General features: G+C 40.7%; 88 protein-coding genes, 1 tRNA gene and 1 riboswitch (1 of these 90 running past the window's edge). Of the genes, 29 read left to right on the top strand and 60 right to left on the bottom strand.

Translation table 11 applies throughout. The annotated features are described in order from the left end of the window. A protein-coding gene (gene brnQ / locus R2Q66_RS20730) for a branched-chain amino acid transport system II carrier protein (protein ID WP_316752768.1) crosses the window boundary here: on the top strand, positions 1 to 331 show its end. Its footprint begins 968 nt before the window's first position; only the last 331 of its 1,299 coding nucleotides appear in the window; its start codon lies beyond the left edge, outside the window; it ends in the stop codon at positions 329 to 331. Between the two features lie 28 nt (positions 332 to 359). Here brnQ and R2Q66_RS20725 read toward each other — a convergent pair whose 3' ends face one another. Further along, complete coding sequence (locus tag R2Q66_RS20725) at positions 360 to 581, bottom strand: hypothetical protein (RefSeq protein ID WP_316752767.1); 222 nt, start codon at positions 579 to 581, stop codon at positions 360 to 362. A gap of 158 nt (positions 582 to 739) precedes the next feature. On the opposite strand from R2Q66_RS20725, the gene R2Q66_RS20720 reads away from it, so the two are divergent. Continuing rightward, positions 740 to 3,118 (top strand): TonB-dependent siderophore receptor, encoded by a 2,379-nt coding sequence (locus tag R2Q66_RS20720; RefSeq protein WP_316752765.1) that lies wholly within the window; start codon positions 740 to 742, stop codon positions 3,116 to 3,118. 8 nt (positions 3,119 to 3,126) lie between these two features. Beyond that, positions 3,127 to 4,263: a PepSY-associated TM helix domain-containing protein gene (locus tag R2Q66_RS20715; RefSeq protein WP_316752763.1), complete on the top strand. Its 1,137-nt coding sequence runs from the start codon at positions 3,127 to 3,129 to the stop codon at positions 4,261 to 4,263. Between the two features lie 104 nt (positions 4,264 to 4,367). On the opposite strand, the gene R2Q66_RS20710 is transcribed toward R2Q66_RS20715, so the two are convergent. From R2Q66_RS20710 to R2Q66_RS20580, 27 genes are all read right to left on the bottom strand, one after another. Then, positions 4,368 to 5,879 carry a RagB/SusD family nutrient uptake outer membrane protein gene (locus R2Q66_RS20710; RefSeq protein ID WP_316752760.1) on the bottom strand — a complete coding sequence of 504 codons (1,512 nt, stop codon included), beginning with the start codon at positions 5,877 to 5,879 and terminating at the stop codon, positions 4,368 to 4,370. A gap of 11 nt (positions 5,880 to 5,890) precedes the next feature. Next, a complete protein-coding gene (locus R2Q66_RS20705) occupies positions 5,891 to 8,959 on the bottom strand; it encodes a TonB-dependent receptor (protein WP_316752755.1) in 3,069 nt (1,022 codons plus the stop codon). 264 nt (positions 8,960 to 9,223) lie between these two features. After that, positions 9,224 to 9,409 (bottom strand): hypothetical protein, encoded by a 186-nt coding sequence (locus R2Q66_RS20700; RefSeq protein ID WP_316752753.1) that lies wholly within the window; start codon positions 9,407 to 9,409, stop codon positions 9,224 to 9,226. Positions 9,410 to 9,672: 263 nt separating this feature from the next. Then, entirely contained in the window at positions 9,673 to 10,653 is a 981-nt protein-coding gene (locus R2Q66_RS20695) for a glycoside hydrolase family 43 protein (protein ID WP_316752751.1), read from the bottom strand. Between the two features lie 487 nt (positions 10,654 to 11,140). Beyond that, positions 11,141 to 11,617 (bottom strand): DUF4625 domain-containing protein, encoded by a 477-nt coding sequence (locus R2Q66_RS20690; RefSeq protein WP_316752749.1) that lies wholly within the window; start codon positions 11,615 to 11,617, stop codon positions 11,141 to 11,143. A gap of 1 nt (position 11,618) precedes the next feature. After that, on the bottom strand, positions 11,619 to 12,563 hold the full coding sequence (locus R2Q66_RS20685; protein ID WP_316752747.1) for a DUF4625 domain-containing protein: 945 nt from the start codon (positions 12,561 to 12,563) through the stop codon (positions 11,619 to 11,621). A 112-nt stretch (positions 12,564 to 12,675) separates the two neighbouring features. Next, on the bottom strand, positions 12,676 to 14,961 hold the full coding sequence (locus tag R2Q66_RS20680) for a TonB-dependent receptor (RefSeq protein ID WP_316752745.1): 2,286 nt from the start codon (positions 14,959 to 14,961) through the stop codon (positions 12,676 to 12,678). A gap of 130 nt (positions 14,962 to 15,091) precedes the next feature. Next, positions 15,092 to 15,499, bottom strand: a complete 408-nt coding sequence (locus R2Q66_RS20675; protein ID WP_316752741.1) for a hypothetical protein — start codon at positions 15,497 to 15,499, stop codon at positions 15,092 to 15,094. Between the two features lie 237 nt (positions 15,500 to 15,736). Next, the gene (locus R2Q66_RS20670) at positions 15,737 to 16,363 is read right to left on the bottom strand and encodes an alpha/beta hydrolase (RefSeq protein ID WP_316752739.1); all 627 of its coding nucleotides are present in this window, start codon (positions 16,361 to 16,363) and stop codon (positions 15,737 to 15,739) included. A gap of 178 nt (positions 16,364 to 16,541) precedes the next feature. Next, on the bottom strand, positions 16,542 to 17,030 hold the full coding sequence (locus tag R2Q66_RS20665; RefSeq protein WP_316752738.1) for a hypothetical protein: 489 nt from the start codon (positions 17,028 to 17,030) through the stop codon (positions 16,542 to 16,544). A gap of 1 nt (position 17,031) precedes the next feature. Beyond that, positions 17,032 to 18,300, bottom strand: coding sequence for a condensation domain-containing protein (locus tag R2Q66_RS20660; protein ID WP_316752737.1), 1,269 nt, complete (start codon positions 18,298 to 18,300; stop codon positions 17,032 to 17,034). After that, positions 18,297 to 19,565, bottom strand: a complete 1,269-nt coding sequence (locus tag R2Q66_RS20655) for a condensation domain-containing protein (RefSeq protein ID WP_316752736.1) — start codon at positions 19,563 to 19,565, stop codon at positions 18,297 to 18,299. The genes R2Q66_RS20660 and R2Q66_RS20655 overlap by 4 nt, the downstream gene beginning before the upstream one ends. Before the next feature lie 9 nt (positions 19,566 to 19,574). Then, a complete protein-coding gene (locus tag R2Q66_RS20650) occupies positions 19,575 to 20,780 on the bottom strand; it encodes a glycosyltransferase (protein WP_316752735.1) in 1,206 nt (401 codons plus the stop codon). Between the two features lie 10 nt (positions 20,781 to 20,790). Next, complete coding sequence (locus R2Q66_RS20645) at positions 20,791 to 22,023, bottom strand: glycosyltransferase (protein ID WP_316752733.1); 1,233 nt, start codon at positions 22,021 to 22,023, stop codon at positions 20,791 to 20,793. A gap of 12 nt (positions 22,024 to 22,035) precedes the next feature. Further along, the gene (locus R2Q66_RS20640) at positions 22,036 to 22,797 is read right to left on the bottom strand and encodes an alpha/beta hydrolase (protein ID WP_316752732.1); all 762 of its coding nucleotides are present in this window, start codon (positions 22,795 to 22,797) and stop codon (positions 22,036 to 22,038) included. After that, complete coding sequence (locus R2Q66_RS20635) at positions 22,788 to 23,087, bottom strand: acyl carrier protein (RefSeq protein ID WP_316752728.1); 300 nt, start codon at positions 23,085 to 23,087, stop codon at positions 22,788 to 22,790. Before R2Q66_RS20635 ends, R2Q66_RS20640 begins: the two co-directional genes overlap by 10 nt. Further along, complete coding sequence (locus R2Q66_RS20630) at positions 23,075 to 27,400, bottom strand: beta-ketoacyl synthase N-terminal-like domain-containing protein (RefSeq protein ID WP_316752726.1); 4,326 nt, start codon at positions 27,398 to 27,400, stop codon at positions 23,075 to 23,077. Before R2Q66_RS20630 ends, R2Q66_RS20635 begins: the two co-directional genes overlap by 13 nt. Then, complete coding sequence (locus tag R2Q66_RS20625; protein WP_316752724.1) at positions 27,400 to 34,545, bottom strand: SDR family NAD(P)-dependent oxidoreductase; 7,146 nt, start codon at positions 34,543 to 34,545, stop codon at positions 27,400 to 27,402. Before R2Q66_RS20625 ends, R2Q66_RS20630 begins: the two co-directional genes overlap by 1 nt. Before the next feature lie 401 nt (positions 34,546 to 34,946). Further along, positions 34,947 to 35,372, bottom strand: coding sequence for a hypothetical protein (locus R2Q66_RS20620; RefSeq protein ID WP_316752721.1), 426 nt, complete (start codon positions 35,370 to 35,372; stop codon positions 34,947 to 34,949). Continuing rightward, positions 35,365 to 36,573 carry an ATP-binding protein gene (locus R2Q66_RS20615; RefSeq protein ID WP_316752719.1) on the bottom strand — a complete coding sequence of 403 codons (1,209 nt, stop codon included), beginning with the start codon at positions 36,571 to 36,573 and terminating at the stop codon, positions 35,365 to 35,367. Before R2Q66_RS20615 ends, R2Q66_RS20620 begins: the two co-directional genes overlap by 8 nt. Before the next feature lie 130 nt (positions 36,574 to 36,703). Further along, positions 36,704 to 37,588, bottom strand: a complete 885-nt coding sequence (locus R2Q66_RS20610; RefSeq protein ID WP_316752716.1) for a DUF2268 domain-containing putative Zn-dependent protease — start codon at positions 37,586 to 37,588, stop codon at positions 36,704 to 36,706. A gap of 158 nt (positions 37,589 to 37,746) precedes the next feature. Further along, a complete protein-coding gene (locus R2Q66_RS20605; protein WP_316752714.1) occupies positions 37,747 to 38,787 on the bottom strand; it encodes a sterol desaturase family protein in 1,041 nt (346 codons plus the stop codon). A gap of 228 nt (positions 38,788 to 39,015) precedes the next feature. Then, positions 39,016 to 39,150, bottom strand: a complete 135-nt coding sequence (locus R2Q66_RS20600) for a hypothetical protein (RefSeq protein ID WP_316752712.1) — start codon at positions 39,148 to 39,150, stop codon at positions 39,016 to 39,018. 142 nt (positions 39,151 to 39,292) lie between these two features. Next, positions 39,293 to 40,918 carry a S41 family peptidase gene (locus R2Q66_RS20595; RefSeq protein ID WP_316752709.1) on the bottom strand — a complete coding sequence of 542 codons (1,626 nt, stop codon included), beginning with the start codon at positions 40,916 to 40,918 and terminating at the stop codon, positions 39,293 to 39,295. A gap of 152 nt (positions 40,919 to 41,070) precedes the next feature. Next, on the bottom strand, positions 41,071 to 42,369 hold the full coding sequence (locus R2Q66_RS20590) for a DUF4998 domain-containing protein (RefSeq protein WP_316752707.1): 1,299 nt from the start codon (positions 42,367 to 42,369) through the stop codon (positions 41,071 to 41,073). Positions 42,370 to 42,532: 163 nt separating this feature from the next. Next, positions 42,533 to 42,988 (bottom strand): JAB domain-containing protein, encoded by a 456-nt coding sequence (locus R2Q66_RS20585; protein ID WP_316752705.1) that lies wholly within the window; start codon positions 42,986 to 42,988, stop codon positions 42,533 to 42,535. A gap of 14 nt (positions 42,989 to 43,002) precedes the next feature. Then, a complete protein-coding gene (locus R2Q66_RS20580) occupies positions 43,003 to 43,251 on the bottom strand; it encodes a hypothetical protein (RefSeq protein ID WP_316752702.1) in 249 nt (82 codons plus the stop codon). A gap of 798 nt (positions 43,252 to 44,049) precedes the next feature. Between R2Q66_RS20580 and R2Q66_RS20575 the strand changes: the two genes are divergently transcribed. Then, positions 44,050 to 44,910, top strand: coding sequence for a DUF6266 family protein (locus R2Q66_RS20575; protein ID WP_316752699.1), 861 nt, complete (start codon positions 44,050 to 44,052; stop codon positions 44,908 to 44,910). A 538-nt stretch (positions 44,911 to 45,448) separates the two neighbouring features. On the opposite strand, the gene R2Q66_RS20570 is transcribed toward R2Q66_RS20575, so the two are convergent. Then, a complete protein-coding gene (locus tag R2Q66_RS20570; protein WP_316752697.1) occupies positions 45,449 to 47,962 on the bottom strand; it encodes a heavy metal translocating P-type ATPase in 2,514 nt (837 codons plus the stop codon). Between the two features lie 136 nt (positions 47,963 to 48,098). Continuing rightward, on the bottom strand, positions 48,099 to 49,406 hold the full coding sequence (locus R2Q66_RS20565) for a DUF5074 domain-containing protein (protein WP_316752694.1): 1,308 nt from the start codon (positions 49,404 to 49,406) through the stop codon (positions 48,099 to 48,101). A 91-nt stretch (positions 49,407 to 49,497) separates the two neighbouring features. Then, a riboswitch (cobalamin riboswitch) is annotated at positions 49,498 to 49,689 on the bottom strand. 83 nt (positions 49,690 to 49,772) lie between these two features. Between R2Q66_RS20565 and R2Q66_RS20560 the strand changes: the two genes are divergently transcribed. Continuing rightward, a complete protein-coding gene (locus R2Q66_RS20560) occupies positions 49,773 to 51,548 on the top strand; it encodes a restriction endonuclease (protein WP_316752692.1) in 1,776 nt (591 codons plus the stop codon). 57 nt (positions 51,549 to 51,605) lie between these two features. Here R2Q66_RS20560 and R2Q66_RS20555 read toward each other — a convergent pair whose 3' ends face one another. The 4 genes from R2Q66_RS20555 to R2Q66_RS20540 form a co-directional block, all read right to left on the bottom strand. Further along, positions 51,606 to 52,691 (bottom strand): DUF5700 domain-containing putative Zn-dependent protease, encoded by a 1,086-nt coding sequence (locus R2Q66_RS20555; RefSeq protein WP_316752689.1) that lies wholly within the window; start codon positions 52,689 to 52,691, stop codon positions 51,606 to 51,608. A gap of 86 nt (positions 52,692 to 52,777) precedes the next feature. Continuing rightward, positions 52,778 to 53,557, bottom strand: coding sequence for a Fic family protein (locus R2Q66_RS20550; protein WP_316752686.1), 780 nt, complete (start codon positions 53,555 to 53,557; stop codon positions 52,778 to 52,780). A 20-nt stretch (positions 53,558 to 53,577) separates the two neighbouring features. Then, positions 53,578 to 53,793: a hypothetical protein gene (locus R2Q66_RS20545; RefSeq protein WP_316752683.1), complete on the bottom strand. Its 216-nt coding sequence runs from the start codon at positions 53,791 to 53,793 to the stop codon at positions 53,578 to 53,580. 221 nt (positions 53,794 to 54,014) lie between these two features. Further along, positions 54,015 to 56,435: a family 20 glycosylhydrolase gene (locus R2Q66_RS20540; RefSeq protein ID WP_316752681.1), complete on the bottom strand. Its 2,421-nt coding sequence runs from the start codon at positions 56,433 to 56,435 to the stop codon at positions 54,015 to 54,017. 239 nt (positions 56,436 to 56,674) lie between these two features. Here R2Q66_RS20540 and R2Q66_RS20535 point away from each other — a divergent pair, with 239 nt between their 5' ends. Then, the gene (locus tag R2Q66_RS20535; protein WP_316752679.1) at positions 56,675 to 57,004 is read left to right on the top strand and encodes a hypothetical protein; all 330 of its coding nucleotides are present in this window, start codon (positions 56,675 to 56,677) and stop codon (positions 57,002 to 57,004) included. After that, complete coding sequence (locus R2Q66_RS20530; protein WP_316752677.1) at positions 56,976 to 57,359, top strand: iron chaperone; 384 nt, start codon at positions 56,976 to 56,978, stop codon at positions 57,357 to 57,359. Before R2Q66_RS20535 ends, R2Q66_RS20530 begins: the two co-directional genes overlap by 29 nt. Position 57,360: 1 nt before the next feature. Here the strand turns inward: R2Q66_RS20530 and R2Q66_RS20525 are convergent, their stop codons facing one another. Both R2Q66_RS20525 and R2Q66_RS20520 read right to left on the bottom strand, forming a co-directional pair. Next, complete coding sequence (locus R2Q66_RS20525) at positions 57,361 to 58,890, bottom strand: MFS transporter (protein ID WP_316752674.1); 1,530 nt, start codon at positions 58,888 to 58,890, stop codon at positions 57,361 to 57,363. 117 nt (positions 58,891 to 59,007) lie between these two features. After that, positions 59,008 to 61,335: a glycosyl hydrolase family 95 catalytic domain-containing protein gene (locus R2Q66_RS20520; RefSeq protein WP_316752671.1), complete on the bottom strand. Its 2,328-nt coding sequence runs from the start codon at positions 61,333 to 61,335 to the stop codon at positions 59,008 to 59,010. Positions 61,336 to 61,503: 168 nt separating this feature from the next. Between R2Q66_RS20520 and R2Q66_RS20515 the strand changes: the two genes are divergently transcribed. Beyond that, entirely contained in the window at positions 61,504 to 62,583 is a 1,080-nt protein-coding gene (locus tag R2Q66_RS20515; RefSeq protein WP_316752669.1) for an aminotransferase class V-fold PLP-dependent enzyme, read from the top strand. A gap of 87 nt (positions 62,584 to 62,670) precedes the next feature. Here the strand turns inward: R2Q66_RS20515 and R2Q66_RS20510 are convergent, their stop codons facing one another. Beyond that, positions 62,671 to 62,943, bottom strand: a complete 273-nt coding sequence (locus R2Q66_RS20510) for a hypothetical protein (RefSeq protein WP_316752667.1) — start codon at positions 62,941 to 62,943, stop codon at positions 62,671 to 62,673. A 4-nt stretch (positions 62,944 to 62,947) separates the two neighbouring features. Beyond that, the gene (locus tag R2Q66_RS20505) at positions 62,948 to 63,469 is read right to left on the bottom strand and encodes an STM3941 family protein (protein ID WP_316752665.1); all 522 of its coding nucleotides are present in this window, start codon (positions 63,467 to 63,469) and stop codon (positions 62,948 to 62,950) included. Positions 63,470 to 63,884: 415 nt separating this feature from the next. Here R2Q66_RS20505 and R2Q66_RS20500 point away from each other — a divergent pair, with 415 nt between their 5' ends. The 7 genes from R2Q66_RS20500 to R2Q66_RS20470 all read left to right on the top strand — a co-directional run bounded on the left by R2Q66_RS20500 (position 63,885) and on the right by R2Q66_RS20470 (position 75,915). After that, entirely contained in the window at positions 63,885 to 65,861 is a 1,977-nt protein-coding gene (locus R2Q66_RS20500) for a PAS domain S-box protein (RefSeq protein WP_316752662.1), read from the top strand. Beyond that, positions 65,858 to 66,259 carry a response regulator gene (locus tag R2Q66_RS20495; RefSeq protein WP_316752659.1) on the top strand — a complete coding sequence of 134 codons (402 nt, stop codon included), beginning with the start codon at positions 65,858 to 65,860 and terminating at the stop codon, positions 66,257 to 66,259. The genes R2Q66_RS20500 and R2Q66_RS20495 overlap by 4 nt, the downstream gene beginning before the upstream one ends. A 51-nt stretch (positions 66,260 to 66,310) precedes the next feature. Next, positions 66,311 to 67,480, top strand: a complete 1,170-nt coding sequence (locus R2Q66_RS20490) for a pyridoxal phosphate-dependent aminotransferase (RefSeq protein WP_316752656.1) — start codon at positions 66,311 to 66,313, stop codon at positions 67,478 to 67,480. After that, on the top strand, positions 67,477 to 69,414 hold the full coding sequence (locus tag R2Q66_RS20485; protein ID WP_316752654.1) for a DsbA family protein: 1,938 nt from the start codon (positions 67,477 to 67,479) through the stop codon (positions 69,412 to 69,414). The genes R2Q66_RS20490 and R2Q66_RS20485 overlap by 4 nt, the downstream gene beginning before the upstream one ends. Before the next feature lie 195 nt (positions 69,415 to 69,609). Then, positions 69,610 to 69,972: a hypothetical protein gene (locus tag R2Q66_RS20480; RefSeq protein WP_316752653.1), complete on the top strand. Its 363-nt coding sequence runs from the start codon at positions 69,610 to 69,612 to the stop codon at positions 69,970 to 69,972. 244 nt (positions 69,973 to 70,216) lie between these two features. Beyond that, a complete protein-coding gene (locus tag R2Q66_RS20475) occupies positions 70,217 to 71,344 on the top strand; it encodes an efflux RND transporter periplasmic adaptor subunit (RefSeq protein ID WP_316752650.1) in 1,128 nt (375 codons plus the stop codon). Between the two features lie 23 nt (positions 71,345 to 71,367). Next, a complete protein-coding gene (locus R2Q66_RS20470; RefSeq protein ID WP_316752647.1) occupies positions 71,368 to 75,915 on the top strand; it encodes an efflux RND transporter permease subunit in 4,548 nt (1,515 codons plus the stop codon). 66 nt (positions 75,916 to 75,981) lie between these two features. On the opposite strand, the gene R2Q66_RS20465 is transcribed toward R2Q66_RS20470, so the two are convergent. From R2Q66_RS20465 to R2Q66_RS20450, 4 genes are all read right to left on the bottom strand, one after another. Further along, the gene (locus tag R2Q66_RS20465; protein ID WP_316752645.1) at positions 75,982 to 78,693 is read right to left on the bottom strand and encodes a GH116 family glycosyl-hydrolase; all 2,712 of its coding nucleotides are present in this window, start codon (positions 78,691 to 78,693) and stop codon (positions 75,982 to 75,984) included. 149 nt (positions 78,694 to 78,842) lie between these two features. Continuing rightward, a complete protein-coding gene (locus R2Q66_RS20460; RefSeq protein ID WP_316752643.1) occupies positions 78,843 to 80,222 on the bottom strand; it encodes a serine hydrolase in 1,380 nt (459 codons plus the stop codon). A gap of 89 nt (positions 80,223 to 80,311) precedes the next feature. After that, positions 80,312 to 81,343 (bottom strand): hypothetical protein, encoded by a 1,032-nt coding sequence (locus R2Q66_RS20455; protein ID WP_316752641.1) that lies wholly within the window; start codon positions 81,341 to 81,343, stop codon positions 80,312 to 80,314. A gap of 185 nt (positions 81,344 to 81,528) precedes the next feature. Further along, positions 81,529 to 82,074 (bottom strand): hypothetical protein, encoded by a 546-nt coding sequence (locus R2Q66_RS20450; protein ID WP_316752639.1) that lies wholly within the window; start codon positions 82,072 to 82,074, stop codon positions 81,529 to 81,531. Between the two features lie 274 nt (positions 82,075 to 82,348). On the opposite strand from R2Q66_RS20450, the gene bla reads away from it, so the two are divergent. Beyond that, positions 82,349 to 83,248, top strand: coding sequence for a class A beta-lactamase, subclass A2 (bla, locus tag R2Q66_RS20445; protein ID WP_316752637.1), 900 nt, complete (start codon positions 82,349 to 82,351; stop codon positions 83,246 to 83,248). Positions 83,249 to 83,339: 91 nt separating this feature from the next. Here bla and R2Q66_RS20440 read toward each other — a convergent pair whose 3' ends face one another. Both R2Q66_RS20440 and R2Q66_RS20435 read right to left on the bottom strand, forming a co-directional pair. Further along, complete coding sequence (locus tag R2Q66_RS20440; protein ID WP_316752634.1) at positions 83,340 to 84,482, bottom strand: acyltransferase; 1,143 nt, start codon at positions 84,480 to 84,482, stop codon at positions 83,340 to 83,342. A 285-nt stretch (positions 84,483 to 84,767) separates the two neighbouring features. Then, positions 84,768 to 86,198, bottom strand: coding sequence for a Gfo/Idh/MocA family oxidoreductase (locus tag R2Q66_RS20435; protein WP_316752633.1), 1,431 nt, complete (start codon positions 86,196 to 86,198; stop codon positions 84,768 to 84,770). Positions 86,199 to 86,447: 249 nt separating this feature from the next. Here R2Q66_RS20435 and R2Q66_RS20430 point away from each other — a divergent pair, with 249 nt between their 5' ends. Continuing rightward, complete coding sequence (locus R2Q66_RS20430; protein ID WP_316752630.1) at positions 86,448 to 86,834, top strand: cupin domain-containing protein; 387 nt, start codon at positions 86,448 to 86,450, stop codon at positions 86,832 to 86,834. A 52-nt stretch (positions 86,835 to 86,886) separates the two neighbouring features. Here the strand turns inward: R2Q66_RS20430 and R2Q66_RS20425 are convergent, their stop codons facing one another. Continuing rightward, positions 86,887 to 87,120, bottom strand: a complete 234-nt coding sequence (locus tag R2Q66_RS20425; protein ID WP_316752628.1) for a hypothetical protein — start codon at positions 87,118 to 87,120, stop codon at positions 86,887 to 86,889. 224 nt (positions 87,121 to 87,344) lie between these two features. Here R2Q66_RS20425 and R2Q66_RS20420 point away from each other — a divergent pair, with 224 nt between their 5' ends. The 3 genes from R2Q66_RS20420 to R2Q66_RS20410 all read left to right on the top strand — a co-directional run bounded on the left by R2Q66_RS20420 (position 87,345) and on the right by R2Q66_RS20410 (position 91,681). Beyond that, a complete protein-coding gene (locus R2Q66_RS20420) occupies positions 87,345 to 88,316 on the top strand; it encodes a cyclase family protein (protein WP_316752625.1) in 972 nt (323 codons plus the stop codon). A gap of 173 nt (positions 88,317 to 88,489) precedes the next feature. Next, positions 88,490 to 90,652 carry a TonB-dependent siderophore receptor gene (locus tag R2Q66_RS20415; RefSeq protein ID WP_316752624.1) on the top strand — a complete coding sequence of 721 codons (2,163 nt, stop codon included), beginning with the start codon at positions 88,490 to 88,492 and terminating at the stop codon, positions 90,650 to 90,652. A 12-nt stretch (positions 90,653 to 90,664) separates the two neighbouring features. Continuing rightward, complete coding sequence (locus R2Q66_RS20410; protein ID WP_316752622.1) at positions 90,665 to 91,681, top strand: ABC transporter substrate-binding protein; 1,017 nt, start codon at positions 90,665 to 90,667, stop codon at positions 91,679 to 91,681. 18 nt (positions 91,682 to 91,699) lie between these two features. Here the strand turns inward: R2Q66_RS20410 and R2Q66_RS20405 are convergent, their stop codons facing one another. The 7 genes from R2Q66_RS20405 to map form a co-directional block, all read right to left on the bottom strand. Next, positions 91,700 to 92,800, bottom strand: coding sequence for a PepSY-associated TM helix domain-containing protein (locus R2Q66_RS20405; RefSeq protein ID WP_316752620.1), 1,101 nt, complete (start codon positions 92,798 to 92,800; stop codon positions 91,700 to 91,702). 10 nt (positions 92,801 to 92,810) lie between these two features. Beyond that, positions 92,811 to 94,013 (bottom strand): DUF4374 domain-containing protein, encoded by a 1,203-nt coding sequence (locus tag R2Q66_RS20400; protein WP_316752618.1) that lies wholly within the window; start codon positions 94,011 to 94,013, stop codon positions 92,811 to 92,813. Positions 94,014 to 94,058: 45 nt separating this feature from the next. Beyond that, a complete protein-coding gene (locus R2Q66_RS20395; RefSeq protein WP_316752615.1) occupies positions 94,059 to 96,440 on the bottom strand; it encodes a TonB-dependent receptor in 2,382 nt (793 codons plus the stop codon). Positions 96,441 to 96,521: 81 nt separating this feature from the next. Next, on the bottom strand, positions 96,522 to 97,742 hold the full coding sequence (locus R2Q66_RS20390; protein WP_316752612.1) for a hypothetical protein: 1,221 nt from the start codon (positions 97,740 to 97,742) through the stop codon (positions 96,522 to 96,524). Continuing rightward, the gene (locus R2Q66_RS20385) at positions 97,726 to 98,433 is read right to left on the bottom strand and encodes a hypothetical protein (RefSeq protein ID WP_316752611.1); all 708 of its coding nucleotides are present in this window, start codon (positions 98,431 to 98,433) and stop codon (positions 97,726 to 97,728) included. The genes R2Q66_RS20390 and R2Q66_RS20385 overlap by 17 nt, the downstream gene beginning before the upstream one ends. 92 nt (positions 98,434 to 98,525) lie before the next feature. After that, positions 98,526 to 99,071 (bottom strand): sigma-70 family RNA polymerase sigma factor, encoded by a 546-nt coding sequence (locus R2Q66_RS20380; protein ID WP_316752609.1) that lies wholly within the window; start codon positions 99,069 to 99,071, stop codon positions 98,526 to 98,528. 189 nt (positions 99,072 to 99,260) lie between these two features. Further along, positions 99,261 to 100,067, bottom strand: a complete 807-nt coding sequence (gene map, locus R2Q66_RS20375; RefSeq protein ID WP_316752607.1) for a type I methionyl aminopeptidase — start codon at positions 100,065 to 100,067, stop codon at positions 99,261 to 99,263. Between the two features lie 358 nt (positions 100,068 to 100,425). Here map and R2Q66_RS20370 point away from each other — a divergent pair. Further along, positions 100,426 to 100,498, top strand: a tRNA-Lys gene (locus R2Q66_RS20370). A 248-nt stretch (positions 100,499 to 100,746) separates the two neighbouring features. After that, positions 100,747 to 101,958: a site-specific integrase gene (locus tag R2Q66_RS20365; RefSeq protein ID WP_316752604.1), complete on the top strand. Its 1,212-nt coding sequence runs from the start codon at positions 100,747 to 100,749 to the stop codon at positions 101,956 to 101,958. 87 nt (positions 101,959 to 102,045) lie between these two features. On the opposite strand, the gene R2Q66_RS20360 is transcribed toward R2Q66_RS20365, so the two are convergent. Further along, positions 102,046 to 102,513: a DUF4265 domain-containing protein gene (locus R2Q66_RS20360; RefSeq protein ID WP_316752601.1), complete on the bottom strand. Its 468-nt coding sequence runs from the start codon at positions 102,511 to 102,513 to the stop codon at positions 102,046 to 102,048. 17 nt (positions 102,514 to 102,530) lie between these two features. After that, on the bottom strand, positions 102,531 to 102,743 hold the full coding sequence (locus R2Q66_RS20355) for a helix-turn-helix transcriptional regulator (protein WP_316752599.1): 213 nt from the start codon (positions 102,741 to 102,743) through the stop codon (positions 102,531 to 102,533). A 436-nt stretch (positions 102,744 to 103,179) separates the two neighbouring features. Between R2Q66_RS20355 and R2Q66_RS20350 the strand changes: the two genes are divergently transcribed. From R2Q66_RS20350 to R2Q66_RS20340, 3 genes are all read left to right on the top strand, one after another. Beyond that, on the top strand, positions 103,180 to 104,493 hold the full coding sequence (locus R2Q66_RS20350) for a hypothetical protein (RefSeq protein ID WP_316752597.1): 1,314 nt from the start codon (positions 103,180 to 103,182) through the stop codon (positions 104,491 to 104,493). A 20-nt stretch (positions 104,494 to 104,513) separates the two neighbouring features. Then, positions 104,514 to 104,792 carry a hypothetical protein gene (locus R2Q66_RS20345; protein ID WP_316752594.1) on the top strand — a complete coding sequence of 93 codons (279 nt, stop codon included), beginning with the start codon at positions 104,514 to 104,516 and terminating at the stop codon, positions 104,790 to 104,792. Between the two features lie 77 nt (positions 104,793 to 104,869). After that, complete coding sequence (locus tag R2Q66_RS20340; protein ID WP_062548219.1) at positions 104,870 to 105,142, top strand: hypothetical protein; 273 nt, start codon at positions 104,870 to 104,872, stop codon at positions 105,140 to 105,142. 164 nt (positions 105,143 to 105,306) lie between these two features. Here the strand turns inward: R2Q66_RS20340 and R2Q66_RS20335 are convergent, their stop codons facing one another. From R2Q66_RS20335 to R2Q66_RS20320, 4 genes are read right to left on the bottom strand one after another with little or no spacing between them, the layout of a single operon-like run. Next, positions 105,307 to 106,299 (bottom strand): DUF5712 family protein, encoded by a 993-nt coding sequence (locus tag R2Q66_RS20335; protein ID WP_316752591.1) that lies wholly within the window; start codon positions 106,297 to 106,299, stop codon positions 105,307 to 105,309. A gap of 3 nt (positions 106,300 to 106,302) precedes the next feature. Continuing rightward, positions 106,303 to 106,851: a BfmA/BtgA family mobilization protein gene (locus R2Q66_RS20330; RefSeq protein WP_316752589.1), complete on the bottom strand. Its 549-nt coding sequence runs from the start codon at positions 106,849 to 106,851 to the stop codon at positions 106,303 to 106,305. Between the two features lie 4 nt (positions 106,852 to 106,855). Continuing rightward, the gene (locus R2Q66_RS20325; RefSeq protein ID WP_316752587.1) at positions 106,856 to 107,185 is read right to left on the bottom strand and encodes a hypothetical protein; all 330 of its coding nucleotides are present in this window, start codon (positions 107,183 to 107,185) and stop codon (positions 106,856 to 106,858) included. A 3-nt stretch (positions 107,186 to 107,188) separates the two neighbouring features. Then, positions 107,189 to 107,443 carry a helix-turn-helix domain-containing protein gene (locus tag R2Q66_RS20320; protein WP_316752585.1) on the bottom strand — a complete coding sequence of 85 codons (255 nt, stop codon included), beginning with the start codon at positions 107,441 to 107,443 and terminating at the stop codon, positions 107,189 to 107,191. A gap of 618 nt (positions 107,444 to 108,061) precedes the next feature. Between R2Q66_RS20320 and R2Q66_RS20315 the strand changes: the two genes are divergently transcribed. Continuing rightward, positions 108,062 to 108,754: a DUF2971 domain-containing protein gene (locus R2Q66_RS20315; protein WP_316752583.1), complete on the top strand. Its 693-nt coding sequence runs from the start codon at positions 108,062 to 108,064 to the stop codon at positions 108,752 to 108,754. Between the two features lie 197 nt (positions 108,755 to 108,951). Here R2Q66_RS20315 and R2Q66_RS20310 read toward each other — a convergent pair whose 3' ends face one another. Next, positions 108,952 to 110,214 carry a putative phage abortive infection protein gene (locus tag R2Q66_RS20310; protein WP_316752579.1) on the bottom strand — a complete coding sequence of 421 codons (1,263 nt, stop codon included), beginning with the start codon at positions 110,212 to 110,214 and terminating at the stop codon, positions 108,952 to 108,954. 314 nt (positions 110,215 to 110,528) lie between these two features. On the opposite strand from R2Q66_RS20310, the gene R2Q66_RS20305 reads away from it, so the two are divergent. The 3 genes from R2Q66_RS20305 to R2Q66_RS20295 all read left to right on the top strand — a co-directional run bounded on the left by R2Q66_RS20305 (position 110,529) and on the right by R2Q66_RS20295 (position 114,895). Further along, positions 110,529 to 111,377 (top strand): hypothetical protein, encoded by an 849-nt coding sequence (locus R2Q66_RS20305; protein WP_316752576.1) that lies wholly within the window; start codon positions 110,529 to 110,531, stop codon positions 111,375 to 111,377. Between the two features lie 289 nt (positions 111,378 to 111,666). Then, positions 111,667 to 114,369: a restriction endonuclease gene (locus R2Q66_RS20300; protein WP_316752574.1), complete on the top strand. Its 2,703-nt coding sequence runs from the start codon at positions 111,667 to 111,669 to the stop codon at positions 114,367 to 114,369. 10 nt (positions 114,370 to 114,379) lie between these two features. Next, positions 114,380 to 114,895, top strand: a complete 516-nt coding sequence (locus R2Q66_RS20295) for a hypothetical protein (RefSeq protein WP_316752572.1) — start codon at positions 114,380 to 114,382, stop codon at positions 114,893 to 114,895. Between the two features lie 117 nt (positions 114,896 to 115,012). Here the strand turns inward: R2Q66_RS20295 and R2Q66_RS20290 are convergent. Then, positions 115,013 to 115,343: hypothetical protein (locus R2Q66_RS20290; RefSeq protein ID WP_316752568.1), on the bottom strand; the 331-nt coding region annotated here is incomplete at its 5' end.

The following is a 115,343-nucleotide window of genomic DNA, read 5'->3' as shown; positions in this document are numbered from 1 at the left end:
GCTTTCGATTACCGGAGTAGATAACATCATCACCTTCGCCTATCCGATTCTAAGTTTCGTTTATCCGATTGCGATCACCCTGGTTCTATATTCCGTTTTCTTTGGCCGCATCGTCAAAAACCGAAAACCATATCTTTATGCCTTACTGGCTTCAACGGTCATAGCGGTGTTTTATTTACTTAAACACTTCTCGCTACTTAGCGAAAGCAACCTGGAGGTATTAAATTATATCCCCCTCTTTCAGTTTGAATTAGGATGGGTTATCCCTTCCGCGATTTGTTTCTTTACAACCTGGGCAATCAATGGTTCAGCGAATCAGGTAAAAATTTAATCGGGAAAGAAGTCCATAGCTGTTACAGCTATGGACTTCCCAAAAAACAAACTATGGTTTTTGAAAAACCCGAACATCTTACACCCACCCAGCCATCAATACCATTGCCAATCTCATAGGTCCAGTCGACAGTCTTTAGTGACAGCTTCATTCCCGGATAACTTTCCGATGTCACATAGCCTTCATTGCCATTGTCCACATTGTGATGACCATCTTTCACATAGACGAACAATCGATAAGCGCAACTCATGAAAATCTCGCCAAGGGACGTAGAGATCAGCCGCTACCGACTCAGGAATTAAAGAAAAACCCTCAACTCAGTTAATTAGAATAATTCTAAATAAATTTTGATTATAACGAAATAGATGCAATATTTGTCGTCGAATAGAATTAATCTAAATAAGAATTATGAGTGCACTTCGACTTTTAAAACTAATAACCCTGTTTTCCCTGGGCTCCATTACCGCTATTGCCCAGCAAAACAATACTATCAAAGGAAAAGTAATCACAGCCGATGGACAGGCCGCAGCTTATGTGAGTGTTGGTCTAAAAGGCAAAGGAATCGCAGTCACTACTGATGACAAAGGAGCATATAGCTTTTTAAAAATAAAAGATGGTCACTATACCATTCGGGTTTCCGCCATTGGTTTAAAGAGCGCAGAAAAATCAGCAACTGTCTCGGGTAATCAAACAGTCTACATAAATTTCAGTTTATCAGAAAGTGCCGATCAATTAAAAGAAGTTGTTGTTTCCAGCAACAAAAGAAAATACAAGGTTGATGCTCCTTCCTCCTCTTTAAGATTGGATGAACCATTATTGGAAATTCCGCAAAACATTCAAATCATTACTGCTGCAACACTTGCCGACCAGCAAATTACCAGTATGAGTGATGGTGTAATCAGAAATGTAAGTGGCGTAACCCGATTAGAACATTGGGGAGATTTGTATACCCGTGTAAATACCCGCGGTGCAAGGGCAGCAGCTTTTAGAAACGGGATAAATTTAACTTCCGACTGGGGACCACTTACTGAAGACATGAGCTTTGTGGATCATATTGAATTTGTGAAAGGTCCATCTGGCTTTATGATGTCTAATGGCGAACCGAGTGGTATTTACAATGTAGTCACTAAAAAACCTACGGGAAAAGATTTTAATGGTGAAGCCACTTTTACCTTAGGTAGTTATGATATGTACCGCAGCACGCTTGATCTGGATGGGAAATTGAACAAATCCGGAAAGTTGTTATACCGGTTAAACTTAATGGGACAAAGTAAAAACTCCCACCGTGCAAATGAGTATAACGACCGCTATAGCATTGCTCCTGTCATCAGCTATCAAATTGATGATCAAACCCTGATCACTGCTGAATACAATTACCAACATGTTAAATTATCTGATCTTGGTTCAGCTTACGTTTTTGCTCCGGATGGCTATGCAACACTTCCTCGAAACTTTAGCATGTCTGAACCTGGCTTAGAACCAAGTATTGCAAAAGAACATAGTTTGTTTTTAAACATGCAACACCATTTCAATCCGAACTGGAAGCTGACTACACAATTAGCTTATGTAGATTTCAATCAGAAATCAAGCGACATATGGCCTGCCTCAGTAGCGGCCAATGGCGATATCATCCGTGATCTTTACCTATTTGACGCAGCATTGAAATACAAATTTGGTCAGGTATTTTTAAATGGTCAGGCTACAACCGGAAGGATCACACACCGTATTCTGGCTGGCTTAGATGTAGGTGACAAAGAGCGTTATTATGACTTCGGACAATCCTTTCCTCTTGACAATGCCACGAAACCGTTTAACATTTACAATCCCGTATATGGCGCTCCTGCGAATGGAATCCCTCAGTTTGACCGTAGCAAAAGCTTATACCAAAGAGGCGCAAATAGTCGCGTAAACCAATCCTACACCGGCTTGTACCTACAAGACGAGCTTGGTTTTCTGGAAAACAGAATTCGCTTAACACTGGCAGGAAGATACACCTTCGTCAAACAAGCTGAATACGGCGTAGCAACGGAGGACAAAAAATTCACGCCAAGGGTTGGTTTAAGTGTATCTGTTGATCAGCAGACTTCTATTTATGGTCTATTTGACCAGACCTTCATTCCACAAACAGGCGCTATCAAAAGTGGCGCACAACCTAAGCCTATTACCGGAAACAACATCGAATTCGGAATTAAAAAAGATTGGTTTGATGGCCGTTGGAACACCACTATTGCGGCCTACCGCATCCTTAAAAACAATGAATTATCACCAGATCCAACCAGTACGCCTGCCTCCCCATTCTCCTTACAATTGGGACAAAGCAGAACAAAAGGTATCGAATTCGACTTACGTGGAGAGATTCTGCCGGGATTAAACCTGATCGCAAACTATGCCCTTACAGATTCGAGAGTCAGTAAAGCAACAGAAGTTTATGGGGTAGTTATTCCTGTTGGCACTAAAATAGCAGGTTATGCTAAACATAATGCCAATGCCTGGTTAAGCTATAAAATTCAACAAGGCGCATTAAAAGGTGCCGGAGTATCCGGTGGTTTCAGTTACCTGGCCAAACGCAGCTCCTGGTCATGGGGAGGTTCTGGAACTCAGGAAATGCCCAACTATTTTAAACTAGATGGTGGTGTGTTCTGGGAAAAGGAAAAAATCCGCTTAACGGCTAATGTCTTTAACATGCTGGACAAATATCTATATAGTGGCGCTTCTTATGGCAGTTATTATTACTGGCAATCGGAAGCCCCAAGAAATTTCAGACTAAGCATTGCTTACAAATTTTAATCTAATCAATGTTGAATAACAAAAAAAACAAGTTCAAATATTGGACAGGACAGTTACACTTATGGCTCGGATTAATTTCCGGGCTATTTGTGTGTTTTTTAGGGATTACCGGTTGTATATTGGCCTTTGAACGTGAAATAGAAAACATTACCCAACCTTATCGCTTTGCAAAAGTAGAACAACGTGCTAAGATAGCCCCCTCTTTGCTTAAAAAAATTGCTGATAAAGCCCTGCCTGGCAAACATGCCCATAGCGTGGGCTACCAGACCGGAAAATCCTCCCAGGTGGTTTATTTTGCGGAAAATCCAGCTTACTATTGGATCGTGTTTCTGAACCCTTATACCGGTGAGGTTCTGAAGGTTAAAAATATGGATGACGACTTTTTCAGAATTATTATCATGGGCCATTATTACCTTTGGCTTCCTCCTGATATCGGTCAACCCATCCTCGCTACCTCCACCTTAATGTTTCTTTTTTTGCTGATTTCAGGGCTGGTCTTATGGTGGCCAAAAAACAAAGCTGCCAGCAAAAAAAGATTCAGCATTAAGTGGAATGCAAAATGGAAGCGGGTCAATTATGACTTACATAATGTATTGGGCTTTTACATGACCTGGATTCTAATTTTCATAGCCGTAACCGGTCTGATCATGGGATTTCAATGGTTCGCAAAATCAGTTTACTGGATTTCCTCGGGAGGAGAACCGATGAAACAGTTTGTGGAAAGCTATTCAGACACGACGCTCGTAAATTCCGCAAAAGGCAAAAAACCAGCAATGGACGTCTTATGGGCAAAAACCATGAATAGCTTGCCCGGCTATAGCGGAGGTATTGAAGTACATGTACCCGAAAATGCCAAATCGGCTATAGAAGTAGCCATCAATCCGGATACTGACACCTTCTGGAAGGCCGATTACCTTTACTATGATCAACACTCCTTAAAAGAAATGGAAGTAACCCATAGTTATGGAAAGCTAAAAAACGCCAGTGTAGCAGATAAAATAACGCGGATGAACTACGACATCCATATTGGTGCTATTGCAGGAATACCGGGTAAGATCATTGCCTTTCTGGCTAGTTTAATTGCCGCAAGTTTACCCATCACAGGGTTTATGATTTGGCTTGGCCGTAAAAGAAAAAAGCAATAACACAAAAAAAGCCCCCGGAATTCAAACGATTTCCGGGGGCTTTCCATTGATCCGTATGGCTTTTTCATTCCCCATACAGCTAATCATATGAATCAACGTTCAAATTAGAAACCAGGGTTATTTGGCATCAAAGCCGGATTAACACTGATTTCCTGCTGAGGTACGGGGAATAACAATTGTTTTTCACTAAAAGTAGCACCAAAAACAGTTTTATGTCCTACAAAGTTATCCCAGTTTCCGGTAACATCATTATGCACCTTTCTTGTGCGGATCATATCAAACCACATTTTGTTTTCAAAACATAGTTCATAATACCTTTGCGCCCATACCTCCTCTTCAAATGCAGTTTGAGATAATGCAGCGATAGGACCAAGTTTTGCACGCAATCTGATGTCATTTACATACTGAATCGCATTAGGATTTGGCGCGCCTTCTGCTCTGTTAGCTGCTTCTGCATACATCAACTGCACATCCGCCAGACGATATAAGGTATAATTAAGATCCGATTTCACCGTACTCACTACCGCTGTAGAATCGAAAAACTTATAAATATACGCCTGTCTGAAATTAACGGTTACCCCTGTTTTTAAATTAGGATAGCTTCTAAAGAAAAATTGTCTTTCTTCCGCTCTTTTGTCACCTACCGCATACGATTTAACAAACTGAGGAGTTGGATAAACAGAACCATATTCATCAGAATATTTAGAAATACCGGAGAAATTAGGAAGGGTCAATGGCGTAAGTGGATTTGATGAAGGAACAGCGGCAGCGTATTGTACCTGAAAAATAAACTCGCCATTGTTTTTATTAGCAGGCTTAATCATATCCTTATATTCAGGGAATAATTTATAGCCACCTTTCTCTATCACCTCTAAAGAGCGTTTTGCAGATTCCCCGTAAAATTGATTTCCACCATTGATTGCTGCACCAGCATACGTTAAATACACATCTGCCAATATTGATTTTACAGCACCCATGGATACCTGTCCGGTAGCATCTTTCCAGGCAAGCGTTGATTTTTCCGCTTCTAACAGGTCAGGAATGATGATACTATCATAAATTTCCTTTGCGGAGGTACGTGGAACTTTCAGACTGCTAATGTCTTTTGGCGTTTCCGTTACTTTTGGAACAGCACCATACATCCGTACCAGGTAGAAGTAATACAATGCTCTTAAAGTATGTACTTCAGCCATCATATTCGTCTTTTCAGCAGCTGTTAAGCCCGGAGCATTAATTGCTGGTATTTTTTGAATTGCAAGGTTACAGGCACCGATACCCAGGTAAAGTTGTCTCCACCAGGTATCAAAATAAAAGGAGGTGGAATTGTAAGAAAGGTTAGAGAAATTCACAAATCCGGTTTGTCCAAGATCACTATTTGCCTTGCCAGTCATAAATTCCATCAGATTATAGGTGTTACCGCCATAAGAGGAAGGCTGACCCGCTAATAATCCCTGCAAATTTTGATACCCTGAATTCGCAAATGCCCTCGCCACAAGTTCACTGGACAGGTCGGAATCAGGAGTTAAAAAATAAGTAGGCTTTTCTTCCAGGAATTTTTTGCAGGAGCAGGTAAGCAATATGCATGCTACCAATATTATATTTTTTATCGTTTTCATATGAATAAGTTTTAGAATGATACCTGTAAACCAAGATTCCATACACGTGGACGAGGATTTGAGAAGAAATCCAGATTCTGAGAAAATGCTGTATTAGAACCATATCCTGAATTAAACGTATCAACTTCAGGATCATACCCTGTGTATTTCGTAATGATAAACAGGTTCTGAACACTTGCATAAACCCGTAGGCGACTCAGGTGTAATTTACTAATGGCAGTTGCAGGCAAACTATAACCCAGAATAAAGTTCTGTCCACGGATAAATGAACCATCTTCAACCCACCAGGTATCAAAATGAGAATCCTGAGCAAATCTAAAATTACGAATCTGAGAAACACTGGTATTTTGATTGGTCGGCGTCCAGGCGTTTAATACTGTTGCAAGACTATTAGAAAGACCTTGTCTGTCTTCCACGGAGTGCTTAAAGTTAGCCGCAGTATTTACCCCTTGCACAAAACGGATATCGAATGCAAAATCCCAGTTTTTGTATTTAAAATTACTACTGAAATTTCCAGTCCATTTTGGATAAGCCTGACCAATGATGCTGTAATTATTACTACCATCAGCATTGTAAAGGTATTTTCTATCGCCAGGTTTTAGATTGTGTTTGGCAGCCTCAGCACCTTCCGATTCGCTGTAAGTTCCAAGACGGGTCATTCCATAAAAAGAGCCAATAGGCTGACCAACTCTGATCACGTAATTCTCGCCAAGGAAGTTTGGGCCAGGAAAGATATCGGCGTTGCCATCATTCAGCTTCAACACTTCATTTTTATTGGTGGAGAACAGGAAAGTTGTAGACCACTCAAAGTCATCATTTTTAACATTGACTGTATTCAAGGTTAACTCCACTCCTGAGTTTCTTACCGAGCCTACATTTTTGTAAACATTGGCATTTACCATACCAGCCGACCATGGAATCGGGGCTTGAAGTAACAGGTCTTTCGTTACCCTGTTGTAATAATCGAAAGTCATGTTAATGCGGTTGTCAAATAAACCCAATTCCAATCCTGCGTCTGCTTGAATCGACCTTTCCCATTTTAAATCCGGATTACCAATATAGCTAGGCAATAAAGTAGACTGGGCAGCACCATTTAATACCGTTGTATTAGGTTGAATCTGCGCCAGAGAACGACCCTGTCCTATTTCCTGATTACCCGAGGTTCCATAACTACCTCTTATTTTCAAATTGGTAATTGACTTATTGTTCTTCAGGAAGTCTTCCTCCGAAATCCGCCATGCAGCGCCTACAGAAGGGAAGAATGCGTATTTATTGTTCTTTCCAAAACGGGAAGATCCATCATAACGACCTGTTGCTGTAAATAAATATTTGTCGTCTATATTATAGGTAAGTCTTCCATAAAAGGAAGCAAGAGAAGAAAGATCGTCCTGAGATTCATTTGCCGTTCTAACCGCCCCAGCCTGCTGATAATGCCATTGAAAGATATCATCAATAAACGATTGTGTTTCGGAACGCACTCTTTCATAGCCACTTCTCTGGAAGGAAATCCCGGCTAAAGCTGTTAATTTTTGCCTGTCATTGATTTTCTTATTCCAGGTCAGATAATTTTCAGTTTGCCAGTAGTAATTCATGTAAGCATTGATATTGGCAACACCACCCTGATCCTGAGATAAATGCGGTAAATTTAAAGAGGAATAAGCATTATTCTTTTGTGAGCTCAGGTTATAACCGAAATCCGTTTTAAAATCAAGTTCAGGACTCAGGTGTACCAAGGCATACACGTTTCCAAGTGCTTGCAGGTTATTGTTAATGGTGTACTTTTCGTTGGCAATATGCACAGGATTCGGAGCGCCTTCCAAGCCTTCAATATCAAAGTTTCCTCCCCATGTTCCATCAGCATATTTTACCGGAACGATTGGTACCTCTTCTGTTACGGCACGGGGAACATTTAAACTACCATTTCCGTCAGTTACCAAACGTTGAGCGCTTCTCATCAGGTTGATACTTCCACCTACTTTTAACCAGTCTTTCAGGTTATTATCCATGGTCATTTTCATCGAGTAACGGTTGAAATATGACGTAGGCGCCAGGCCGTTCTGATCCAGATAACCTAAAGATAAACTGTACACTGATTTCTCATTACCTCCTGATATGTTTAACTGGTGACTTTGCGAAAAAGCCGGTTTGTAAGTTTCCTTTTCCCAGTTGGTATCATAAATAGGCTTATCATTTGCATCAAAAAGCTTTGGGAAATTGATATGATTTAATGCTACAGGAGGAGCCCAAACGGCACCTGCCGGATCAAATTTCTGCCCATTGGCATAAGCTTCATTGTATACTTTTACAAATTCAGCTGAATTAAGTGTCCGAAGGTGTCTATACAACTCACTTACATTCACGTTATTTTCATAAGTTATCGTTGCAGCACCTATTTTTCCGCGTTTGGTACTGATGATAATTACACCATTTGCACCTCTGGATCCATAAATAGCCGTTGATGACGCATCTTTTAGTACTTCTAAGGAAGCCACATCGAGCGGGTTAACAGAGTTTGGATCTACTCCAACCACCCCGTCAATTACATACAAAGGGTCTATATTAGAGTTGATGGAACCAATCCCCCTGATTCTCACTTTTGCAGCAGCACCCGGAGCAGTACTGTTAATACTAACATCCACACCGGCAACCTTCCCCTGCAAAGCCTGGGAGATATTGGCAACAGGTTTATCATTTAACTGATCACCTTTTACTGTAGCCACAGCACCAGTCAGGTCTGATTTCTTGACCGTACCGTAACCGATCACCACAACTTCATCTAAGCCGCTGGAAGATTCTACCAACTGGACATTGATGGTTTTTCTACTGCCAACTTTAATCTCCTGCGTGGTATAACCTGTATAAGAGAAGACCAAAACATCACTTTCAGACTTTACATCAATGGTATAATTGCCGGCAGCATTAACAGAAGTCGCAACTTTAGTCCCTTTGATCTGAACACTCACACCTGGTAAAGGGGCGTTATCTTTTGCGTCACTAACTTTGCCCATAATCTTGAGCTGGGCCATCGCATGAAAGGACAGCAAGACGAATATGACTGTATAAGTTAATTTTTTCATCATAATTTTAGTTTTAAATTGGTTTAGTTTTTAGAAAGGAATTTCTGGTATCAGGCAGACATTAAACGGTTTAGTCATGGAGGCAAATAGCCGAAGTCCACAAAAACCATTTTCAGTTGCAGACGGTTAGGAAAAATATAACGCATACGCATAGTATTGAGATTGAATTAGACAAAATCATTTATTTGGCCTGGCATTCCAGACCTGATTTACTCGAAAAAAACGCTGCACTTATCAGATAATTGATTTCTTATCTAAAGCCTCCCACTATTCCCTCGCTTGTTTGGAATAAATATTTCTCCCACCAATATTTCTATCTGTTAGTTTTTGATCAGAAAAATTGATAGTACTTGTAGTCGAATCAGTAGTCCTTGCACTGGAAGCAATATTATCCCTACACACATTGGCGTTTATACATCCCAACAATAAGGCAAGTACGGATCTATACTTCATTGGTTTTGGTTTAATTTGGTTTAGCTCGTCGGAGTTTTTTAAACTCCAAATGTTTGTATACACATATTTACAATTTTTTATTCAAAATAAACTCCATTATTGAAAATAAAAAACTAAAAATCAGCATTAAACCACTGAGTGCTAAACAGAAATCAAATGAACATGTTGATACATTGAATACAGGACCCAGGACTTTCCTCGCTTTACAAAATGGCTTTCCGGGCACCTAATACCGCTTTACCGGGGATAAATCGTAGGGATGGTTAGGGTCTATCCCATTTTTTCAGCAATGTATTTGCTTCCTGAGAAGTGATCGGGAGAACCGTTCCATGACGGGGATGGAAGTTCATTTTTATTTCCTGATCAACTATGGTAAAGTTTTTCAAGTCTTTTGTCCGGGTAAATTGGTACCTGCCTTTCGTATAAACATCATACATCAGAATATATCCTTTTCCGTTATTGAGTTTGAATACACCGGCGCCTTCCACAGGATCCTTTGTCTGTTGCACATCCCCTTCCCTCAGGACATACCCTTCTTTTAGCTGATCCGAAACGGCCACACGAATACCCAATCCTTCCCCTTCCGTTTTAAAGAATAAATGGTATTTCCCCTGATCGAGAATGATATCTCCGTCAATGCAGGCCCCATTAGCCGGACTAAAGAAAAGTTGTTTAGGTTCAGTTTCCAGATTTGTAAAATCTTTATTGGCATAAGCCCAGTAGATCTTATCCGGTTCTGCACCGTGTTTCATCGACCAATAGATCATATATTTACCCGCTTTCTGATCATATATCGTTTGAGGCGCCCATACCCTCAATAAATTTTCCTGACCCTCAAAACGTTCTTGAATATCAACGACAGCCGAAGTCCAGTGGATCAGATCATTTGATTTCAGCAAGACCATCGCCCGGTTCGAGTCCCAACCTTTAGCAGACACCATATCAGTAACCACCATAAAGAAGGTTTTACCATCTGCGCCTCGTAAAATATGGGGATCGCGTACCCCTCCTGTGGAACTAATGGCAGCAGAGCTGATCACTGGCTGATCATTATTTAGGGCCCTGTAGGTATAACCGTCATAGCTAATTGCAAAACGGATAGACTCTTCTAAGCCACTATTACCAGTAAAATATGTAAATAGATAAGCGGTATTTTTTGTTTTTTGAGCGAGTGCAGGCCAGCCTGCCAGCAAAAAAACGATGCAGCTCAGTAATAATTTATGGTGATTCGGGTTAAATTTCAAATTGCTATTTATAACTATAAAAAGGATTTAACGACCTACTCTATCTTGTTGATCTTTTTCAATTCATCTTTGTAATCCGTGTGACGTTGATAATAGATAGAATAGAAGTACACGTCCGGATTAATATTGAACTTGAAAATACTGTTATTAATTGCGCTAAACGGTGCTACGAAAGTTACATTTATTTTTAAGATTACTAAAGACCTATCCTGTTAAATCAAAGACTTGCAAAATCCCGGACCAAATAGCGGAAGCCCCCTTGAATTCCTTAGTTTGTCCGTACTTATTTTAATCAGTTCTGCTTAGCTTACCAGGACTCTGTATCATCGTTTGCAGGCAATTTAGCCCAACAAGGCCCTAGAAGATCCCAGCAAAAACTGCAACAAAACTCACAATTGTATCATTTCTTCTTAGCGTGCACACTCCCTCCCAGCTAATTAAATTAAAAGCAAAAAGTCCTTCAGGATATCTGAAGGACTTTTTGCTTTTAATTTATTTTAATACTCAAACCTTTTATCGTTTGCCAACCTTCCTTGTCGGTTAGCCGGATCATAAAATGATAGTCCCCAGGGTCTACATCTGTGGGAACCTCAATCTCCGCAGTTACCTGATAAGTTTTCAATCCGGCAGGAATAGCCACATTCTGAATCAGCAAAAACGGTTTTACTGCCTGTTTAACGGGTAACATCTCGCAGGCTACCAACTCCGTACTGTGCGTATGATGGTCAAAATTATGATGAATATCGACGTTTAACGAGCCCAATTGTTTGTTGTCACTAACTAAGGCTTTAAACAGGAAATTCTCACCTCTTTTGATCACCGCACATTGTCCGGGAAAGGCATCCGGAAAGTCCAGGCTGATCTCCGGATAAACCGTATCCACAGGTTCCGCCTTCTCTTTACTACAATTGCTAAGAAAAACCATTAGCAATAAACAGCTGAATAATAAACTAATGCGCTTCATTTTATTTATAATCTAAAGTGATCGGAATAACCTTGAACACACTTCTGTTATAGCTGGTATTCTTATAAATAATAACCAGGTTGTACTGACCAGATTCCCAGGCTTTCCCGGCATTGATTGCATTAGGAATAGGCTCATTGCCATCTTTTTCCGCTCCAATCACAATCTTTTCTCCGCCATACACCCCATTCACCTGTTTCAAAGTAGTGATTTTTGAAGCCGCTGGAAGATCCTTATGCTCCACCCTGGAGATCACCACTGCCTTCGTAAAATCAAGCTTATCAATAGATTCAGGGTAATAATTAGCGCTTTTCTTAATCAGTAAAGTATACAGAATCCCGTCTCCTTTAATCCCGGAAATCCGTGCATGAGCAGTCAGTTCGTCGCCCTTCTTAAAAATCAGCTCCTTTTCTTTCCAGGTATCCATCGAATAAATGATAGTTTCATTGCGGGAAATCATATCGCGGCCAATTTCAGGATCTACCGGCATATTTGCAGGATCGGTAATGGTAATTTCTTCCTTAATTTCTAGCTTAGTTCCATTTTCATCTAACACGATAAATAGGAAATCATATTTACCCTCCGGCGCATCTGCGGGCATAGTAAAATGCTTATGCACATTGGTGTTATTTGTTCCAATGTATTCCTTCCAGTCGAACTCTAATTTCCAGTTCGCGGTATAGGTTTGGCCGGCTTTCTGCAAAATTCTCAGCTGAACGGCCTTAATTTTACTGGCCGCAGTTACATCCGCATTAAAATGGAAATCTCTTCCTTTAAGCGCTTGTTTGTTATTTGCCGTCCCAATTTCGATGTTTTTGGCAGTCGGAACAGCAAGTTCTACGACGGGTTGATCCTTTTTACATGCCGAAAAAGCAGCAATAAAAAACAATAGGAAGTACGCCATTTTTGGCATTTTCAGTTGTAATCGTGTGTTTGTGTTTAACATTTTGTTTGTGTTTATTTATTTATATAATTGATTATTTAAAGAGATAATATCGATACCCGGAAGAGACGTTAAAGTCTACCTGATAAGATTTCAAAAACGATCTGATTAGACTTTAAAGATGATTCGATGGGATTTTAAAAGGGATTTTTAAAGAGATAATAAGGTTACGACCCGCCTCAGGGAGGCCAATTAAACGGTAAAAACTGGTATGATTCAAGTATCTGGTATTCATCAGATTTTGCGCCTGTAAGCTGATCAACACCGACTGCTTATTCAGGAAAACTTCCGTACCAAATTGAAGATTGATCAAACCATAGCCCGGGGTTTTCTTTTCTGGGGGCACAATGTTATCCTGCTTCGCAGTAAGTCTATAGTCAATTGAAAACCATGACTTTTGAAAGCGCTCGCTAAATACCGGAGACCAGGTCAGATTAAACAAGGCAGAAGCCGGAGGGGAAAACGGAAGCGTATAGCCCTTCTTATCACCTGAAAGCTGTTTTGCATATAAATACTCCCCTAAAAACGCGGTACTCAGGCTTTTGGATAAAGCTAGTTTCAATTCCAGCTCTCCCCCATAACGAACTACCTTGCTCTGGGCATATTGAAAAATCTGATTCCCTGCACCATGGAAATAATCGTGTCCGGCGGTCGGGTTTAAATAAATGTAGTTCGGGAAATAGTTGTAAAATGGACTAACCAGAACAGACCATTTATCGGCCGTCCAGCCCAGGCTTAGATCTGCCTGGTACGATTGCTCCGGATTAAGCGTCGGATCTCCTTTTTCATAACTGAAATAGTGATAATTAACCCCATTTGCACCAAGCTCCTTCGCTATTGGCATGCGGAAACTCTTACCAACATTAACTTTCAGCGAAAACTCCTCCAGGTTATAATTCAGTCCGGCCGACCAAACCAGGCTATTAAATGCCCTGTTCAGATCTTCCGACCGAACCAGTTTTTCAGCAAACTTAGCTTCTCCAACAACGCGCTCAGAATCGAACCAATCGGTGTATTTAAACATCCGGATATGGCTAAAATCATACCTTAAAGCGCCATGCAACAGCAGGTTTTCTTTTAATCTGTATTTATCATAGACAAAAGCCCCGGCCATCAGCTGCTTAAAAGAGGGCACTAAAAAAGTCCAGCCGTTAATGGCGTTCTGCTGAAATTCGGAATTGATCCCTGCGCTGATCTGGTGTTTCCCAACAAAGAATTCGTCTCTTAGGTTGAGGCTATACACCTGTTTATCAAATTCCCGCTCCAGATTCGGAGAAATGAATAAGTGATCCGGATATACCGCCGGCATATAGCCATGGTTCACATATTGGCTAAACTCTTGTCTGAAATTACGTTGATATCCCAGGTCCAGCGCTATTTTATGGCTGTTAACCAGCAACTCAGTTCGGTTAATCAGCTTAAAATGGTTTACCTCCTGACTGGGCATCTGAATATCCCTGCTCGAAGCATCATGCATTTCGGTATCTACATTTCTAGGCTCCAAACCATGTGCATTGGCAAAAAAGCCGCTTTTGCTATAGACATTGCTCCATGCAAACACCGATTTAAACCCTTTTCCTACATAACCTGTCGTAAAATGCAGCGCGGTTTCCCTTCCGGCAGTATTTCGTAATTGTCCGTTATGCAGTTTTACGGCATAATCATACACAAAAACAGTGTCGGCAGGTACGCGGTAATCTCCGTAATTCTGATAAGTTAAGCGGCTATCAAAAAACCAATGTTCCTTCCGACCATACAAATTTACAGAGCTGCCATACAAATTATTGTTGCTTTTGGCGATCAGATTTACCGATCCACCTATAGAATTAGCCCTTGGTATTGGCTGAGGTTTAACATTGATCACTCCGGCAATCGCGTCAGAACCATACATAAAGGAAGCTGCACCCTTCAAAAGCTCAACTTCGCCGGCAGCGAACTGATCGATTTCCAGCCCATGATCGGCACCCCATTGCTGCCCCTCATGTTTCAAACCCTGATCAACTACTACCACCCGGTTAAACCCTAATCCACGGATAAGCGGTTTCGACTGTCCGGAACCTATTCCAATGGTTTTAATCCCCGGCAAACGCTCCAGGGATTGCATTAAACTTCCCCCCAGGTTACGCTGTATAAAATCCGCGCTTACAATTTCCAGGTTTAAAGACTCATCTTGTTTACGCAATTGCGATCTCCGGTCTTTAATCATTACTTCTTTAAGCTGAAGCCCTTTAGGCTGCAGCTCATTAGACCTCAAATCCTTAAACTTCAGACTCTTAAACTGCTTTACCGAATCTTTTCCTAAAGACAACTTAGTACTATCGGGAACCGGATGTTTGTGCTGTCCAAAAACAAGACAGCTACTTAATAAAAGGCAAAAAAACAGCGTATAGAATTTCATCATTTGATTATAAATGCTGGAAAAAATAAGGATACACAGAGCCTTGCGGGCCAATTAAAAGGCCGCAGAAATTCATCATCCTGGTTAAGAAATATTTAGATAAAATGGAAGCCGCTCAAAAGCGGGAGATTAATTAAAGGCTACAGGGTGGCCCTTTATTGGTAAAACCTTGAATGGTGATTTTAGAAAATCCAGTCAGTAAATGGCTGGTTCTTATAACCACCTGAGAAAAAACCGGGGCTAGAACAAACAGATCATTTGAAAATATCTGTTTACTTTGGATATGGAGGTAGTAATCGCAAACTGCACATTTATCTACAAGCTGTAACTGCTCATCTTGCCCATGTTGCTCCTGTTCTCCATCCTGCTGCTGATCCTTTTGTTGCTTTTGCTTTTGCTGATGCTCCCCTTGTTGCTTTTGCCGTTGATCCCCTTGTTGCGCCTGATGGCTCTCAAAAGTATGCGTATGTAAAACCTGTGCGGCAGAAATAAATACAAACAGCAAGACCAGCAGAAAGGAAGTCCCCTGCTTAAATTTCATGCTGATATGTTTTCTGTTTACCTTCACAACTGCAGCAAAGTTGCATTAATAACACATAACAAACAAGACAAATGCAACAAAGTTGCCAACAAAGCACTAAAAGAATTTACTAAAGCGCAGAGATTGGCTTTCTACCCTAACGTCACAAAACATAAAACCCTGCAAATCAAATGAATTGCAGGGTTACATATCAAACTCTTTATCTGATTATAGAAAAGCCGAAAGAGAAACCGGAATTTAACCTTTACTGAATTCCATTGCAGCTTCATCAATAAATCCAGCCACTTCTACTGGCATAGAAGCCAATGAGGCATGACTTGCCGCTAGTGTAATTATCTTTTTTGCACCTATTCTTGAAGACATCCATTCTTGATTCTCCGGTGCAATCATTCTGTCTTCGCTTGAAATCTGGTAATAGGATGGCTTGTGTTTCCAGGCAGGCTCCGTAATTGTATCGCCAAAAGTACTTGCAAGCGGTGCCTTTTGTATAATTCCCAACACCAGTCCTTCTGTTGGTGTCAAATCCTGACAAAAACTTTCATGATATAACGCTGGCTTAACCCACAAATAGCCATCAGAATCAGGTGCAAGATTTGCGACCGCAACCGGTGGGTGTTGTTGCGTAATACTGCCCGGACTTTCGCCAGCATCTGGTGCAAATGCAGCGATATAGACTAAACCAATCACATTTGGCTGGTTACCAGCCTCGGTAATTACAGCACCACCATAAGAATGACCAACCAATAACACCGGTCCATCCTGCTGTGCAATCATCTTCCGTGTACGCTCCACATCGTCTGCAAGCGACGTGAGTGGCATTTCAACAGCATGAATCACTTCATACCCTTTATTTAAAAGCTCCACAATAACTTTACTCCAATGTGCAGCCCCACCTCAAAAACCATGTACAAGGATGATACTTAATTTTGTTTTCATACTAGCTGTGTTTTCATACTAGCTGTTTTAACCATAAGACACTGACAATCAAGAAAACAAACATCAAAACACTGTAAATTGTTCTGGCAAGATCCAGACTTAGCCATTAACAACTCAATGCCTTCACCTTTTTTATTGGACACAAAGTCGATAAAACAGTCAGCACTCCTGCTACAAGGCCGATCACCAGCGATGACATCGTCGCGTTAAAACCATAACCCTCCGGTACATTCAGTTGAACCAAGCCCATCACCAGGATATTTACCGAGAAAGAAATCGCCCCGTTAATCCCTGCCATGGTAAACATAAACTTGTTTTTTGCCAGATCATCCGGCAGCACAAAACCTGCTTTCCCTTCTTCCGACAATACAATTGTCTTTTTTAGAATATCGTAGGTAATGATAAAAGGCAGGAAAAGCGCCATCGGCAATAAGAACCGCGCCATACAATACTCTCCCTGAAATAAATACACAGGGCCTAAATTCCTCAAAGTAAGGTAAGGAATCAGGGTATTAAAAAATAAATTAGGGACAACATAAATCAGTAGTCTCTTTTGAACAAACTTCCTGAATACCATATTCTCTTGTGTTTTCATTTTAAGCATAAGCAACCATTACTTCACCCGACAACAATTCTAAGGCATGATCCCGAATCTCTTCCGCTTCTTTTTTACTCAAAAAAGCATCATTAGAGAAAAAGGTAAAATCCATTCTTCCTTTAAAAGTACTCACCACTAAGGTGTTTGCATTGCGCCAGGGAAAGCCTACCGTCGGACTATAAAGCGTTTCCACCTCAAAAGAATTGTAGTTTTCCGCAATCCCTAGTCGCCCCATATTGGACAGCGTCAGGTCATGTGCCCCATCCGTCGAACGCAGGTATTTCACCATCTTTTGCACGGAACCATGGAAATATTCGCTCATCACCAATAACTCATGAACTTTCATGGCCTCGATTTTAGTCGTCAATTCTTCCTTTAGATTTTTCGCTTTAGTCCAGAAATCTTTCTCTTTTGACAATGACAGTTCCGCAATGGGTGCAAAAGCAAACATCGCGTCCTCTCTGATCTCTGTAACGAACTTCCGCACATCCACCGGACAGATCACCTTTCCATGTGCTTTAGCCCCTCTTACCGCCTTAAAAGCTTCCATATAGGCCACACATAAAGCGGCATGCATGGTCACACCACCTGCTTTACACCCGGACACCAACGCTTTGGTTTCCTCAGGCTCCAGCTTCCAATGCAGCATATATCCCGAGCCTTCCGGATGTTTCCTACTCGTAGATTTGAAAAGAAAAAATACTTTTGCTAACACAGAGAACAGCTTCGCTTTAACCACCTTTGTCCTGGTGCTTACAAACGTATCTGCCAGCAACTCCTCAATAGAATTAAATGGCGGATAAGGAATCAGCGACTTTTCCGGATGGTCCAAAAGCATCAGCATTTCCGACATCAGTGCCACAAAGGTTGTCCCGTCACAAATGCAATGCGGACAAACCAGCAGCAGTTCCGAAACCTCCGCTCCTTTTAACCAGACCACTCTTGCCATCGGCATATTTACCTGATCAAAAAGTTTTCGCCATTCTACTTCCGACTCCTCCTTCCACTGCTCCTCGTCTGTTCTTTCCAAAACGCGGACAGGGATCGCCTTCATATCTGTAATCAGCTCAAAATAAGGCACACCTACCTGATCTTCCTTTAAATTACTACGCAACAAAGGATGTTTCTGCTGGATTTTACTCAAAGCAACAGACAGGTTTTCCGAAGAAAAGCCTCCCCTTATTTTCACTGCAAAAACACAGTTTAATGGCGTAGATCCATCTACATACATGATTCTCTCGCCAATGATCAGTTTTCTTTTCATCATTTTTTAAGTTCAGGTTTAATCTGTTTGCTGATGATTTCCATGAGTTTCGCTTGAATCGCAAGCCCTTCTTCATAAGGAATAAAACCCTCACTCGCAATGAAAGTAAAGTCCATTTGTCCGCGGTAAGTAGAAGTAACCAACGTAGTCGTATTGCCTAAAGGGCCGATTACTGAAGGACTAAAGATCGTTTCCAGCTCAAAATTTTGATACTCATGCGGGATGTTTACCTTCCCCAGATTAGAGAACATGCAGTCATTGCTGGACTTTCCATACTTTAAAAAGTTAGTGAAATTATCCATCGATGCATGTGATTCTTCCATCATCATAATGTTTTCATAAGCATCCAGCTTTGCCGTTTTCTTATTGATATCTTCCTGCATCTTCCTCGCGTTGCTGAAAAAGTCCAGCTCCAGGTCCGCAGAAACCACGAACATTAAGCCAAAGGCGAAAATATTGTCGGTTTTTATCCTTGGTGCAAACCTCCGGATATCTACCGGACAGGAAATCTTATTGTGGAAATTCTCTTTTCTTACCGCTTTAAAGGCCGCTAATACCGCTGCACAAAGCACCGTATTCACCGTTACCCCTTCTGCTTTACACTTGATCATCAAATGATCACTCAGCTCCTTTTGCAGTTTCCAGTGGATCATGTAATCCTTTTTACGTTCTACCAGCTTTTTCTTCACCGGAATCAACCAGAGCGCAAAAGTGGCCACACGACCAATCAGCTTCGCTTTCACGCGCTTTTTCCGGTCTTTCAGCACCTCCGCAGGTATGATATCGTTGACATCAAGGATCGGATCTTCCTTTCCGATATCTACAGCACCATCGTCTAGTAACCTTAGAAATTCCGACAAGATCGCCATCGCAGAACCACCGTCGCAAAGGCAATGGTGGATCACCAGAATCAGCTCCGAAGCTTCCGCCCCTTTGATCCAGACTAATCTCATCAAAGGCCCCTTGCGGGTATCAAAAACAGTGGCCCATTCCTGAGTAGTTTCTAAACGCCAATCGTCATCGCCTAAGCGTTCTGTAGTCCGGACAGGGATCGTTAATCCTTCTTTAACCACAAACCAGGGCATGCCGTCGGCATCATCTTCCACAGCTGCGTTTAATAAAGGATGCTTTTCCTGGAGCTTTTTTAAAGCATGGTGGATGCTTTCCTCCGCAAATACGCCTTTAATTTTTACCGGAATGACCGCATTAAAAGGTGCTTCACCGTTTCCGTGAAGCATCCTTTCTGCAAATAAAAGTTTTCTTTTCATCGCCATAGCTTAGTTTAAAGCAACAATACTATGTTCTGTAGCCGCAAATTCTTCCAGCAGCTCCACCGCTTTGTCATTTCCACCGGCAGCAAGAAAAGTCTCTTTAATCCTTAAAGCAGCGTTTCTATACTGCGGATTTTCCAACAGTTCAAATATGGCTTTCTTTAGATCTTCAATTCTTAGTCTTTTATAGCGGATTTTAAGGCCACAACCAGCATTTTCAATCAGCTTTGCGGTGTGAAAATGGTCGTAAGCGATCGGTGTAATCAACATCGGCAAGCCGTTAATGAAAGTATCATTCACCGTATTAAAACCTCCGTGACAAATCACCACATCCATTTTAGGCATCAATTCTGCCTGAGGAACAAAGCCGCTCACGATAAAGTTATCCGGCCATTTCTCAAAAATATCAGGGTTTGTTGCCGCTACAATCGTTAAAGGTGCATCCGCAAAAGCATCGATCAGCTTCTGGAAAAACGCAGCTCTGATATCCACCAGCAAAGTGCCCAGCGATACAAAGACCTTAGGTGTAGTTGCTTTTTCTAAGCGCTCCCAGTCGAAAGCCACATTATTTGGCCTGCCTTTTACCGGTCCAACAAATTTCATGTGTGGCATCGGGTCTGTTAAACCAGCAAATTCCAGGGAAGTAAACACCAGGTTCATTTTACGGGAATGGATCACAATATCGTCTCCATAAACCCCAAATTCCTGCTGTAATCCTTTCACTAAATTCTCCTGCCATTCAAATATTTTAGGTGCAGAATTGGCGGTATCCCCCATAACATCCGGCGGAACCGGCGTAGTCGTTACACAAGGAATCCCTTTTATATGGGCACATAGCGCACCTGCAAAAGTGATACAATCGTTCACAATCACATCTGGCTGCCAGGCATCTACAAAATTCCCTAAACCCTTCATCATGATGCGGGCAATCGGTACATACGTTTCTTCCAGGGCCAGTTTCATCACTTCAGGACCAGAACAGGAAGGTCCATCATCCTGACGTTTCAATATCTTTTGCAACTCTTCCTGATATTCGACAAGATCTGCTTCAGGGTAAATATATTCACCTCCTTCTGGCACATGAGTAGCGGCAAGTGGGATGATACCCAGCCATTTCACCTCATGACCTTTGGCAATTAAGCTGGCGCCAATACTTAGCGTCGGACTGATATGACCAAAAAACGGGGGTACGACAAATAAAAACTTTGACATAATTTCTTCTTTAATTATTGGAGACTAATTGTTTGACAGTCAATTCTTTGAAATTCGACTCCTTAACACTCAACGCGATCAACAGGTCTGCGGCGGTTTCTGTACCACCGGCCTCGCGGAATGAGTCGCCAATCAGCATTGCTGCCTCCTTATAGCTCGTATGGTTTAAAATTTCTTTTACTGATTCTTTCAGGTGTTTTGCTTTGAAACGGTTAAAATTCAACCGCAATCCAGCCCCAACACGCACTACTCTACCTGCCACATGCGACTGATCATAAGCGATTGGCACCACTACCATGGGTAATCCTGCGGTTAAAGTCTCGCAGACCGTATTGTGGCCACCATGACAAACCACAGCATCCAGATGTGGCAGTAATTCCAACTGCGGAACATTGCGCTGCACGATGAAGTTATCCGGCCATTCCTCGAATAAATCGGGGTCTGAAACCACTACAACCGTCATTTCCGCTTCGCCAAAGGCTTCAATCACCTTGCTGAAAAAGCTTTTCTTATGCTCATGATCAAAGGTAGTACCGATACTCACCAACAACTTCGGTTTTCCATTTCCTTGTTCCAGTTTCTCCCAATCAAAAGCAGTTTTTTCTGCTCTTTGGTGGATTACCGGTCCTACAAAACGGTATTGTTCAGGTAAGGTCATCTCTCCAAAAAACGCTTTAGAGGTTAAAACCATGGTTAGCAGCTCAGAACAGGCAATCGAATCTGCGCTGTTAATCCCAAATTCCTTTTGCAGGGCGATGATCTGATTCACCTCCCATTCGTGGATTTTCGGCAGCTCGTCCATCACTTTAATAGCCGCAGGAGCAGTTACAGAAGTGGTATATGGAATCCCTTTGTTTGTAGCGGCAATAGAACCGGCAAACATCTGGTGGTCCGTAATGATCAAATCCGGATTAAACTGATCCAACAGCACCATAATCCCTTCATAACTATGTCTGTTCAATGGAATCAAGACCTCTTCATACAGGAATTTGATACTATCAATTCCGTATACAATCTTTTTCTTAATGATATCCAGGTACTTTTCACTATCCTGCTTTTGCGTATCATTTTCTGCATATTCAATCAGCAACAGCTGGCCTCCTTTTGGAAGTCTGGCTTCCAGAGAGCGATCTAAACTAATCCAGGCTACCTCATGTCCGCGTTGCAACAAAACAGCGCCGATGCTTAGTGTCGGATTAATATGTCCCGTCAATGGCGGAACTATAAATACAAATCTTGCCATAGGGCGATTTCTTTAATTCTTAAAAAATGTTTCCATTAGATTTCCAATGCTGACCGGTTGCTGGATGGGCACATTATGATCTCCATCTACCACCAACATTTCTACCTTTTTAATCTTAGCTTTCAGTCGTTTACCAGCCTCCAGACAATTAGATTCTTTACCATATAAAAGCAATGCTTCCTGTGGAATCGCAGTGATTTCATCTTTAGTAAAGAACTCTCTTTCCTTGATCATATCGCTCTTGATCGTCGTTTCATGAAAAAGATATTCGTACATCCGGTGGTTGCGTTCCATCTGGCGCTTACCCATTTTTACCTTCGTGGTATCGGTGAAATTGGTAACGTAATGTTCCAGAAATTCCCGGCTATACTCATCAATGATGTCTCTTGTTTTATCGTCGCTTGGATCAGGTGCTTCAATGATAGCCAGCTTTTTCACCCTATCTGGAAAACGTGCTGCCATCTTTAAAGCGATCAATCCGCCGAAGCTGTAACCTGCCAGATGAACCGATTTCAGGTTCAGCTGATCCAGTAAATCCGAAAGGTCATCCGTCATACAATCTAAATCATAACCATCTGTTGACCTATCACTTAAACCATGGCTCTTCAAATCATACATCACCACATGAAAGTGTTTTGCAAGGATCGGCGCAATGTTAAAGTAGTACACAGAAAGGTTGCTAAACATGCCATGAACCAGCACCAGCGTCTCTGCTGCTGCTGGATTCAATTCCTGAATATGTACGCCCCGGTTTTTTACGGTGATTACTGGCATTCCTCGATATAGTTAACGATTGTTCCCAGATTCAGGTTGATCAATTGATCAAGATCCATGTTAGAAAGCCATCCTGTGAAATCAATCTGCGCTCCGAAATGTATCTTTATTTTCTCTGAAAAAGACACGATTTCTATGCTATCCATTTCCAGATCTTTGGTGAAAGAGCTTTCCATAGTAATGTCCATTTCTTCCACAAACTCTTCCCCAATCACTTCTGTGATAAATTGAGTCATCAGGTCAAAGATTTCGTTGCTGTTTAGTTTCGTAGTTGAGATTATAGTGTCCATCCGATTATATAGTTGTTGTGTTTAATAGTTTTTATGATGATTTCGTTGATTCTTAATTCTTCGCCATTGATTTCTTCAATCACATAGGCTTTTGGATTCCCTTGCAGGCCTTTCCCAAGGTATTTGCCATAAGCTTCTTTGGCTACCCAAAAGCGGGTCGACCATTCGGCCTGGTCTTTACCAGCTAATAATTCCAGTTCCTGGTCCGTGAAAACCAGACTGCAAAAGCCTTCCGACCGCTCCTCAATACGCTCGATATCGATGCCTACAGCCCGGTCATAGCGCGCAATACCTACTGCATCTGTCCCTTTATGCGCTATCGAAATGTGGATTCCGGCTGTCATATCGCCTTCCAGGAAGGGTTTACGGACTTCGTCCGATTTAATTTCAAATGCAATGGGATAGCAAGCCTCGTTTTTAGTCTGGTTTAACAGATTTCTAACCGCGTCTTTTACCGCCACCCGGCTGATCATCCATTCTTTCCTTTTATTCGGTAACAAAGAGTTGTGGTGTTTCTTTTCATCCTGATTGAAGTAACGTTTCAGGATAAAATCCCAGGAAACGACACGGCTATAAGCGTTGTGGAACAGGAAAATGCCCGGCGCCACCTCTTCCGATAAACGGTTGTGGAGTGGCGACATCGATACCCGCCATAGCGCTTCATCGATCTCCAGGCGCCTGTTTTGCCAGCCTGTAATGATAGCCCAGATCTTATTGTCTCTTTTCATGACAATATCTCCGGTGGCAAATTCATCGTTCATGTCGGTCAGTACACAAGTACATTCAAAAGTTCCCTGCTGATCACTCATTTCCCCGAAAAACTCGATATCCTGTATTTTCACAGGGAAAGCAATCCGGTCTTTGGTTAGAAAAAGTTGTAACCAAAGGCCAAAGAGTTGTCCGGCATTGTCCAGTAATGAACCTTTACCAGTGCTGCCTTCAATGAGGCCAATAATACCCTTTTCCCCTACTTTGATCAGTTTTCTGATCCCTTGATACCCTGGCCCATGGAACATATGTTCTTCATAAATCCGGGCTTCTGTACGGTCAATATTTAAAGATTTACCGACATCGAAAGTCCGCTCCGGTGCTGCTTTCAACTCCCGGGTAAGCAATACTTCTGCATTTGCAAAACGTTCTAAGTTGAGGTATACCAGATGTTCTGACTTCCATTCGCCGGTTACCGTTTCTCTGAAAGGTTTAGAAACATTCATCCACTGGAACACTTTGATGTTCATTAAGCGGTGTACATGAGTGCCCGGCAATTGTTCTGCAGCAATTTCACCAAACATTTCGAAAATCATGGTCATCGGAATTACCGGGTCCATATCTTCTACACAATGCCAGCCTTTTGGTTGTCTCAATAAAGAGTGATCAATCAGGTAAGGGCTGTTTTCCAGGGTAATATCCAGTTTTTTAGAGAAAGGAAGCTTTCCTTTGTTCATCGCAGCGGATGCCTCGTCAATTGCTTTGATTCCAGGGTAAAAGTCCGTACTTAAAGTCGCTGTGACCACAGGCTTAGTAACCACAGATTGCCCCCTGTTCTGGAAAAAATGTAGCATTTCCGACTGGATTCCAATCATTTCTTCTACATTTTCCTGAAAAGCCCGCATCAGCGGATGTGCCTGATCTTCTAAAACAGCGACTTTAGCAAAACTGCTTTTTTGAGTGATGGCCAGATTTTTCAACCCCTCCAATCCAGCAATCAGCGGTAAGCCCAGTTGCAGTTTAATTCCTTTCCGAACCGGCATTTCCGTTTTTCCATAGCCCATAAAAACCATTCCGGCTTCTTTACCTTCGACAAATAAAGCGGCCAATACCCGCTGTAATTGCGCAATACCAGACCTCAAAGGCACATTTGCAGAAATCGTGCTACACCCTTTACCCTTCAAAGTATCGTCGATGAAACCGATTAGTCCACCAGAACCTACCTGAATAAACATTCTGGCACCTTCTTCATATAACCGTTCTGTTAACTCGCGGAAACGAACCGGTTTAATCAGATGTTCTACGCTCAGTTCTCTAATGGCCTCAAAACCTTCCGGATATAACTCCAAAGTAGTGGCAGACCTTAACGGAAATTTGGTTTTACGGAATTCCATCTGACTCATTCCTTCGAGCATGATATCCAGTTTATCCGCCACAAATGGCGAGTGAAAACCAGACTGGAAAGGCAATACCTGATGGAAAATCTGTTTCGCCTTTAAAATGGGCACTAGAATTTCCAGTGCCGGGTTGCTGCCACACAGAATGACCTGCTGTGGACAATTATCATTAGAAAGGTATAAGTTTTCAATGTCCTCAATAATCGGCTGAAGCTGCTCTATTCCACAACCAACCGCGATAAACCTCGAATCTTTAAGTTCAAAAGTCTCCGGATTGAGGAAATTAAGCAAGTGTAACACCGAAGATTCTGCGGCAAGTTCCGAAGACCTTGCAGCCAGCCACTCGCCCAAACTATGTCCGGCATTCATTTCCGGCAATATGCCCAATTGCTTCAATGCTGTATCCAGCACGCTACTTTTATTTAATATTTTAAGCGCCTCATTTAACAGGCCTTCTCCTTTAGTATTGTTGTCCTGAGGGATGTTAAAGTACTCCGCAACCGTGTTTACTTCGCCACCAGCGAGGCCGTCTAATCCCGGAAATACAAAAGCGATCTTGCCGCCATTGCTTAATAAAGGCGCATTGCTATACCAAATATCCTGTTTATTGCGCCAGGGCATATTTTTAGCAGCAATCTTCAAGGCCTTTTTTAATCTTTCCGGAGTCGGGTTAAACACCGCAATGCGGAATGGCCCCTCACCAGGTTCAGCCTGTTTGTTTTCTAAAGCGATCAATAATTCTTCATGCGTATTGCGGGCAAGTAATAATACCTCATCAGGCAAATTCTCTACCTTCAAAACAGAACTTTTCTCTGTGGCTTCCGGTGCTTCAAAAGCTTCCAGCACCACATGTGCATTGATTCCGCCAAAACCAAAGGCATTTACCCCTGCAATCTTCGGCAAGCCCGAATCTGCCCAGTTTTGTGCTTCCTGAACAGCAGAGAAACGACTGTCTTTCAGTTGCTCCAAAGGCTGATTACAATGCAAAGTTGGCGGGATAACCCCATGATACAAAGCCAGTGAGGCTTTGATCAAACCTGCAATTCCTGCTGCCGGCATCGCATGACCGATATTCGATTTCACCGTCCCGATTCCTGCTTTAGGCAGTGTGGCGTCATTTCCAAAAAACTGCGTCAGGGTCTCTATTTCTGTTTTATCACCTAAAACTGTTCCAGTACCATGCGCTTCAATATATCCGATATTTTGAGGTTCCAGACCTGAATTTCCCCAGGCTTGCTGGATGGCTTTTAGCTGTCCTTTTACCGAAGGGCTCATCACACTTGTACCACTTCCGTCACTGCTTACACCTACTCCTTTTAATACCGAATAAATCTTATTTTGATCTCTGATTGCATCTTCAAGGCGCTTTAGCACCACAAATCCACAACCTTCACCGATAATCAATCCATCGGCCTGCGCATCAAAAGGACTAATTTGTCCCTTTTTAGACAAGGCACCCAGCTGACTAAAAATACTCCAGAAGGCCGCATTTTGTCCAACGTGAACACCACCGGCAATGACCATATCGCAGCGACCGCTATTCAGTTCCTGTATCGCATGATCTACCGCAATCAAAGAACTGGCACAAGCGGCATCCAACGTATAGGCAATACCGCCAAGATTCAACCTGTTGGCCACTAAAGAAGCGACCAGATTCGGGATTAATCCCATTGCCGTATCCGGACCAAAACGGCCTTTACGCGATTGGTATTCTTTCTTCACCTGATCGATTTCAGAAGCCGATAAATTTGGCATCAAATCTTTCAACAGGCTCACAATTTGCTCCCCTGTTCTCACGATTTCAATGGCACGGGTGGCACCAGGGCCAGCATAATTCCCTTTACCGATGATAATTCCTGTTTTCTCCAGGGAGTAATTCTGCTCAAATACACCCGCATCGCCCAGTGCTTTATGCACCAGGCTCAGGGTTAATAAGTGATCAGGTTCTGTACCTTCTACTGCCAGGGGGAGAATCCCGAAATCCGAGGGGTTAAACTCGAAATCAGGTATAAAACCACCACGGTTGCAGTAAAAACGATCTACACCGGATGCTGCTGCATTAAAATGTATCGGATCAATGCGATCCGCAGGAACTTCCTGCGTCGCATCTACCTTGTTAATGATATTGTGCCAGAACGCCTCTACATCTACCGCACCAGGAAAGATGCAGGACATGCCTACAATGGCTACCTCAGTTTTTTTCATCATTACCAGTTATTTCCAGCCATGATGAGTACCTGAGACTCATTTCCGTACTTCAACTCATTCAGGAACGACTCCATTCCTTCCTGCAATGGAATCATAGAAATCCCTCTGCGCTCGTATTCTTTCTCTAAAGAAGCGGATACCATACCGGCACCTTTCCATGGCCCCCAGTTGATGGCGGTCACTTTTCCTTTGATTTTTGCTTTTAAAGCCCAGGCATACCTGTCCATCACACTGTTGGCAGCGGCATAATCCGTTTGCCCACGGTTTCCGTAGACAGAAGCAATACTGGAGAAAAAGATCACAAACTGCGTGTCTGCTTTCAATTGCTCTGCAAGCACCCTTAAAGGCGTCACTTTAGTTTCAAATACTCTCTTGAAAGATTCCAGACTCTTATCATGGAATAGTTTATCTTCTAATAAACCAGCACCATGAACTACCCCATCGATTCTACCGTATTGCTCATACACCTCAGCGATCAGCTGACTCAGTTTAGCTTCGTCGCGCAGGTCTAAGGCATAATAAGTAACGATTGAACCGCTCATTTCTAAAGCAGTCATGGTTTGTAAGGCCTGGTTGTTTTTATAAATCCTCGAAGTTTCCTGTTCGATCTCTGTTGGTTTTTTGAACTCGCCAAGTTTGATCAGGTAGGCCCTGATTTCTTCTTTTGTTTTCATAAAAGAGAACTGCTCTAATCCATTGGAACGTGGATCAGGAGAACGACCTACCAGAATATAACGACAAGGGTAATCTTTAGCAAAACGCATCGTCAGCTCGGCTGTAATGCCCTGTGCACCGCCAAGAACCATGACCACCGCTTCTTTATCCAGCTGGATTTGTGCCTCAGCAGCGCCGATCACCAATTGCTCCGGAATCAGCTCCAGGGTTTGTCGGCCATGCTCATTATAAATCACCTCCGAAGGTAAATCAGGGTTCAACACTTCATTTAAACTCAGCGCTGCCACCTCTTCAGCAGTTAACTTAGTAGTTAAGCTCAACACTCTGAACTTAGTAGTATCGTACTCTTTATCCAGACTTTTAAACAGTCCGGAATATCCCTGAAAGCGTCTTAATTCAGTCGCATCAACAGTTTCATTTAAATGACCTTTCGTATCCGAAATCACATAAACCCATTTTACTTCTGTCAGATCCAGTTGCTTGATCTGGCTAATGCAATCCAGCATCTCCGTCTGATTTGGAGAACTGAACATATTCAGCATCAAATATCCCTGATACCCTTTCAGGGGATCTGTTGCCGAAACAATATCTACAATTGCACCTTGTTTTTCAAAGGCCGCTTTGATGGCAGCAGCTTGCGGTCCCTGATCGTCAGTAACTGCAAAACGCATTCCTTTAAGATCTACTTTTGTTTTATCAGATAATTCAGATGGGGCCAGTTCAAAGCGAAGTCTAGATAAAATTTCTTTACTTTTTGAGCTGATTGCACTTTCTTCAATGATCTTTTTTGCTTCAGAAACCGGTTCAAAACTTTCAGATTCTATATCAGCAATCCAGTTTACCAATCCGTTCAGGGTTTTGATAGCAGCCAGTTTTTCCATCAGGTCATCTGCCGCATCTTCTCCCTCACTGAATCCTATTTTTGTTTTCAACTCCCCGATAATCTCCATTCTTTTAATAGAATCGATACTTAAATCAGCTTCCAGATCCAGGTCCATACCCAACATATCTTCCGGATAACCGGTTTTCTCGCTTACCACCTGTAGAATCGCTGATTTGATTAAGGCTGGAGTTAATTTAGCAACCGCATTTTGCGCCGTACCGTTTTGTGAGCCGTTTGTACCGTTTTGCAAGGTGCCGTTTTGCAGGATAATGTTGCCGTTTTCTGCACCTGTAGCTACATTTACAGCAGTTTCATTAATCGTCGGATTGTTTTCTTTAATCCAGTTCACCAGGCCGTTCAGGGTTTTAATTCCTGCCAGCTCTTCCATAAAGGTATCTTCGTTTTTATCACCACCGCTAAAACCACCTAATTCTGTGCGTAGCGCCCCGATAATTTCCATGCGTTTGATCGAATCGATACTCAAATCAGCTTCCAGATCCATTTCCATGCCCAGCATTTCCTGCGGATAACCGGTTTTATCGCTCACAATCTGCATTAACACCATTTTCACATCAATCTGTATATGAATGGCTTTGGTTACCCCTTGCCCTTGTACCGAAGAAGTCGAAAGCATTTGAGCTGGTGCAGCAATCCCCTGAGCCGGTGCAGCAATCCCTTGTGCCGAAGCAGAAAACGATTGTACCGATGGATTTTGAAACACCTGCTGAACCATTGGTTCCGGTCTTGACTGCTGATAATTCACAGGATTTTGCCCTAAAAAGGTCAACATTACATCACGTTGCGCCTGAATCATCATTTTCATGCTATTCAGGTATTCCTGCATCATTTGTTCCGCTGCATTTGAAGGAGCGTTATAGTTTGCAGTTAATTGTTCTTTATTTTTCAATTTCAGTGGTTCTATAATTGGTAAGGCGCCATAAGCTGGCAGCTTTCCGACCGTTGGCACAGCATGTTGTCCATTCACAGACCAAACGGTAGGGCTTTTTTTGTATTTCAGGACTTCATCAAGGTTTAACAACTTCGCTTCGCGACCATCAAAAAGCTTCTCCATTTTCACATCGCGACCGGTTGCCACATAAGCAGCAATGGTGCAAAGCAAATGCGTGATCTTGTTGTGGCCGTTATGCTCTGCGTATAATAGCAGCTCATCTTTAGCAATACAAGCCTTTACTAATGAACTAAGTACCTTTCCGGGGCCTACTTCAATGAAAATACGCGCACCATCAGCATACATTTGTTGTACCTGCTCTACAAAGCGAACTGGTTTTACCAGGTGATCTGTTAATCTTTCTTTTACTGCGATTGCAGTTTGAGGGTAAACTTCGGCAGTCGTATTAGACCATACCGGTAAATTCAGGTCCTTAAAATCAACCGCATCCAACACTTCCTTGTAAATCCCTTTAGATTTAGCAACCATCGGACTGTGGAAAGCACAGGCAACTTCTAAAGGTCTGAAAGAGATTTTTTCTGCTTTCAGGCTTTCCGAAAGCTTTGTAATTGCCGGAGTTGTACCTGCAATCACCAGTTGAGTCGGTGAGTTAAAATTAACTGGGTAAACATCTTCTAAACCTTCGATTAGCTTTAAAAGCAGCTCCTGATTACCATTCACAGCGATCATTGCTCCGGTATCTTCACCTTCTACCGCGTCGAGAATTGCTTTGGCGCGTTGCTCACTCAGGTAAACCAGCTGATCTTCCTCAAAAGCACCTGCAAAACAAAGTGCCGGCAATTCGCCATAGCTATGTCCGGCAACCATATCCGGCTCAACCCCTAAATCTTTCAGGAAATTGGCCAGCGCCAGGTCTACAATACCCAATAGCGGTTGTGCCATGCGGGTATCTTTGATCCGTTCTTTTTGCGCTTTCAAAGCAGTTTCATCAAAAACAGCATTTGGAAAAAGTACTTGTTCCAGTGCTGGTTTTCCTTTTAAAAGCTTGCGCATCGCAGGGAAAAGCACAAAAAGGTCTCTGGCCATATTGATTCGCTGACTTCCTTGTCCGGGGAACATAAAGGCAACTTTACCAGCTTTCTTCTTGGTAATGTACAGATCCATGCTCTCCACTCCTGATAAAGCCAGGTCAATTTTCATGATCAGGTCTTCAGGATTGTCGGCCACCATACTAAACTGTACTGGCTTTTCATTTTCTACTGCCAAACTGTAGGCGATATCTTTTATAGCGATGCTGTCGTTCACGTCCAGCAAAGTTTTCACGGTAATCAGCCTTGCTTTCGCTTCCTCATAGGTAGTTCCTCTGAAAACAAAAAGCTCGGAAGGCCATGATTTCATTGCCGAAGCATGGTTAGCCACAGGGTTGCTGCTGGAGATCACCGCATGGAAATTTGTACCGCCAAAACCGAAGGCACTTACCCCGGCATAGCGTTTCTCTTCCATCCAAAGACCTGCTTCCGTATGAAAAGCAAAAGGACTTGTTTTACCGTTATAATAACTGTTAGGTGTTTTTAAATTGATGGTTGGCGGTTTAATACCGTAATAAGTCGACAAAGTCGCTTTGATTAAACCGGCTAAACCTGCGGCACATTTCGTATGTCCGATTTGTGTTTTTACTGACCCCAGGTGTGTCTGACTGGCAGTTGCACCGGATTGATTGAGCATGTCGGTTAGCGCGCTCAATTCCGTTCTGTCGCCAACAACCGTTCCTGTTCCATGTGCTTCTACCAATCCAAGTACGGATGGCGAAACTCCCGCCTGGTTGTAAGCACGTTCCAGAGCTTTCACTTGTCCGGATTTACGGGGTGCTGTTAAGCCAAGACTTTTACCGTCGCTCGATCCGCCAATCCCTTCAATCACCGCATAAACCGTATCTCCATCTCTGATGGCATCTTCTTCTCTTTTCAAAACCAACATTGCCACGCCTTCACCAAGCGCAATACCATCGGCTTCGGCATCAAAAGTGGCACATCTTCCTTTGCGGGAAAGTGCATGGGTACTCGAAAACATCAGGTAATCATTGATCCCATTGTGTAAATCTGAACCACCTGCAAGCACCATATCCGATTTCTCGAGGAACAATTCCTGACAAGCCAGATCCAAAGCTGCTAAGGAAGAAGCACATGCCGCATCAACGGTAAAGTTCCTTCCGCCAAGATTTAAGCGGTTGGTAATCCTGCCGGAGATCACGTTTGCGAGGATTCCAGGGAAGGAATCTTCTGTCATTTTAGGCAAGGCTGCATCCAGTTCTTCCGGCATTTCGCCGAATACCTGTTTGTAAAAACACCTGAAACTGTAGCTGTTGGCCAGGTCGTTTCCTCCTTCTGCACCGATAATTACCGATACATTTTCTGCGTTGAAACTGCCTTCTTTGTAACCGGCATGCTCCATAGCCTGCCTCGCCACCATTAAACTCAATAGCTGTGTTGGCTCAATTGCCGCCAGCGACTGAGGTGGGATTCCGTACTCCAATGGATCAAAATCGATCTTTGGAATAAAACCACCCCATTTAGAATGCGACATTTCACCTGCGGTAGAGGTCGGGTCGTAGTATAATTCTTTGTTCCAACGCTCGTCCGGAACTTCTGTTACTGCATCTTTTCCAAGCACAATATTGCGCCAGTATTCCTCCAGGTTTTTTGCCCCGGGGAAAATACAGGCCATGCCTACGATGGCAACGTTAAGTGATTTTTCTGTAGCTTCCGGAGGTGTTCCAAGTTGTGCTTGTTCCACAAAATGGTAATTCCCATCTACTACGTCCTTATGCAAATCAAGTATGGAGACGATTTTATGGCACATAGACGCAATCTGGCCGATCATGTACATACCCAGATCGAGCTGTTCCTGTTCATTGATCGTCACTAATTGATCACCCCTGCGCTCAATTCCTTTCGCTGCAATGCGCAAACGCCCTACATTGAGGGTTTCCAGTTTAGCCCAGATCTCTTTTTTATCGACACCTTCTTTCTGAAGTTTTTCTTTTTCTGTGTTGAAGAACTCCGCAAATGGCGAGTTTAAACATCTGGTTTCATGACCAGGAGCCGTTTCCAGCAATACCGTATCATTTGATATACGTGCTTGTTCCTGGAATTTATCCTGAATGGCACCAGTACTTACAGCTTCTTTAGTATATAAATAGGAAGTCCCCATTAACACCCCTATTTTGACCCCTTTAGCGGCTAAAGGTGCAGCCATTACCGCGATAAAAGCAGTTGATAAGGCATCATGAATCCCTCCGGCAAAAAACACACTGATTTGCTCCGGATGATCTTCTTTTAACAGGCGTTCGATCTGTTTTTCCCAAAGCACCATGCTAGATAGCGGACCAACGTGCCCACCGCATTCTCTGCCTTCAAAAACAAATCTTTTAGCGCCTTCTTTCAGGAACATGTCCAATAAAGACGCTGAAGGCACATGTAAGAAGGTTTTAATCCCTAATTTCTCTAATGGTTTAGCTTGCGAAGGTCTGCCACCGGCGATTAAAACTACCGGAGGAAGGTGTGTTTTGATGTATTCCATCTGCTCATCCCTCAATTCCTGAGGGGCAAAACCAAGTACACCAACTCCCCAGGTTTTAGTCCCGGCAAGCTTTTTAGTGTCAATGATCAGGTTCTCCGCAACTTTTCCTTTTAACAGGGAAAGCGCGATAAAAGGAAGTGCCCCTGCGGAAGCCACAGCATCAGCAAAAGGAGCTACATCGCTAACTCTGGTCATCGGTCCCTGTGCAATCGGATAAGTGATATTGAGGTCTTTAGCCAGTGGGTTATCTACACTAATTACATTCAGCGATTTGGCCTGATTTAGGTGACCAAAAATCGCCTCCTTCATGCCAAACACAAGTTTATCTAGTTTTTTATAGCGTTCAGAAAGGTCTGTTGCAAGCGCGATATCTTGTCCCAGGGGTAGAAAACTCTGCGCCAGATCGAAATCAATAAAGTACTGCTCCAGATCTTTTTCGGTTGCCTGATCGGCCAGTACCGGAGAATTTGGACGTACCAATACACGAAAATTACCGATCAATCTGGTTTCATTTCCGCTTAATTTTTCACACACCAGTTTAATTGCCTTCGGAGCAGTACATTCCGGAAACAATGCCAGCTGACTATCCAGGACTACCCCTGTTGCGCCAGCAGCAACCAATGCAGCAGCAGTGTGTATACCTACACCACCTTGAACATAGATAGCTATGCCTTTTATTTCTTTTATAATGCGCTGAAAAAGGACATATGACGATTCATAGCCAACTTTTCCGGCACCTTCATTGCCTTTAATAATGATACCGGCAGCACCTTCAGCTTTCGCTTTACGGGCTTCATCAATATCATGAACCTGATAAAATAGCTTCTGCTGCTTCGTCAGGGTGAATTTTTTGCCATACGGCAAGATAATCATAGTCACCTGTGCAGGTAAAATGATGTCATTAAGATCCTCAGAAACCAGGCATACGCCAAATTCTTTCGAAGACCTTTGTGCCAATTGTTCAAGTGCATCAGCAGCCTTAGCCCTATCTCTACCGAGATGGAGTACAGGAAAAGCTTTAGCATCTGAGAGTGAGAGAGCGAGATTCACATCGGGCCTTTCAAACGGAGTTAGTCCAATAATTAAGGGTGTTTTCATATTTTGAGGGATGATTGTGGATTCAATTTTCGAGCAATTCTACAACTTTTAAGAGTGGAAGTTCGTAGAAACAGGATTTTTGAAGAGAAAACGCCTTGATTTTTACTCAAAGTAGCTCTATGTCAAATATTTTTATACGTTTTCAACCAAATAAATAAGCGATATTCTGAAAACGTAATAAAAAGTCATAATCCTATGCTTTTGTACGAGCAAAACTACTACTATATTCAGGTAGCGCTTCAAAAACAAGGAAAATGAACAAAAAGAATAAGCGTAAAAATGCGAAACAAGGAAATACAGCGGGATAACTTAATGAAAAATTAAAACAATAGGACTGTTTAAAATTGGTGTAATTTGTTTATGCTTTAAATACACAAACAAGGAATAAATTGGCTGAATTTCTATTGCCCCATGGGCCAAAATTTATGATCTTTATCTAAAAAGATAATGTGGAACACATCATCTTCAACATATCCGGCAACCACCTCTTTACTTTTGCCGGTAATATGCATCACTGCCCAGATTTCAGCTGTGATATGTTTAGGTTGTGTAAATCCAGACCTCGGTGGATAACCAACTTTAGTATAACGCTTTATATAGGAATTTCGCAAGGCTTCCTGACAGGAAAATTGCCCCACAAATTGCAAACGTGTCATTAATGTTGATAAATGCCCTAGCTTTTCCCATTGTTCCCAAGTCTGGCCTTCGGAAACAGTAATTAGCTCTAGTGCGAACGTTATTTTCCTATCATGCTTAACATTTGCCTCCCTTTTACCCTGTTCTCTTAGATAAGCCGGATCAGACCGATCTGACCTTTTGCTAGGCATATAGCAAATCGGTTAATTTTTCAGTAATCTTGAAACTATCAGCTGCACCAAAAGTATTATCCAAATATTTCTTTCCAAAGTCCGACGAATTACGAACCACATTTGCGCTAAAGTCCGATAGCGAATAAAGTACCGATACCCCAAATTGATCTTTCTCCGTAAACCAAATCTGATCTCTTCTCAATAAAGACTTATCCATCAAACAAATATCCTGAGCTGTAAAAATGAGCTGTGCATTTCTTCTATTATACTCCTGGAAAAGCGCCAGCACCTTAATACTAAGATTAGCATGTAATTTACAGTCAAATTCATCAATCAATAACACCCCGCCATTTCTTAATGTATCGTATATCGGGCCAAGAATGTGTATTAGTTTTTTAGTTCCGTCAGATTCCAAGTTAATATTAAAAGGAATGGAGTCAATCAGCAGGTTATTTTCATCGTATTTTTTATGATAAGTTACGATTTCCCCTTCTTCCTCACCGGCCTCTATATTTGCTATTTCCAGGTATTTTAAAACATAGGCTGCCCAGGCTTTAAACTCTGGATTTTTCTTCAGTAAATCCGCAGTAAAGTCCCTGTAATAATCGTCATCAAGTCCGTTAATTACAGCGGCATTCATAAACCAGGATAAAACATGCTTTGATACTGGTTGATTGTACTGCGCCAGGTGGCTCAGAAACAACACATTTTCATTTACTTCTGATTTATATTTCTCCCCTTCAGCAAATGACTCTTTGTTAATCTCAAAAGACTGTTTATCTCTTATGAATAATGGGATTTCCCGATCAAGCTTCCTGTATAACCATTCTTTTTGAATATTATGTCCAAATATTTCAACCCCGTATCGATAAATGTATTCATCCTTTACAAAAGTCACTTCAAGACTGGTGTTCTCCTTCTCAGACAATGAATTAAGTTTAAACTGAAAATCTCTGGAACGTTTCTCCCTATCCTTCCTAAGAGAATCACTGAATGAATTGAAGACAAGGCTACTCAGCATTCCAAAAGCCCTGATAAAATTACTTTTACCACTACCATTAGCACCATAGATAGCCGCAGTTTTCAATAAGCTAAATCCTCTGTCTGTTTTAATAACATTGTTATTTTCCAGTTCTTTGAATGATTTTACCTGCGTCATTAAAAACTTCGTTTCCTCCTTGAAGGAAAATATGTTCTTGATTTTTAATTCTATGATCATAACGAGTATTTTGGAATAACAAATATACCAATTTATCACACCAAATTACCATTATATGGTAATTATAAAAATTAACTCGGAATTTCCAACAGAATAACAAGATAAATAAAGCAATAAAATGGTTTAATTATTAGAATTTTGAACCATATCCACTGTCATTTAAGAACTTTTCAAAGTCTTTGATGTGCAGGATATCTGATATCGCCTTCTTTTTATCGCTTGCCTTTGCATAATACGCTTCCGTTATTTTATATCCAATCCAATAGCCCAGATCTGGCGGATATCCATTTTTAGGCTTATAATTGTACATCCAATCATGGCTATCTTCCCGATCATCCATGATTGCTTTAAACTCATCCCACAATTTCGCTTCATTGGCATTACCATAATGATGGGTTCCTCTGTTTGGACCGCCTCCAGAAATAAGTTCTCCTATAAAATCAGCACTGCCCTCATTAATACAAGCAGCAAGTAGATTCATGTTTTTCTTTGGAATACTATCTTGTTGATAGTGTATCAGCTCATGAGCAACCATATACGGTACATCTGCCGATTGAATCATTTCTGCTCCGATGATTAATCCTTTAGGATTGGAATGCCCTCCTGAATTAAACCGTCCAATTACAAAGTACACATTGGGAAAGACTGCTTTAGGGTATAAATACTTCAGCGCCAGGAACGCTGCCCTGGACTGCTTCTCGTGCTCAGCCATTTTCAGGCTATTTTCTCTGGCTTTTACATATTCAAGCTTTCGTTCCCGAACTGTATTTAGCAATGAGGCTGGATTTTCTATTCTGCCCTTTATAAAAGCCTGAAGGCCTGGAGAACCTGGTTTAACATAAAGCTCATCAAAAGGATTAATTTGAGATTCAGGGTCTGATTTATCGAAGGCAGTCCAAAAATTAGTAATATCCGTTGTAATGAAGAGGGCCTTCAAGGGGTCAGAAACAGATTGTGCAAAGGAACAATTGCACAGGATAATGAGGAAAAATGAAGTTAGTAAAGCTTTATTCATAAGATTCGACAACCCTAAGATAAGGGAAAAGAACCGAATAAACCGATCAACTTTATACAGCTGTATAACTGCATTTGTTAGTTTTAAAGTTGATCGGAAAATCAGATCGGAAAAGCGCAGCATTTCCGGGAATCAGAAATAAGTATGAACCCCAATTTTTACATCACGGGTTCCTTTTTCAGCGCATTAAATTCCTGTTGCTGAAACTGTTGTTGTTGTTGCTCCATAAACTCATTCCTGGCAATGCTTGCGGTTTTATGATCACCGGTATGACTCCATCCTGGTGGCATAAAAATATACAGGAACTTATTCTTAAGCCCCGGTGCGTTGTAAACATCTTTCAACAAACAAGCGAACTCCCCAAAATAACTATCCAGAAAGCTGTTAGGTTTCATTTCTCTGGTAATCCCATATTCGATAGGCATATCGCCTACTTCTGGCTGATAAGTACCAAAAACACGATCCCAGATGTTCAGCAGATTGCAAAAGTTAGTATCCATATACAACGGATTTTTAGCGTGGTGTACCCTGTGGTGCGAAGGTGTCAGGATGTATTTATACATAAAACCTAATTTACCTTTTTTCATCAGGTGTTCCCCGATATGAATAAACCCGCCATAAAAACCATCAATAAACATGATCACAAACAGCATTGGTGGATTAACACCCAATAAAATGCAAACCGTAGTTCTGATCACATCGGCATAAGGTCCTTCGAGGAAAAAGTGAGCATAGGACACCGAAAGATTCATGGCCTGCGGAGCGTGATGGGTAGAATGCAGGCACCAGAACAAACGTACTTTATGCCCCAGATAATGATAGATAAAGTGGCCAAATTCCCAGACAATATATCCGTAGATAAACCAGTACCAGGTAAAAGTGGTCTTAAATATCGCATAGGGTTCAAAGAGTCCGATACAAAATACAATTGCTGCGATGGAGATAAACCGACCCACAAAAGAGTTCAGCACATACGAGAAGAAGGAAACCTTATAATCGATTGCGTTAAACTTCCTCATCACTAAGGCCGTTAAAATCTCAATCACCAGTACAATCGGGAAAAGCGGACCAATGATAGACGTAAAACCCTTGTAGGTTAAAAAGCTACTGTAATCGCCGGAGTTAATGATTTTAATGAAATTACCGATACCGAAGAAGCCGATAATCCAATCATAAATTGCCTGAAAAAAATCCATCATAATATATTTGGTTAGTATGTATTATTCATGAAAGAGGGATCTTTCATTGTTTGTATATACATAGATACTAATGTTTTTCCGAAAAGCCTAGTTGCTAACAATAAAAAACACACAGAAAAACATAATCTATCAGAAAATGAGGTAAAATAGCGTTTTACTTAAAGTATTGCATTACAACTATTTCAGGTATATTCAGGAGGAACAAAACTCCGTTAAAAGGAAGTTTGGTTAAGAACCGGAATGGGTAGCCGAATTGATTTCCGGTGTAAACTCCGCAAAGATATCAGCCTTATATTTCGCGGACACCGGGATGAGTATTAACCTATGGGTTTCTATTTCAATTTGTGGTTGTGTGTACTTCATTTGATCATTTTTAACAAATAACTCCAAAGCTAGTGCTTACCAATTCAGGAGCAAACCCTACCCTATCTCCAAATAAAAACTTAATTCTAATCATACATTAAACAGAAAAACCGGGATATCCCGGTTTTTCTGTTTAATCTTATTACCTGGTCAATTCTTTTATGGCGACTGCCAGTTCTGTATCCACCCCTTTTCTAAAGTCTGCAATCGTTGGTATAACCAGTTTATCTGGCTGCACCCCTTTCCCTACAAAATCCTCCCCATTACCAAGCATATCTCTTTTCGTACAAATACGCGCAGATAAATTCCCTGGCAAACTGATTATTAAAGGCTGTCCGGAACTACCTCCACTTGCTTCCCCGATAATCAAACCACGGTTAAGAGATTTGAATGCGCCAGCAAAGTCCTCTGCGGCAGAAAAACTCCTTGCACTGGTTAATACAACTACCGGCTTATCATAAAAAAACTTTTCATTAGGCTTTAAAAAGCTATTACGACCAAAAAAGCCCTGGGTAATCCCCCACGCTCTATAACTCGGTTTATACGCCCTGGTGTACCAGGAATGGATAGGTTCTGTATTTTTGGTGAGATAGCCTAAAATTTCCCAACCTACAGAAGAGTCTCCGCCCCCATTGTTTCTCACATCAAAAATGATAGCATTTGCTTTAGAGATTTCAGGATATCTGGTTGCAAAAGCCCTGGCAGCGGAATCCGTACCAAAGCTATTCAAGGATATCAGCGCGATATTCCCCTTTAACATTTTAAATTCAAAAGGGGCAGTTGCCATATACTTCCAGCGCTCCGCTGTATTTACGCGCGAAACACTGTGTTTCTTTGTTACGCCCTTTTCATCACGCAGTTCCAGTTCGACCGGTTTATTTACAGCTCCATCAAACAGGGAAAAATCGTATGCTAAGGAGTTTTGATTCTGAAGCGTGGATGCACTCTGGTACGGAATCACATACCGGCGGGCATATTCCTTAACAGGCAAACCATCCACAGTAATTACTTCCTGACCCACTTTTATACCCTTTTTGCCCAATGTCGGATCATAAACAGCGATCACTATCACCCTATCCTCAATTAATCTGGTACGCAACAATGGTCTTCCGTAGAACTCATTTATCAATTCTTTTGGTACCATGACGTTCGTATGTCCATCTTTTAGATGGGCACAAAACTCCGTCATCAGTTTATAATACTCCGCAGTTGACTTTGTGCTTTTTACTTTTGGCAGGTAAGCTAAATAAAGAGAGTCAAAATTTAAATCGGGCACTAAATCAAAGTTTACAAAATTGTATTTCGCTTCTGACCAGAACTTTGATAAGCCTGCTACCTTTTCATCGGCTGAGATATTCTCCTGATAAGGCGTTTTTAATGCTTTGGAATCCCAAAAACCTGCCTGATTAATAAATGTTTTATCCAACTTCTCCTTTTTCAGTGCATTATTTTTAACATCCTGGAGAATCACCTTCCATTCCGGGTCATTGTGTAAAGAAAGGAGGTCAGTATCTTTTTCAATACCCGTTATATTCGAGAAATCATCGTTAGATATCGCCTTTTTAAGACAGGAAAAAGCAAAAGCATGATCTCCTGACAGCGCGAAATAGCATGCCATATTGTAGTTAGAAGTCTCTGCTTGTCCTTTTTGAATTTTGTCTCGTAATGCCTGCGCCAATAAGGTATCATTAACCGACTTTTGGGCATAGCCAACAGTAAAAGTCGACGCAAGGATTAAAAAAAGAAAAGGAAGTCCAGTTCTGTACATTGTAAATAGTTTAATAAGTCTGATCGTCTAAGTTAACTAAAAACAGCTAAATTATTTCAACAACAGCACAATAATACGGTTAAAGAAAAAGACCAGCAATATGCCGGTCTTTTTCTTTTACAATTGCAATGTGATCTAATTCCGTTAAACCATTACTCAGGCGCTTTCCCGTTTTTATAAAACTTAACATCCCGCCACTGTACAATTGCTTTACCCGTTTTCATCGTACCGTAACAGCCATATTTCATATAATTAGTAGCGTTTTCGCCATCTACTTTTTCAAACTTTTTAACACCATCTATGTACACGATCATTTTATCACCATAATCTGCTTGTAAATGTATCACATTGATATGGACTTCCTTATTGTGAACCCCTGTTGCTAAAACAAAGCTATTAGAGATTTTCAAGGTTCCACCGTTCTCCGCAAATCCGCGAATCATCATCTGAGTTGCATTTTCGGAAGTGCTCCCAAAAATCTGCACCAGACTTTCGTCGTTAAGCGGAGCATCAAATTTCAAATAACCCGAGAACTGCCGGCTTCCCGTGCTATAATTATCCTCTACCCTAATCTCTGAACGATTTGATTTGTTATTTAAAATCTGAAATGTTTCTGTTAAAGTATTACTATCAAAGCGGTAATCTGCACATATCACTGGTGTACATGCTGATTTATAAGCCGACCAGCCATAAGTTTGCAACCCAGCCTCATTATCCAGATGAATCTTTTTAACTGGCGTATATAGCGCCCAGTCTGCACCAAGGAAAGCATTCGCTACAATTTCGGTGACTGCCTTATATGGTGTATAGAACACATCGATGCTACCGGCAGGCTGAAATGAAGTACGATATTCGAAGGTATTACCCGATTTGAAATTGGTTAAAGTAGTGTTATCCGATAACTCAGCTACAGCTACCGTTTGTAAGGCATCTGCTGCATCCGTATATTTAAAATCCATCCCGGTCATTTCCGATCCTGCACCATTCCAATTGATCAAAACTGCTTTTTTGCCTTCATTGAAAACCGCATCTTTAATGGCTCTATGCACCAATCCAGCCTCATACTTGTCGCCATAAGCATGTCCGCTTACCGTAGTCTTTTCCGAAGAATTTCCTTTGGTGTCTATTGCAACAACAGAAAAAGTATAGTCGCCTTCCTTTAATCCCTCCAGAATGAGATCCGCATTGTCCATACCTTTACTAAAGGGAAGTTCCTTCGATTCCTGATCACCACTGCCCCAGCTGATCTTAAATTTTTGCAGTTCTACATTAACCGGTGCTTTCCAGGAAAGCTTAATCCGGTTTCTACCTGGGTAGCTCATCAAATCTCCTGCTTTCTCAACCACTACCGGCTGCTCAATATCAACTACACTTTTCTTTCTACAGGAAAAGCTAAAAGAGACAATTAACACCAAAAGGAGTAAATAAATTAAATAACTTGATTTCATCATATAGCTGTTATAATTATTTGTTAACTATAAAGTTATAAATGCTGATTCAAGAAAAAATCTACCTAATTAGCCGTATTCTCAAGCAGATTGGCAACAATTTGCTAGCTCCTTATTAGTTTATAGCAAAAGTCATTTAACCCAAAAGCTATAAAAAGCATTTCCATCACAGCAACTCTTCACAAGCAAAACTGAAATAATCTTCCTCATTTATGATCAGGTGATCTACAATATGGATACCTAATAAATCTGCAACATTTTTCAGGTTCTCTGTAAAAGTAATATCCGCCTCACTAGGGGTTAAATTCATGGTGGGGTGATTATGACAAACTATAAGCCCCGTTGCGGCTGATTTAATGGCCGCGGCAAAGATCACCCTCGGATCGGCAACCACCCCGGTCAATCCACCTGTAGAAACATTTAAGATCCCCAATACGGCATTGCTTCTGTTTAAATAAATCACTTTAAACTCTTCAATCAGACCAATCTGATCCAGATTCCAGTGTTGCTTAAACATTTCGTAAATCTCTTCGGTACACTTTAAAACAGGCCGGTCGCTTGCTTTCACCTTAGGTCTGTAGTTCAATTCAATTTCTGATATTTTATATAAAGCACTTTTCATTTTCGGCCTCCAGTTTAGGTTAATGATGATTTGGGATAAATTAATTTCAGCTGATCTACAGAAGGCAGTAAAGCCTTTTGCAGTTCCATGATGCTTAAGAAAGAGCTTTTCAAAAGCAAGTCCGGATCATATTCTTTCTTTAAAAGATGTATGCAGTTCATCAATTGAATTAAATCAAACTGCAAATCATGGATAAAATCGTAATCGTATTCTTCAAAGTTGTCGATCTCTATTATTGTTTTATTGTCTTCTATTCTGACCATATCGGAAAAGTTTAGGAAAATGAAATGTTATGGAATTATCAACCGAAAAAAATCCGATACATTAAACCGGAGCCGGAGCTTTAGTTCCGGATCGCTGATGCCCGACAGAAAGCCGGCTTAAACTTGAAGTAGAATAGATTTGTCTTTTTTCAGGGTTCATGGCTCATCAATTTTAAATGAGCCTTTTGAACAAGCAAACACAAATAAATGTGAGGACTGCACACCATCCACATGGTATAAAGTTTCTGACGCCTTACGCGAAATGGAATTACAGCAGCCCTCACATCCATTTTTACAGGACGTGTAAATATAGGTGCCCTAAAGCACAAATGTGGGTATTTTCTGCTGTCTTAATTCGCTGCGTCAGAAATTTTGCGGATAAGACTCTTAATAATACTTAACTACAAGACTAATATTATTAATTATTTTAACAAAAACAAATCTATTAAAATTATTTTGAAGAATAAATTTAACAAAAGTCAATCCTTATTTAATTCACATGATAACAAGGACAATAACGTAGTCCTAACAGCTTCTAATCTCCAGATTCTCCCACCTCCGTTCCGGATACTCCCTATGTGCGGACTTATCCTCTTCATCATCCAACCATGGTTACTTAATGGTTGATTAATCCCTCATAGGTCTAATTGACCTTTCAACCATGAATTGAGGATGACCAGAGCTTGTATTTAGATTGAATATGTCTTGAACTTTTATCAAAATCAACAAGAGCAGAAGCCGAAAGAATGACTACATTAACCACCGGTAACAAGCTGCTTATCAATAAACAATAACGCTATGGGAAGTTTACAAAACGGATTATTTGGTGGTTTTAACGGCCGGGTAGGCAATTTAGTCGGTTATATGCTGAACGGTAAAAACGTTGTCAGAACGATTGGTCATAGTACTAAGCGCCTCAGTCCTGCCAGGAAGGTCAATTGCGACCGCATGACCATCGTAAACAAATTCTTAAGCCCCATCAGTTCTTTTATTAAAGTCGGGTTCCGGCTAAAAGTGGTAGGTACCGACAGAAATTTCTATAACGAAGCCGTTTCCTATAATAAAAAGTACGCGGTAACTGGTGTATATCCTGAAGCAGAGCTGGATTATCCTAAGGCCATGCTGAGTATGGGAACGTTGTTAAAAGCAGAAAAACCGTCCATACAGCTTGTAGAGACGGCAATTGAATTCAGCTGGGAAGTCCCTGCAGATCTACCCTGGCGTAATCGAAACGACCGGGCCATGGTGTTGCTCTACTGGCCGGATCAGCAGAAGCATACGCATATCCTTAGCGGGGTCCATAGAAAGGATGGAAAACAAAGCGTTCAGATTGATGCGAACCTTGCGAACGAACGCGTTGTGGCCTATATTTCTTTTGTTAGTGAAGATGCAACGGAAATTTCAGACAGTGTTTATGCTGGTAGTATCGCTAAAAAGGAAACCATTGCTGCAAAGGAAGTCCACAAAATCACAGCAGAGGCAACTGAGGTCATCAAATATAAAACCTTGAAACCACAGGTAAAAACTAATAAAAACACCGGAACGCCAAAAAAACGAGATCTGCCTACGCTATTTAAAACGAATACGGATCAGCAGCCCCCCTTTTCCAGGCCTGGCACTTTCCATAAGCAGATTAACGATAATTTTTCGCCAACCTGATCCTGATTTAATTCCTGACACCTTATTTGAGAAAAGGAGCTTATCACAATTTGTGATAAGCTATGCTGAGGATACAATAAACCCGCTTTTTACAGAATTTCGAGCTCCATAACATGGGATTACCGATAAAATCTGGCCAATTGGCTTAGATTAATGGCCGTTATTTCCTTAATCTCTTTATAAAAATCATCGTTTTCTCTTATTTTCTTCCTGTATGGTATTTAAAGCATGCAGAAATCACGCGAAGATGTCATTGCAACAAGGGTGAGAGGAGCTTATCACAAATTGTGATAAGCTAGTTCCAGACAGCAATAAACCCGCTTTTGGAGGTTTTTAAGCTCTGAATCATTAGATTATTGAGCATAATCAGTCGAAATTTCTGTTGATTTATCGTGGTTGTTAACCCGTTACTTCTGAGCAAGCCTTATTAGCCGTTTAATTCCCCTTCCACAGCATTTAAAACGTAGAGAATTCTGGTAACTTCAGAAGTTTAACAAGGCTCAAAGGAGCTTATCACAATTTGTGATAAGCTAAGGGCTTAGTCTATTTTAGCACTTCTTAGTCTTAATGAATTCAGGATCACGGACACGGAGCTAAAACTCATGGCCAGGGCTGCAATCATTGGAGAAAGTAAGATTCCAAAGAACGGATACAAAAGTCCTGCTGCTACGGGAATGCCTAGTACATTATAGCCCAATGCAAAAAACAGGTTTCCTTTGATGTTGCCCATTACTTTATGGCTCAACAGTCTGGCTTTTGCGATCCCGTTTAAATCTCCTTTTACTAAGGTAATTGCTGCACTTTCTATGGCTACATCCGTTCCGGTTCCCATGGCAATGCCAATATCTGCCTGCGATAAAGCCGGGGCGTCATTGATCCCGTCGCCCGCCATAGCCACCATTTTACCCGCAGCCTGTAGTTTTTTGATCTCGTTTAGCTTATCTTCCGGCAGCATTTGCGCTTTAAAACCATCAAGATTCAGGGTTTCACTCAAGCCCTTTGCGGTATCTTCATTATCGCCGGTAAACATGACAACCTGTAAACCTTCTTCCTGAAGTTTAGCAATCGCTCCTGCGCTGGAAGCTTTAATCCGATCAGTGATCACCACAAAACCTATGGCAAGCTTTCCAACAGATAAATAAGAAACCGTTTTACCGAGCTTTTGTGCGGTCTTAACCTGTTGGGCCAATTCAGGACTGATTTCTGCACCTACATGCTCCATTAACTTCTGATTGCCTAGCGCAAGGTCTTCTTTATCAAGTTTACCGATCACCCCCTTACCTGTTACCGCTTCAAAGTGCTGGATGGCTTGCATAGCGACCTTCTTTTCCTCGCCATAACGTAGTGTTGCCTCTGCTAATGGATGTTCACTGCTTTTGTTTAAGGCCACAATTCTTTCCAGCACCTCCTGTTCCGTAAAATCTTTGTTTACACTAATGACCGCTTCTACGGATGGTTTTCCTTCGGTAACGGTTCCGGTTTTATCAATGATCACAATATCTATTTTATTCATTTTCTCCAGAGATTCCGCATTTTTGATGAGGATACCAGACTGGGCGCCCTTCCCTACTCCAACCATCACAGACATCGGTGTGGCAAGCCCCAGGGCACATGGACAGGCGATAATCAGCACTGCAATTGCATTTACAAAAGCGTAAACATAAGAAGGTTCCGGCCCGTATATGGCCCATACTGCAAAAGTAGCCAGGGCAATCAGTACCACAACCGGCACAAAATATCCGGAGATTTTATCTGCCAGTTTCTGAATAGGTGCTTTAGAGCGACTTGCAGAATTCACCATTTCAATGATCTGAGACAATAGTGTTTCTGAGCCTACCTTTTCTGCCAGCATCACAAATGTTTTATTGCCATTGATGGTGCCGGAGCTTACTTTATCGCCGGGTTTTTTCTCCACCGGCACAGGCTCCCCGGTAATCATGGATTCATCAATGGTTACTTCTCCGGTTTCGATACTGCCATCTACCGGAACCTTCTCCCCTGGTTTTACCCGCAGCAAATCTCCTTTCTGAATGTCGTCAATAGAAACGGTCGTTTCCTTATCTCCGATTACCTGTGTAGCGGTATTGGGGGCTAATTTTAAGAGTTCTTTGATGGCGCTATTGGTTTTCCCATGCGCTCTGGCTTCTAAAAGCTGTCCGAGTAATACCAGGGTTAGTATTACTGTTGCCGCTTCAAAATACACGTAAACGGTGCCATGATGGGTTTTAAACTGATCCGGAAAAACGTCCGGAAATAGCAGGGCAACAATACTAAAGAGCCAGGCTACCCCCGCACCAATACCAATCAGGGTAAACATATTGAGATTCCAGGTGACCATAGATTTCCAGGCGCGTTCAAAGAACATCCAGGTGGCATAAAATACCACTGGCAGGGAGAACGCAAACTGCACCCAATTCCAATACTTAAGATCCATGAGTTTAAAAAGCGGGTTATTAGGCACCATTTCGGTCATGGCGATGATAAAAATAGGAATTGTAAAAACCGCAGCGATCTTGAATTTTCGCAACAGTTGTTCATAGGTATGGTCCTCTTCCTCCAGGTCCAGGCCCATGGGTACCAAATCCATCCCACATATCGGACAAGCACCTGGTTTATCTTTGATGATTTCCGGATGCATTGGACAAGTAAATTGACTGGCTTTTTGTAAGGTTGGTTGTTTCAGCAGATCCATTCCACATACCGGACAGCTCCCCGGCTTATTATAGGTTTTATCTCCTTCACAGTGCATAGGACAATAATATAGGCCTGGCCCATGGTCTTTGGGAGTCGTTTTAGGCACGTTTACCGGCCCAGCCGGGTGTTTATGAGTTTGTGGAGCGGCATGGCCTTTCATTTCAATCCTATAATCACCTGCCATGGACAATGCTTCCTGCATTTTTTCGGTTGCGATGTGTTTATCCATCGTAATCTCTGCTTCGGCAGGTTCTAAAGTTACTGTAGCAGAAATTCCATCAATTTCATTCAGCGTTTTTTCAACTTTAGCACGACAACCCTGACAGGTCATTCCGGTGATTTGATAGATATGCTTCATATATAGGCGTAATTTTGGATCATTTATACGTAAACTGTATACTTAACACCCGATTTACTTTAAAGTTTCCTGTATAGAAATCGTCTTATACCAGAAAAGCCCCAATAGGAGGCTTTTCTGGTATAATATTCGATATTTATTGTGGAAATACGATGTCTGAAATTTGATTACCAGCCTTTTTAACTTCTTTTTTAAGCTTTCCGGTTTTATCAAAAATGTAAAGGTTACTATATGGATCGCCACCGGAAAATATATCCGGACTATCGGCAATATAAAGATCTCCGTTTTTTGGGTTTACTTTCCAGCAGGTGGCAAATAGGATTCCTGCAGCTGCATGATCTACAAACTCTTCTACCTTTTTGGTGAGGGTATTAAATCTGCAAATCACACCGCGGGAGGTTTCCTGCCAGTATAAATACTCGTCTTTTCCACCAGAGGTTAGCACTCCGTTTGCAGGCACTTTGAATTTAGCCTCAAGTTCTACGGAGTCTATCCCGTTGTTGCTTTTATCTAGTTTCACAAATTTGGCTTTGTTAGTTGCGCTTCCCTGTACACCTACCCAGTAATTATTATCCAGGCTTTTAACTACGCCAGATACATTCTCTTTGTAACTATTGACAACGATTACCTTACCATTTTCTACTTTGATCAGTTGTTTCCCGGCAGCAGTAACCAAGGTCTGATTAACGGTGTTTATTGGAATTAAGGTAACCTCTTTACTTCCTTCCAGTAGGGTTGAACTGATCGTTTTATTGGTCAGATCTACTGGATACAGTCCTGTTTTTCTACGGTTGGTTACATTTACATAACCGGTTTTTCCATCCGTTGTGGCGAAATAAGTAACATCACTGACCCCGGATTTACTGACCACATAATTTAACTTCATGGTTTGTGCGTCTACGACAGTCAGGAAATTTGGTCCCGAAGAAGAAGTGATATAGTATTGATTATTGAAGTGGTACAGATTGTTTGCTTCCGGTGATAAGAATGAGCCAGGATTGGCCCTCGCAAAAATATTAGTTTGAATCGTTCCGTCCTCATCCAGATGCGATATGCTTGAGTTCCCCATTCCGGTTTCATCGGTATAACTTAACAGTAAAACGCCTTCGCCATAAGGCCCGGTTACTTTTACACGGTAATTGAGGGTTGTTTTCCCTTTTTCATTTTCTACGGTAAACCCGATATTATAAATACCTGGATCAGCTTTTTTAAAGGTGTATGTGGCAGTGTTGGCCACTTCCTTCCCGTTTTCTATCCATTGATATCGGTTTGCTTTTCCAGTGATTTGTGGTGAAAGGAGGAGCTCCTTATCCATCTTCAAGATAATGAGGCTATCGCTGGCCGTTTGGTAGGCTAATGTTGCGATTTCTGTTTGTTCTTTTTTGCAGGATACGGCAAGTATCGCTATGCAGAACATGGCTACTATGGTTTGTTTTATTTTCATCTTCTGTAGTTAAACCACAGCAAACGGAATTATTAAAAATGGGTATACCCCAAAGAGGTATCCTCATTCCAGCTTCAATCCCCGAAAGCTATGAATCATAAATGCAAAAGGCAGGTCTTCTGACTTGCTCCCCTAAGTACGATCTTCCCATTTTTTCAAAACAGTGACCTTGTTAAATGTACCTCGGTTAAGGAGCTTACAGCTGCGGGACAGTTCTGGATTTACACCAGATTCCCTTTTAATCCCGGTTGCGACACCGGGAACCAAAAGCGGCGCAAAGATATAAATCTATTGAATAGTTAAGGTATTTATGTTTTGTACCCAGATGAAAATATGACTACCTTGGGTTAAAAATTAATTGCCTCTATGGATACCCGTCAAATTAACATCTTATACCGAGAAGAAACACTAGGCATCCGAACTTACCGGATAAAATTCATCGCTGAAATCACACATAAAGGCCTCAATGATTATAAACTACTTTCATCTGATGAACCTGGTGTATTACAAAGTAAGGTCAATACTCATGTTGCTAAACTCGAAGAGAAATGGCAAAGAGTAATTCAACGAAATCACATATTTAGAACCAAGGAAGAGATCCAAAGAAATGTAGATTTAAGAAATAGAGAGGCTCAGGAAGCGGTACAAATGGTCGACAACATTTTGCACCATACGCTTGATATAGATGACACCATTAATTGGGAACAATTAAAAGACAAATCAAGATTCAAAGCCCCTTATCCAGAAGACGAGCTCCCAAAATTGATCTCCGCTATTCCCCTACCTAGAAAGCCTGTATTTTCATCCTACCCAGTTGAACCAAATGCTGTAAATTTTCAGGCTAAACTTACTTTCCTTGATGGAATACTTAAGTCAAAAAAAGATGCAAAGCTTCAACAGGCACAAAACCTATATGAGGATTCATTAAATAACTGGAGACAGAGGTGCGCAATTATTGACAAGGAAAACCTTAGATTAAAGACCCTGTTTGAAAATGATCAGTTAAAGTATGAAAAAGACGTTAAGTATTTTAAGGAAAAAATAGCCCTTAAAGTAAACGAATGGCAGCATGAAAAAGCTGCTTTCCTGAAAAACCGTGAAGATTCAAACTATAAAATTGCACTTCTTAAAGAGGCCTATTTTAAATGTGATAGTAATGCAGTAATTGACTACTGTGATTTAGTACTGAATAACTCAGTCTACTATGATGAGTTTCCTAAGAGTTTTGAATTAGATTACATACCTGAAACTAAGATATTGATTGTCGAGTATTCCCTCCCATCAATGGATCAATTACCATTAATTAGTGATGTTAAAATTGTTAAAGGAGAAGCGAAAGAAACTTTGATTTCAGAAACACAGCTTCACAAGATCTTTGATTCAACAATGTACAAAATAACATTGAGGACATTGCATGAACTTTTTGAGGCCGATTCTGCCAATGCAATTGAAGCGATTTCATTTAACGGCTGGATTAATTCAATTAACAGGGCAACCGGTATAAGGGAAAACAATTGTATCCTAACAATTCAAGCTAAAAAAGACGAGTTTACACTGATAGATTTAAGACATGTAGATCCAAAAACATGCTTTAAGAACTTAAAAGGCATAGGAAGCAGCAAACTCAGCGGGATGACGGCTGTAGCCCCTATTCTTCAAATTAATAAAAATGACAGCAGATTTGTCAACTCATACGATGTTGCTGATTCCTTAAATAGCACTACAAATTTGGCTGCTATGGACTGGGAAGATTTTGAACATTTAATCAGAGAAGTGTTTGGCAAAGAATTTAGTTCGAATGGAGGTGAAGTTAAAGTAACCCAAGCCAGTAGAGACGGTGGTGTTGATGCAATAGCATTTGATCCGGATCCTATACGTGGTGGTAAAATTGTCATTCAAGCAAAACGATATACAAATACGGTGGGTGTTTCTGCAGTAAGAGATTTATACGGAACTGTCATGAATGAAGGTGCTACAAAAGGGATTTTAGTAACTACAGCAGACTACGGTCCTGATGCCTATGAATTTGTAAAAGGAAAACCTTTAACATTAATGAACGGTGCGAATTTATTATACCTACTTGAAAAACATGGGCACCAAGCTAGAATTGATCTTAAAGAAGCGAAACTAGCTTCTAAATAATCAACCAAATTAGGAACTGATGCTTATCAACCTTATTGTTGATAAGCATCAGTTTTTTTATTTCCAGTATTTACGTGCTAAAGTTTTAGAGAAATCAATGGCCTGATCAGAAAACACTGGCGGATGTTGCTTGTCCTTTTTTGCAGCCTTGTTGTACAAGGTGATAAAGTAAAATGGGTTCTGTACGTTTTCAATCAGCTCTTTGCTATAGCCGTTGCGTACGATAATATCGGCCATATAATAACCGGGATTATGGCCGCTTGTATAATTGAATAGTTTGCGGTAATCTTTTACGGTCTTAAATTTTAAGCCTTTTGATTGCGCCATCAATTGCATCGAAGAATCTAACTGCATCACAATACTATCTGGCTTATTTAACAGCAATTCCTCAAAATGATACTCATAAACGATATCCTTCGATTTATCAAATGAATACTTTTTATCGATCATATCTGCGCTACCTTCATTTAAAATGACTTGCAAGGCATATAAAATTCCTGCCTCTGATGGATCAGTAGCTTTCAGCTCTCTTGGTTTACGGAGGACGTGGTGAAGTTCATGAGCACCTACAATACCGTATTTCAATTTATCCTGATTGTACACGTTCCAAAGGGTAAAGACAACCGTTCCATGGTGCACCAAGGCATCATTATCGATACCAATAATGAAAATTTTGGTGTCTGGTGTTTTCTGGTGTAAACGCTTTGGAAGCCATTGCCAGCAGTATAAATACATGCTGTCTAAATAAGCAGGTTTATCTAATCCAGCTGCATATTCCTTGAGTTCCTTTTCATGGACTCTGTATTGGTTGATTTTATAAACCAGCCAATTATTCAACTTATCGTCTACTAGTTTTTGTACACGTGCCTCGTTTTTTGGGTTATACACCATATTCAGCGTTTTACGGTAGCTATCCAGAAACTGTTCACTAAAATCCTGATTTTCGATATAGGTTTTGTTTCCTTCCAGTGCTAAAAAGGTCTTCCAGTCTTCGCGGGACAAGGTATCCCCTTGCTTCAATCTATCGGTGATTTTCCAGAACGCATTTAAGGAATTGAGGTCGATTTGCTGGGCTTTAGCTGGTTTTCCTAAACAGAAAAACAAGAAGAGAATCAGGCTTAAGGTCTTTAGAAGATGTTTCATATGAACATAGACCGTCAGGGAAGAGTTTTATTACAGGATGGGTGTAATTTCCTGTTAATAAAGACAAAAGAACCAGGTGATTCGTATTACATCAGCACTTTTTGCTCCAGGTAGTCTGACATACCATTTGCTAGAAATGCAGAAAATGCTTCATTTGAATTTTCGTTTTCACAGGTTATAATTACATTAATATAAGCTTCCATATCATAATTATTGATGATCTGTGCAAAAACCGGAGGGCAGTTATTTTTCATCATGATTGTACCCATGATAATCCGACAAACCCTTCCATTTCCGTCAGCGAAAGGGTGTATATCATTTAAAAATTTATTATGGAAGTAAGATAATGCAGTGATCAAGTGATTATTATCAGTGGTATTATCAATAGTAGCGAATTTCTGATTGAATAGTTCAATATATGAAGCCATTATAAGTTCCAAATTATAATGGGGATTATACTCCCTATTACGAAAAAATGGTTCTCTATAACCAATCACTTGATAATTTCTATAATTGCCAACAAGCTCTGGTTTATAATCCCCGTTCCATGAGAGTGTATTTCCCATTAAGTTTTTATGAATTTCCTTAATTGAATCTTCTGTTAATTCAAAGTTTTCATACCTACTTATAATATCTTGAAGAACATCTTTGTGATTACCTATTTGCAGCAAACTGATCAACTTTTCCTTCTGAACAAATTCATCATTCAGGAACTTAATAGTAGCTCCATATTCTAATTTAGGATCCTCAATTCTTGATGAAAAAAAAGAAAAATCATTAATGATGTTCTTTTTAAAATCATCACTCCAATCTTTCTTAGGAAATTTAATTTGAAATGCCAGGAGGGCCTGATTAAATCTATTCAAATAGTTAGCTAACACGCTGTCTAATCTTTATAGGTCAAAAACAGCACCTGAATCCACCTTTTAATATCAGAAGGATAAGCAAATAAGTTATTATTCTCGTCCTTAACTAAAGTCTTTCCGAAGAAAAATCTATTGAAATCTGTTTTGAAAGATTCGGGAATATCTACAATAGGCACCAACTCTTTCACAGTGGAAAGATGCTGAAGTACAGAAATATCTGATCTATTGATTAACATAATTCGATTAATTAGAATAATTACACTATTGTATCTTAATAGTAATTAAGATACAAATTTACACAAAATTTTCAATACATTTTTTTCAAATCCCCCACTAAATAGCTAATGAACATATCCTAAAGAGATTTCTCCTAATACCACAAAGCGCCCGGATCATGACGATCGGGCGCTTTATTCGGTCAGCTCAACAAAAAAGCTGTAATCAATTTAACTTATCCTTATTTAGAAAGGGTACTTTTAACAGCGTACTCCTTGCTAATCTCCTCATCGGAAAGCATTTTCTTGAATACTTTCAAATCATCCACCTCACCAGAAAAACCGTTTTTCATACTACCAAGTGTCTGTAATGGAAACACCAGGGTTTCTACTTTTAACATATTTGCTTTGGTATCCGGGAACAAGATTTCCTTGCCCATCATCTTCTCCATGATTTTCCCATTAACATACAATGACGTTCCTTTATGATCACCTGTAATCGTCACATACGTCCAGGTGTTTAAAGGCAGCTTATATTTGAATTCATAATCCATTCCTTCTCTGGAGAAACCTACATTTTGTGATTTTGTAGAAGATTTAAACACACCATTTCCAGAGCCAAATAAAACGCGCTCACCAACAGAACTGCTGTCTGGTTTTAGCCAAAAAGAAACCGTATAACCGTAACCAATCTCTTTAAGAGGCAACTGCACAAAGCTGTTTTCGCCAGTTAGCACCAGCGATTTACCATTTATCCCTTTGGCAACGGTAACGTTAGTTTTAACAGCCGCCGCACGTTTATAGCTGGACTGATCTTTAATTTTTGAATCATCAAAAGTATAGTTCAACACCAGTGAATCCTTTCCTAATACATAACCGGCTACATTTACACCAGGACCTTCTTTAACACCTTTTCCTTTAACAAGGAAATCTTTAAAAGGAATGCTGTCGGTACCAGCCCACATCTTTTGCGATAAAACCTGTAACGCAGGGAATACACGGTCATGAACATCTTTCTCAGTAATTCCATTTCCGCCCGGCGACTTATCATTCCATACGGCAAACATGCCACCGATAACCGCAGGATCACCTGCCTGGAAAGTCACATTGCCAATATTTATTGGCTCCCACTTTCTGTACAGGTTTTTTACGTTCAGGTAATCATAGTAATAACCAGCTGCCGGAACGATGTATAACCAACCATCAGGAGTACTGATTTGCTTATACCCTTGCTTCTTCATTTCTTTGGGCTCACCATAACCATTATACCAGGAGTTCATCGTTACCCCTTTTGAGGTTACCGGAGTAGTTCCTTTGGCATGTGTTAACGCACCCCAAACGCGGGCTTCTTTACCAAATCCTTGTACATATTTGATAAAGTAATCCGTAAAGTATCTGAACTTCTCCGCTTCTGCTTTCGCATATTCGTCGGTACCAATATGGACTACCTTTCCCTGAAACACAGGGTTTGGACCTTCCAGGTACTCTTTGAAGATATTACTTACAATCTCGTAGGTTTTTGGGTTATAAAGATCCAGGTGATCCGGACCATATTTCTTACTACCAATTTCCGGAAGGATTCTGGTGATCGCCAGTGAATGCGCAGGCACATCAATTTCCGGAATAATATCTACCCCATAAACAGCCGCCATTTCCTGAAGTTCGATAAACTCTTTCTTCGTATAATGACCATCTTTGGCTGTTAGTGTAGGATAAGTAGTGCTTTCTAAACGGAAAGCAGCAGGTACATCTTCCCATTTATTCTTGAAATAGATCGGGAAACCATTGTCGTTTAAGTGGATGTGAAACTCAGACATTTTATAGTAAGACATCATTTTCACATATTCTCTCAGGAAATCTATGGTGAAGAACTTTCTACCCACATCCAGTACCAATCCTCTTACGGCATACTTCGGATAATCACGACTTTCTCCTTTTACGATGCTGTGATTTACAGGGTCTTGTTCCAGCAATTGCAATAATGTTCTGGTTCCCCAGATTGCACCTTTCTTGTGTAATGCTTTAATCTGAAGGTAATCTCCGATGATCAACTCATATCCTTCTTCTGCCAACCCTTTATCTGAAGAATTCAGGGAAAGCAGGATATCACCCGCAGCAGGTTTCCCTGATGTGCTGATAGCTACCGAAATATTCATGGCTTGCAGGTCCTTTTGCAATAGATCAGCGATGCCTTGTAAGGCCGGGCTATTCTCTGCCAGAACAATTTTGCTTTTCTTTTTCAATTGAAAAGTACCGGATGCACCATGCCACTCTCTTAAAGCAGGAATCACGAATGGCTTTGGATTCACTGTCTTTTGATCATTAAACTGGCCGGGTACTTTCAGTTTAATAGTTTGCATGTCCATCGTCACCTTGTCGCTTTCGCGCTGTAGCTGATAAAACAAAGCAACATCCACATCTTGCAGTGGACTAAAGATCTTCCCATCTGCATTGATGACGGTTAAGCGGTCTGTGCCTTTCAAAAGGGCGCTAAACCCTTTGGGTACTTTCAGATCAGGGATCATGGTAGCTCCTGATTTCAGTGCCCCGGAGAAGGACACTTGTTTTCCAATTTCTCCAAACAGCACACTATCGGTCTGTTGGGCAAATCCCTGTGAGCCACATAAAATGGCACAGGAAACCATTGCGTATAATTTTTTCATCTTCATAGTTTAGGCATTTCCTGGCTTTTTGACTTTCTTCTTGATTGATCAATGGTTCAGCACAGGATTACTAACACAATGCTAATAAAATATTAGGTAAGCGCAAGAAAAATTAGCTTGCTGAAATCACACAAACGTTTGCGCCAGCTACTACCGGGAAGGTTGTCGCATATCCCCCCTAAATATGTCAAGTTATCACCGCAGCTACTGCAAGCCGGAAAGTTATATTTGAAAAGCTTATGGTCTTAGTCCAGTTTATAAAATCCGTTATTGACTTCCCTTTCCATGGAACTAAGGAATATTCCATCGCGAAAGAGGAATGGCTTATCGTGTTTGTATTTGTAGTATGGTTTCTCAGCTATACTTGTCTGTGGATGAGCCTCCGTTTCCAGATCAGAGCTTTGCGGGCTAAGATCAGTCTGGCTTTGCTACTGATTAGCTCTATTGGATTAATATTTGCTGGTATCTTAAATATGAACCCGGCCCCTCCGTTTAAAGAGGATTACCGACAAATTAACAAGCCACCAAAACCTGGTTTAAATGAGGAGAGACACATCAGATATCGTTAATCAGAAAAACATAAGTGCGTATATCGCCAATTCCCCAAAGGAGGTACAGCCGATTTTAGAAAAACTTAGAGCGACCATTAGAGAAGCGGCCCCTGAAGCGGATGAGACCATCAATTATGGCATTCCGACCTTTACCCTGAATGGCAATCTGGTTCATTTTGCCGCTTATAAAAACCATGTCGGCTTTTACCCTGCACCTTCCGGAATCGAGGCTTTTAAGCCAAAGCTAGCTGCGTATAAGGTGGCTAAGGGATCTGTACAGTTTCCGATTGACCAGCCGCTACCCTTAGCGTTGATCAGCGAAATTGTAGCTTTTCGAAGACAGGAAAATTTAAATAAAGGAAAGAAGCGTTAGTTTAAAAGGTCTTTTCGTCTTTAGGTAAGAGGAATACCATCATTACAGCGAGGATAGCCAGGAAAGATCCCGCCAGAATTAGCACGCCGTTATGTGCTCCTTCAAAGGCAATCATGGCGGCTTTTCTGATCTCATCCGCTTTACTACCTCCCAGACTATTTGCCAGTATCAAAGCATCACTAATCGAACTTTGCGCCTGTTTTGGAACATCAGACAGCAGTTCTTCCGGAATGATGAATTTCCCCATGAAAACCTGAGAAAGTATAATACCAAAAAAGGCAATTCCCAATCCGGTACCTAACTCATAAGCAATAGACTCCATAGACCCCGCTGCTCCAGCCTTGTCTATCGGTGTTGCGGACATGATGGAGGTGGTTGCTGCCATTAAAATCATCCCCAAACTAAAACCTAAGCTGATCAACCAGCAGCATAAACTCACAGACATGCTGCTAAAATCGTGGAAACTTAAGCTAAAAAAGGAAATTGAGGATATTGCCAGTACTGCAATCAAGACCTTTCGGAAGCCGATCCTTTTAATAAATGGACCAGTAACCGGACCTGCAACCGCAGCAGAACAAGCCAGAGGAAGCATAAATAAGCCGGCATTAATTGGCGTCATCTGGTGTACAAATTGCAATTCCTGAGCCAATAGAAACTCAAAGCCCACGATAACCGCCATGGGTACAAAACACAATAACATGCCGATCAGGATTCTGCGGTCTTGCAACAAGGAAATATCTAACATAGGCAAGGCCGAATGTTGTTGTTTTTTAAAGAACCAACGTAAAAGTATAAACCCGGTAATACCTGCGATCAGGGAGATCCAGATGGGCTGACCTTCCTTAAAAACACTTTTTAAAGCATAAACAAAGGTGATCACCCCGATTAACAATAAAACGGCATCTTTTAAGATCCAGGCCTTTTTAGGGTCGGAAATCCCCTTGGGAATGCCAAAGTAGATCAAAGGAATCACGATGAGTAATAAAGGAATGTTGACCAGGAATACCGCTTCCCAGGAATAATGCTCTACCAGAATCCCACCAATGAGCGGACCAATAGCAGCGCCCATAGTGCCTACAGCCGCCCAGACACCCAATGCCCGGCCGCATTTCTCTTCGTCGGTAAAGGTTTGGCGGATAATGGCCAGCGTTACCGGCATAATCATTGAGCCCCCCAGCGCCAGTAAGGCACGGGAAAGAATTAAATATATCGGGGCCGTAGACAGCCCCGCAAATAAAGAAGCTAAAGCAAAGATGGCGACTCCAAAGATCAGAATCTTTTTATGTCCCACTTTATCCCCCAACACCCCCATCGGTAGCAGTAAACCGGCCATGATCAAGGGATAGGTATCTATAATCCAAAGCACTTCGTTTCCGCTAGCCCCAATAGAAAGGGTAAGCGTAGGAATGGCCACATGTAAAATTGTAGCATCAATAGTTACCGGAGTCAATGCGGTAATGATAATGGCCAGGATCAACCAGTCATTAATTTTCGTTTTTCCCTTACCCGACATTGCTAAAGATTCTCCCATTATTTGCTGTTTGATGCTATAATTACAAGGTAACAATAAAAATAAACCCCGTTTGTTTTGCAAACGGGGTTATTTTAAACGCAAACTTGCATTATTTAAAATTCAACAGGAGTTATATTATATGGATGCTTTTAATGTTTGTCCCTTATTCAGGTTAACTTCATAAACATCAGCAATTTTGCTAACGCCTTTAACGTTCCATTTAGGTGTTTGGCCCTCAAAGTTATCTTTGATACGCAATTTTCCTGTTCGCCCTGCGGTAATGCTAAAACTTGTGGTCTTATTGTTTTTACGCGTTGCCGATACCAGGTGACCGCCTTCGGCCCTTAAATCTGTAAAGGAAGCATCAGCCCATTTTTTAGGCATGGCCGGAAAAACACGAATGATGCCGGTGTGGAGTTCTCCGGGCTTTGCGCTCCAGCTTTGCATTAACATTTCATGTACTGCCTGTGAAGCAAGGAAATTCCCTTCTAACGTAAAAGGACGGTAAGTAAAACCAGAATAACCGCTCTTGGTTTGATCGCCATTCACATGAAATCCGTTTCTTAACACGAAGGCTTTCACAAAAATATCAAGGTTTTTAACCGCAGCTTCTCCATCTCCTACTCTTGCCCTTAAACAGCTCATCCAGGAAAAGGTATAACCTACCCATTGTCTGGTTCCCAATTTATCCCAGTTATTTAAACTGGCTTCAATGATTTTAGTATCGGCTTCACCAGATTCATTGTTGATCAGGTTAAAAGGATACAAACCGATGATGTTGGATAAATGTCTGTGGCTACTGCTCAGTTCATTGTTGGCATCCAGCAATAAAGTTCCATCTGCTTTGGTATGAAAATCACCTAAAGCAATTGCGGCATCAGACCATTTCTTTGCGTCCTCTGGTTTTCCCATTTGTGCTGCCATTTCTTTTAAAGACAGGAATAGCATCTTTAAGCTCATTAAATCATAATTGCTATTGGGTGCTAACCATGCTTTTGGACTATTATCGAAAATCTCCGGAGAAGAAGAAAGTGGCAGTTTAAGCAGGCCATTGCTGTCTTTTTTCAATAAGCCCAACATACATTCACCAACTTCAGAACTCCATGGATACGCTTTTTCTTTCAGGAAAGCATCATCAGCGGTGTACAACCAGTGCAGGTAAAACAGGTGCGCACTCCAGGCGCTCATGGTTGGCGACATACTATATTGTCCCCAGCCGCCTAAAGGTTGTCCGGAATAAGACATCACACCCGGGCAGGCCAGTCCTTTTGTACCGTAGAAATCTCTGGCAAAATCTCTGAAAAAATCGCGACGGTCCCAAAGGAAATTCAGGTAAGAAGCACCTTCCTCATATCTGCCGGATTGCTGATAAGCCATATAGGTCATCTGCGTATTTAAATCATTGTGGTAGTCACCTTTCCATGGTGGTAAAGTCCCGTTATCAGCTGTCCACACTCCCTGCAATGGCATAGGAGGTGCATTTAAGCGGGAAGCAGCACCATAAAAGTACTGTACCAGGTTGTATTGTTTCTGAACTGCGGTATCCGGAATGCTGACGCTTGATTTCTGCCAGAAGTTAGTCCACCATTTTACATGGGGTTTAAGCATGCTCTGGTATCCTTTAGCTAAGGCACCGGAAACACGCTCCCTTGCTAGTGCCAATGGATCTTTACCATCTGCGCTGGAGGTAATCGTTAAGGCTATCAGGCTTTCTTTGCCCGTTTTCTTAGTCTCGATATAGACGCAATATTTTAATCCGTCGGCAGCTTCCTGAATATACCATTCGGCAGTTGCCGATTTTCCTTTGATAGCTTCCGGATAACCGAGTTTACTAACCGATCCGCCACTGCTTGGTCCGCCATCTCCTTTTACCGTTTTGCGGTACACGTCCATCGGACTAAACAATTGTACGGCATCCGGCGCGATTCCTTTAATGGAAAGCAGTGCAACCGGAGCACTGGCGCTATAGAAAGTATTCATCGTAGCACCGGAATTGAATCTGGTGATCCCTTCTGCGGTAGCTTCCATCAATTCGAACTCTTTTACCTGTTCCCCTTCAGGGAATTTAAGTTCAATGCGACCGGCAGGTAGTTTAGTTGGACTAACGCCATTATAGGCTTCATCCCACCAGCTATTGACGGTATTATATTCCTTTTTGGCGATTAAATCAGCTCCCTTATGATAAGTGTATTTTTTCCACCATTCCTTTTCTCCATGCGTACGTTCATCCCATAAATCGCCCCTATCTAAAGATAGTCTGATGGTATTTTTCTCGCCCCATAGCAAGCCGCCCATCAGGCCGTTTCCTAATGGCAGTGCTTCGTCCCAGGTAGTTACAGGCGCTTTTAGCACCAGATTATAGGCCCGTTCCGGAAGTTGAGCTTGCTGCGCATTTGCAGTGGCTATTCCTACACAGACGTTCAGGATCAGGAAGCTGTTTTTAAAAATGTTAGTCTTATACATTTGATATGGTTTCAGTTTGTTGGTGTTTAGCGTTAAAATGTGGCTTAATTGTGGTTAACAGCCAAAGTTAGGGGCAGCAACTTACTCAATAAATGGATTAAGTTATTATTTTGATGGATTATCCGGTAGATCATACCGGGAATTTAGGCATATCTGTATATTAGCGATATGAGTTTTATTGCAGAGTTCCCCATACTAGCGAATTGCACTTACCTGAATACCGCAAGTTCAGGTCTATTATCTTCCTCCTTCCTCGAATGGAGGAAATCTCACGATGAAGATTTTTACTTACACGGAAGTGATTTCCGCTTACAACAGCGGGCGTTTTTACAGGATGTGCGGGAACATGTGGCCAGATTCTTTCATAGCAAAGCGGAAAACACCTTTCTGGTACAGAATTTATCTGTTGGGTTTAACATCTTTTTAGATGGATTATCAACTGATCATAAATTTCTGCTGATTACCAGCGATTATCCGTCGGTAAATTACCCGGTAGAAAGCCGGGGTTTTAGTTGTGATTATGCCCTGGCAGACGAACATTTAGAGCAAAATATACTGGCCAAAATAGAAACTTTTAAACCTTCAGTGTTGGCCTTGAGCCTGGTTCAATATGCCAGTGGCATCAGGATAGACCTTAGCTTTATCAAGAAACTAAAAGAAAACTATCCGGATTTGCTGATCGTTGGCGATGGCACTCAGTTTTGTGGTACCTGTGCTTTTAATTTCGAAGCATCGGGCTTAGATATACTCATCAGCAGTGGCTACAAATGGATGCTTTCCGGTTATGGTAATGGATTTGTTTTATTGAAAGATCAGGTTACGGCCCATTTATATCAACAAAGAGGGAATTACCCGCTGCCTATAGAACCCTTTTTAAAAGACAGAAGTTTACTGTCGCTCTGCTTTGAACCCGGACATTTGGATACCTTAAGTTTTGGGATGCTAAAGCAGTCCGTTTTATACTTTGAATCTATAGGCATGGATTTCATATCCAACAGACTGCAATCCATTGGAGAAATGGCAAAAAAAGCGTTAACGTCCCGTGACTTACTTTGTCCTGCAGTGGTTAGACGTAAAGCGCATTCCACGATTTTCAATATACCAACCAGCGCGGAGCTTACACAGCGGTTACAAGCCGCCAATATCATGGTTACCCCCCGTGGCGATGGATTGAGGCTGTCTTTCCATTTTTACAATACGGTAGAAGATTTAGAAAAACTGTTGACCGTATTAGATCAGAAAAAATAACAAAACCGGATTCCTTATTCAGGAAATCCGGTTTTTGCGGGCAAAAGACCTTTGGGTTTCCCTACAAACGGTGTTCGCTTTAAAAGACTAAGGCATTAAGTATTTAAAGGCAAATAATCCGATTGCAACTACTCCCCAGATCAGTCCCCAATATTGTAGACGAATGAAATACAGGTCATGTATGCTTTTCTTGTTGAGCCAGATTCCCAGCAAGAACGTAACCGGTGCAGCAGCCAGAATACTATATAGGAATAGCTCATAACTTATATTTCCTTTTACTCCGAAAAAATAAATTCCGGTCAACATGGTGATTACCGGGATCAAAAGGGCAAGAAAGCCCCATCCTCTGTATATTAGCATAGGTTTATTTATTTTTTGGGTTATAAGCGTTGATTTTTGCCAGTAATTCTTCTGCGTTGCAGTCAATATGAGAAGCGGTTAAGTATACCATATAATGACCGTTTTGATCTAGTCCACCACTAACCGCCATTTTAGATAGTTTTTTACTGATGATTCCCTTGTAATGGTCTACATTGCTCAAGTGAAGCGTAACCAACACATCTGCTCCCATTTCGGTAAGGCTAAAGTCTTCGATATCCTTCCAGCTGATTAATCCGGCAGCTTTACTAACTGGTGTTACTCTTGAAGTAATGCCATCAGGTTGAAGCGCGATCATTGGCGAAGTATCTTTTGCAGCAATTAAAGATTTAATTAAACAAAAGATCAGAACTACCAGACCTATTCCGGAGATCACTGCAGCTTTAGGTAAGTAGGCATCCGCAATAATCCCGGTGCTATACAATAGAATAGCCGCTAACATGACGATCAGGCCTATGTAAATAAAAACAAGTTGGTTTGATTTCTTTTGATTTCTATAAAATTCCATATTAAGTTTTAATTAATCCTCTATTTTAGGAGAAGAAGATTAAGGGTTTAAATTGGCAACAGGATTTCAAAAACCAAGCCATTACGACTGGTCTTTTGGATTTAGCAGGTAACTTTCTGGAAGCCTGAAACATTCGATTTTGAGTTATTTAGCTGCTTTCTGAAAGCCGACCTGAATACTGAACGGAGATTTTGTAACGTTATATTTGCTGCACCTGATCCGCAAAATTCTTCTAAAGAAATCTAGCTCCTATTGAGTGAACAAATCCTAAAAAAAAATACCTTCAAAAAAGCAGCACTAATTAGGGTCAAATCAATAATTTTAATTAACATTACAGTATTAGAAGTCTAGCGAAAGATTTCGATTAATAATTTATAACTTTAATCTTTATGCCATTCTAATTTTAAGACAAAATATGAGATTAGGCTCCTACCCGGGGATTGAAAAAGTAAGTTCTATTCATCTACAGGACCTGTTTGATGCGGAAAACCAAACGATCTTTAGTGTCATTGTATCATTGGCAGAACTGCTATGTGGAATGCCAATAGCTTTTGTTGCAACGGAAGCTGAAAATGGTACTTTACTCAAAACCAGTACTACAATTGCTGATGATCAGGAGTCCTGGATACTACCACTTCCTGGTCAGTCGCCATTAGTGATCCCCGATATCAGGGGGGACGAACGTTTTTCTAACCATCCCTTACTAAAATCCGGTATCAGATTTTATGCTGGTATCCCCATTTTAAACACCGACAATTCTCCTTTGGCTTATCTGTGTGTGATGGATACAAGTGTTACTGAACTCAGTAGCAAACAGCTCAATGGGCTGGAGCTTCTTGCACAACAGGCTTTTGACATCATCAGTGCAAAACTGGACAACCTGGAGCTTAAAAAAGTAGTCGATAATACGGTTACCCCTGCTCAGGAAATCGACACGATTTTCCACAATGCGATAGATGCAGTCATTGTAGTGGACGATAATGGCCTGATTACCCATTGGAATCCAAAGGCTGAAAACATCTTTGGTTGGCAAAGAACAGAGGTTATAGGGCATTATTTCCATGAAGTAGCCCTTCCAGGCCAGGAACAGGAACGTTATCTGGAACTACTGGAAAACTTTAAATACGATACTGTTCAGCTCCATCCGAATACTACGGTCGAGATTTCGGCCATTAGAAAAGACCTTAGCCGTTTTGATATTGCACTGAGCATTTCTCCGGCAACCATCCAGGGCAAGCATTTTTACATCTGTTTTGTGAGTGACATTACGAATCAGCATCAAATTTCTCAGGAGCTGGATAAACAACAAAAATTTTATGAAAACATATTAAATAAGCTACCTACAGATATTGCGGTTTTTGACGCGAACCATAAATACCTGTTTGTAAATCCGGGGGCGATCAGTATAAAGGAATACCGGGATTTTATCATTGGTAAAGACGATTACGAGTACGCCGCTTACCGCAACAGGGATACGGTTTCCGCAGATTTACGAAGGGCACAGTTTCTGGAAGCCAAAGATAGCGGCAAACAAGTCCGTTGGGAAGACAGCTTAAAGGGGCCTGATGGCAATACCATCACCCATTTACGCCGCATGTACCCGGTACACGATGAAACTGGAGCCGTTACTATGGTGATCGGATTCGGTATTGACATTACGGACCGGAAAATTATGGAAGAAAAGCAGGCGGCACTGGTACAGCAATTGTCGTCACAAAATACCCAGCTGATTGATTTTTGCAATATTGTATCTCATAACCTACGGGCTCCACTGGTGAATATGTCTATGCTCGTAGAGTTTATTGAAGACACTAACAATCCTGAGGAACAGAAAACACTAATTTCAAAACTGAAACCAGTTATTGAAAACCTCCATACCACATTTAATGAACTGGTAGAATCCATTCAGATTAAGCAGGACCTGGAGATTAAATCGGAAAACATCCTGCTAACAGACTGCATCCGCAGAACTTTTGAAGGCTTACAGTCGGAGATTAATAAATCCGAGGCCATTATAGAGACAGATTTTGAGGATGCGCCATCGGTTTATTTTCCGGCAAAATACTTATACAGCATTTTTCATAATCTTTTCAGTAATTGTCTGAAATATCAAAGTCCGAAAAGAAAGCTTGTGATTCAATTGAAAAGTGAGAAGATGGATGGAAAAGTATTGTTGTCATTTACAGACAACGGACTTGGTATCGATATGGATAAGCATAAAGACAACTGTTTCAAAATTGGAAAGGTTTTCCACCACCACCCCAATTCCAAAGGATTTGGCCTGTACATGACTAAAACCCAGGTGGAAGCCATGAAAGGCAAAATATGGGTAGAAAGTAAGATTGATGTTGGCTCTACCTTTTTTATTGAATTTACAAATCAAAAAGCATGAATTCGTTAAAAAAAATAGCACTCATAGATGATGATAGCACCTTTGTCTTTCTAACCAAAAGAATGATAAAGCAAGCGAATATATCGACTCAAATCGATGAGTTTAATGACGGCCTGCAAGCACTAAATTTCCTGAAAGCCAACCGAAACAATGAAGAAGTATTACCCGATGTGATATTTCTGGACCTCAGCATGCCCATTATGGATGGCTGGGAGTTTTTAGAAGAATATACCGTTGTTGAGCCAAGGATAAAAAAACAGATCATTTTATACATTGTATCGTCTTCTATTTCTCCTCATGATATTGAAAGATCAAGAAATTACAGTGTGGTCTCAGATTTTATCATTAAGCCATTGAACAAAGACAGATTTATCCAGATTATGGATGATCTATCTTAATTCCATTTATTGAACGAACCACCCCCCACGCATTCAATTAATCACCATAACATGTTCTCCTCTACTACAGTTAACCTTGATGTTCTAAAAAAAAGGGCTTACAATTTAAGGTGGGCAACCGTACCAAACGGTGTCATTCCTTTAACCGCAGCCGATCCGGATTTCCCTTGTGCCCCGGAAATCTCAGAAGCAATTATCCGTTTCACCAAAGACCGCTATATGTCATACGGTCCGCCGGAAGGCTCCACACAGTTTAAAAAAAGTATGGCAGGTTTCTTTCAGGAAAAACGAAATATCCCGGCAGACCCGGCGCTACTTTTTCCGGTAGACAGTGCTGCTTTTGGCATCTGGTTAACCTGTAAAGCATTTTTAACAGGACAAGATGAAGCAATTATCTTTGATCCGGTAGACTTTTTATTTAGGTACTCCATAGAGGCTGTAGGTGCTACTGCTATTCCTTTTTCTATCCCTGCGGGCGATGTTCCTGTAGATTTTGATGGACTGGAAAAGCTGATCAGCAAGCACACGAAGATGATTTGTATCTGTAATCCTTTGAATCCTACAGGGAAAGTTTTCAGTAAAGCAGAGCTGCTTCGTTTTGGCGAGATTGCCTGTAAACATGACCTGATTATCTTGTCGGATGAGATTTGGAGTGATATCATTTATGCGCCTCATGTTTTCACGAGTATCGCTTCCCTTGATGAGGAAATCCGCGACAGAACGGTTACGATTACGGGATTCAGTAAATCTTATGGACTGGCCGGTTTAAGAATCGGTACGGTGATGGCTTCTAATGAAGCGCATTATTCCAAATTATTTGAAGCTTCATTACATGGATCTACCATTAATGGCGCCAATGTATTGTCGCAGGTAGCAGCGGTAGCCGCATTAGACGAGTCTGCGTATTATCTGGATGCTTTTAAATTACACCTACACCGCATGCGCGACTTAGTGGTTAGCGAACTCAATAGCATAGATGGCTTTCATTGCATTGCTCCGGAAGGCTGTTATGTCGCTTTTGCTGACATCACCGGAACGCATAAAACAAGTACTGAGGTTCGCGATTTACTCTTTAATGAGGCTAAAGTTGCCGTAGTACCCGGTTTAAAACAATGGTTTGGCGAAGGTGCTGAAGGCTATATCCGCCTCAGCTTTGCAACCTCAGAAGAAATACTTACCGATGCGCTCTCCCGTATCAAGAACACCATAAAATCACTATGAAAGTTGTCATAATTGGAGGAGGCATCGCCGGACTCACCCTTGGTATATTTTTGCGAAAACAAAATATAGAGACTGTAATCAACGAAAGACTGGTCAACATGCCAGAACGTGGCCATGCTTTTTTAATGCATAGCGATGGGCTTAATAAATTGAAGGAACTTAGTCCGGATGAATATACCCCGGTACCGGGGAAAACAGTGGATGATTTTATCTTAAAAAGACCTTCCGGTAAGGAAATTAAGCATTTGCACCTTGATTCCTGGAAGTGTATTAAACGGGGCGATCTGATCCGCTTTCTAAAGCGTTCCATCCCCCGGGATCTTGTAGTAGAAGGCCGGGAATTCTCCCATTTCATTTACGAAAATGAGAAAGTTGTTGCTGCTGCTTTTACGAATGGCGAACTGGAATATGGCGACATATTTGTAGGCGCGGATGGCGGAAACTCCAAAGTAAGACAACAGATTATGGGGGATGTTAGCTTTACCCCTGTGGCTGTAAAAGAAGTTGTAGGTGTTTCTTACAATGAGAACCTGGGGAAAACACATGGTGAAAATTTCACCAAGTTCCAGGACAATACCAAAGGTTTAGCTTTTGGTATGATTCCTACAGATAAAAATGAATTTGTCTGGTTTGTACAGTTTGATGCGAATGCCAATAAAGTAGAGAATGATAGTCCGGAGGGAATTAAAACCTTTTGTACTGAACTGCTGAAAGATTTTCCGGCTGAGGTTACAGAATTGTTATCCACCAATGATTTTACCAGCAGTTATATCTGGAATACGCGTGATTTTGACCTGTTGCCTACTTTTCACCACCAAAATGTGGTTTTAATTGGTGATGCAGCACATCTTTCGCTCCCTTTTACCAGTGCCGGTACCACCAATGCGATTGTGGATGCCAGAACGCTGGTAGATGAACTGTTAAAACATAAAGATCATGAAATTGCTTTTGCGGAATATTATGCCACAAGGGCACCACAAATAGAAAAACATATCCTGTTGGGCAGAGAACTAAAACATGCCTTCCTAAATCCGACGGATCAAAATGATGATGATATTTCTGTTCCATTGATCGCCAACAAGGAAGAACTGGACGAGGTAAATGCGAGTATGCAAATTGAGGTGTTATACTTTACTGACCCGATTTGTTCAACCTGCTGGACCATACAGCCTTTACTCCGGAAACTTAAGCTGGAATATGGCAGCTACCTGAACATCAAGTACTGTATGGGCGGGATGCTTCCTTCCTGGGGAGAATATCCTAAGGGGAAAGTGAACGGCCCTACTGAGGTGGCGAAACATTGGGATGAGGTTTGTGCCATTCATGAAATGCCTATCGATGGTGATTTATGGATTGAAGATCCGATGAATTCTTCTTACCCACCTTCAATTGCGTTCAAAGCAGCGCAAATGCAGGACAATGACCTTGCTCCCCTTTTCTTAAGACGCATCAATGAGATGGTTTTTGTGGAAAAGAAAAACATTATCAAATGGGAGTTTCTGGAGAAAGCAGCTTTAGAAGTAGGCCTGGATTCTGCAAGACTTTTAAGAGATTATGAAGGTAGGGCTAAAGAATTGTTTAAAGAAGACCTGAACACCGGTAAAACACATGGCGTAACGAGTTTTCCTACCTTGATCTTTTCTGACCCATCAAATGAACATGTGACGTTAAAAGGGCACCAGACTTATGATCATTTTGTAAACATTATTTTAGAACGTCTCCCTCATGCAAAAAAAGCGGAGATAGATACGGATCCTAAAAACCTGTTTGGTCATTTCCCGACTATGGCGGATAAGGAGTTCGCTTACCTGAGTGATATTTCTATGGAAGACGCAGCGGTTAAACTGGAAGCACTTTTTGATCAGGGATTCCTGAAAAAAATGGAAAGTAAGAACGGTGTCCTTTGGAAAAGCAATTATTTCGAACTGGTGTAACACCTTGTTCATCGACATCGTGTTCTCTTTTTCAGTTCCTGGTTAACACCGGGATATTATAAATATTTAGCGGCTCCCTTTATAGCGGAGCCGTTTTTTTTGTATCTGGAGGCTTGAATGCAGGTTTATCATCAGATTGTAAAGACTATTTTCTCCTCAGAAACCGAGGGGCTAATATTCTATATTTGACCCCATATGTTTATCAAGTTTTTTCATTTTTTATCGCTGTTTGCGTACCTGAACATTATCGCTTATGAAGCGGGTGATGCTTCTGTTAAGCAATATTCCTTTGCCGGCGATTCTTTACTTGAAATTGTACTTGATGACATCCTGGATATTCCTATGCACAATTATGAAGATGGCATAGAGATTCCAAATGAAAACTACCGCCTTTTCCAGTCGGCAATTTACATCCTGCCGGCCATGCTGATCCTTTTCTCTGTCTTTATCTTTAAGCAGATTGGAAAAGTAATCCCGACCGTGCATCCGTTTTACAAAACGAAAAGCACTTGTTTACCAAGCTATTACACCCACCTTTTTAGGTTAAAGCCATTCTAGGCATCCCTTTTATCTTTTAGTATTTCTAAAGCTGAAAACCAGATTCTTGTAGCGCTTGTCCGACGTCATGTCCGGGCCTGTTTCTGCTTTGGTCTGATTCCAACAGTTTAGCTATACTTTATTGCCCATTCCGGCAAGTTTTTTAGCGCTTAACAGCCTTAAAACACCACTTTACGCGCATTTCCCTTTTTAAACCATCCATATCACGGGACGCATTGACGCGTCTCTAAAATTCATTATGACTATGAAAGTTAAGTATTTAGCTTGTTTCCCGATTTTAGCTGCCGTTACCATTGCCGGCTGTACCTCTTCTCAAAGTAAAGAGCAAACTACAGACCAGGCTAGAACAGTGCCTATCGCTACAGTCAGCGTATTAGACACTGTTATTTTTAAAGAATACATTGCTGATATCCAGGCAGTGAAAAACGTAGAAGTAAGGTCCAGATTATCAGGATTCTTAGAGAAAATCTATGTAGAAGAAGGTTCAGCGGTTAAAGCCGGACAAGTCCTCTTTAAAATCAACGATGAAGAGTACAAAGCCGACCTGAGTAAGGCGGAAGCCGTATTGAATAATGCCATCGCCGATGCGAAAACAGTAGATTTAGAACAGGAAAGAACTAAGATGTTGGTGGAAAGCAATATCGTTTCCAAAACAGAACTTGATTTAGGAGCGGCAAAGCAGAAAGCGGCAGGATCCCGTGTTGCCGAAGCCAGATCTGTGCTACGTTATGCAAAATCAAGACTTTCACATACGCTGATCAAATCGCCATTTACAGGTCGGATAGACCGGATGCCTTTAAAAGCAGGTAGCTTACTGGCCGAAGGTTCCCTCCTAACCACGGTATCTGATTTAAGCGCAGTAAACGTGTATTTTTCAATCTCGGAAAAGGAATACCTGAACATTGCCAGCGACTCCGCGTATTCTAAAAACAACTTCAAGAAGCAGGTTAAGCTAACGCTGGCCAACGGGATGGTTTATCCATTTGAAGGAACCGCCCGGTTTGCGGAAAGTGAATTCGCGAGTCAGACAGGTTCCTTGTCTCTAAAAGCGAATTTTCCTAATGCCGAAGGCTTGCTAAAACATGGCGCTTCCGGTAAAATCAGCGTTCCTGTAGAAACCGGGGAGATTTTAGCGGTGCACCAGAAATCTGTATTTGAGATTCAGGACCGGACTTATGTGTATGTGTTAAATCAAAATAACACCATCAAAATGACTCCTTTTAATGCCGGACAACGTATCGGGCACTATTATATGGTGAACTCCGGACTAAAGAAAGCTGATAAAATCGTTTTTGAAGGCACGCAAAGTCTGCGCGACGGTCTGACCGTTAAGCCTATGGAGGCCAAAACTAACCCTATCGCCAAAAACTAAATCCTGCGTATAAATCATTTATCATGTTTGAACAATTTATAAAACGACCGGTATTATCACTGGTTATTTCCTTATTTATCACCCTGTTGGGCTTACTGGCGCTATTTACCTTGCCGGTTACCCAATTCCCGGACATCGTGCCGCCATCCGTTGTGGTGACGGCAAATTATACCGGTGCAAATGCCGAAGTGAGTACCAATGCCGTAGCCATTCCTTTGGAAAGGGCCATTAACGGTGTGGCAGGCATGACTTACATGAGTTCTGTATCCACCAATAACGGAACTACCCTGATCCAGGTCTTCTTTAAAGTAGGTACCGATCCTGACATTGCGGCGGTAAACGTGCAGAACAGGGTAACTACCGTGCTGGATGAATTGCCTGAAGAGGTGATCAAAGCCGGGGTAACCACCGAAAAAGAGGTGAACAGTATGCTGATGTATCTGAACATTTATAGTGACGATAAGACCGCAGATGAGCGCTTTATCTACAACTTTACCGACATCAATATTCTAAAAGAACTGAAACGTATTGAGGGGGTTGGGTTTGCACAGATCATGGGTTTAAGGGATTATGCCATGCGGGTATGGCTAAAACCAGACCGTCTGGCTGCGTATAACATCTCTTCTGACGATGTCATTGCTGCGCTAAGAAGGCAAAATGTGGAGGCTGCACCGGGGCAAACGGGTATCGGTTCCGACAAATCGATCAATATGCAGCAATATGTATTGCGCTATCCGGGTAAGTTTTCAGATGCTGAAGAGTATAAAAATATTCCGATCCGTGCCAATGCAGATGGTTCTATTATCCGGATTAAAGACGTTGCAGATGTGGAGTTTGGTTCCTTAGATTATGAGATGGTGTCTAAAACTGATGGCAGGCCTTCTGCCTCTATCATGCTAAAACAGCTACCAGGTTCTAATGCACAAGAAGTCATCAAAAATGTAAAAAACCGTATGGCCGCTTTACAAGGTAGCTCTTTCCCTCCGGGAATGAAATACACGATGGGCTATGATGTATCCAGGTTCCTTGACGCCTCGATATCAAGCGTATTGATTACACTACTTGAAGCATTTATTCTGGTATTTATTGTGGTATTTATCTTCTTACAAGACTTCCGTTCTACTTTAATTCCGGCATTAGCCGTTCCGGTTTGTCTGATTGGGGCCCTATTTTTTATGCAGATGCTGGGCTTCTCCATCAACTTACTCACCTTGTTTGCACTCGTGCTGGCCATAGGTATTGTGGTAGATAATGCCATCGTTGTGGTGGAGGCAGTCTACTCCAAAATGGAAGAAGAGCACTTGCAACCGATGGAAGCCACCATCGCTGCGATGAAAGAAGTTGGCAAGCCGGTTGTCGCGATTACCTTGGTGATGTCGGCAGTATTTATTCCGGTAGCCTTCCTTTCTGGCCCGGTGGGTATTTTCTACAGACAGTTCTCTTTAACACTGGCTTCGGCGATTATCATTTCCGGAATCAATGCCTTGACTTTAACCCCGGCCTTATGTGCCATCATTCTTCGTTCTCCGCATGATAAACCTGCGGCAAAAGGTTGGATGTCCAGATTCTTTGGGGGCTTTAACAGGGCTTACAACAGAATGGCTGGCGGTTATAAGGGTTTACTGACCAGAATCGCCGGAAGAAGAATTCTGACTTTCGTGTTATTGATCGGTTTCTTTATCGCCACCTGGGGCATGAGCAGTATTTTGCCTTCCGGATTTATCCCGACAGAAGATCAGGGGATGATTTATGTGAATGTAACCACCCCTCCGGGAGCTACCGTAGACCGGACGGAAAGTGTATTGAATGAAATTGATGCCATCAGCCGTAAAATGCAGGCGGTTGAAACCGTTTCTACCCTTGCTGGATACAGTTTAGTAAACGAGGTTTCCGGTGCTTCTTATGGTATGGGTATGATCAATCTTGTGGCCTGGAAGGACAGAGAAGAATCTGTAACGGACATGATCGAAAACCTGAAAAAGGCGACTTCGCACATCATGGACGCAAATATTGAGTTCTTCCCTCCGCCTACCGTGCCTGGTTTTGGTAACTCTTCAGGTTTCGAATTGCGCCTCTTAGATAAAACAGGTGCCGATGATCTGAACCGAACTTCTGAAGTGATGAAGAAGTTTGTTGAGGATTTAAAGGCGACTCCGGAAATCGGCAATGTGTTTACCACTTTCGACGTGAGTTTTCCGCAATACCTGATCAAAGTAGATCATGATCTGGCGGCAAAAAAAGGCATCAGCGTGGAGAATGCAATGAACACTTTGCAGACTTTGATGGGTAGTTATTATGCGACCAACTTTATCCGCTACGGACAAATGTACAAGGTAATGGTACAGGCTGGCCCTAATTACCGCGAGAAACCGGAAGATGTGTTGAACCTTTTCATCAAGAATGATCAGGGAGAAATGATGCCCTTCTCAACGTTTATCAATATGGAACGCGTTTATGGTCCGGAGCAGATTACCCGTTACAATATGTTCTCTTCGGCCATGCTGAATGGGGATGCGACTGCGGGTTTCAGTAGTGGACAGGCAATTGATGCAGTAGAAGCTGTGGCTAAGAAACTTCCGGCAGGTTATGAAATCGAATGGTCGGGTATGACACGGGAACAGATTCTTTCCGGAAATCAGGCTTTATACATCTTTGCGCTGTGTTTATTATTTGTTTACCTGATCCTTGCCGCGCAATATGAAAGCTTCCTGTTACCATTGCCAGTATTGCTGTCTTTACCGGCTGGTATTTTTGGGGCCTTCCTTTTCTTATGGATGTTTGGTCTGGAAAACAATATTTATGCACAGGTTGCATTGGTTATGCTCATCGGCTTACTCGGGAAAAATGCGATTCTGATCGTGGAGTATGCCATTATTAAACAAGAACAAGGTATGAGTTTCTTAGATGCTGCAATTGAGGGCTCTGTGGCCCGTTTGCGTCCGATTTTGATGACCTCTTTTGCTTTTGCAGCAGGATTGGTTCCTTTAATGATGGCTAGCGGTGCCGGTGCCCTTGGAAATCGTTCTATCGGAACGGCCGCTGTTGGCGGGATGATCATCGGTACGATTGTGGGCGTGATCGTGATTCCAGGTCTGTATGTGTTGTTCTCTTCTTTGATGAAGAAAAAAGTAGCCGCCAGTGCTAAGGTGATTGTAGCGATTACCTCTGTGATGTTAATCAGCAGCTGCTCGATGAAGAAAGATGCTCCTGTTTACGAACACCGCACACTGCCGGAAAGCTTCCAGAAAAGTACGGACACTACTACTGTAGCCCATACTACCTGGAAGGAATTCTTTAAAGATGAACAACTGATTGCCTTGATTGAAACGGCTCTTGCAAACAATACCGATATGAAGCAAACGTTGCATCATGTTGAGATTGCAAAGACAAACTTAAGGATGCGAAAAGGTGCATCCTTACCTAACATAGACCTTGCAATTGAAGGAGGATTAAGGAGATACGGGTTTTATACTCCCGATGGAATTGGTAATTATGACACCAACTTCTCTCCCAATCTGAAACCTGGTGAACAGGTTCCTAATCCAATCCCCGACTATTTTGTGGGGATCAGGACTTCCTGGGAACTGGATTTATGGGGCAAGCTGAAAAACCAAAAGCAGGCTGCATTGAACAAGTTCATGGCTTCTTATGAGGGGCAAAAACTGGTGCAGACGGAACTGATCAGTAATGTAGCTGCTGCCTATTTTGAACTGCTGACTTTAGATGAGGAGCTTAAGATTTTAAGCAGAAATATCCAGCTTCAACAGAATGGCTTGAAGTTGATTCAGGTACAAAAAGAAGCGGGTGTGGCTACCGAGTTAGGGGTGCAGCAGTTCAAAGCGGTACTTGCCAATTCCAAAGCTAAAGAGCAGGAAGTATTGCAACAGGTTAGCTTAATGCAAAACCACCTGAACTTCCTGACGGGTAGATTTGAATCTGTGATCACATTAAAGGAGAATGGATTAGAAGAATTCACTTCTAGTAGTACTTTAGCCTCAGGCACTCCTTTACAGATGATTGCTTTGAGAGCAGATATCAGACAAGCCGGACTGGAATTGATCGCTTCGCAGAAAGAAACGAAGGCCGCAAGTGCCGCATTCTTACCTGCAATTGTGTTAGCGCCACATATCGGCTTACAGTCTTTTGACCTGAGTAAGTTGTTGCAACCGCAATCGTCAATAGCTTATGGATTGATGGGTGGCTTAACGGCTCCTATTTTCAATCAGCACCGCATACGCGCAGAATATGAGCGTTATAAAGCAAGTTACGGGATAGCATTCCAAAATTATGAGAAGATCGTTCTGAAGGCTTACAATGAGGTGCAGGATGCGGTTAAATCTCAGGCTTTCATAAAGGCAAAGCGAGGTTACATTTCTGAAGAAGTGAAAGCCTTGAATGCTTCTGTGAAAGCAGCTAATGCGTTGTTTTTAGCAGGAAGAGTAACTTATCTGGATATCATTACCACCCAAAGAAATGTTTTAGAAGCGGAACTTAATGAAGTTCAGGCTAAGAAACAGCAGGTGCTGAACCAGATTTCTATTTACAAAGCCTTAGGTGGCGGTTGGAAATAAGTATTGTTTATTACACAGGTTCGTATCTTTGATACGAACCTGTGTTTCTATTGAAATTTCTTCTATTTAGGAAAAGGTGATTTTTAAGCTTTCATTCATTTTAACATTCATTATCTTGTCGCTGTGGATGGTCATTTCAGCTCCATTCTGTTTGAATTGCACAGGGATCTTCTGAGCGCCCAGCATGACGGAAACCGACTTTACAGGTCCTCCGCCTATTTTAGTGAATGCCAGATCCATTAACTGCAATTCTCCATATTTTAAACTAATTGTATGCAGCTGTTTTGTGCCTGATTTTTTCTGTGTGTAAGTTCCCCAGCCTTTGGCCGCGGTAAAAGGAGTTTTAAAATCAGCCGCATTCCAGGCCGGTGAGAATCTCATATAGCCTTTAGGACCATGATAGGCAAAGCCACCAGCATTGATAAAAGTACCATAACTGGCCATTGCTCTGGCATAATGATCACTACACTCGATCTCATTAAATGGGTTTCTTTTTGCTGCATGATACCTATCCTGGATAGATCGGGTAAGGATCAGACTTTCTTCTACCATCCCTTCTCCCATCATATGTGCGGCTACCTGATGCTCAAAACCACTCATACATTCGTGGAAATAACCCAGTTGCCAACCTACATTTTCTCCAAAAGGTTTAGGTTCGTTATAGGGATTGGTGTTCATTACCATTCCCCCTTCGCCAGATAAGGCGTACGGTCTACCGCCTACGTGGGTTTTGATGTATGGCCCCACATCTGAGGTGTAGTTATATTTCCACAAAGCTTTTAATGCGGCAACCGCTTTATCTTTACTCAACACCCTTGGCAGGCCGACTTGAAATGCCCAACTCTGACCAAAAACCTGATCAATGTGGCAGGTATTGTAAGAACCCAATTGTTTGCGGCCTTGTTCCTTATCCGGTCGGTGGATAAAGTATTCGCCATTAAACAGCTCTTTTTCCATATTCTTACGACCATTCGCTACATAGGTTTCACAGGTTTTGGCAAAATCAATATCATTCATTTCCTCTGCCATTGCCTGTGCAGCCCTTGCCCCGGCAATGCAAAGACCCACGATCCAGGCAATTTCGCCTTCCCAGACCGCATCTAATGTATTTTCCATGGGGGTATCCGTCATGCCATCCCCATTCTTATCCTGATCCAGCATAAATTGCGTAGCCTTTTTAATTCCCGGCCAGTTGGTTTGCAGGAAAGTATTATCGGCGCTCATCTGATGTTCGCGGTAAAAGCGGAGTACCGTGCCTGCCTGACCGTCAATTGCTGGTCTGCTTTCGTTTTCTGCACGGAATATGATGGCTCCTGTATCCTCCTTAAAGCCGATTCCCAAATCTACGCGCTGTCTTAAATCGCGTTCCAGTTCAGGGAATATTCTGGCCACCGATTGTGCGTATTGCCAAACATGGGTGCAGGTGCCGGCACAAGCGCCAACTCCCTCCCAGCCCCAGAATCTACCATCGGCAAATCGATAGGTATTGGCGGTTGCGAGCGTATCAATATTAATAAAAGTACGTTCCAGAAACCAGTGAGGCAGTGTGGAGTCGTTCCAGGTAGTGGTCCATAACTCCGTAGTTTTGGTCAGCTTGTCGAAATTATCCTGTAGATACGCTGATACCGCAGCGGCATCCTTAAATCTGGTAGCATAATGATAACCCTTCTGCGCATCTTTTACGATGTTCTTGAGTTTTTGGTTGGCATTGTTAAAATGCCAGGTGACCGAATAATCAGCTTTGGCTGATTTCCCCGGTGCAATGGTTTTGGTAACTTTAATAGCCCCTACTAATTTCTCAGGTGCATCCTTAACCGCAGAACTGCTGCCTGGGGCATTGAAATGTTGATCTGTAACCGGCCATGGGCTAATAGCGGGATAGGCTATCCCTTTGGGTTGATGTAAGGTAAAACACATGGTTCCAGCATCCTGTGCATTTTTCAGCTCATCAGTTAGAGATTCAAATGAAAACAAAATACCAACGGCGCTTTCAGTGGTGGACACCTCGTTTTTCCTTTGTCCCGTTTTTGATTTTCCGGTTAGCTTATTGGCTCCGTTTTCCATCCAGCCTAATACAGAAACCTGGGTTGGAGCAGCGGTAGTGTTCTTTACTTCTATGCGCATTATCGTCCCTGGCAAAGCCGAATTCAGTGCATCAAGGGGGATAAAGGGAGAATAAACCTTTAACTGTACTTCCACAGGAAAATCCTTACTGATATACTTTATGGTAGCCATCGGATAAGCTGGCTTAAAAACAACCTCATCCCAATGATCTTCCGTCAGTTCTTTGATAAAAGTTTTGCCATTACTGACCACTTTTATAGCGAATCCCTGCTCTAAAACCCGTTTATTATTGGCGATAGCAGGTTCTACATAGGCGGCACCATCTCGTACCCGAATCTTTCTCAGTTCTGTACCGTCGTTCCAGTTTACGGTTTTGGGATCTATACCTTCTTGTGCACCTTCAAAAGTTTCATTGTAGATCTGCCAGAGCCATAATCTACCATCGCCACCAACATATACGGTTCCGGCATGAAGGCCTCCAACAGGCATTCCAATGTATTTAAGTTCGTTTTTAGTTTTGTAATAAGCAGTTTCTTTGCCCCTGTTATAGAGGGAACTGACCCATTGAGGATCTAAGTTTTTCTCTACCGGGATGTTATGAATGGGATAATCCATTGCAAAAACACTTTTCGCCCATACGGGGAACTGGATGGCTGCAAGTCCGGCTGTGAGCAATCCTGCATGCTTTATAAAGTCTCTTCTGTTTGAAGTCATAATCAATTTCCTGTTGATTCATGAATAATTCTGTATTAGAATGAACCAACAGGAAGATATATACTTTAAGAGATAGAATCCGGCAAATGCCAAATTCGCTTAACATTATGAAGGAATTGTAAAATGAATGGGGCCTGCCCCATATCTGATTAATCTCTTATACATTTGATTATATTTTCACCATCCATAATGGAAACAGCAGTCACCTTTCCCTGACTATCCCTTGTAAAAAACACCTTAGCGTCTAAATCCATCAGGAAGAACTTATCCTCTTTTTGCGGTAATAAATTCAGAACAGGAATCCCGGACATCCTTAAAACTAAACCCTTACCTTTTTGGGTGACCGATACTGGCACCCCATCCTCTCTTTTATAATTCCCGACATATGATTTTAAAACCTCTTCGGGTAATTCAACAATTGGCTCCTGCTCATCTATTCTGGTGCTTTTATAGGCCTTATGAATGATTTCTGTCCCTTCAGGAAAAGCAACTCTGACCACATTATTACAAAGGATTAATCCATTATCCCCATTGGTTAACACCACAATCCCACGTTTGGAATTCGGCAATAACACCATGATTGCTGCTACTCCGGGATCATTTCCTGCATGTTGAAGTGCATATTCATGATTTGGTAGTCCATTAATTATCCTCCAGCCCAAACCTTGTTGCAGGTTTGGGTTGATATCAACCTGTGTTTTTAGTAGCTCTTCCTGAAGTTTTTCAGACAAATGTGCGCCCTTTAAGACTTCAATGCCAAATTTAGAAAGATCTTCAATTGTAGTGGTTAAACCAGCAGCAGCACTCGCCTGGATAGAATAATCAGATTTCAAGATCTCTTTTCCATCAGCATCATACATCCTGCTGTATCTTTCAAAACTCTTTTTCCCGTCCCAGCCATGCTGGGTATCTGTCATTTGGAGCGGTTTAAACAATACCGAATCTGCCAACTGATCGACTGATCTTTGGAACTTTTTCTCTATCGCCATCCGAAGATATTCCATTCCCTCTCCGGAATAATTAAATTTAGTACCTGGTTCGAAGTTAAAAGCAAGCTTTCCTGTTGGATTCATCCACCTCCAATTGTCAAAACCAGACTGCTGACTTAATACATGTCTGGAAGTTAGCTTTTTTGAATAGGGATCAATTGCAACTTCAGGATCAGTATAGTAGTAAAAAATTGGCTCATCCAAATCCCATTTACCTTCCTGCACCAGTTTAAGCACAAGTGTAGAAAACACAACTTTTGTTAAGGAAGCGACTTCAAATAGCAAGTTCTTTGGAGCAGGTATGCCTTTCGCAGTGTTCCCATAGACCTTCGCGAAAACCAGTTTATTATCTTCGATAACACCTACAGCCACATTCGGAATATTCAGTTCCTTTTGCCATTGCCTAATATTATTTTCAAGTTTATAGTGGTCTGACCCGTCCTTCCCAATTTGTCTACCTGAATTTTGGGAATAGCAAAACCCGGCAATCCCTCCCAGGAAAATAAACAAAAGCATTGCGTAAACGGTTGAATATTTCATGATACAAACAGGCGCTTAATGAGCGGGAAAGATATAACAAAAAACCCTTGTCTTAAAAAAACAAAGGTTTATCTGGAGTAACTCATCTATTACATTTCGACTGTAATGTTAGCTGAGGATCTGAGCAGGCTAAGAAATTCGAGCGGTTGGTGTAACTGGTGACTAAAGAATACTCCTTCCTTTTGATCTGATTTGAACATCGCTTCGATATGTAATACGGTGCAGAAAGCAGTCAGATGGGCCTGTCCTAGTGTATCCTGAACAGCGACTCTGCTGGTTTTCTGACCATTATCTACGATTACCTCAAAAAGCGTCTGATCTCCGTTCCCATTGGCACTAAAGATCAACCTCCTCATCGATAAGGGCAGCAGATCGAATAACCTAATACTTTGAAAAGCGCCCAACAACCAGGTAACAAACTCGGAATTATAGGTCATTTTTACCTGAACCGTAGGAATTCCTTCTGCTTTATGGAGGATAAATAAGTCGGGTGTATCAAAATTATAGGACTGTCGCTGTCCTATTCCAAAAGGGTAATGGTGCTTTTCTGAGTTTAAGAAATGTTTGAGCCATACGAGTTTGTTTTCCAGATACCCTTTAAAGGGTTTGGCTACATGCGCTGCCATAAAATGCGCCGAGCTTACCCCTGCGAGGTCATTTACGGAGTAGTAAACGAATAGTTTTACTGCTTTTATTTTCTCTTTATGAGGTTCCATCAGGAGGGCCAGGCTGCTCACCAATCCGCCCATCCAACCGGAACTGAATACAATTTGGCTATTGATAGTTCTATTTTCTGTAAAAAGCAAAGCCTTTTCAAGATCCGGTGTTGGTTTGGTGATATCCAGATAATCGATGCCATTTTCGATACAATAGTTTAAGATGTGGTTCGAATTGTCGTTGGCACACAACACAATTAACTGGATGTTTTTCCCGGCAATTGCTGTAAAAGAATTGGGATTGTCTACGTTGATTTGTAAGGTATCTGATAAGTTTGGATTCGTATGACGACTTCCTATAAAAACTGCTGCTTTTGGATTTCGTTCTTTTAACAGTTCGACAATCTTATTGCCAACCAGTCCTTTTCCGCCTACTACGAGGATATTATTCTTTAATTTTGCCATCTGTAAATTGATAAATTCAGATGGCAAAGGTGTTTGAAATGTACCTGTTTACAGCGGACAAATGTCCATAAATCAGCTGGGTTTACTATTTAAAGGACATAAAAAAAACTGCAAATAAAAACACTTTGAAAAGTATATTCATTTGCAGTTTCTGCTATCAGTTTAAAGATATCAGCTGATATTGGTTAGTCCCATTTTACATTAAGATCATGCTTTTCACCGTATGCTTTTCCTTTTTCCAGCAATAAAGCAAACTTCTCTTCAAATTTAGGAACATACTTTTGTTCGATATTTTGAATGATGGTTTGTTTCTGATCTTCCGGTCCTTTTGCATCGCAAAGTTTTGCATAGGCGGTATATTCATTTTTATAAACAGGGAGCACATATTCAAAGACACTTAAAGATAAGGCCTTGACTTCTTTGGTATCATCGTTTTCAGGCAGTTCATTAACGTCTTTCAGTACCTTTTCCATGTATAGCACCTTATTATTGATAAAGATTTGCGCCTCATCCCCTTTTTTCTTAGAGGAAGGCATATCGGCAAACTCCAGCGCTGCCTGCTGGATATGCCTTGCCAATCTATCGGTTCCGAAATCGCTGATGGTATTCGTATTTAGTACCGCTTTACCAAAAAAATCATCAGGTGAAGTATTCAGATTACAGGAAAAGAACACAGTGGTTGCTGCTATGATGGCTAGTTTAGGAAGAGATTTAAAGGAAAAATTATTCATTAAATAGTATTAATATGATTAGACACTGTTATTGCAAAGACCAAGCCATAACAAGTATGAAACCCGGATAAAAACCTATCCAGCTCATTACCTGATAACTTATAGAGGTAAACCTGATTTCAGCTGACTTTGAAAATTCTGTAATACTAGTCAGTTGGATTTGCCTTATCTTTGTACTCATTTTTTATCTTGCCGAAAGAGAAATAGCGCTTCTCATTTGAAAATTGATCACAACATTTATAATCCTGTCGGCGTTACAATTTTAAAAACCATCATGAACAAAAGAATATACCTCTCCTGCCTGATCTTATTTTGTGTATCCTTCCAGGGGATGGCTCAGAAAAAACAGTTAAGAACAGCAATAAAACAAGTTATCGCCCATAAGAAAGCCGATGTAGGCGTTTCCGTCTATGGCATCGAAGACAAGGATACGCTTAGTGTTAATGGCGACAAGCGTTTCCCAATGCAAAGTGTTTTCAAATTTCACATCGCTATGGCGGTTTTAAACCAGGTGGATAAAGGTCGGTTTAGCTTATCGCAGAAAATCCATATTAAGAAAAGTGACCTTTTGCCGGATACCTGGAGCCCAATCCGCGACGCTCATCCGAATGGAGAAGTGGACTTACCCCTTTCTGAAATCATTAAAGTTACGGTTGCACTAAGCGACAATAACGGCTGTGATATCCTGATGAGGCTACTTGGGGGCCCTAAACCAATCAACGATTACATCCATAGCCTCGGCGTTAAAGACGTTGCCATTGCGGCAAATGAGGAAGAAATGCATAAGGAATGGAATGTTCAATTTTCCAATTGGAGTACACCTAAAGCGATTACAGATCTCTTAGTGAAGTTCTACACGAAGAACCTGTTATCAAAAGAGAGCTTCAACTTCTTATGGACTACCATGGTAGAGACCAGCACAGGTGTTAACAGACTTAAAGGACAATTGCCGAAAGGAACGGTTGTTGGACATAAGACGGGTACTTCGGATACCAATAAAGAAGGAATTACCTCGGCTATTAACGACATGGGGATTATACGGCTACCTAATGGAAAACATTATGCGATTGCCGTTTTTGTATGCAATACGAAAGAAAATGAGGCAACGAATGAGAAGATTATTGCAGATATTTCCAAGCTGGTTTGGGACTACTTTAACCAAAAATCTAAATAATCCTGCTAAAGTAATTTCGTGGACAAAAAAAGAAGGTTAAACCAACATTGATCGTGATGTTGGTTTAACCCTCTTTTTGTATAAAAGCTGTTTACATAATGAAACGGCGTGTTGGCTTAAATGCCTTCATTAACAGCACTAGTAAAGCACTGATTCCAAAGGTGAAACACGCGATTCCTAATATTTTAATCAATACAGGTAGTGGTCCGGCGATCTTCTCGATCACATCATAACCTACTTCTACAAAGACGAAGTGACACAGATAGATTCCAAAGGTTAAAGAAGCCAGCTTCGACAATCTTACCGTAGAGGTAATATTCATTTTCTGAACGATCACAAATACCGGGAAGGTCATCATAAAGACATTAATACCAGCAAAATACCATACGATTTCAAGGTTGGCATAATTACCAGGGAAGTGTTTCTGAGTTTCGATAAATCCGAAAGAAGTGATGAAATATCCGACTAAAAACATTGGGATGGTGATACTAAGCATCTTCTTCCAACTCCAGTCCAATGGATAGGTTACTAAATAATAAGCCAACACTAAGTAACCGGTAAATCCGGAGATATAGTAAAAGGTACCGTAATCATTCCAGTCGCAGACGCCAAAAAGGCCCATATTGCCATAGTTTCCTTTATAACCTAATACCGGAGCCAGCATTTTTAGATAAGGCAATACTAAAGCAATTCCCCATACACACAGAAAAATCTGAATATCCTGTTTGGATGCCTGCTTTAACCAACCGCTAAACACCGGCATGATCAGGTAAAGACCAACCAGCATGTACATATACCACAATGGAATGGTGGCGAAACTAAAATTGAAGATGAACAAATACAGGCTACTGAAAGTTGCTTCTGCAGTATGATTAGCCAGGTTTAGTGCTTTGTTTTGGGTATCTGGATTGATATAATTCAAATAAACGAAGAATAGTATTGGTAAGACCAGTGACCAGAAAGCAAGAGGAATCAGGATTCTGACAATTCTTTTCTTGTAGAAATCTGCCATGCTCATATTGATGGGCAGCAGTAGAACACCAGACATCATCACAAATAAGGGTACACATGAACGGACAAAACTTCCTGTAAACACACCGGTTAGGAAGGCTCCTTTGTCCGAATCGAACTGGGAGACAAAAGGGTCACAACTGTGGGATAAAACCACTAAAAAACAAGCAATTACGCGCAATAAATTCACCCACCCCATCTCTCCCTGCACTTTTTTTTCCATATATATATTTAATTAAATTTCTAAAAAGAGGTCCATCAAAAAAAGACGCTATTCCCCCTTTACGAATTCGTATAAAATGGTATATGTGGTGTCGGCTAGTTTGAATGTTACCGCAAAGTAGACAAAAGATCTATAAAAAATGAACAATAACGAGAATACTTAATCAAAAAGTTCAGTACTGTGAGGTAATAGACAAAAGACAGGAAGCTTAGGCAGTTCCTATTTTCCTGTCTTTTATCTATCAAATGAAAAAACGCATCCAGCCGGTAAAAAGCGGAGTTGTATTTATACTTTGTAATACTGTTCCCAACCTTTTCGTGCTGGCGGACCAATAAGCAAAGCATTCGCAATTTTATGGTTCGTAACTACTTTTCTTTCTCTGTCAAATTCAAGCTTTGTATTTAACTTCTGAGCAAGGACTCCCAGACAGAATACCTGACTAAGCGGTCCGGCTATTGCAAATGGCGATCTGGTTTGTTCTTCCCCTTTACAGGCTAGCAGAAAATTCTTAAAGTGGTTTGAAGGACTTACTGGCACTTCCGGAAGCGAACTGGCCATAGCCTCCGCTTTTTCACCTGGAATAATTGATAGGGTGCTACCATGGGATCCCCCTTTAAAAGTAAGGTCCTTGCTGTAAATGATCTTTCCAGGGTTTAATTTTGCCGGTGCGATTACTCCGGTACTTGGCGCAGGGATATTCGGATCTAAACCAGAAACACCATACCCTTTTGGGATTGGCGGCAGGTTATTAACCCCATCATACCAGTTCACATCCAATGCCGGCATATTGCCTCGCTTAGGGAATTTAAAGGTTAATGTAGACGATGTTGGAAAGAAGAAATCGTTATGACCATCTAAAACGGGATTAATCTGATAAGGTAAGCCCAGATCAAGAAACTCATGGGAAGTATCCAGGATGTGTGCGCCCCAATCGCCAAGAGCGCCCATGCCGAAGTCGAACCAGCAACGCCATTGTCCGTTCACGAAGTCCTTATTATAGCTGTGCCCTTTTGTAGCCATTTGCCAGATATCCCAATCCAGACTAGTTGGCATTTCTTCCGCAGCCGGGAAAGATTTGATATTGGTATCCCATCCATGCCAACGCCTTGGGGAATTCATATGAGCGGTGATTGAGGTTACATCCTTAATAATCCCAGCGTCTTTCCAGGCCTTAAACTGGAAATAGTTAGCCTCAGAATGTCCCTGATTACCCATTTGAGTAACTACTTTAGGGTGTTTCTTTGCGGCTTTCATCATCAGCTCTACTTCATTAAAAGTACGGGCCATCGGTTTCTCTACATAGACATGCTTTCCTAAGCCCATAGCCATCATGGTAATTGGGAAATGGGAAAAATCAGGTACACCAACAGTGACTGCATCGATCTGGTTATCCATTTTATCCAGCATCTTGCGGAAATCCTGAAAGCGGGGTACATCAGGAAACTGTTTCAATATGGCCAGGGTATGTGCTGCTCCCATATCCACATCGCAAAGGGCAACAATATTAACAAGGCCTGTTTTATACAGATCGAGGATAATCTCCCCTCCTCTGTTTCCGATGCCTATACAGGCTAAATTTACGCGTTCATTAGGGCCTGCGAATTTAATATCTCCCTTGCTCATCGCCATCAACATGCCGGGGGCAAGTGTTGCTGCAGCAGAGATCATCATGGTTTGCTTTAAAAAGTGTCGTCTTGAAAATTGAGTGGTTCTCATCTAAAATAATGGTTCAGGTTTATATTTGGTTTATGGTGTTCTCTAGCTTAATTTCCCTTCTCTACCGAAAGGTAAGTTTAAAATTAAAATAATTGCTGTTATCCTCATGGAAAAAGAAAAAATCTGAGCTTTTTGAGGTATTGTCGTTTTTAACACGCTGAGAAGGTCTATGAAACCTTTATGATTGCCAATTGTTTTCAATAACCATCTTAGTACACGCCGAATTTGTCCATTTAAATCCAAAACAAAATGAAAACGATTAAAATGATTTCAATGTCTTTGCTTTTGGGGTTATTTCTGACCTTAAGTGCAAATGTGCGTGCACAAGACCCAATGAAAGTGGCTCCTAATGCATATAAAAAAGTACTCCTGGAAAATGATCAGGTACGGGTAATGCAAGTTGAAATAGCACCCAATGATACTGTGCCGTGGCACAGTCACCCAGATCACATCATCTATGCGGTAACAGATGGAAAACTGGAGATTACTGATAAAGGGAAAGCACCGGTTATTGCCGAATTTAAAGCCGGAGACGCAATGTATATGATGGCCACAACCCATATGGGTAGAAATCTAGGCGACAGCCCGGTTAAACTAATTGTAACAGAACTGAAAACCGCAAAAACCAAGGAATAATTCAGGGTTTGAATGTATAAAGAAAGTCTAATGTTAACTGATCAGACTTCCTTTATACATTTATTTCAATAAGCAATTCCCTATCCTCCCCAATTTTGGAGACATAAACTGAGATGGAGTCTTCAGCTGAGAAATAATCGGCTAACATATCCTCCAGAACACCAACAAATTTTGGCAAATCAGTATCAGCTGAGACTATAATGGAATATATATTATAAGGAGTCGCAGCTATCTCCAGGATGGTATCAGGAAAATCTTTTTCAAGTATTTTAATCCATGCGCTCATCTACTAATTTACGATTTATCCAGCTAAAAATCAAGATATTTACACAGAATAGAATGAATACGATGTCTATCAGACAATAATTCCAATCAGCCTTGACATCATAATTATGATACAAGCCTATGATTCAGGTTATTTTTATAATGAATAAAAGCAGGCTAGCTTTGCCCCTGTAAAATTCAAAAAAGATCAATCATTTGATGATCTGATCCTATAAAAACGACAAAATGGAATACAAAAAATTAAAAACAATGGGACTAGCGGGGATATTACTATTAGCGAGTACAATCCCCTTATATGCACAAATTCAAAAGCCTTCAACTCCAACCAACTGGTATCCTTCCGCTTATGGTGCGACCGACGAAATTGGTGCGGCTAATTTGCTGAGTCCAGAAATGGTGTTGCAAGCTGTTAAACTGGTAAAAACCGGGAAGACCTACCCCCTTGCGGTTCCTGTAGACAAAAACCTGCCGGCTTTCCGTCACCGTAGTTTCAATCTGTATAATATTCAGCCTGGCGAACAAGCTGGAAAGACTATGGGGCCAAATAAGTTTAGCTTCAATGACGAACTGGTGAACGGCTGGACAGGTGTAGGAACTCAGCTGAATGGTATCGGACATATCGGTATCGACAATATCTACTATAATGGCAACAAGGCGGTAGATTTTGTGACTGTTGAAGGCGTAACCAGGTTGGGTATAGAGAAGGTGCCGCCAATTGTGACCCGTGGTTTGGTATTGGATATGACCGCACATTACGTAAAGGCTATCGTGCCAGGTGGCACAGAATTTACCGTTACCGATATCCAGACGGTGCTTAAAAAACAAGGCATAACGATTAGGAAAGGCGATGTAGTGCTGTTTAACACCGGCTGGCTGGAACTCATCGGAAAAGACAACAAGCAATTTCTGGAAATGGAACCAGGCATCGGCATGGAAGCAGCGCAATGGCTTGCTGATCAGGGTATCGTTGCTTTTGGTGGCGACACCTGGGCTTCAGAGGTTTATCCAAACCCGAAAAGCGATGAAGAATTCCCTATTAATCAATATATGCTGGCTAAACGTGGCATCTATAATCTGGAATTGATAGACAGTAGAGCGCTAGTGCAAGACAAAGCCTGGGAATTTCTGTTCGTGTTAGGTCAACCGCTATACAGAGGCTCTACACAGGTAAACATTAATCCCGTAGCCATCCGTTAACTAAAAAACACTTTGTAACTGTTAAAGCCTCCTGCGAAACTCAGATTTCACAGGAGGTTTTTAGATTATCCTCCGCAGTTTGAGTCCTTTTCTCATCAGACCTTAATACAGCTCTTATCTCGCCCTAATCTCTTTCTTTCTTATTTGTAATAAATAAAAAAGACCAACAAAACATGGGGAGAAAAAGGCTGAGTATTAGCCTGGCGATAGTTTTAAGCATTTCATTTTCAGCTAATGCACAAAAGAAACAGCCAGACAGTTTAAAAAATCTGAGCTTAGATGAGATTTCTATCTTTTCTAAGTATTTTAAAAGATACAAGTCATCGCAATTGTCTGATATGTTGCGCTTAACCACCCCCTTATTAAAATTACCCCAGAATATTCAAATTCTAAGTTCCGAGATACTTAGAGATCAAGGTGTTTACAACCTTAACGAGAGCGTAACCCGGAATGTTAGCGGCACCTTACGGGAAGAGCTCCATAATGGAATATCTCCGGATATTTATTCCCGTGGCGGGTATATTAGTCCGCAGCGAAATGGTGTAGATATGCGACCATTGGGTAAAGGCCCATTGGCCGATGATGTTGCGATCATTGAAAATGTGGAATTTCTAAAAGGCCCAAGTAATTTTATGCATGCCATGAGTGATCCTTCCGGTTCTTATAATATCGTGACTAAAAAGCCTACGGGTAGAACCAGACAAACTGCAGATATACTATTGGGCAGTTTCAATATGCTTCGTGCTGCTGTAGATCTGGACGGTCAGTTAGATAAGAGCAACAAGCTTCAATATCGTTTCAATGTAATGGGAATGGGTGCAAAAGGCTTCTTAAAGCACGATCGCAGCAGTAAATTCCTCTTTGCTCCTTCCTTAAAATACAAATTTAACGAGAATACCTCCTTAACCGGGGAATACATTTTCCAACACCTGAATTACAAGATGTTAAGTGAAGCACAAAGCTCTCCCTATGGTTACGGTACCCTACCCCGGGATTTTACCCTGACAGACCCGGGCACCAGACCTTTCATCGGGAAAGATCACAATGCATTTCTTACCTTCCAGCATAAATTTAAGCAGGACTGGCAGGTAACCGCTAAATTAGCCTATGTAAATAGCGGCTATGATGGTAGCTTATTCTGGGTCTATGGTGCCAATCCAACAGATAAAGATATATTGGATAGAAATCTGATTTACGATTCCAACAAATACAACGTTTTTTCGACACAGGCTTACCTGAATGGCGCTTTCAAAACCGGAAATATCGGTCACCAGTTTATTGCAGGGATTGATGTAAACAGAAAATCATCAAGAAGCTGGGATACCTGGGCAACTGCAACTACCATTTATCCGCTAAGTATCTCCAATCCGGTCTATTCCGATGTGATCTTAAATAATGGAATTGGCGGGAATTTCGAATCAGAAAACAATGTATCTGCTACAGCCAATAAGATCCATAGAACCCTAAATTACATCTCTTTATACGCCATGGATGAAATATCCTTGTTAGATGAAAAATTACTTATTTCCCTTGGATTACGCTTAACCGCATCTGATGGCAAGACCAATGATTATGGTCAACAAAGTCAATCCAAAGATTGGGCATTAACACCCCGTCTCGGTATTAACTATTCCCTGAGCAACAGCTCCTCTTTATACTTTTTATACGACCAGACTTTCCTTCCACAGGCAGGTATCTCCGCGGATGGAAAAATGCTTAAACCTTTAAAAGGAAAAAGCTATGAAGTTGGCGCTAAAAAAGACTGGGCGAATGGAGGCTGGAATACCACCTTATCGCTGTATAATATCTATAGGAACAGATTGATCACAGCTGATCCAACCTCAAACCTATTATATCAAACGGGAGAAAGCCAGTCGAAAGGCATAGAATTCGATTTAAAAGGGCGGATTGCAAAAGGCGCCAATGTGATTTTCAATTATGCTTATACCGATTCGAAAATTATCAAAGATGATTTACATCCGGCAAATATCGGCATGGCGACACCTAACCGCGTGAAACACATTCAAAATACCTGGGTAAACTATTTACTACCGATAGAAAAACTAGAAGGATTTACCGTATCACTTGGATACCAATTACTAATGGGCAGAACAGAACGTATCCCAAACACTACGCCTGATAAACTGAATGATATATTCAGATTAGACACCGGACTAGGTTGGAGTAACCAAAAATATAACATCAATTTACTGGTCAACAATGTGTTGAATTCAAAAATCTACTCCACGGCATGGAGAAATAAAACCGGAGACATGTACTATTGGGTACAACAGGCTCCTGTTAATGCCAGACTATCATTTAGTGTTAATCTTTAAGTAACTATGATTATGAACAAAAATATCGCCCTATTATTCATCGCGGGAGCGATGACCCTCTTCTTCGGCTGTGCAAACCCTACAAAAGAGGATACCGGCAAAAAGAAAGCCATCATCGTAACCGATGCTTTGGGACATATAATTGAACTCGACAAACCTGTAGAAAGAATGGTGGTTTTATATGAGCCGGCATTGGATGCCCTTTACATGTTAAACGCAGGAGATAAGATTGTTGGGATTTTCAACAGTATCTATAACAGCGACGAATTGTATCCATTCTACGCCAAATTAGATGACCGCATTAAGCAAAAAACACTGGCTGTTCCCGGAAACAATGGCGATGGCAATATCGAAAGTATCATGATGCTAAATCCAGACCTGGTGGTGATGCTGGCTTCCCAGGAAGACCTTGCACAGGCCTTACGAGCAGTAGGTGTTCAGGTGTATACCACCAAAGTAGAACAACATCAGGAGGTTTTTCAAACGATGCATGACCTGGCGAAACTTACAGGAACTTCCGAAAGAGCAACTGAGTTGGTTTCTTATGTTAAAGAAGAGTTAACAACCATGAAAAACAGGGCTGATAGCGTTCAGACTAAGAAAAAGGTATATTTCGCCTGGGCTCATGGCCGGATATTTGCAACCGCAGGCAGGAATAGCATGATGCACTTTTGCCTGGAAGCAGCTGGCGTAGAAAATGCCTGTACTTTTGAATTAGATCAACCCAATATCAGTCCGGAAACGCTGATCAGCTGGAATCCGGATATGATCGTGATGTGGAACGACAGTCCGGATGAATTCTACAGAAGGAAAGAATTGGGGGATGTATCAGCCATTAAAAATAAGGAAATCTACAACCTGCTACCTATGTTTTTCTACAACCCACATACTTTAAAGGCATTGAGTTCTGCTGCCAGCATCCATAACTGGGCTTATCCAAATCCAGATGTCGATGTGAAGAAGCAAGTAGAATCGATCATATTAAAGCTCTATGGAGGAAAAGGCAAATCACTGATTCCCCTGATTTAACAGCAAAAACTCGCTTGACTATTTAATCAAGCGAGTTTTCTTATTCTTTTTCCCCCACCAGATATAAAATCCGGTGATTGGCAGCGAAGCACAGATCAGGCTGACGATGAAAAAGATGATTTTTGTTGGCAATTCGCCGATAGCACCCACATGGATACCATAATTCACCCTACGGATTAAGTCCGCAGCATCTTCATCCAGTAATTTTTTACCAGAGGCTGGTAAGATTTCCAAAGTATGTTGATCCAGATAGATATCGCGCCAGGTGCCACTAAACATATCGGTGCAGACATAAATCGCTTCTGAAGCTTTTTCAGGGAAGCTCACAATGATGTCTTTTGGATTATGCTCTGCGAGCTCATTGATCCCTTTATGCCAGGCCCTATCCACCTGAACGAGCATTTTAGTCTGCGGGTGATTTAAAGTATCAGAGACCGCTTCTACCCTTGGCTTATCTGTTCCTCCCGCTATCCAGAACAGCCCTTTATTGAACCATTGGAAGCTCATCATCAAACCCGTAACAGCAAGCAGTATGGCAACGATGATGGAATAGAAGCCCAGCACATTGTGTAAATCATAGTTGAGGCGCTTAAATCTGGCCTTCCATTTAATTTTGAAACTCTGATTCAGATTTTTCTTATTCCACCTTTTTGGCCACCATAAAATGAGACCACTAAGCAATAAAAGGAAAAAGACGAAGGTTCCCCATCCTACGATTTGTTCGCCGATTTCTTTCGGTAACCAGAGGTAAAAGTGACCTTCTTCCACGATATGAAAGAAGTCTTCATGATCTACCATGGCCACTACTTTGGACGTATAAGGATCTACAAAAATCGTAGAATCAGAATTTAGGGTCACATGGGCAGTATGGTCTTCCCCATGATACCATATCGATGATACTTTCTTATCAGGCAATGCTCTAGCCGCAGCTTCATAAAGCTTTGATGGAGGCAATAAGGGTCTCCCTTCCGCACTTGCATGCAACCATGGAGAGGAAATACTTCTGATTTCCTGTTCAAAAACAAGGATACAACCAGTGATGCCCAGAATCACTACTACGATTCCGGAAGCGATTCCGAACCAGAGGTGAACCCAGGCATTTATCTTGTTAAACGTCATCTATTGGCTATTATTTCAATTTCTCGATGCGTAGGATATAGTCGATACCACCTACAAACTCCACTCCTTTTGTCAATTGATCTGTTGCCGGATCGTACTGCCAGATGAAATCTCTGTCGGCAGCATTTACCGAGATAAAGGCTTTTCCATCCTCTGTAATGACTGCGTTCACCATGCGCTCCCCTTTATCCGCAGGAAGGTCCAGTTTCTTGATCATGGTTCCGGATTTCACATCAATCAAGCGGTAATAATGATCAATATCTATACTCTCCCCATTAATTCTGGAACGAACAATGGCTTTACCACTTCCGATATACCACATCGCTGGTGCTTTTTCATTATTCGCGGATGCGGAAAAGTTAAAGAAATAGTCTTTGTCGATTTCTGTGGCTCCGCTTTTAATGCGGAACATGGCAGATGGAGATTTGTAATCGTAGCCGGATACCGGATCACTGATGAAGTATAAATCGTTGTTTTCGTCTATAAAAGACGATGGTGCATATACATTTAAACTGCCTAAACCGGTAGTTCGAGTCTCTTCAAGGCTCTTTTCAACTGCCATGGTATGGTAATCAATTACGGCAACATAAGCTTTTGGATACACCGGCATATTCGGGAATTGACTCCAGTCTGAAGAACCAAATCCGTAACCCAGGAACAACTTACTGTCTCTATATTGTGCAAATCCGAAGCTGTATTGCTGGAATCCGGCAGGAATCTTTTCCAGGTTAAGTTTACCGGTTTTGATGGTCATCTTATCTACTTTGACTACCGCATAGCGTGCTTCGTCCTTACCCTCGCCAAAAATCACCAGGGTATTGTTATCGGCCCAGGCATAAGAACTCCAGCTTAAGTAAGCGAAAGGAATTTCTTTATCGATAAGTAAAGAACCGTTTTCTACATGATATTTCCCAAAGCGTCCACTGCTGGAATTCATGTGATAATAAAAGCCATCTCTTTGAATCACATCTTGTGCATAAACCTTACCAGTCATCTCTGCACCATTCCCTTTCAGGCTGATGGTTCCGCTGGTTAAAGATGGGATACTGGAGATGTAGTAAGCGGTATTTGGCCAGCTACCCACACAAAGAATTGCGGCGTATTTTGTACCTTCTTCCACATGTCCGGCGTTTCTTTTCTCACATCCAGTCATGCTGATCAGCAGTATGACGAACATTAAAAGGCCTGCTTTTGATTTAAATAATGTATTCATATATATTTAGGTATTGTATTGATATCCTTTTATTTATTTTAATAATTACTGAATGAAGTATCTGAATTTCACTGAGAATGATCTTCCTGGTTTTTGCAGTTTAAAATTGTCGTAAGCCAGGTGATCGGTTAAGTTTCTACATTCTGCAGAGATGTTGTATTTACCTTTTTTAAGGGAGTAACTCAGGGAGGCATTGTGGATGAACTGTGTTGGGATATCTGATTTATCAATCGGATTCCCTTTACTTTCCCAGGTCAGATAAAACCAGTTTACGTATTGGGTGAACCAGTTGAACTGTAAACGGGTATCCTTCCCTAACAGGTTATCCTGTCCGATGGTAAAGTCTGCATTACCAAATAACCAGGGTTGATTCGGGATTTTGTTCAGGTAAGTTCCTTCTACATTATTTGATTCCGTCTGACCGTTTTTGGTGGTATTTACTGCACTTTGATAAGTCAGGTTCAGTGATAATGACAACAATTGAGCATAACTATATCTGGCTTCTGTTTCAAAACCTGTGATACGCACACTACTCTGGTTTTCATTTTTTAGCAATTTGGAACGAACATCAGGTACAGGGAAGATGAAATCTTTAGCATTGCGGTAAAAACCGGAAGCTTCGAAGAAGAAAGCGCTCTTGTTTATCTGGAAACCATAATAGGCACCCAGGTTTACATTGTGACTGCTTTCAGGTTTTAAATCAGGATTTCCCTGTAGGTTTAAGCCGTCGCCAAACATCTCTTCTGCTTCCTGAAGTCGGTAGCTATGCTCATAAGAAGCCTTTACACCTAATCCTTCCGTGATTTTATACCTGGAAGCGATTCCGTAGCCGAAGTTTGAGAAAGTAGTGTCCTGCATGGCATAGCGACCATTGATGAATTTGGAGCGCTCTAAACCCAGGTGGTAATATTTACCAAAAATGGTATTGGATAGTTTATTGTCCAATAGATTTTGCTGGTAAGCAAAGCCGAGGATTTGTTTGTTGATAATTCCGGGCATACTATCCCGCTCCACTTGTAACTGGTTAAAGCTTTCGTTTTTCAAATGATCAAGCGTATAGTTCAGGTTTAAGGAATGCTGACTATTGATCACATAACTCAGGTTAGCCATCGCATACGTACGCGGTCTGACGATGTTGTTAATCGTTTTGACGCTATTTCCCATCTCCGTATAACCCTTATCGTAGTAGCTACCATCCCAGTTATAATTGCGGAATACGGTATCGGTAGTCTTGTAAGTATCTTTTGATCGGGCTGCAAATGCGCTCAGGTTTAAGCCTTCAGTGAACAGGTTGTTCTTTTTATAGCGTAATGTGGCGCTTTTAGCGAAATTAGTACGTCTCACCTTACCGTAGACCGTGTTTTGGTCGAATCCGGTTTGTAAGTCCTGGTGACCTTCATTATAGCCTCCGCCAATAAATAATACGTCTGCCCAGCTTTTATTGGTTACACCTACCTCTACTTGTCCGAGGGCAGAAAGGTAATTGTCGTGGAAACGTCTCGCATCACCTTTAACATATTCTGCATCGGTTACGTCATAGATATAGTTTCCATCTCTTTGACCACCCACTACAAGATCTACGTTTTTCATCTTGTAGTTGTTTTCAGAAGAATTGAAAAACCCACTCCCTTTAACGATTAGTCCAGTTTTCTCATGAACATATTGTCCGGTCAAAGAAGATCTGTTGGTTTGAAAAGAACCATAGCTATGGCTCAAATCCAGGTAATTGCTTACTTTTTGATTGGTAACCACGTTTACCGCGCCGCCCATCGCATCAGCACCCAGTTGTACCGGTACTACACCTTTGTAGACTTCCAGTCGCTCGGCCATGTTTACGGGGATGTTATTTAAAGACATTGCGCTTCCCATCACATCCATCGGAATTCCATCAATAAAAAACTTGACTTGCTTTCCGGATAAACCGTTGATAGAGAATTTAAAATCAGAACCTAATCCGCCTTGTTCGCGAATCCTGACCCCTGTACTCCTGTTCAGGATCTGATTAAGATCGGCAGTTGTGTTGGCATATTTCTTCGTGTCAATGGCATTTACCGCAAACCCAGACTCTTTTACCTGCTGGGTCTTCGTTTTCCCATTGATATTTACATCATGAAGTTGTTGCTGGTCCTTTTTTAAAGAGAAGTTAAGGATAAGTTGCTGATTAACTTTTAAAACCACCTGTTTGCTATCTTTTTCGTAACCGATAAAAGAAACAGAGACTGTATAAGTACCTGGCGCCAGATTTTTCAGTTCGTAATGGCCCTGACTGTCGGAAACGATGCCTTGTTTAGTCCCTTTCAAAAAGATGGTAGCCCCGGTAATCAGTTCGTTGCCGTCTTTGACGTATCCTGAGATATTTTGTTGTGAATAAGCACTAATTGAAAAAGTGCTGAAGAGCATGAGTAGTAGAATTTTTCCGTAGGTCATTATTTTAATATTGTGCATTTATACCTGTTAGTAGCATAAGCACGATATTCCCGAAGGTGGACTATGAAAAAATATAGAGAATTATCTCAGCTTGTCGATTCTAAGGATGAAATCTGTATTTCCGCCAAGCTGCATTCCTTTGGTTAAAGCGCCGGTTTTAAGGTCGTATTTCCATATATAATTCCCTTCTGATGATGAGTTTACAGAAATGTAAGCGATGTTATCCTTTACCAGCACACATTCTCTTCTTGTTCCTTTATCTAATGGCAGATCTAGTTTTTTAAGGACCTTATTATTTTTTACATCAATCAGGTAAAATTCGAAATGTGGGGTACTATAATGATCACCGAGACCTTTGAACAAGTCTTTTCGCTCTGCTCTAACAATCGCTTTACCGCCTCCCAGATTCCACATGCCATAGGCATGATTGCCGATTGCGGAAGATAAATTGAAAAAGTAATGAGGGTCTGCGACAGTTTCAGCTTTGTTTATTCTCATCACCGCGGTAAGTAATTCCGGACGGTTCCCTAAGGCAATCCCCGGACAAGCCATGAAATAGAAATCGCCCTGGGCATCATTAAAAGCAGAAAGCTGTACGGTGTTTACGCCTCCGGGATAAGTGGAACGCGTGTCCTTAGCTGTTTTTACAGCCGTCATTTGGGGGTAGTTTAGTTCCGTAATGTATGTGGTATCGCTGGTAGTATAATTTGATATGCCGAGTTGTTGATGGTAAGTATAGCCAACTAATAGCTTTGAACCCTGTTTTTTCACAAAACCGACAGACATATTGTCGAACCTACCTGAAGGCACAGGGATTTCCATATTGCCCTCCTTTATTGGCTTCATCGTACCTGCATTTAGCAGGCTAAATTTAACCTGTTTAAAATCCGGGCTGCCTAAGCCGGTTAACAATAGTGTATCTCCTCCTATCCAACGGTAGTTTTCAATGGAGAATTGTGCTAAAGGCATAGATTGAACTTCCTGTAGCTGATCTGCTTTTAGCACGTATTTTATTAATGCTGATTTTTTCCTGTTGAGGTGGTAATAATAACCGTTTTTCACGATCACACTGCGGTCCATTTCTCTGGTATTCAAGGGAACACCATCCTTTTCCGGCAGTAACAATCCAGAATCCAGTTGATCGCTTTCTAACAGATATTCCTGACCATCTTTACCCAGAATGTAAATACTATACTTACTTTGCGCTTCATTATTGGAAATTGAAGGCGATTGTTTGCATCCAAAAAGGCCGGACAGCAGTATCAAAAGAAAAAAGAGAGGGCGTTTAGATGTTAAATTCATTGATAATTTGCTTTTGAAGTACCGGAGGAAGATCCATCAGGTTTTTTTCGCTGACGATGATCTGATCTGTGCCTTCTTTGCCTTTGAGAATGATATAAGTTTGATCTTTCTTGAAAATGATCTTTTCCGGACTACCTTCAAAGCGAAGTGTCATGTCTTTTTTAGGAGAAATGAGTATGCTTCCTGCCAGATCAACCACACCAGTGAGGTTGTCGATTTTAGCAGAAGTATTGGTGCCAACCGCAAGGGTATAGTCGTTCACTTCCAGATGATGGACGTTTATGGTAGAGGTATTATTGACCGAAACCAGTTCAGGCTCAGCTTGTCTCTTGTTTTTCTGCAATTGAACAATCCCTAATCCGGTGAACCCGATCACAATAGTAGCTGCTACTGCGCCTATCCAAAAGTGCAGGGTAGATTTTGTAGTTACCCGTTTTATACCTGAAGTTTCTACAGGATGCGCTATAGCAAGGTATTCTTTATCTTCATGCTCTTCGTTCAGTTCTTGAGAAAAAACATCTTCGATTCCCTTCCAGATGCCTGCTTTATGGTCCGCTTTAGATTCGCCCAGTGGCAGTTGAAGTCCTTCATCAGTATGATTAGAAAATAACCAATCCTCCACTGCCTCACGTTCTTCTGTGCTGCATTGATTGCTGTGGTATTTTTCTATGAGGTCTTTGCTAATGTTCATTCCGGTATTTAAAGCCTGCTTTATTGGAATTACAAACTTATATAAAATATAAGTAGCATAACAACGCGTTTTCCGTAATGGCAAAGTTATATTTATTCAGAATAATTGGAAAGACTTAGCCGGAGCGCAGCTAAACTTTTGGTAATGTGGTATTCTACGGCCCTTTCGCTGATTAATAAGGCGACAGCAATTTCTTTGTTACTCATCCCCTGTTCCCGGCTCATCCTGTAGACCTTTTTACATTGACAAGGCAGCGTATCGACTAACAAATTGACACTTTCTTTGAGATTATTGTAATTTACATGCTCTTCAGTACAATTGGAGGAATGACTACAGTCCTGATATTTTAGACAGATATGTTTTTCACGGCTTACTTTATTGCGAATGTATTCAAAGGTTTTGAACTTTGCTGCGCGAATCAGGTAGTTACTTACGTTCTCTAGCTCCAGCTCCGCTTTTCGTTCCCAGAGGGATTTAAAGATATCCTGCACCATTTCTTTTGCCGGTTCAATTTCTCTGATATTATTGTAACATACCGCGTAAACCTTGTCCCAATACATGTTGTAGATGGTTTCAAAAGTTTGTCTATTGATACGTGTGGGCGCATCATTTAGGGGTATGTTTTTGTTTTCTGGCAAAGTGGCGGTGTAAATACTTGGGCCAAATATAGACTATTTAGATTAATTACAAACAACGTATTTGTTAAATATTTACTCCTTGCCTTTTTGTTATTCAGAATAGCCTACTGCCACTGTGGCAATTAAACAACATAGGCCCACCCATTTTGATGGATCGGCCTATGCTTACATTAATGATTATAGAATAATCTAGTTGTAATAGCTACTATTTAGATTTGTATTTGCTTTTTCTGCGGCTTCAATTGGTCTGTAATCTGAAAGAATGATCGGGGCACCTTTCTTTACACAAACATTGTGTTCGAAGTGAACTGCCGGTAAACCATCTTCTGTAGAGATTGTCCAGCCATCTTCTTCGGTAAAGATATGACGACTACCCATGGTGATCATCGGCTCAATTGCCAACACCATATTTTCAGTCAGTTTCTTCCCGCTTCCTTTTCTACCGTAATTTGGAACCTGAGGATCTTCATGCATCTCTCTACCTACGCCATGACCTACCATCTCGCGCACCACTCCGTAACCATGTTTTCCATAGGTATACTGCTCAATCGCATTACCAATATCACCGGTACGGTTGCCTACTACGGCTTGCTCAATTCCTACATATAGTGATTCTTTGGTGATTCTTACTAAATCTAACACTTGCTGACTAACCTCACCCATAATAAAGGTATAGGCATGATCGCCATGAAAACCGTTTTTAGCAACAACAGTATCAATTGAAACTACGTCGCCCTCTTTGATGATATATTCGCTTGGAAATCCATGAACAACCTGCTCGTTAATTGAAATACACAAGGTATAAGGAAAACCATGATAACCTTTACAAGATGGAATCGCTCCATTGTCTCTGATAAACTGCTCCGCCATTACATCAAGTGATAGTGTGGTGATCCCTGGTTTAAGAATCTTCGCCACTTCTGTAATTGTAGCACTTACCAGTAAACAACTTTCACGTTGAATCTCAACTTCCTCATCCGTCTTATACATACTCATTTTGTTATTTAACTCTGAAAGACCTATAGTCTGTTCAGAAGATTTGTTTTAATGTTTAGAAATACAAAGATATGGGAACTATGATATTTCTATGAAAAAAATATACATAACATTGTAATTTAAGGAAAAATCAGATAAAGTGCTTATCATCAAATGATTTGCTAAAAAAACCACCTAGAACACTCCTAACAGGGTTTTATCATAAAAATGAAGGAATTTGGGTTTGGGAAAAATAACCGAAAAATTATTCAGCTAGAATACAGTGTATTACCCGGATAAACCATCTTTTTAATAGCAAGAAGGCAGTTTTTACATAATAATTTCTATCTTTGTAATACCAAACAACGAAACAATAATTGATTCCGTAGCTCAGCTGGTAGAGCATTACACTTTTAATGTAGTGGTCCTGGGTTCGAATCCCAGCGGGATCACAAGAAATAGTAACAAAACGTTTAAAAGCCTGCAAATCAATTGATTGCAGGCTTTTTGTTTTTACCCAAAACTACAGTTTATTCAATAAATCACATATAAAAAGTGAGTGATTCGGTGAGTAAATTGAAGTCTCCCCGACTCACCGAATAAACGCATAACTTTCTGACATACAGAAAGTTCAGTCATTAAACGACTTGACGTCAATTAACTGCAAGGCTACATTTGTTTAACCTTAAATCAGTTGATTATGAAAACGAATTTCAGTATGCTATTCTACATGAAAAAGCAAAAAAACTATTCTTGCGGTGATTCCCCTATCTATTTAAGGATTACCGTAAATGGAAATCGTGTGGAAATCACTACAGGACAGGAATGCAAACCGGAACGCTGGAATCCCAAAACCGGACGATTAACCGGAACTAAAGAGGACACAAAAAGATTTAATGCCTATCTGGACAACTTACAGGCAATGGTTTATCGGGCACACAAAGATCTGGCTCAAGCTAACTCGCCTATTACAGCAGAAAGTATCAGAAACAAATTTCAAGGAAAAGACACCGCAACACACACCCTTTTAGAGGCTGTGAAGAATCACAACAGAAAAATGAAAGCTTTGGTGGGTAAACAATATGCGATTGGAACTTTAAAAAGATTTGAGATACTGGAACGCCACCTTCAAGCCTTTATGCTCGAAAAGCACAAGGTCAATGATGTAGATATCTTAGAAATAAACCATGCTTTTATCAGCGATTTCGAATTTTACCTGAGAACAGAAAACAGCTGTGCGAATAATACCGCTATACGATACCTTAAAAACCTCGGCAAGATCATCCGCATTTGTTTAAACCTAAAATGGATAGACAATGACCCGATGTTTGGCTATAAGCTTAAATCTAAACCGGTAGAGCGGCCATTTCTGTCGGAGGAAGAACTACAACGCATTGCGCAAAAACAGTTTAGTACTACAAGGCTTTTGCAAGTTAGGGATGTGTTTCTGTTTTGTTGTTTTACCGGACTTGCTTACGCTGACGTTCAAAAACTAAAGCTGTCCAACATCACCAAAGGAGTTGATGGCAACCACTGGATCTTCACCAATAGAAAGAAAACCAATATCCGTTCGGCAATCCCTCTGTTACCTTCTGCAATGACGATTTTAGACCGATATGCCGAGAATGAATATTGTGTTGTTAAAGACAGAGCGATGCCAGTGGCGAGCAACCAAAAGACGAATGAGTATTTAAAAGAAATTGCTACACTGTGTGAAATTGATAAACCACTTAGTTCGCATATCGCCCGTCACACCTTTGCGACTACGGTTACACTATTAAATGGCGTTCCCATTGAAAGTGTATCAAAAATGCTGGGACATACCAATATCAGGACAACCCAGATTTATGCAAAAGTACTGGACATTAAAGTGGGTGCAGATATGGCCTTATTAAGAGATAAATACCAATAAAATGTAAGGATAATAATTGAAGCCAAAAGCACGAGGTGTTTTTGGCTTTTCTGCATAAAAGGACTCCATTTGGCCTATGGCATATTCCTATTCATTATAATTGTGATTTTCAGACAAACAAGGTTCAGCATATCCCAGCACCCCAGAATCTTCTAATTCCTTTAGTTTATCTTTAACAATCGTGTAGTCTAAATTAAACGGGACATCCATTACGAAATAACTGTCATTAGCCTTTTCACTACTACAGCCCAAAACATCAAACAACGCTCTTACCTCATTAATAGGGGTATCATCATCAAACATGATAACCTGTACTGTTGAATTTCCAGAAGGCTCGAAGATATGCCTATAAGTTAGGCGCTCCTGATAATCATCAAATTCGGCATAGACGATATCATCTGCTGCTACATTTGGAGCATAAAAAGGGATGTTATCCAGTTTATAAAGACCTTTTTCTTTATCTATTACAGTAGCCCACATCGTCTCAACAGTCTCTTCCTCCAAGACATCACTGTAAAACTGGAACAGAATTTTAACATTGTTTTCTTCGTCCATAGCTTCTATAAAACTATCTATATACTTTTAGCTGACGATAATAAATCACCAGGCTCTACCCCTAAAAAAATAGCAACATCAAACAATTTCTTAATCGAAGGTTGTGCGGAGTTCGTACACCAGCTCGAAACGGTTTCAGGGGCAATTTTCAAAGCATCAGCCAAATCTTTATTTGTCTTTTGTTTTTCTGCTAGTACAGCCTTAATGCGGTTATAAGTTATTTTACTCATATCATGTGATGTAAAACAAATATAATATTCAGAAATTAATCATATTTATCATTATAGTAATGTATTTCGTCAATACATTAATGTTATTTATTATTTTATTTGTGTTTTACATTATTATTTCTGACATTAGAGAAAAGTTGTTATAAATTAAATATTATACTTTTGTAATTCTAGTCATGAACAATTAGGATTGCATACGAGCCTCGCAGCTAAATCTGGTAAATTTAATCTCAGCGAGCGTAAGTGTAGCATCCACCACCCTATATATAAATAGGGCTGGTGCTCGCTTATGTATATTGCTGAGATCCATCCCGAAAGGTTTGGGGGTTTACCAGAACCTAGCTGCAATAGAGTAAGTGAGTTACCAGCCCTGTTTTGTTTTCCGGCATCCCACTTATCTGAGGCTTATTTAATGAGAAATTAAATAAGATCATATATGGAAATGCAACAATTATCGCCTCGGGGCATCGACTTTTTCCACCTTCCACTGGAAAAAGGGACTGTAATACTCAGTCAGGAAACTTTAGACAAGCATTCTGCATTCAGGAGAACTAAAAAGCCATTCCTGAACATCAAACAAAGAAAGCTTTCCTTTCATCAGGAAATCCTCACTATTGGGATTACCCTTGGTGAGGAAAAGGAAGAAATGGTTTATTTACGGATTAAACCGACTGAACTGCTGGTTGGTTGCAGCGTGGACACCAGCGGACACTATCTCAGTCGTTATGCTTATTACGCCTTACAGGATTTAATGAACCATAGCGGTGAATGTGATTTTAAGGAATTTTACTGGCCGGATTTCTTTCATCCCCGAACTGGTAAAAGCAAATACCTTAACATCATCAACGACAGATGGGGAATGAACGTTAGTTTAAAAGAGCAATATTCTTATTTCTATAAACCGGAGTCCATACTTTACTATCCCTTTAAAGAGGCTGTATGCCCCGACCGCTTAAAGCGATTCCCCAATACTCAAAGCAACATTTCTGCCAGCAATGGCATCATCGGGTATTGCTTCGCTCATACCACTTTTGCTCCCTACCGCCCTAACCACTACCCATTTTCGATTCCTTACCTTGGGAAACTTGGCAAAAATAAAGAGGTCATAAAAAGCTATGCTTATTTCATTACCGATACCGAGGCTTCGGCAGAACTACACTACAGCCCTGTCCAAACCCAGCTCCATCCACTACTGGTAAAGATGAAAACGCTTGCTGAGATACAAAACACACAATTCAGCCATAGCAAGGCAGAAAAACAGGAAATCCGTAATCACAATATGGAGAGAAGAGATCAGCTGTTCTATTTGTGGCAAGAGGCATACCCTATGCTGGAATCACAATCCTACACCCATTATTTCATGACCTATGGCATGAAAAATCTGGCGCCAAAACCATTTAAGAAGTACTTAATCCCCTGCGTGTTTGCCAGAGAAATCCCTGAAATTTACTTTAAATGGCTGGATAAAGGCGATTATTATGAATTAAAAATGTGTTTCCGCATTGGGAATGCCACCTTAGTACCGGAGGCAGAAAACCCTGTCTTTTTCCTGCGTAGCGTTAAAGAGCCAATGAAATTTTACCTGTTGGGTACTCTGGCAGATTACCAGCTCAGTGCATTTTTTGAGACGCGTCATTTCAGCATTTGCGTACTTAAAACACATTACAACCAGCAGTTTCAGGATTTCATCAACCAGCTGGAAAGTTTGTATGAATTTAAAAAAGTGACTACCAAAGAACTGTCCAATTAAAACCCATAAAAACAATCACCATGCAAGAAATCCTAAAACAGCTGGATTACCAGCCCGCACGTTTGTCCGATGATGAACTGCAAAATCCTGAAAACTTAATCACCGAGTTCTTTGACAATACCCCTATTCACGAATGCAGGGATCTGGTCTGGGAACTATTCAAAGGATGGACTTACCATACCGCAGAATACGACAGCAATCAGACGACCAATATGCTATTGTTTTACACCCAACTGATTGGTTTCTTAAATGCCTCTTTTGTACACATAGAAAAAGAACGTCTTGAAAGTACCTATTAAACCGAAGAGTAGATCATTTTTAGCATCTGACCTGTTAAAAATGATCTTTTCAGTTAACTACATAAAAATTAAACACTATGAACAAGCCTATCAACAAATACAGAATCAATGAGTATTTACACGCACTAAACATAATACAATACCGGAAAGCCATGCATTTGCTACCGGAGCTACTAGGGATTTCCATGAATACTTTCCAGAATTATCGGAAGATCCTGCTAGAGGAAAGTAAGGATATTCCATACGAAAAGGTGGTACTCATGGAACAGCTCTTTGAATTTGAGCAGGGTACACTGGCCTACCAGAACCCAACTTCTGAAAGTTTAAAAGCATTGCACCTTGGTCAGTAGGCTACTTACCTGTTTTCAGCCTACTGTCTTTTCCGTAAATCCCCCCGCAAAACTGTGCAAAGGCCAGCGCGGGCAAGGTGTTTTGCAGGCCACCCTCTTGCGCGGGGGAAAAACACCTGCAAAACACCTTTATCTTAAATGGGTTTAAGGATTATGCAAAGCACTTACCTGCTGTGCCCCATTTCTTGCCCTTTACTTTTACTCTTTCTTTTTTTCCTTCGTAGCATTCCATCGTCTACCGGATCTGCTTGGTTTGGCACATAAACATCTGACAGTAGTAAACTGAGCAATCCTGCACTCGCCTTTGTTCCTGCGACCAACATATCCCCGAAACTCTGGAATAGCCCACCTGCAATGCCCTTACTTAAATCTGAAATCACCCTGCCTGTTTCAGCCCCCTGCGGAGGCAGATCCCCTAGAGTCTGCATTTGCATCTTCTGGATAGCAGTTCCATTTTTCATGGTATTGGCATAAGTCAGGGTATCTTTCAAGCCCCTGTCAAATTCAAAAACATCATCAAACAAGCTTTCCCCAGACTGCTTAAAGGCGGTGCGGTCAAACTGCCCCAGCTTTGCAGAATGTTTCCTATTCTTTCCTCTAGAGGTATTTTGTGGGCTTAATTTGATCCGGTTTGAGATGTCCTTACGGCTAACAATAATTTGCAGGTGCATCTGATAGCCCCCTTTGCGGTCACCTGCTTGTTTTGCCCCTTCTTTGACCTCTTTATCTTTAAAGCCATAGTAACGGTAATTTTCAAGCTTACCGAACCATAATAAATCTTTGTGACTGTCAATCCCAGCTCTTTTGAAGTTTCTGGCATATTCATCCATCACTTTAAGCCCAAACTCTTTTAGTTTGACCTTTGCACCCTGCCCGCCATATCTGGCAAGCAGGTGCGCCAGTTCCTTCTGGCTGGGATTGATATTGATGAGGAAAAATTTACTGTCGTCACGGCAAAGTTTTGCAATGTTCCGGTCTATTTTCATTCTGACTTCCTGCCTCCCGATTTCCTGATCACTGCCGTTAAACCAGTTTTCCTGTACTAAAGCCGCTCCTTTTTCAGGTTGCAGGTGGTTTTCCTTTTCCAGATAGTTGACCAGCGCCCCGCTACTTCCTTTGTTATCCCCTGATTCTGATGCAGTGATATTGATATACATAGGCTATATGTTTTTAAGTGACTCCCGTGCCAGACCTTGCAATTCCTCTTTTTTAGCGGATGAATCCGTCCAGCCTAATGATTCCCGACTACTGATATATCTTTCCAGTATTTTACTGAACTTCGTTTTTAATACCGCCTTCTCGTCCAGGTTCGTCTGCGTTTTTATAATTGCTTTTTCAAGTAACATCATACCAGCTATAATTCTTCTGGTCTGTGATTCATCGCTTACTGCGTATTGGCTCAGGCCTTCTAAATACTTGCTGTGTGCATTGGAAAGGATCAGCAGTTTACCCAAATTCGAAAAAATGGGTAAAAGGAAATCACTTTCCTGCTTGCGAACAAAGGAAATAATACGACTGTTCCCATTCGACAGCTCCTTTTTAAGCACCTCATCGCTGAGGTCTTTAGGGTCTTTCTTACTTTTATAAAAATAGTCCACCATCTGCTCAAAAAACAGCTTTTTGGTGCGCCCGAATTTCAAACTAAGGGTTTCCAGCTTTACGTCTACGGCTATGGGATAGCGGATAGATTTTATATTGACGTCCTCCATAACCTTAATCCTTGTCCATTATTTCAATCATCAGCCTGATTTGTGTTCCATTTACAGGATGCCACGATGGCTTATATTCGATATAGCCATAATCCGTTAAATCCTTGATATTCTTGTGGTAGGTGGCAATTGACTTGATCCTTGAGAAACGCATTAACTTTGGCCGGCTCACCTGAAAGGCTGATCTGGGATGTTCTCCGTTACTGAAATAGAATAAAGCCATACACAAGCTAATATGGCTTGCAAACAAACGTTCATCCGATGCAATGCGTTCAAAGTATTTACTTAATGCGTGTTTATGTATATTCAGATAGTCCATGTTATAGTTTTCCATATTTTAGCCCTCCAATATTTTTACGATTGCCGATTTATCATAGTACATGCTGCCTCCGATTTTACGGAAAGGAAGCGTGCCACTGATGCGAAGATTCTGTAAAGTACCACCTGATATTTTAAGCATCCTCCTGACTTCTGCACTTCTCAACCACTCCTTGTTGCTCTGACCTTCTTTGTTCCCAGCCAGAAGGTCTTTGATATCCTGCATAAAATCAGTTTTAAACTGTTGCAGATCTTCCATTGTAATGATGTCCATTTTCATAATGCTTCTCCTGTTCCTGAATATTTCCTACTGAATCTGTTTGTTTTCATCTGGTATACTGCCGAGTATACCATTATAGTACCCTACGGGGTCTTAACCTATCCAAAGTATACCAGGAGTATACTTTAGACCCCTCTAGCGATAGCTTAAGGGCAAGAAAGTAGGGCGCTGCCCAACTTCCGCTTGCTCCAATTTTTTTAATAAAATTGGACTTTTGCATTTCGCCATAACCTTCTTATTGCCATAATTATATGCTTTGGAGTTATATTTCACTTCCGCAATTACCGCGTATTATTTTTGCGTTTATCTCTAGTAGTGATGAATTTATACGACCAAAGCTCGGGTAATGATGTTTAAAGAGATGGGGCTTAGATGGGTACTACCTAAATTTAAGTTCTAGTAATTCGGAATATTTCGAAGCTTTTGCTTTGTCCAATCTTTAAGATTTTATTCCCCATGTCTTAGACCATAAATAATTTTAGTTTATTTATGGTCTAAGACATGGTTTACTGGTCAAATCTTAAATACTTTAGAACGCTTTGGAGGTTTAGAATAAAACCCAGACCAAATACATTATATAAATACCACTCATTAAATCCTCATCTTTTTAAATTGATAGAGAATAATTCACTTTGGGGTTGTAGTGCTGTAAATTTAAATGACCCTTACGACTGTGATTTTGAGATCACTAAAACTTTTATAAAAAACAACTATTTTAATCAGATAACAGTGTTGGATTATCCCGAGGGGAACATATCCACCGAAAAACTAGACTTAGCAAAAGAAATTACACTTGTATTCTTAAAAAATAAATTGCTTCAGGCATTGCAAGATCAATATCGTACCAATTTGGGTGTCTGTTGTTTTACTACCGATCCACTCTCTGAACTTATGTGGTCACATTATGCAAATTCTGCTAAAGGTGTATGTCTAGAATTTAGTTTTAGAAGCAGTCTCGAAATCTCAAATAAAATTATTCCAGTCCATTATTCAAATAAGCGAATTTTAGTCGAAACCGAAATCAACAGAGCCAAGGCCTTGTTTCAAAAACAAATTGCTTGGAGTTACGAAAAAGAGTGGAGAATATTAGCTAATCAAGGCTATATAACTTTTAACAAATCGAATCTCATTGGAGTAATCTTCGGACCCAGAACTCCTGTTGCAGAAGTTAAGCTGGTAAAAGACTTATTTGATAAACATCATTATCAGGTTAAATTTTATTTCTGTGATTATTCTCCAAATGGGCTCAAAAAAACTATATTGACTGACGAAATATTAAATGAGATGATTGCAAAACATCTCTAGCTACACTTGCCGCACTATAAAATTTTCTTTATAGTACGGCAGCAGGCAAAACCATATCCAATGATGATAGTTCCAGTAACAAGCAAACAGAACAATATAAACAGTTTGATTTAACGAAGTTAAATCGGCATAGATTTTGTCTCATTGATGGTTGTCAATTTCTTTGAAATCCGAGCGGCCATTACCTTCACAATCTTTTACTCTAATGGATCCCCAATTTCAAACATAGGGCCTTTACGAAGCTCCACCGATTTACCAGCTAATTCAACTACTTTACTTTTTAAAAAAGGTTCATTTATAAGGTTCTCATACCAAAGGTTGTGAATCATTTTATATTCCGTAAAGAACCTATTTTGACTACCTTCCCAAGGCTCACCATACCCCCCTAACCAATTATAAAATAACAAAATCTGTTCATGATTTGATAGTTGCGCGCGAAGTACCTGTAAATAACCCATTTTCTCCTTGTAACTTACCAAAGTTACTTTTTGGTTAACCACAAATTTTACAGTTAAAAAAAGGTGCCTAAAATAATGACCTAAAAACCCTGAATGCCCTCGGAAAGCCAGTATATCAAAATCGAGCTTGGAATTCATTTCGCTATTTGTTTCGAACTGGTAATTTTGCCATTTAGATAATAATCCTTTCAAGCTATTGTCGTCTTCAAAGAGTTCAACTAAACTTCTTTCTTCCTCAGTACCATAATCATTCCCACAACCCCAAAAGAACATTTTATAACCTTCCTTAAAAGTTTCATTGTTGAGTACCCTAAGATCGCTTTCTTTAACTGCTTTCAAAATTTGCTCAAACTCATTAACCATTTCTACAAACACTGCTCTTTTGGTTATTGTATAAGGCTCAAAACGGTAAACAAGTGACATATCGATATTTTGAACAGAAGATCTTTTTGCCGGCAATTCCATTTCATTTACATTTTCTTTGTGCAGTCGCAGCATCTCATAGAATTGTGCATGGAACTGCTGTAAATCATTCTCCTTATTTTGAGAAAGGAATTGTTTTTTAAACTGCTTTTTACTTTGTCTGATTTCTTTTTCAAATCTCTTTTTATCCTTTTTGAGCTGAATATTGAAAAGTTGTCTTTGTAAAAGATTGGCCCTGTATTGCATATAGAATGCCAATCCAGTCACAATTACCCCAGCTAGTGCAACAAACGGATTCATTATTCCACCTATTGTATCTCCAATCTGGCCGGTGACCATAAAATTAAAATCCTCGTTTACAGCTTCCCTAGTAAACAGAAAAGGTGCAAGAAGTGATAGTCCGATTAATATAAACGCAATGATAACAGCATAAACAGTTTGCCAATTCAATTGCGTTAAAGTACTATGTCCAGTTGTGTTTGAAAAAAAACGACTGAATCCCAGTCGTACTAACCAAGCCAATGCGACTAAAAATATAATTATGGCAAATGCCACCATAATAAGGAAAAATGCGGTCATGAGTGAAAATTTAAATATTAGTAAATATAGATCATATCTATTAATTTCCTAATGGAACTCTGATATTCGCATTTATCTACTAAGTAAAGTATTATCCAATAATTTCCGTTTTAAATCCTTAGACTTAGACCTATTTATAAAGGAAAACACAGTTTGGATGTCCAATACTTCTAAATCTTTAAATAAGAGCCTCCTTAAATCTCGAGGCCTTCATGTTCTTCAAAAACTTACATTGAAGAATCAAAGGATCGTATTTAAATTAATAATTGAGATAAAAAAATGCCTATTATTGAAGCTAAATGAAAACCTCATGTATGAAAATAAAACATATTGTTTTAATAGCTATTCTTGTTCTGATTATAATCATTCTCGGTTATTTGCCAATAGCCCTTTACAGAGATCAATTTGATGCGTCAGTTAGATCTAATACACAGGCAGACTGGGGAACTTTCGGAGATTATATCGGTGGATTGTTAAACCCTTTTATCAGTCTATTGACCTTACTTGTGACATCATATATTGCCTATATACTTTTTACATATGAAAGTAAGCGTGATGCACAATCTAAAGAAGAAGGGGATGTTAAATCATTTATGGAGTTGTATCAATTTTTTATGGGCATAGAATTTCGTGCGGTGCGTACAATGGCATGGGATATTCTAAAAAAAGCTATTGCGAATGATAATTATAGAGATTTCATTATCAAGGAGAATTATGTTTCACGTTATATTGGGCGGCAGCCCAGAGCAGATGTATACCGCGAATTCAAAGGTGTTTTTTATCAAAAGGATCATTTAATATATAGCCAAGAAGATAATGAAAGTGCATTTTTAAAACAGGAGGCATTTGATAGGAATAATATTGACATTTTAATTAATTTTTTTCAGTTGCTTTCATTTAAAAATGTTCCAGAGAATTATTACAAAATATGTGATTTTTATTATGATACTTGGCGACCGGTATTGTACTGGTATGCTATGCAACTAGAAAAAGCATATTTATTATTGGAAGAAAATAAAAGATTTAATAATCCTCCCAACTTATTAGAAGCGCTTAAAAAGCTTGATGAAAGGTTTTATAAGCCAGAGATCTTGGCCGCTCTAAAAGAAGAAAAAATTGAAACCCATCCCATTATTTTGCACATGCAAGGCAAGTCGCTATAAGTGTTAAGATTTTGCGACATTCAATAGCAAATTACTGAATGATAATTTACTTAGAAATCTCCCTTCGAAGCCTGAAGGATTGGCAAAGCCCTTCTGTCATTCGATTACCTGACTAGGAGGCGATTCTGAATTTGGGAAATAAGCAGTATTCAATAAACGACAAGTTTATACGAATAAAAATAATACAGGATAGTGGTCGTGTTAATCATCGATGCAAGGCTGATTTTTCATTTCATTTACTATCTTTAAAGAATCCTATTTTAAGAAAAAAAAGATAGAATCTAAATTAATGAAATCAGAAATTAAAATAATTCTTGAAGATGGTTCTTCGAACAAAGCAAAAGGGAACTGTTTTGAGACATTGATAAGAAATTTACTAACTCTTCATCTATATGACATTAGAGGAAATATAAATTTCGGTGGAATGGAAATTGATCTGGTTGCTGAGCATAAGCATAATAAAGAGAGTTTATATGTTGAATGTAAAGCAAAAGAAAAAGTGACATCAGATGAACTCTCGAAATTTTCATTCAATGTTACATTCAAAAAGGTTGACAAAGGTTATTTCTATAGAACCCAAGAGCTTGAAAGCCAAGCTGGGGCACTTTTGAGTGAAATTAAAAGTCGTCCTGAATATAAAAACTTAACTTTTTTTGAACCTGATGATATTATAAGAATGCTTTCAGATGGAAAAATGGTTTATGAACCGTTATCTGATCTCGCTATATATACTATTTCAAAAAAAATACTTGCAGTAACGTATTTTGGAGACTATTTTATTTATCTCATTAATGAGTCAAATGCTCTTCCAACAAAATTTATAGTGGTAGATGCTAAGCATAACGAAAGAAAAGTCAATGATGATTTTATTGAATTACTGAGAAGCAAAATAAACGAAATTAGTAGTCTAACTTTAATCCAAAATTACACTAGTTATGTTAGAACTAAGGTGTCGAATAGACACGACACAATAATTGAAACCATTTCTGAAGTACAGGAGAGTGAAAATTGGTATGATTATCTTCCTGCATCTTCTAATAAGAATCATTTTGTAGGGAGAGACGATATTAGGACAAAAATTCTAAGCTACTTTAAGGATATTCATGGGAATAAAACAGGAAAAAGGATCTTTTATTTGAATGGAAAATCTGGATGGGGCAAAAGTTCATTAGTTTTAGAAATCATTGGTAGATGTAGTAATAAGCACTATAAACGTAAATTTTTCGGAATTGCAATTGATACACGTAGTGCAACTTCAGATAATTTTGTTGCACTCTCATTTAAAAAGCTAATAAATGCCGCTATAGATAATCACTATATTCAGCATGTTCAAGGAGATTTAACATTTACTTCAAATAATGACCTCTTATCGTCTGATAGCGTTAAAATAGTACTGGATGAACTTAAAAGGAATAATAAGTTTTTAGTTCTAATTTTTGATCAATTTGAAGATGTTTTCAGGAAGGGAGATTTTTTTAAGACTTTTTACAAGTTTCTTACAGATGTTACCGACTCGAAACCAAATCTAATTATTGGTTTTTCATGGAAATCTGATTTCTTCATTCAAAGCGATGATCCATCATACCATATTTGGCAACAAGCTAAAGAACAAGCAAGGGAATTTACAATTAATGAATTTGGAGAGAAGGAGATTGATGGCGTAATTAAACAATTGGAGGGGTCTGTAGATGGTTTAGATAATGGCATTAAACAGCGTATTAAGGAAAGTTCCCAAGGTTTACCTTGGCTGACCAAGAAACTATGTATACATATATTTGATCAAATAGAATCCGGAGTTGGCAAAGAAAATTTAATTGAATCTAACCTAAATATATCCGATCTTTTTAAAAAGGATGAAGAAAGACTATCTGCTAAAGAGTTTAAAGCAATAAAACTGATTGCAAAACGAGCGTATGACGGTAGTTTTTTTGATGAAACGGAAGTTGGAGATATCATTGACAGCGAAACCATCGCGTCTCTTTTGCATAAGCGATTAATAATAAGATCAGGGGCAAATTATAATATTTATTGGGATATTTATCGAGACTACTTAGTAACCGGTACAATACCACCTATTGGCGAAGGTTACTTAGTTCGACAAGGGGTTAATTTATGTTTGGAGGTATTTTTACTTTTTGATGTTACAAATAAACAGACATTAGAATCCATTTTACAAAAACATCCAAAAGGGATAGGCCAAGAGACATTGTATAATATTTTAATTGAATTAAGAAATTTAGGTATAATTCAAAAAACAGGAGACTATTACTCTGTAAACAAAGGCATTGAAATATCTAAACAAGGCTTTATTGATTATATTACTAATAAATTCCAAAATTACACCCCTTATATTCATTTAAAAAGAACCAATATTTCCAAAATCAATAAGGCTGATGTAATTCAAACACTTAAAAATACTTTTAAACACGATTTTCAAGATAATACTTGGGACTCTTATGCTAAAAATATAATTAGTTGGTTTCTACTCTCAGATTTGGATATCAAGACTCGATTAATTGAACCAACAAAAGGAAGAGGTAAGGCATTTTCACAGGTTAGAATTGAAGATAAGTCTGATTTAATCCCACGTAGTTCGTTAAGAGAGATTATTGAATTAATCCCAATTTTAGCAAGTAATCCTAATTTAATTAGTAGCAGATTTAATCGAGATTTGGCGCTATTGGAATTAATTGATGATACTAGTGCCTTAACTGATTTTGGTAAAGAAATCGTCTTGAAGGATGAAGCGACGACAATGACCTTATTGCGGACAAAAATACTGGAATTGCCAAAAATGAAATTGATTTACGAATATTTGGAAGGGCATCCTAATGCTAAGGCTAAGGAACTAATCAATGTGTTACCAATAGATTTTTTTGACGGTGAAAAAGAAAGTTCAAAAATAATATATGCGTCCAAAGCTTTAACCTGGCTGAAATACTCTAGAAGACGGCAAGGAAGAGCTAGTCATTCAAATGGCTTACTTTTCTAGTATCTAAATTATGACTGAAAATTTTGACGAAATTGAAAAAAGAATAATAAAAGTACTAGATGATTTTCTACTTGAAGTGGAAGAAAACAAGTACGTTGGCAACAAGATTTGGACTAATCGGCTAAAGGAAAGTATCGGTGACCTAGGAAAGGAGTTAGAACATGAAGTTGCAATTGGAGGTTTTCCTAATAAATTTGAGAGAGAATGGCTTTATGATATCGTATGGTATCAGGAAGATTCAGAAAATAGGCTAATAAGGACACCTTTGATTGTTGAATCTGAATGGTCCAGAAATTACTCGGGGATAAAGTATGATTTCGAAAAACTATTAATTGGTAATGCTGAAAAAAGACTGATGATATGTCAAAGCGAACCGAGTCAAGTGGAAAATTTATTTGTAAAATTTAAAGAAGCAATTAATGCTTTCGAAGAAAATTACAACGACCGTTTTTTGATTGCAATTTTAGATAGCGTTACAGAGTCCATTTTTCATTACAAGACTTTTACCAAGATTAAGAGAAATTAGTCTATTAAAAGTCCAGTATTTTCATGTATATTTAGATATACAAATTGCAGTTAAAACGCATAAAAAAAGTGGTGAGTGATTCGGTGAGTCGAATTTTAAAACCGCACTAAATACTATTTAAACGTTGATTTCAGGACTAGGTTCTGATGCCAGCGGGATCACAAGATTCAAAATCAAAACGTACAAAAGGCTGTTAATCGCATGATTAACGGCCTTTTCACTTTTACGGGGGTACCAAAACCTGCACCAATTCTCACTATAAATAGTGAGCGATTCGGGATCAATCCCAAAACTTGTGGAGGAGGCGTTAAAAATATAGCTTTGTATTTTATACAGTTTTATATTTATGCCATCAGCTACTGCATCATTACTCAGATTATTTCTGCCAGATTTTATACTAAAGAATTTTGAATTTAAGGGGGTTATTGAGGATAGTGAGACTTTCCAA

This window comes from Pedobacter gandavensis (genome assembly GCF_032677645.1).
Taxonomy (GTDB): domain Bacteria; phylum Bacteroidota; class Bacteroidia; order Sphingobacteriales; family Sphingobacteriaceae; genus Pedobacter; species Pedobacter gandavensis_A.
The sequence above is the reverse complement of the archived record's forward strand: the minus strand, read 5'-3'. Positions and strand labels throughout refer to the sequence as shown.

Coding starts and splice junctions, on each gene's coding strand:
- R2Q66_RS20465 (WP_316752645.1), bottom strand. CDS start 78,693: ATGACTTCAAACAGAAGAGACTTTATAAAGCATGCAGGATTGCTCACA.
- R2Q66_RS20710 (WP_316752760.1), bottom strand. CDS start 5,879: ATGAAAACGATAAAAAATATAATATTGGTAGCATGCATATTGCTTACC.
- R2Q66_RS20590 (WP_316752707.1), bottom strand. CDS start 42,369: ATGATGAAATCAAGTTATTTAATTTATTTACTCCTTTTGGTGTTAATT.
- R2Q66_RS20435 (WP_316752633.1), bottom strand. CDS start 86,198: ATGAGAACCACTCAATTTTCAAGACGACACTTTTTAAAGCAAACCATG.
- R2Q66_RS20555 (WP_316752689.1), bottom strand. CDS start 52,691: ATGAAACATCTTCTAAAGACCTTAAGCCTGATTCTCTTCTTGTTTTTC.
- R2Q66_RS20605 (WP_316752714.1), bottom strand. CDS start 38,787: ATGATGGATTTTTTTCAGGCAATTTATGATTGGATTATCGGCTTCTTC.
- R2Q66_RS20640 (WP_316752732.1), bottom strand. CDS start 22,797: ATGCCAGTAATCACCGTAAAAAACCGGGGCGTACATATTCAGGAATTG.
- R2Q66_RS20525 (WP_316752674.1), bottom strand. CDS start 58,890: ATGGGAGAATCTTTAGCAATGTCGGGTAAGGGAAAAACGAAAATTAAT.
- R2Q66_RS20350 (WP_316752597.1), top strand. CDS start 103,180: ATGGAAATGCAACAATTATCGCCTCGGGGCATCGACTTTTTCCACCTT.
- R2Q66_RS20365 (WP_316752604.1), top strand. CDS start 100,747: ATGAAAACGAATTTCAGTATGCTATTCTACATGAAAAAGCAAAAAAAC.
- R2Q66_RS20635 (WP_316752728.1), bottom strand. CDS start 23,087: ATGGACACTATAATCTCAACTACGAAACTAAACAGCAACGAAATCTTT.
- R2Q66_RS20485 (WP_316752654.1), top strand. CDS start 67,477: ATGAAAGTTGTCATAATTGGAGGAGGCATCGCCGGACTCACCCTTGGT.
- R2Q66_RS20355 (WP_316752599.1), bottom strand. CDS start 102,743: ATGAGTAAAATAACTTATAACCGCATTAAGGCTGTACTAGCAGAAAAA.
- R2Q66_RS20345 (WP_316752594.1), top strand. CDS start 104,514: ATGCAAGAAATCCTAAAACAGCTGGATTACCAGCCCGCACGTTTGTCC.
- R2Q66_RS20545 (WP_316752683.1), bottom strand. CDS start 53,793: ATGTTAATCAATAGATCAGATATTTCTGTACTTCAGCATCTTTCCACT.
- R2Q66_RS20425 (WP_316752628.1), bottom strand. CDS start 87,120: ATGAGCGCATGGATTAAAATACTTGAAAAAGATTTTCCTGATACCATC.
- R2Q66_RS20720 (WP_316752765.1), top strand. CDS start 740: ATGAGTGCACTTCGACTTTTAAAACTAATAACCCTGTTTTCCCTGGGC.
- R2Q66_RS20495 (WP_316752659.1), top strand. CDS start 65,858: ATGAATTCGTTAAAAAAAATAGCACTCATAGATGATGATAGCACCTTT.
- R2Q66_RS20685 (WP_316752747.1), bottom strand. CDS start 12,563: ATGTTAAACACAAACACACGATTACAACTGAAAATGCCAAAAATGGCG.
- R2Q66_RS20700 (WP_316752753.1), bottom strand. CDS start 9,409: ATGAAGTATAGATCCGTACTTGCCTTATTGTTGGGATGTATAAACGCC.
- R2Q66_RS20595 (WP_316752709.1), bottom strand. CDS start 40,918: ATGTACAGAACTGGACTTCCTTTTCTTTTTTTAATCCTTGCGTCGACT.
- R2Q66_RS20705 (WP_316752755.1), bottom strand. CDS start 8,959: ATGATGAAAAAATTAACTTATACAGTCATATTCGTCTTGCTGTCCTTT.
- R2Q66_RS20305 (WP_316752576.1), top strand. CDS start 110,529: ATGAAAATAAAACATATTGTTTTAATAGCTATTCTTGTTCTGATTATA.
- R2Q66_RS20335 (WP_316752591.1), bottom strand. CDS start 106,299: ATGTATATCAATATCACTGCATCAGAATCAGGGGATAACAAAGGAAGT.
- R2Q66_RS20600 (WP_316752712.1), bottom strand. CDS start 39,150: ATGAAGTACACACAACCACAAATTGAAATAGAAACCCATAGGTTAATA.
- R2Q66_RS20650 (WP_316752735.1), bottom strand. CDS start 20,780: ATGTCAAAGTTTTTATTTGTCGTACCCCCGTTTTTTGGTCATATCAGT.
- R2Q66_RS20615 (WP_316752719.1), bottom strand. CDS start 36,573: ATGATCATAGAATTAAAAATCAAGAACATATTTTCCTTCAAGGAGGAA.
- R2Q66_RS20490 (WP_316752656.1), top strand. CDS start 66,311: ATGTTCTCCTCTACTACAGTTAACCTTGATGTTCTAAAAAAAAGGGCT.
- R2Q66_RS20665 (WP_316752738.1), bottom strand. CDS start 17,030: ATGAAAACACAAGAGAATATGGTATTCAGGAAGTTTGTTCAAAAGAGA.
- R2Q66_RS20450 (WP_316752639.1), bottom strand. CDS start 82,074: ATGAATAATTTTTCCTTTAAATCTCTTCCTAAACTAGCCATCATAGCA.
- R2Q66_RS20630 (WP_316752726.1), bottom strand. CDS start 27,400: ATGATGAAAAAAACTGAGGTAGCCATTGTAGGCATGTCCTGCATCTTT.
- R2Q66_RS20715 (WP_316752763.1), top strand. CDS start 3,127: ATGTTGAATAACAAAAAAAACAAGTTCAAATATTGGACAGGACAGTTA.
- R2Q66_RS20540 (WP_316752681.1), bottom strand. CDS start 56,435: ATGAAAAAATTATACGCAATGGTTTCCTGTGCCATTTTATGTGGCTCA.
- R2Q66_RS20570 (WP_316752697.1), bottom strand. CDS start 47,962: ATGAAGCATATCTATCAAATCACCGGAATGACCTGTCAGGGTTGTCGT.
- R2Q66_RS20610 (WP_316752716.1), bottom strand. CDS start 37,588: ATGAATAAAGCTTTACTAACTTCATTTTTCCTCATTATCCTGTGCAAT.
- R2Q66_RS20440 (WP_316752634.1), bottom strand. CDS start 84,482: ATGGAAAAAAAAGTGCAGGGAGAGATGGGGTGGGTGAATTTATTGCGC.
- R2Q66_RS20725 (WP_316752767.1), bottom strand. CDS start 581: ATGAGTTGCGCTTATCGATTGTTCGTCTATGTGAAAGATGGTCATCAC.
- R2Q66_RS20515 (WP_316752669.1), top strand. CDS start 61,504: ATGAGTTTTATTGCAGAGTTCCCCATACTAGCGAATTGCACTTACCTG.
- R2Q66_RS20360 (WP_316752601.1), bottom strand. CDS start 102,513: ATGGACGAAGAAAACAATGTTAAAATTCTGTTCCAGTTTTACAGTGAT.
- R2Q66_RS20530 (WP_316752677.1), top strand. CDS start 56,976: ATGAGGAGAGACACATCAGATATCGTTAATCAGAAAAACATAAGTGCG.
- R2Q66_RS20405 (WP_316752620.1), bottom strand. CDS start 92,800: ATGACGTTTAACAAGATAAATGCCTGGGTTCACCTCTGGTTCGGAATC.
- R2Q66_RS20655 (WP_316752736.1), bottom strand. CDS start 19,565: ATGAAAAGAAAACTTTTATTTGCAGAAAGGATGCTTCACGGAAACGGT.
- R2Q66_RS20565 (WP_316752694.1), bottom strand. CDS start 49,406: ATGAAAATAAAACAAACCATAGTAGCCATGTTCTGCATAGCGATACTT.
- bla (WP_316752637.1), top strand. CDS start 82,349: ATGAACAAAAGAATATACCTCTCCTGCCTGATCTTATTTTGTGTATCC.
- R2Q66_RS20535 (WP_316752679.1), top strand. CDS start 56,675: ATGGTCTTAGTCCAGTTTATAAAATCCGTTATTGACTTCCCTTTCCAT.
- R2Q66_RS20320 (WP_316752585.1), bottom strand. CDS start 107,443: ATGGACATCATTACAATGGAAGATCTGCAACAGTTTAAAACTGATTTT.
- R2Q66_RS20680 (WP_316752745.1), bottom strand. CDS start 14,961: ATGATGAAATTCTATACGCTGTTTTTTTGCCTTTTATTAAGTAGCTGT.
- R2Q66_RS20460 (WP_316752643.1), bottom strand. CDS start 80,222: ATGAAATATTCAACCGTTTACGCAATGCTTTTGTTTATTTTCCTGGGA.
- R2Q66_RS20480 (WP_316752653.1), top strand. CDS start 69,610: ATGTTTATCAAGTTTTTTCATTTTTTATCGCTGTTTGCGTACCTGAAC.
- R2Q66_RS20340 (WP_062548219.1), top strand. CDS start 104,870: ATGAACAAGCCTATCAACAAATACAGAATCAATGAGTATTTACACGCA.
- R2Q66_RS20585 (WP_316752705.1), bottom strand. CDS start 42,988: ATGAAAAGTGCTTTATATAAAATATCAGAAATTGAATTGAACTACAGA.
- R2Q66_RS20510 (WP_316752667.1), bottom strand. CDS start 62,943: ATGCTAATATACAGAGGATGGGGCTTTCTTGCCCTTTTGATCCCGGTA.
- R2Q66_RS20660 (WP_316752737.1), bottom strand. CDS start 18,300: ATGATGAAAAGAAAACTGATCATTGGCGAGAGAATCATGTATGTAGAT.
- R2Q66_RS20390 (WP_316752612.1), bottom strand. CDS start 97,742: ATGAATTTAACATCTAAACGCCCTCTCTTTTTTCTTTTGATACTGCTG.
- R2Q66_RS20415 (WP_316752624.1), top strand. CDS start 88,490: ATGGGGAGAAAAAGGCTGAGTATTAGCCTGGCGATAGTTTTAAGCATT.
- R2Q66_RS20400 (WP_316752618.1), bottom strand. CDS start 94,013: ATGAATACATTATTTAAATCAAAAGCAGGCCTTTTAATGTTCGTCATA.
- R2Q66_RS20645 (WP_316752733.1), bottom strand. CDS start 22,023: ATGGCAAGATTTGTATTTATAGTTCCGCCATTGACGGGACATATTAAT.
- R2Q66_RS20580 (WP_316752702.1), bottom strand. CDS start 43,251: ATGGTCAGAATAGAAGACAATAAAACAATAATAGAGATCGACAACTTT.
- R2Q66_RS20620 (WP_316752721.1), bottom strand. CDS start 35,372: ATGCCTAGCAAAAGGTCAGATCGGTCTGATCCGGCTTATCTAAGAGAA.
- R2Q66_RS20420 (WP_316752625.1), top strand. CDS start 87,345: ATGGAATACAAAAAATTAAAAACAATGGGACTAGCGGGGATATTACTA.
- map (WP_316752607.1), bottom strand. CDS start 100,067: ATGAGTATGTATAAGACGGATGAGGAAGTTGAGATTCAACGTGAAAGT.
- R2Q66_RS20505 (WP_316752665.1), bottom strand. CDS start 63,469: ATGGAATTTTATAGAAATCAAAAGAAATCAAACCAACTTGTTTTTATT.
- R2Q66_RS20430 (WP_316752630.1), top strand. CDS start 86,448: ATGAAAACGATTAAAATGATTTCAATGTCTTTGCTTTTGGGGTTATTT.
- R2Q66_RS20560 (WP_316752692.1), top strand. CDS start 49,773: ATGGATACCCGTCAAATTAACATCTTATACCGAGAAGAAACACTAGGC.
- R2Q66_RS20330 (WP_316752589.1), bottom strand. CDS start 106,851: ATGGAGGACGTCAATATAAAATCTATCCGCTATCCCATAGCCGTAGAC.
- R2Q66_RS20475 (WP_316752650.1), top strand. CDS start 70,217: ATGAAAGTTAAGTATTTAGCTTGTTTCCCGATTTTAGCTGCCGTTACC.
- R2Q66_RS20625 (WP_316752724.1), bottom strand. CDS start 34,545: ATGAAAACACCCTTAATTATTGGACTAACTCCGTTTGAAAGGCCCGAT.
- R2Q66_RS20675 (WP_316752741.1), bottom strand. CDS start 15,499: ATGAAATTTAAGCAGGGGACTTCCTTTCTGCTGGTCTTGCTGTTTGTA.
- R2Q66_RS20300 (WP_316752574.1), top strand. CDS start 111,667: ATGAAATCAGAAATTAAAATAATTCTTGAAGATGGTTCTTCGAACAAA.
- R2Q66_RS20325 (WP_316752587.1), bottom strand. CDS start 107,185: ATGGAAAACTATAACATGGACTATCTGAATATACATAAACACGCATTA.
- R2Q66_RS20395 (WP_316752615.1), bottom strand. CDS start 96,440: ATGACCTACGGAAAAATTCTACTACTCATGCTCTTCAGCACTTTTTCA.
- R2Q66_RS20310 (WP_316752579.1), bottom strand. CDS start 110,214: ATGACCGCATTTTTCCTTATTATGGTGGCATTTGCCATAATTATATTT.
- R2Q66_RS20410 (WP_316752622.1), top strand. CDS start 90,665: ATGAACAAAAATATCGCCCTATTATTCATCGCGGGAGCGATGACCCTC.
- R2Q66_RS20470 (WP_316752647.1), top strand. CDS start 71,368: ATGTTTGAACAATTTATAAAACGACCGGTATTATCACTGGTTATTTCC.
- R2Q66_RS20385 (WP_316752611.1), bottom strand. CDS start 98,433: ATGAACATTAGCAAAGACCTCATAGAAAAATACCACAGCAATCAATGC.
- R2Q66_RS20575 (WP_316752699.1), top strand. CDS start 44,050: ATGGGAAGTTTACAAAACGGATTATTTGGTGGTTTTAACGGCCGGGTA.
- R2Q66_RS20690 (WP_316752749.1), bottom strand. CDS start 11,617: ATGAAGCGCATTAGTTTATTATTCAGCTGTTTATTGCTAATGGTTTTT.
- R2Q66_RS20520 (WP_316752671.1), bottom strand. CDS start 61,335: ATGTATAAGACTAACATTTTTAAAAACAGCTTCCTGATCCTGAACGTC.
- R2Q66_RS20295 (WP_316752572.1), top strand. CDS start 114,380: ATGACTGAAAATTTTGACGAAATTGAAAAAAGAATAATAAAAGTACTA.
- R2Q66_RS20455 (WP_316752641.1), bottom strand. CDS start 81,343: ATGGCAAAATTAAAGAATAATATCCTCGTAGTAGGCGGAAAAGGACTG.
- R2Q66_RS20500 (WP_316752662.1), top strand. CDS start 63,885: ATGAGATTAGGCTCCTACCCGGGGATTGAAAAAGTAAGTTCTATTCAT.